A 113072-nucleotide genomic window follows, 5' to 3' on the forward strand; every position below is an offset into this window, starting at 1 on the left:
GACAGTCGCGACAAAGGCCGAATCGGCCGCGCTGAACCAGCCGCGCCGAACCGGCCGCGCCAGCCGCCGTGACCTCCACAGTGTCGCGGGGCGCTGAGCGTACAAGTCGGACAGTCGCGACAAAGGGCCGCGAGCCTAAGGGGCGGCGGGCCTAAGGGGCAGCGGGGCGTGAGGAGCGGAGGCTGGATCAGATCAGGGGCGCGTTGATGGCCGCGGTGATGGCGCGGCGTGACGCGGCGGCCAGCGGGCGCAGGGCCTCGTCGCGGCGCTGGGCCTCGAACGCGTTGAGCGAGCCGCCGGGCGCTTCCTGGCCGGCGAGGATGAGGACCCGTTCGAGCAGGAGCGCGCGCGAGTAGAGGCGGCGTGCGGGGCCGTCGTAGCCGGGCGGGAGTTCGGCCTCGGTGGGGCGGCGCAGGGCCGAGATCGCACTGCCGAGTTCGGGCCGCCAGCGGGCGACGTCGAGGCGGGCGAGTTCGGTGGTCGTCTCCTGGAGCGCGAGCGACAACTCCCCGTCGGCCTCGCGCACCGTGGGGCGGGGGCCGTTCGGGTGCAGCGGGGGCGCCTCGAAGGCCTGCCAGCTGACGGTGACGAAGACGTCGCCCGAACCGGACACGTGCTCGGTGGTCTGCGGTGTGAGACCCATGATCCCGGCCAGTACGCCTTCCCCCGCCGTCAGCGCCGAGGCGGTGAACTCGCCCGGGCCGAGGCCGTCGGGGTCGCCGGGCGCGGGCAGGGTCAGCCGGATCTCGTCCGGGTGCAGCTGGCGCAGGTGCGGCAGGGCATCCCGCAGCGGCAGGGCGGACCACGTGCCGGGCAGTTCGGTGGCCAGGTGTTCCTCGGCGGGCGCCTGCGGCGGGCGTTCGATGTTGTCGATCGCATCGTCGAAGGAGGACAGACCCGCGCGCCACGCCCGGCACCACGCCACGAAGCGGGCCGAGCGACGTTCGGCGAGGGCCACCGAGTGCGCCGCAGCTGACATGGTGATCAGAATACGCCGACGGCGGCGCCGGATACATCAGTCACGGCCTGTTCACTAGCATTCACGTTCGTGTCCACCCTGCGAAACAACCGAATCCTGTTCGGCCTTCTGGCGACCGTCCCCGCGCTGCTGTTGCTGTGCAGCGGTTACGTCGTCCCCACAGTCCAGACCCTGTACGCGAGTTTCACCGACGCGAGTCTCCTGCGCGACGGTACGAAATCCGTGGGGCTGAACAACTACGACGCCGTCCTGCGGGCGTTCGGGGACGGGCTCACCCTGGATCTGCGGCTGGTGGTGGGCGTGCTGGCGATCGCGCTGCTGCTCGGCGGTGGGCTGGGATTCCTGGCGCACAAGGCCGGCCGGTGGGGCCGCCGCCTCGTGTACGCGGTGTTCGCGCTGCCGCTGGCCGCCGCCCTGGCACCGTTCGTGCAGGCGATGAGCTGGGTGGGCGGACCGGTGGAGGACCTTCGCATGCGCCCGGTCGAGCAGATGCTCATCGCCGGATTCGGGGCACTCGTGGCACTCGGCGCGATCACGGTGATGCTGGCGGCCCGGGGCGGTCTGGGTGCGATCCTCGTCGCCGCGGGCACGCTGGCGGGCAGCCTCGTCGCCGTGGCCTCGCAGGCGTTCTCGTTCGCGGTGTTGGGGATCCCAACGGGGTTGCCGGCCTTGACGATCTACACGTTCGCCTTCCGGACCGGCCGGCTCGGTGTGGCCTCCGCGGCGTCCGTGCTGCTGCTGATTCCGCTCATGGTGCTCGGGATCGGCGTGACGCTGCTGCTGATCCTGACGCGTACGCGCATCGCGCCGGCAGCACAGGCGCCGGCAGCACAGGCGCCCGCCGCGCAGACGGGCGGCTGGCTGGGCGGAACCGGTGCGGCGGTCGTCGTCCTGGGTCTCGCGAGCCTTGCCGGGCTGGTGGTGTGGCTGCCCCGCCTGGTGGAGTTCGGCGATCCAGGCAATCTCGGTACGCACCTGGCCAACACCTGGCTGCCGCCGCTCGTGAGCACCGTCGTCGGGATCTGTGCGGCGGCTCTGGCCGGCTTCGGCATCGGCGGGCTGCGCCCGTTCGGCGACCGGAGCGAGCTGTTGCTGCTGCCGTTCGCGCCGTGGCTGTTCGTCGGGCTGGCCCCGTTGATGACCGCGTACTGGGATCATTCGCTGCTGCGCGACGCGCCCGCGTTCTTCCGGCTGCTCACGCCCGGTTCGCTGGTGATACCCGTTCTCGTGGGCAGCACGCTGCTCTTCCGCGGGCTGGCGGAGCTGCCGGCCGCCAAGGTTTTCGCGATCGCCGGGCCGCTGCTGGGCGCCGCCGCGTACGTGGTGTGGGTACTGCGCGCACAGCAGCCGCTGTGGGCGCTGCTCACGGTCAACGAGCCCGCCCAGCAGACCATGCCGGTCTCGGCCTTCACGAGGATGTTCGCGTACGGCACGCGGACGGGAACGGGGACGGCCGGGTGGGTCTATCCACTGCCGATCTACCTGATCTCCGCGGCCGTGATCGCCGTCGTGCTGATCCTCGTGGTGGACCGGCTGACGGTGCGTACCGGGCGGGCGCCCGCGCGGCCGATAGAATCTGAGGGTGACCAGGTATGACGACGTCCTTTCCGGGCCACGCCGGCCCCGCCGCGAGATCCCCGTCCACGCCGCCGAACCCGGCATGGTCGTCGAGGACGCCGATTCGGGGTTCTGCGGTGCCGTCGTCGGATTCGAGGGCGGCGCCGTCGTCCTGGAGGACCGCCACGGCAAGCGCCGGATCTTCCCGCTGGAACCGGCGGCGTTTCTGCTGGACGGCGTACCGGTCACGTTGACGAGGCCGGTCGCCGCGCCGCAAGGCGGGCTCCGGCTCACCGCTTCGGGCTCGATCGCGGTCGCGGACCGGCGCGCCCGCGTCGCCCGGGCCGGCCGGATCTGGGTCGAAGGGCTGCACGACGCCGCCCTCGTCGAACGCGTCTGGGGCGACGATCTCCGCGTCGAGGGCGTCGTCGTCGAGCCGCTGGACGGGATCGACGACCTGCCCGCCCGGGTCGCGGAGTTCGGGCCCGGGGCGGACGCGCGGCTCGGCGTACTCGTCGATCATCTGACGCCGGACACCAAGGAGAGCCGGATCGTGGCCCGGGTGACCTCGCCGCACGTGCTCGTGACCGGGCATCCGTACGTGGACATCTGGCAGGCGGTGAAGCCGGCGTCGGTGGGGATCCGGGCCTGGCCCGTCGTTCCGCGGGGGACGCCGTGGAAGGAAGGGGTGTGCGCGGCGCTCGGGGTGCCGGATCCGCGGGAGATGTGGCGGCTGATCCTGTCGCGGGTGGACAGTTACCGCGACCTGGAGACGCCGCTGATCGGGGCGGTGGAGCGGCTCATCGACTTCGTCGTCGAGCCCGCTCCCTAGCGCCTCACTGATCGTCGGCCGGGAACCGTCGGAACAGGAACGTCGCTATGTCCAATGTGGTCACGGCGCCGTCCTCGTCCCGGAGCACCGCCAGGATCTCGCCGTCGTTCTCCCCGGCGACGCCGCGCCACCGGTCCTCGGCCTCGTACCGGAAGCGCATCGGATCGCGCGGCCGGGTCAGCGAGTCCAGCACCAGCTCCGCCCCGTCGAGGCGGGCCTCGTACTCACGCCCCATCCACCACCAGCGCCCGAGCACGTCCGCGATCGGCCCGGCCGCCGCGGCCGGTGCGGGTACCCAGGGCGCGATCGTGGCGGGCTCGCCCTCCAGCACCGTGCGCATCAGGGCGAAGGCGAGCGACCCCAGCGAACCGTCCCTGATCGTGTACGCGTTCGCGTAGCACACGACGCCCGTCCGGGAGGGCCGGTGGACCACGAGGGCGGCGAGGTAGCCGGGCATCGAGCCGCCGTGCCCGACATAGACGCGCTCGCCCTGGCGGTACAGCTCGATGCCGAGGCCGTGCGCGCCGCTCCAGGTGTCGAGGTCGTTCATGACGACGGGCGCGGTCATCTCCCGCAAGGTCGCCGGGGCCAGTACCGAAGGGTCGGGGTCGGCCAGGAAGGCGGCCCACTTCGCCAGGTCCGCCGGAGTCGACCAGAGCTGTCCGGCCGGTGCCATGGCCCCCGTGTCCGTACGCGGCTCCTCGCGCAGCGTGTCGAGCCACGGGTGCACCACGTAGCCGGGCGCGTACGGCCCCTCCGGGTGATAGCTGGTACGCGTCATCCCCAGCGGGGTCAGCAGCCGCTGCTGGACGAGAGTGGCCCACTCCGTGCCGGTGACCCGGTGGAGAACCGCCCCCAGCAGCCCGTACGCCAGATTGGAGTAGTGGTAGCCGTGGTGCGGTTCGAGCGCGAGCTTCTCCGGGGTCAGCTCGGCGAGCAGCTTCTCGATGTCGCCGCCGTCGCTGCGCTCCCACCAGTCGCCGTCCGGTTCCCGCTGCAACCCGGAGGAGTGGGCGAGCAGCTGGCGGAGGGTGACGCCGGCGCCGACCGGCGTACCGGGGAGATGGCGGTAGAGCAGGTCGTCGAGGGCCAGCCGGCCGGCGTCGCGCAACTGCATCAGCAGGACGGCCGTCAGCGTCTTGGAGATCGATCCGATGCGGAACTGCACGTCGGCGAGGTCCTCGCCGGACACCGGGCGGCCGTGCAGCGTACCGGCGCCGCTCACATGGGCCGTCGCGCCGTCGCGTACCACCGAGGCGGCCACGCAGGGCGACCTGCCGTCCGCCTGGGCGCGGGCGACGAGCTGGTCGAGGGCGAGAGCCGTGGTCGGCTGCAGCGGCATGGCGTCTCCAGTCGCGGGGAGGACAGGGGGCGGACATTACCGCTCAACTGCGTAACGGTGGAAACCGTTATCCGTTTCAGGCCGCCCGTGTGACAGGCATTGCGCGGGCGTGCCACGATCAACCCGTGGAAAGTTGGGGATGGTGGCTGGTCGCCGCCGGAGCACTCGTCATCGGCGAGCTCTTCGCGGGCGACTTCGTGCTGCTCATGCTGGCCGCGGGCGCCGCGGCCGCCGGCTTGGCCGGCGTACTGGGCCTGGGCATCGTCGGCGAGCTGCTGGTCTTCGTCGTCGTGTCCGGACTGGCGCTGTTCTTCGTGCGCCCCTGGATCAAGAACCGCTTCTACCGCAGCTCGGACCAGGTGAAGATCGGCGTCTCGACGATCCTGGGCGCCGAGGCGGTCGTGCTGGAGCGCGTCGACGCCGAGGGCGGCCAGGTCAATCTCAGCGGCGAACTCTGGCGGGCCCGGCCCTACGACACCACGCGGGTTTTCGAACCAGGTGACCGCGTCCGGGTCATCGAGGTTGATGGCGCCACCGTACTGGTGGGGAAGGAATGAGATGGAACCACTGCAGTTGTTCCTATATCTAGTCATCGGGATCGTCGCCCTGATCGTGGTGATCACTCTGCTGCGCTCGGTGCGTCAGGTACCGCAGCAGCGCAACGACGTCGTCGAACGGCTCGGCAAGTACCACCGGACGCTGCAGCCTGGCCTGAACATCCTGGTGCCGTTCGTCGATGCCGTCCGGACCAAGGTGGACCTGCGCGAGCAGGTGGTCAGCTTCCCGCCGCAGCCGGTCATCACCTCCGACAACCTCGTGGTGTCGATCGACACGGTCCTCTACTTCAAGGTCGTCGACCCGGTGAAGGCGACGTACGAGATCGCCAACTTCCTGCAGGCGATCGAGCAGCTGACGGTGACGACCTTGCGTAACGTCATCGGCTCGATGGACCTCGAGCGCGCGCTGACCAGCCGCGAGGAGGTCAACCGGCACCTGTCGGTCGTGCTCGACGAGACGACCGGCCGCTGGGGCGTCAAGGTGACCCGCGTCGAGATCAAGGCGATCGAGCCGCCGCCCAGCATCCGCGACTCGATGGAGAAGCAGATGCGCGCCGAGCGTGACCGCCGGGCGGCGATCCTCACGGCCGAGGGCGTCAAGCAGTCGCAGATCCTCACGGCCGAGGGCGAGAAGCAGGCGGCCGTCCTGCGCGCCGACGGTGACCGGCAGGCCCGCATCCTGCAGGCGGCCGGTCAGGCCAAGGCCATCGAGACGGTCGTGGGCGCGATCCACGCCGCCGACATGGACAGCACCGTCATGGCGTACCAGTACCTGCAGGCGCTGCCGATGATCGCCCAGGGCGCCTCGAACAAGCTCTGGATCATCCCGGCCGAGCTGAGCAAGGCGCTGGAGGGCATCAGCAGCGCGTTCGGCAACCTCCAGCCGCCGGCGCCGCCGAGCGAGCGCAAGCCGCGGCCGGTCGCCACGCCGGACAACTCCGACGCCATCGAGGCGGCCCGCGCCGCCGCGGCGGCCGTCGCCGAGATCGAGGCGGAGACCAAGGCGGAGACCGCGGGTGTGATCCCGCTGAAGCCGGCCGCTCCCGAGCCGCCGCAGCAGTAGGTCCTGATCACGTGCCCCGGTGGGCGTCCGGCCTTCGCCGGCCGCCGGCCGGGGCACAATGACGTCGTGGACCTGATCACCTCCGCGGCGGACGAGCGGATCGCCGACTACCGGGCGCTGACCGACGTCGAGCTGCGTACGCGCTGGGAGCCCCCGCACGGCCTGTTCATCGCCGAGGGGGAACTCGTGCTCCGCCGGGCGCTCGCCGCCGGTTACGTCCCGCGCAGCTTCCTCGTCGAGGCGAAGCGGACGGCCCAGATCGCCGACCTCGCCGGCCTGGCGCCGGTCTACGCGGGCGACGCGGACGTGCTGGAGGAGATCACCGGTTTCCACGTGCACCGCGGGGTGCTGGCGAGTTTCCACCGCAAGCCGCTGCCCGCGCCGGCCGAGGTACTGGCCGCCGCCCGCCGGGTCGTCATCCTGGAGGACATCAACAACCACACGAACATCGGCGCGATCTTCCGGGGCGTCGCCGGGCTCGGGATGGACGCCGTCCTGCTCTCGCCCACCTGCGCGGACCCGCTCTACCGCCGCAGCGTACGCGTGAGCATGGGCGAGGTGTTCGCCATCCCGTACGCCTTCCTCGCCGACTGGCCGGCCGGCCTGGACGACGTCCGCAAGGCCGGGTTCACCGTGCTGGCCCTGACCCCGTCCGCCGACGCGGTCCCGATGAACCTCCTCGACGCCGCGCGGCGAGAACGCCCGGCTCTGCTCATGGGCGCGGAGGGTCCGGGGCTGTCCCGGCACGCACTGGCGGCCAGCGACATCCGCGTACGCATCCCCATGCGGCGTGGTGTGGATTCGCTGAACGTGGCCGCGGCGACCGCCGTCGCGTGCTGGGAACTGACCCGCGACGATCCGGCCTGACCATGGCCGACCCCGTCCTGCCGACCGTACGCGACGTCGTGGCGCTCGCCCCGATGCAGGTGGGCGAGCCGCGTATCGTCGCCGGCGCGCGGTATCTCGACCGGCCCGTCCGCTGGGTGCACTCCTCGGAGGTGCCCGACATCGCCTCCCTGCTCAAGGGCGGTGAACTGGTCCTCATCACCGGGATCGGCCTGCCCGCCGAGGACGACGGCGTCCGCGCCTTCGTCCAGGACCTCGCCGGCGTCGGGGTCGCCGGTCTCGTGGTGGAACTCGGCCGCCGCTACATCGGCAGCGTCCCGAAGACGATGGCGGCCGCCGCCGAGGAGTACGCCCTGCCGCTCGTCGAGCTGCGTCGGCCGACCCCGTTCGTGCAGATCACCGAGGCGGTACACGCGCTCATCGTGGACGCCCAGCTGACCGAGCTGCGCGCCTCCGAGGAGATCCACCAGCGGTTCACCGAGCTGAGCGTCGAGGGCGCCGAGCCAGCCGAGGTCGTGCACCAGGCCGCCCAACTGGCCGGGTACCCGATCGTGCTGGAGAACCTGGCCCGCAAGGTGCTCGCCTTCGACGCCGCCGGCGGCCGCGCCGAACTCCTGCTCGACGGCTGGGAGCAGCACTCCCGGCGGATCGCCGTCGCCGGGCGTACCGGCTACGACGCCGAGGCCGGCTGGCTGGTCACCGCGGTCGGTGCTCGCGGGCAGGACTGGGGGCGGCTGCTGCTGCGCTGGCCGGGCGCGGGCGACCCGCCGACCCGGCTGACCATCCTGCTCGAACGCGCGGCCTCCACGCTCGCGCTCGGCCGCCTCATCCGCCGCGACGAGCAGGGCCTGGAACGCCAGCTGCACGGCACCCTGCTGGCCGCCCTCCTCGACCACAGCCTGCCGGTCGACGAGGTCTCGCTGCGCGCCCGGGCCCTCGGCGTCACCCTCGACAAGCGGCGGCTGGTCGGCGTGGTCGTCCGTCCCCGCCTGCCCGGGGCCGACAGCGCCGAGGCGGCCGCCCGCCTGCGCGACCTGGCCGACACCGCCAGCCAGGCCGTCCGCGACGCCAAGCTCACCGGCCTGCTCAGCGTCCTCGACGACCAGGTCGTCGGCGGCCTGCTCGCCGTCCGCTCGGCCGCCGACGAGGACGCCGCCCTCACCCGCTTCGCCGCCGCCCTGCGCCGCGGCCGCGAGGAGGTGCTCATCGCCGCCGGCTCCGGAGTGGACAGCCTGCGCGAAGCCCGCCGCTCCCTCGTGGAGGCCCGCCAGGTCGCCGACGCCGCCCGCCACGACGCTCCGCCGGCCGCGCCCGTCCTGCGCCTGCCGCACGTCGGCCTCGCGGGCCTGCTCCACCTGCTGCGCGACGAGCCCCGCCTGCAGACCTTCGTGGAACGCCAGCTGGGCGCGCTGCTCGCGTACGACGCCCAGCACCCCCGGGATCAACTGCTGCCCACCCTCCGCGTCTACCTGGAGGCGGGCCGCAACAAGTCCATCGCGGCGTCAGCCGCGCACCTGTCCCGCCCGGCCTTCTACGAACGCCTCGCCCGCATAGGCCGGATCCTCGACGTGGACCTGGATTCCGTCGCGGTCTGCCTCTCGCTCCACGTCGCACTCCTGGCCTGGGAGGCCATTCGTTCCTGAAGCGCAGCGCCCGACGATCTTGCGCGAATGTTCGGGCATTTCGGGCGTACCGGACGAAATTCGAGACACTCGCGCAAGATCGTCGGGTACTTCGTGGTCAGAGGGCTCTCGTCATCCACTCGATGTTGAGGGCGGGGTTCGAGTGGAGCGCCTCGAACCGGCCGGTGGGCTCGAAGCCGTGCCGGAGGTAGATCTTGCGGGCGCCGTCGTTGCCTTCGGTGACGCCGAGGGTCATGCGGTCGAAGCCCTGCTCGCGGCCCCAGTCGACGATCTCCTCGATGAGGGCCCCGGCCGCGCCGCTGCCGCGGTGCTCGACGTCGACCCACATGGCGACCAGGATGGGCCGGTTCTCGTCCGGGAGGAGGAGGCCCGCGGCCTGCCCGGCCGGTACGCCGTCCCGGAAGGCCATCGCGGTGACGCGCTTCCGGCCGTCCTCGACCCACCATCGCTGCCAGTACGCGTCGTCCCCGGCGACCGCGTCGGCGTGCTTCTCGCCATAGGCGTCGGGGGCGCCGAGGAGGGCCCGCAGGCGCATTTCTTTCCAGGTCTGCCAGTCGTCGCGGGTGAGCCGCCGTACTTCGATCACGCCTTCGGACTCTAGTCACGGCGTACTGCGGGGAACACCGGGATATTTTTTGTACGCCTAACGCTGTGTCAAATCTTGTGACGCGGCGCGTGACACTGTGCTGGTTGTCCGGGGCCGGGGCGCGGTGAAAGTGTCGGGGGACACACTCTGTGAGGAGAGGGCTGCCATGTCCGACGATCTGCTCGCCCGGCACCGGGCCGTGCTGCCGAACTGGGTCTCACCGCTGTACGACGAACCGATCGAGCTCGTCTCCGGGAAGGGCAGCCGGGTGACGGCCGCCGACGGGCGTACGTATCTGGACTTCTTCGGGGGTGTGCTGACGACCTCGATCGGCTACGACATCGCCGAGATCTCCGACGCCGTACGCGCCCAGATCGACACCGGGATCGCGCACTCGTCGACGCTGTACCTGATCCGCCGGCAGGTCGAGCTGGCGGAGAAGATCGCGCGGCTGTCGGGGATACCGGACGCGAAGGTGTTCCTGGCCAACTCGGGCACCGAGGCCAACGAGACCGCGCTGATGCTGGCCACGCAGTTCCGGCGGAGCAACCAGATCCTGGCGATGCGCAATTCGTACCACGGGCGGAGTTTCGGGGCGCTCGGGGTGACCGGCAACCGCGGCTGGTCGGCGTCGAGCCTGACCCCGGTCAACGTCAGCTACCTGCACTCGGGGGACCGGCTGCGCGGGATCTTCGCGGGTCTGTCGGACGCCGAGTACACGGCGCGGGCGGTCGAGGACCTGCGGGAGGTGCTGGCGACGACCACGAGCGGGGACGTCGCGTGCCTCATCGCCGAGCCGATCCAGGGCGTCGGCGGTTTCGTGGCCCCGCCGGACGGGTTCTTCGGGGCGCTCAAGGAGGTGCTGGACGAGTACGGCATCCTGTGGATCTCCGACGAGGTGCAGACCGGCTGGGGGCGTACGGGCGAGCACTTCTGGGGGTACCAGGCGCACGACGCGGTGCCGGACATGCTCACCTTCGCGAAGGGCATCGGCAACGGGTACGCCCTCGGCGGCGTGGTCGCCCGCGCGGAGGTGATGGACTGCCTGAGCGCGACGTCGTTCAACACGTTCGGCGGCAACCCGGTCTCCAGCGCGGCCGGCGGCGCGGTGCTCGACTACATCCTCGACCACGATCTGCAGGCTAACGCGGCCCGGGTCGGCGCGATCATCCACGAAGGACTGCACCGGGCGGCGGCCACGCTGCCGGTCGTCGGCGACGTCCGCGGCAAGGGGCTGATGATCGCCGTCGAGTTCGTCGAGCCGGGCACTACCAGGCCGAACCCGGCCGCCGCGCTGCGCGTACTCGAGGAATGCAAGAAAAACGGCCTGCTGGTCGGCAAGGGCGGCCTGTACGCGAACGTCCTGCGGATGGGGCCGCCCTTGACCCTGACCGAGGCGGAGGCCGAGGAAGGCCTGGAGATCCTGCTGGCGGCGATCGGGAGCGTGCGATGAAGCGGGTGCAGCACTTTGCCGGAGGCAAGCCGTGGCCGACCGACGGCCGCAGTGGTGACCTCTACGATCCGGCGACCGGGCAGGTCAGCGGCAGCGTGGACTTCGCCTCGGCGTCCGATGTGGACGCTGTGGTGCGGATCGCCGCGGATGCCTTCGCCACCTGGCGCGACGCCTCGCTCGCGCGCCGCACGCAGGTCATGTTCGCCTTCCGCGAGCTGGTCAACGCGCGGCGCGAGCAGCTCGCGGCCGTGATCACCGACGAGCACGGCAAGGTCCTCTCCGACGCCGCCGGCGAGGTGCAGCGCGGTCTGGAGGTCATCGAGTACGCGTGCGGCATCCCGGCCGCCCAGCGCGGCGGTTTCAGCGAGAACGTCTCGACCGGCGTCGACTCGTACGCGATCCGCCAGCCGCTCGGGGTCGTGGCGGTGATCTCGCCGTTCAACTTCCCGGCGATGGTGCCGCTGTGGTTCGTGCCGATCGCGGTCGCGGCGGGCAACACGGTGGTGCTCAAGCCGTCGGAGAAGGACCCGAGCGCGGCGACCCTGCTGGCGGCCTGGTTCGCCGAGGCGGGCCTGCCCGACGGGGTCTTCAACGTGGTGCACGGCGACAAGGAGGCGGTGGACGCGCTGCTGGACCACCCGGTGGTGCAGGCGGTCTCGTTCGTCGGCTCGACCCCCGTGGCGAAGTACGTGTACGAGCGCGGTACGGCGGCGGGCAAGCGCGTCCAGGCGCTGGGCGGCGCCAAGAACCACATGGTGGTGCTGCCGGACGCCGACCTCGATCTCGCGGCCGACGCGGCGGTGAGCGCCGGCTTCGGGTCGGCGGGGGAGCGGTGCATGGCGATCTCGGTCGTCGTGGCGGTGGAGCCGGTCGCGGACACGCTCGTGGAGAAGATCGCCTCGCGGATGGCCGGTATCCGCACCGGCGACGGCCGGCGGTCCTGCGACATGGGCCCCCTGGTGACAGCGGTCCACCGGGACAAGGTCGCGGGGTACGTCGCGGCGGGGGTGCAGGCGGGCGCGGTCGCGGTGGTGGACGGGCGGGACGTGACACCGGACGGCGACCCGGCCGGGTTCTGGCTCGGCCCGACGCTCTTCGACCGCGTGACGCCAGAGATGTCAGTCTATACGGACGAGATTTTCGGGCCGGTCCTCTCAGTCGTCAGGGTCCGAACGTACGAGGAGGCCGTCGCGCTCGTGAACGCCTGCCGGTACGGCAACGGCACGGCGATCTTCACCAACGACGGCGGGGCGGCCCGGCGCTACCAGCACGAGGTCGAGGTCGGCATGATCGGGGTGAACGTGCCGATCCCGGTGCCGATGGCGTACTACTCGTTCGGCGGGTGGAAGGCGTCGCTCTTCGGCGACACGCACGCCCACGGCGCGGAAGGGGTGCATTTCTACACCCGGGCTAAGGTCGTCACCAGCCGGTGGCTGGACCCGTCGCACGGCGGCGTGAACCTCGGCTTCCCCACGCAGTCGTAACCGCCTCAAGATCGGTACAGGGTCGCCGCGCGCCCGCGCGGCGACCCCTTCGTGTCTGGGAAGCATTCTTACCAAGCGTTACAGCCCCGCAACATCTGCCGGAGAGGGTGGCCGTCACGCCGTCGGGCGGGCATTATTTTCGCAGCTCACCTACGCTGTGTGGGATCGCAGGCGGCCGGTCGGCGGCGGCCGCCGGGATGCATGACTGTTAATAACGATTAGAAAACTTCGCTCGATGACTTGACAAGAGCGGGTCCGCAGTAAGAACTTTTACCAACAACAGTTAACACTCCTTGCCATTGAGGCGGGCTTCGGAAGGGGCGTACCAACCGATGGAACGCGAGGTGACGGTGGACACGGTGCCGGTGGCGCCGAACGATGCCGTCCCTGCGGCCAGGTACGCCACGACCGACGGCCTGCGCACCGACGGCGGCGCCACCGCGCCGCGGGAGCCGGAGAGCCTGCTCATCCGGATCGCCAATCTCCTGCCGGAGTTCACCGGGGCGCTGCGGCGGGTCGCCGACCAGGTCCTGTCCGACCCGGCCGGGGCGGCCCGCGCGACCATCGTCGAGCTGGCCGAGCGCAGCGGCACCTCGCCCGCGACCGTCACCCGGTTCTGCCGGGCCCTCGGCTTCGACGGGTACTCCGACCTGCGGCTGGGCATCGCCGGCGAGACCGGCCGGGCGTCCCGGTCGGCGGGCTGGCAGGTGGACATCGGCCGCGAGATCCAGCCGACCGACCCGCTGGAACGCGTACTGAGCCAGCTCATGGCGGCCGACACGCTCGCCATGCGGGACACCGCCGCCCGGATCGACCTGGCGGCCGTCGAACGGGCCGCGGAGGCCATCTCCACCGCGTCCCGCGTCGACATCTACGGCGCCTCCGGCAGCGCGCTGGTGGGCGAGGAACTCCAGTTCTCGCTGCACCGCATCGGCATCGCGGCCTGGGCCTGGACCGACATCCACAACGGCCTGGCCAGCGCCGCCCTGCTCGGCAAGGGCGACGTCGCGCTCGGCATCTCGCACTCCGGCCAGACCCGGGAGACGATCGAGATGATCGCCGAGGCCGGCAGCCACGGCGCGACCACCATCGCGCTCACCAGCTTCCCCCGTTCGCCGCTGGCCGACGTCGCGGACATCGTCCTGCTGACGGCGACCCAGGCCACCACGTTCCGGCCGGACGCCCTGTCGGCCCGGCACCCGCAGCTCGTCGTGCTCGATCTGCTCTACATCGCGGTCGCTCAGCGTACGCACGAGCGCTCGCACGCCGCCTTCCAGCGCACCGCCCGCGCCGTCGAGGCGCACCGCGTCAAGGAGGTCTCCGAATGAGGCCTTCCGCCTGATCCGCCGATCTTCGGCGGCGCCCGGATCCTCAGGGGCGCGCGGCCGATGTCCCTTCCGGGACGCGTACCACCCTCCGCACCACCCTCATGAAAAGTGTCCTCCCACCGGTGGCAGCCGGTGAGAGGACCGGAACATCACATACACCTCGAGTCCGGTACGCCGGCCCTCCGGCGTCCCGCCTGACCCGTACGAGGAGACGAAATGTCCAACACCCCCTCCGACCTTACCCGCCGCACGGTGCTGCGCCGTGCCGCGGCCGCGGGTCTGCTGGCCACCCCCGCGGCCGGGTTCCTGGCGGCGTGCGCGTCGAGCGACACCAACACCAACACGAACACCGGTGCCGGGACGAAGTCCGCCGACAACCCGTTCGGCGTGGACAAGTCCAAGCCGGTGGACGCGGTCGTCTTCGACGGCGGTTTCGGCCAGGACTACGCGAAGTACTACGGCTCGAACTACGAGAAGAAGTACGCCGGCTCCAAGGTCCAGATCACCTGGTCCAAGGAGATCCTGACCGACATGCAGCCGCGGTTCACGGGCAACACGCCGCCGGATGTGATCAACAACTCGTCCCCGAAGACGCTGGACGTCGGCACCGTCGTCGACCAGCTCGTCGACCTGACCGAGCTGTTCGAGGCGCCGAGCTTCGACGACCCCAGCGTCAAGGTCAAGGACACCCTGGTCGCCGGCACGGTGGAGTCCGGCCTGTTCAACAACAAGCCGTACACGCTGAACATGGCGTACACGGTCTACGGCTTCTTCCACGACCAGACCCTGTTCGACCAGAAGGGCTACAAGGTCCCGACCACGTGGGAGGAGTTCTCGGCCCTCGCCGACCAGGCCAAGAAGGACGGCCTGTACGCCTTCACCCACCAGGGCAAGTACCCGTGGTACATGTACAACGTCATCACGGACTGGATCTGGAAGGTCGGCGGCCCGCAGGCCATCTTCGACATCGACAACCTGGAGCCGAACGCCTGGAAGTCGGACGCGGTCAAGACCGTGATCGACCGCATCGTCGAGATGCTGGGCAAGGGCTGGGTGCAGCCGGGTGCGGCCGCGCTCGACCACACCACCACGCAGCAGGCCGTCGTGGACCGCAAGGTCCTGTTCATCCCCTGCGGCACCTGGCTCGAGGGTGAGATGGCCAAGACCCTCAAGGCCGACAGCAAGCTGACGGTGAACGCCCAGTGGAGCCTCACCGCGTCGGACAAGTCGCCGTACGGCACCGTCCGCGCGGCGGCCGGCGAGGGCTGGATCGTGCCGAAGAACGGCAAGAACGAGCCCGGCGGCATCGAGTTCCTGCGGGTCATGCTGTCCAAGGACTCGGCGCGCAAGTTCGCCGAGCTGACCAAGTCGCTCCCGGTCGTCAAGGGCGCGGCGGACGGCCTCACCGGCTCCTCGCAGTTCGTCTCGGCGTCGGCGGCCCTCGGCGCGGCCGGCGCGAACATCATCAGCGTCCGGTTCGACGGCTGGTACAAGGACATCTACACCGCCCTCGAGGGTGCGATCAGCAACCTGATGAGCGGCAAGGGCGGCACCGCGGAGTTCACCACCGCGATGCAGAAGGCGGCCGACAAGGTCGCCGCCGACCCGAACATCAAGAAGCAGCCCAAGCGCACCGCCTGAGTGCTCCTTCCGGCCGGGCCGACGGCTTCGTCGGCCCGGCCGCACCCCCTTCTCCACCCCTGACCGAAGGACTCGCCATGAGGCACGGCAGGCTCCCGTTCATCTTGGGCTTCCTGTGGTTCCCGGTGCTGCTGTACCTGGTGTACGTGATCTGGCCGTACTGCCAGACCGTGTACTACTCGCTCACCGACTGGAACGGTTTCACCCCGAACGTCCCCTACACCGGGTTCGGCAACTACGCCGACCTGCTCAAGGACGACACGTTCGTGCGGTCGCTCTTTCACAACGCCGTGATCCTGGTCGTCTACCCGATCATCACGATCCTGCTCGCGCTGTTCTTCGCCTTCATGCTCAACGTGGGCGGCCGGGGCGACCGGGCGGGCATCCGCGGCGTCGCCGGCTCCGGGCTGTACAAGACGATCTTCTTCTTCCCGCAGCTGCTGTCCATCGCGATCGTGGCGATCCTGTGGGGCCGCATCTTCGAGAGCTCGACCGACACCGGCTTCCTGAACGCCGTGCTGGCCAAGATCGGCATCGTCGACCCGGCGCACCCGCTGTTGTTCCTCGGCGAGACCAACTCGTGGCTGCTGCCCGCGATCCCGTTCCGGGACACCGTGCTGGACGCCCCGGTGGTGCTGTGGTGCCTCATCGCCATCGCGGTGTGGGGCGGCGTCGGCTTCTACCTGGTGCTGTTCTCCGCCGGCATGCAGGCCATCCCCAAGGACCTCTTCGAGGCCGCGCTGCTGGACGGCTCCAGCCGCTACCAGACCTTCTTCAAGATCACGCTGCCGCTGCTGTGGGAGCAGATCTCCGTGGCCTGGGTCTACCTCGGCATCGCCGCCCTGGACTTCTTCCTGCTCGCGTTCGCGATCGCGCCGCCGAGCATGCAGGCGACCGGTGCCAGCCACGTGATGAGCTCCTGGGTCTTCTTCACGGCCTTCGGCAGCAGCCGGTACGACAAGTTCGGCTACGCCTGTGCCATGGCCGTCGCGATGGCCGCCTTCACCTTCATCCTCGCCTTGGTCCAGCTGCGGATCACCCGGCGCGAAAAGATCGAGTTCTAGGGGTGCGGCCATGACGACCACAGCGCAGCACGCGTCGCCCTCGGCGCCGCCGCAGAAGCAGATCCGGTTCGCCCGCCCGGCGAAGAACGAGGGCCGCGTCGTCAACCTGTTCTCACACGGCTTCCTGGCCCTGTGGGGACTGATGGTCGGCATCCCGCTGCTGTGGGCGACCGTCCAGTCCTTCCGGTCCGACGACGAGATCCTGCACAACCCGCTGAGCCTGCCGAGCCACTGGCACGTCGACGCGTTCGGCCGGGCCTGGACCAAGGGCCACATCGGCGACTACTTCCTGAACACCCTCATCGTGCTCATCCCGAGCGTGACGCTGACGATGCTGTTCGGGTCGATGGTCGCGTACGTGCTGGCCCGGTATCCGTTCCGCGGCAACAGGTTCATCTACTACCTGTTCTTCACCGGGCTGGTCATGCCGATCTTCCTCGGCCTGATCCCGCTCTACCTCACCGTGAAGAACCTGGCGGCCTCGCTGGGCCTGGAGAGCGTCATCGGGCTCAACACCTACGGCGGCCTGATCCTCGTGTACATCGCGTACTCGCTGCCGTTCACGGTGTTCTTCATGCACTCGTTCTTCCGGACGCTGCCCAGCTCGGTCGCGGAGGCGGGGCTGATCGACGGGGCGAGCCACACGACCCTGTTCTTCCGGGTCATGCTCCCGATGGCCCGGCCGGGCCTGGTCAGCATCGGCCTGTTCAACATCATCGGGCAGTGGAACCAGTTCATCCTGCCGAACCTGCTCATGAAGCCGCAGAGCGGATTCGACAGTGACCGTTCGATGCTCACCCAGGGCCTTCTGGCGCTGGTGAACAACTCGAAGTACGAGACGGACTGGGCCCGGCTGTTCGCCGGCATGACGATCGCGATGCTGCCCATTCTGATCACGTACCTTGCCCTCAACCGCCAGATCCAGGCCGGTCTGACCGGTTCCGTCAGCAAGTGAGTGGCTTGTTCGACAGCTGAGACCACCCGTGGGGCCGGCTCCTCCAGGCCGGCCCCACGGGCTTTCTTCGGTCTTTTGTTTGGTCGTCATTCTTACCGGAACGGCCATCCGATAAATGGCTGAACAGATGAAAAATCCGACATTGGTGTTTTGCCGCTTATCGTCCGCCAGGGAGGACAATTCGGCAGGTCAGAGGCTTCGAGCTACTCTCTGAAGGCCCTCACGGCAGGTAACAACTCTGAAAACTTCGGCCGACGACTTGACAAGGACCCGGCCTCAGTAAGAACTTTTACCAGTAACAGTTAACAGTCTTTGCCAAACTCGGTGCCCCTGGCGCCGGGCGGCGTACACGGCAGAACAGGGGGCCCGGCGAGAATGATCTCCGCTAAGAGCTACCTGGAGAGCGTGCGACCGCTGCTCGAGCAGGTGGCCGGGCAGGCCGACGCGCTCTCCAGCGCCGCCGACCTCATCGCGGCGGCGCTGCACCGGCAAGGTGTGGTGCAGGCGTTCGGCGCCGGTCACTCCGAGGTGGTGGCCATGGAATTGACCGCACGGGCCGGAGGGCTCGTGCCGGTGAACAGACTCGCGGTTCGCGACGTCGTGCTGCACGGCGACGCTCCGCGGGAGGCGCTCGGGGATCCCAAACTCGAGCGTGACCCTCAGATCGCGCATCAGATCTACGCCCTCGCCGGCGCCCGCCCCGCGGACGTCTTCGTGATGGCCTCCCAATCCGGCATCCACGGCTCGGTCGTCGAGCTCGCGCTGCTGGTGAAGGAGAACAACCACCCCCTGATCGCGATCACTTCGGTAGAGCACTCCCACCGGGTGGCGGCCAGCCATCCGTCGGGCAAGCGCCTCGCCGACCTCGCCGACGTCGTCCTCGACAACGGGGCGCCGTACGGCGACGCGCTGCTGCCGCTTCCGGGCGGCGGTTCGGTCTGCGCGGTCTCGACGGTCACCAACGCGCTGCTGGCGCAGCTGTTGACCGCGGAGGTCGTGCGGAGGTTCCAAGCAGTCGGTGAGGTTCCACCCGTGTACCTCTCGGCCAGTGTCCCCGGTGGGGACGAGCACAATCACACCCTCGAGTCGCGGTACGCCGGACGTCTCCGGCGCACCGCCTGACCCGTACCGAGGAGAAACACATGTCCAACACCCCAGACCTCTCCCGCCGCAAGGTGCTTCGCCGCGCCGCGGCCGTCGGTCTGCTCGCCACTCCTGCCGCGTCCTTCCTTGCCGCCTGCGCCACCGGCGGCGACGACACCAAGTCGGGTGACACCGGCGTCGCCAAGACGCCGACCAACCCGTTCGGCATGAAGGAAGACAGCACCGTCGAGGTCGTCATCTTCAACGGCGGCTACGGCGAGAAGTACGCCACCGACTCCCACGAGCCGAACTTCAAGAAGGCGTGGCCGAAGGCGACGATCAAGCACTCCTCGACCCAGGAGATCTCGACCGTCCTGCAGCCGCGCTTCGCGGCCGGCAACCCGCCGGAGTTCGTGAACAACTCCGGCACGAAGTCGATGGACTTCGGCGCCCTGGTGAACGACGGCCAGCTGGCCGACCTGACCGACCTGTGGGCCGCGCCCTCCGTGGACGACCCGAACAAGAAGGTCAGCGAGTCCGTCGTGGCGGGCACCGTCGACGTCGGCTCGTTCAACGGCAAGCCGTTCGTCCTGTACTACGTGTCGACCGTGTTCGGCCTGTGGTACTCGGGCAAGCTCTTCACGGACAAGGGCTGGACCGCCCCCACCACGTGGGACGACTTCCTCGCCCTGTGCGCGAAGATCAAGGCCGCCGGCATCACGCCCTACGGCTACGCGGGCAAGAACGCCGCGTACTACCAGTGGAACGTGATCCTGACGCACGCCGCCAAGATCGGCGGTGGCGACATCCTCAAGAACATCGACAACCTTGAGGACGGTGCCTGGAAGGCCGACGCCGTCAAGCAGGCCGCCGAGGCGTGGGGCTCGCTCGTGGGCAAGGGCTACATCGACAAGGCGTTCGAGGGCCTCATCCACACCGAGGTCCAGCTCCAGCAGAACCAGTACAAGCTGGGCTTCTACCCGTCGGGTGACTGGCTGGAGAACGAGCAGGCGAAGACCACGCCGGCCGACTTCAAGTACCAGCTGGCCGCCATCCCGAGCCTGTCCTCCTCGGACAAGCTGCCGGCGACCGCCATCCGCGCGACCGCCGGTGAGGGCTACTTCGTGTCCGCCAAGGCCCCGAACGTGGCCGGCGGCAAGGAGTACATGCGCCAGATGCTGTCGAAGGCGTCGGGCCGCGGCTTCACGGAGGTCGTGAAGTCCGCTACCGTCGTCTCCGGCGCGGCCGACGGCTTCGCGTTCCCGCCCGGTGTGGCGAGCTCGCAGGCGGCGCTCGGCGCGGCCGGCAAGGACGTCGTGAACATCTTCTTCGACGGCTGGTACAAGGACCTCGACCAGGAGGCCCGCGCCGCCACCAACGAGCTGATGTTCGGCCGCCTCGACGCGGCCGGCTTCTGCGACCGGATCCAGAAGAAGGCCGACGCCATCAAGGCCGACTCCTCCATCACGAAGTTCAAGCGGAACTAAGGGACCGGTAACGATGCGGCAGGGCAAGTACCTCTTCGTCTACAGCTTTCTCCTAGCGCCCGTGGCGCTGTACGCGACGTTCGTGATCGCGCCGTACGTTCAGGCGTTCTACATCTCGCTCACGTCGTGGCGTGGCTTCACCGCGCCCAAGTACATCGGCTTCGAGAACTATCAGAGGCTGTTGCACGACGAGCATTTCTGGAAGGCGGTACGGCACCACATCGTCTTGCTGATCGCCCTGCCCATCGTCACCATCGGCATCGCCCTGTTCTTCGCGTTCCTGCTGAACGTGGGCGGTGGCTCCCAAGGCGGCGTACGGAAGGGGGTCTGGGGGTCGAAGTTCTACCGCGTGGTGTTCTTCTTCCCCCAGGTCCTCGCCGTGTCGGTCATCGCCGTCATGTTCCAGGTGGTGTACCGGCCGAACTCGAGCGGCCTGATCAACGGTGTGCTGATGAAGCTGGGGCTCGACCCCGTCTACTTCCTCAGCAATCCCGACCTCGCGCTGTGGTCGATCCTCGCGGTGATGGTCTGGCAGGCGGTCGGCTTCTACGTGGTGCTCTTCTCGGCCGGCATGGCCTCGGTCCCGGCCGACATCTATGAGGCCGCGGAGCTCGACGGCGCCACCCGGATGACCCTGTTCTTCAAGGTCACCCTGCCGCTGCTGTGGGACACGATCCAGGTCGCCTGGGTCTACCTCGGCATCGCGGCGTTCGACGCCTTCGCCCTGGTCTCGGTGCTCTCCGTCGGCAACAACGGCGGCCCGGACTGGAACACCACGGTCATCGGCGTCGAGATCTACCAGAACATGCAGCAGAACAAGTACGGCTACGCCTCCGCCATGGGTGTGGCGCTGTTCTTCCTGACGATCACCTTCGCGGCGCTCACCCTCCGGGTCTCCAAGCGCGAAACGATCGAGATGTGAGAGGCCCGGACATGACGACCACCCCTCAGCAGAAGACTCCGGGCAAGCCGGCCACCCCTGTGCGTACCGCGTCGGGCCGTCAGGGCGCCGCCCGGTCGGACTCCCGCATCTTCGGCGGCGTGAGCAACACCGTCCTCGCGATCTGGGCGATCATCGTCATCGCCCCGATCATCTGGGTGTTCCTGAGCTCCTTCAAGAACACCGAGGAGATCTTCAACAGCCCGTGGACGCTGCCCGGCTCGCTGCGGTTCGACAACTGGGCGCGCGCCTGGAGCAAGGCCCACGTCGGCCGCTACTTCCTCAACAGCGTGCTCGTGGTGTCGCTCAGCACCTTCGGAACGATGCTGCTCGGCTCGATGGCCGCGTACGTGCTGGCGCGCTACAAGTTCATCGGCAACCGGCCGATCTACTACATGTTCGTGTCGGGCCTGGCCTTCCCGGTGTTCCTGGCACTGGTCCCGCTGTTCTTCGTGGTGAAGAACCTGGGCCTGCTCAACACCTACCAGGGCCTGATCCTCGTGTACATCGCGTACTCGCTGCCGTTCACGGTGTTCTTCATGCACTCGTTCTTCAAGACGCTGCCGAACGCGGTCGCCGAGGCGGCCATGATCGACGGGGCGGGGCACGCGAAACTCTTCTTCCGGGTCATGCTCCCGATGGCCAAGCCCGGCCTCGTCAGCATCGGCATCTTCAACATCCTCGGGCAGTGGGCGCAGTACCTGCTGCCGGTGGTGCTCCTGTCGAGCGCCAAGGACAAGTGGGTGCTGACCCAGGGCATCGCCGACATCTCGGTCAACGCGGGGTACGAGGCGGACTGGTCCGGGCTGTTCGCGGCGCTGAGCATCGCGATCCTCCCGATGATCCTCATGTACGCCCTGCTCCAGCGCCAGATCCAGGCGGGTCTGACGGCGGGCGCGGTCAAGTAGCGCACGCACCACGAACCGGAGCCGGGCGCCCACGGGGGGCGCCCGGCTCTTTTTGTCGCAGGTGACGGGCAGAATGGGCGTCGTGGTCGAGGCGGTGGAACCCAGGGGCGCGGGCGCGCTGCTGCGCTCCCTGCGCGCCGACGGCACCCCCGACGGCGAGGCCCGCGCGGTCCCCGATCTCGCCGCCGAGGTGCGCGCCCGGCCCGAGACCCGCTGGGTCTGGCCGGGTACCGAGGACGTCTACCCGGCGCTCCTTTCCGCCGGGGCGCGCGTACCCCGGTGCTGGGATCTGGAGATGACCGAGGCGCTGCTGGTGGGCGCGGAGGGCGAGTGGGGCGCGCCGCGGTCGGTGCGGGCGGCGCACGCGCGGCTGACCGGCACGCAGGTCCCGCCCGACCCGCCCGCGCGGCAGGCCGAACCGCCGGGGCTCGCGCAGGTCGCGCTCTTCGAGCCGGTCACCCGGGTGCTGGAGCCGACCCTCGACCAGATCGTTCAGGTGTACGCCGACCAGCAGCGCCGCATAGCGAGAACGCAGGAGCCGCAACGGTTCCGGATGCTCGTGGCGGCCGAGTCGGCGAGCGCCCTGGTCGGCGTGGAGATGGGCCGGGCCGGCCTGCCGTGGAACGAGGCGGCCCACGACGAGCTGCTGGCCGGCCTGCTGGGCGCCCGGCAGCCGGGTGGCGGCCCGCCGCAGCGGCTGGTGGAGCTGACCGAGGAGATCTGCCGCCTGCTGGACAGCCCGGGGCTGCATCCGGACTCGCCGGCCGAGCTGCGCAAAGCGTTGCGGCGGGCCGGTTTCGACGTGCCGAACACGCGGGCCTGGGTGCTCAGACAGGTGGACCATCCGGCGATCGCGCCGATCCTGGCCTACAAGGAGGTCTACCGGATCTGGACGGCGCACGGGTGGGCCTGGCGGCAGCAGTGGGTCAGCGGCGGCCGGTTCCGGCCGGCGTACGTGCCGGCGGGCGTGGTGTCCGGGCGGTGGGCGACCCGGGGCGGCGGCGCGCTGCAGATCCCGGCGGTGTTGCGGGGAGCGGTCCGGTCGGAGCCGGGCCGCCGGCTGGTGATCGCCGACGCGGGGCAGCTGGAGCCGCGCATCCTGGCCGCCGTCTCCCAGGATCCCGGGCTGTGCAAGGCGGCCGGGCCGGGTGACATCTACGTCGGGCTCGAAGGCTTCGCCGACCGGGCGACGGCCAAGATCGCGCTGCTCGGCGCCATGTACGGGCAGACGGGCGGGCAGGCCGTCCCGGCGCTGGCCGTCCTGCGAGGTCGGTACCCGAAGGCGTGGGCCGTCGTGGAGGAGGCGGCGCGGACCGGGGAGGCGGGCGGGCTGGTGCGGTCCTGGCTCGGCCGGACGTCACCGGGCCCGGGCGGCGGGCCCACCGCGGAGAGCCTGCCCGACGGCGAGTGGTTCAACAGCCGCGACGGGGACATGCGGACGACGGCCGGGCAGCGGGCCCGGGGGCGGTTCACGCGCAACTTCGTCATCCAGGCGACCGCGGCCGAGTGGGCGGCGACCCTGCTGGCCCTGGTGCGTACGCGGCTGTGGGACGTCGACGCCGAGATGGTGTTCTTCCAGCACGACGAGGTGATCATCGACTGTGCGCAGGACGTGGCCGACGAGGTGGCCGCGGTGCTGACCGACTGCGCCGCGCAGGCCGGTCTGCTGCTGTTCGGCGAGACCGGAGTCCATTTCGTCATGCACGCCAAGATCGTCGAGTCGTACGCCGACGCGAAGTAGCGCCGGCGCACGACTCGACGAGCCCGGACTATGCGCCGTAGGCCTCCAGTTCGGAGAGTTGACCGGCCGGCCATCCCGTGTTGCCCGTGACCGTGATCCGCAGGTAGCGCACCGACGCCGCCGGGACGGTGATCGTCACGGTGTTCGCGGTCGCCGGGTCGAACGTGTAGGCCGCCGAGCCCACGAGCGTCGTCCCGGTCGACCCGTCGGTGACCGACAGGGTCTGCGTACGCGCCGCCCAGGCGGTGGCCGGGGGCAGCTTGAGGACCACGCGGCCGACCGTCTGCGCCGAGCCCAGGTCGACCTGGATCCATTGCGGGAAGGCGTTGTTATTCGATTCCCAGTACGTGTTCGCGTTGCCGTCGACCGCGTTGCCCGATCCGTAGCTCTGCGTGTTCGACGACTGGCTGGTCGCCTTGCCCAGCGCCAGGTTCGTTCCACTCGGGACGGTCCCGGTGCCGGTCAGCGTGACGTTCAGCGGCGAGTTGGTCGCGGTGCTCGGCACGGTCAGGACGCCGGTCCGGCTGCCCGACGCGGTGGGCCGGAAGACGACCGAGACCGTGCAGGACGCTCCGGCCGCGATCGTGCCACCGCAGGTGTTCGTCTGCGTGTAGTCACCGCTCGCGGCGATCGAGGACAGCGTGGCCGCCGCCGTGCCCGTGTTGCTCACGGTGACGTTCTGGGCCGCACTGGCGCTGCCCGCGTTCGTCGCCGGGAAGGTCAGCCCGGCCGGGTTCGCGCTCAGCGTCGCCGAACCCGTCGACGTCCCGGTGCCCGTGAGCCCGATCGTCAGCGGCGAATTGGTGGCGCTGCTGACCACCGAGAGCGTTCCGGTACGCGTACCGGCGGCGGTCGGGTGGAAGGTGACGGTCACGATGCAGTTGGCCCCGGCCGCGATGGTCGCCGGACAGGTGGTGCTGGTCGTGAAGTCGCCGGTGGCCCCGATCGACGAGACGCTCGCCGGACCCGTGCCCGTGTTCGTGACGACGACCGTCTGCCAGTCCTCGTCGTTCGTGTTCACCGGAGTGGCGGCGAACGTCAGCGAGGTCGGCGCGGCCGTCAACGTCGCCGGGCCGGAGGTGCCCGCGGAGAACACCTCGAAGTCCGACAGCTGTCCCGCCGGCCAGCCGGTGTTGCCGGTGATGTTCAGCCGGACGTAGCGGGCGGTCGTCGCGGGGAACGACACCGTCACCTGGTTGCCGGCGGCCGGATCGAAGACGTAGCCGGACGAGTTCACGATCGTCGAGAACGTGTTCCCGTCCGTGCTGCCCTGGATCGCGAGGGTCTGCGTACGCGCGGCCCACGCGGTCGGCGGCGGCAGCTTCAGCAGCACCTTGCCGACCGCCTGCGCCGAGCCCAGGTCGACCTGGATCCATTGCGGGAAGGCGTTGTTGGCCGACTCCCAGTACGTGTTGGCGTCCGCGTCGGTCACGTTGGCGGCGCCGTAGGTCTGCGTCACCGAGGAGGCCGTCGCGGGTCTGCCCGCCGCCACGTTCGTCGTCCCGGTCCCGGTCACACCGGTCCCGGTGAGCTGCACGGCGATCGCACCCTGGCCGTCGTCGCCGGTGATCGAGTAGATCGCCGACTGCGCTCCGGCCGCCGCGGGGGAGAACGTGACGGTCTGGTGGATCACGTCACCGGGCGACAGTTGCTGGCCCTCGGAGACCGGCGTACTCGTGGCGAAGGCCCCGACCGGCGGCGCGGCCTTGGTCAGCGTGAGCATGATGTTGCCGGTGTTGGCGATGTCGAACGTCTGCGTCGCCGTCGTGCCGACCGCCACCGACCCGAACGCCACCGGGTTCGGCGTGATCGTCAGGTGCGCCGCGCCGGTCACCGCCGTACCCGAGATCGGCACGGTCACCGTACCGGCGTTGCCGGCCACCGCGAGGGAGGACGTCTGCGTACCGACGGCGGTGGGGGCGTAGGTGACGGAGACGGCCACCGAGGCACCCGCCGCGAGCGTGGACCCGTTGGCGGGGAAGCCGGTCGCCGTGAACGGGCCGGTCGGCGGGGTCGATCCGGTGATCGTCACCGCCGAGGTCCCGGTGTTCACAATGCTCACGGAGATCGTCTTGCGGGCGCCCGTCGGCACGGTCCCGAACGCGAGCGAGGCCGGCGTCGCGCCGAGGCCGGTCTGCGTACCGGTGCCGTGCAGGTCGAACGCGACCGTCCCGGCGTCCGTCGCGAACGACAGGCTCGCGGTCGCCCCGCCGGGCGCGGTGGGGCTGAAGCGTACCGGCACGGCCAGGGTCTGCCCCGTCGTCAAGGTCACCGGCAGCGCGGGCGGCGTGACCCCGAACGGCGCCGTCGTGCTCACTCCCGAGACAGTCACCGTACGCGTGGCCGTCACGGTCATGGTGGCGTTACCGGTCGCGCCGACGGCCACGTTGCCGAAGTCGGTCGGCGGGCTGCTCAGCGCGGCCTGGGTCGGCCGGCCGAAACCGAAGATCTTGCCGTCGCGCGTACCGACGTAGACACGGCTGCCGTCGGTGCCCGGCACGGCGAACTTCGCCGCGGTCCCGATCGGCGCCGAGTAGCGCAGGTGCAACTGGCCGCTCACGGGCAGGGCGTCGTACGCGCGCAGCTGCCCGTTGGCGCCGTTGGAGCCGTCGCTGTAGACGGTCCAGACGATCGCCGAGCCCGAGGCCGTCCCGGTCGACGTGACCACCGGCGAGCCGGAGGTGTAGCCGAACGTCGAGGAGCTGGTCGCGGCCGAGGTGAGCACGGGCAGGCCGCTGCCGTTGACGCCGTACTTGAAGGCGCGCAGGAAGCCCGCGTTCTCCACCTGGTAGACGTAACCGCCGTCGCCGCCCCAGAAGGCCGGGTGACCCCAGACGCCGTTGTAGGGACCGGCCGGCGGGCCGACCGAGTTGTCCGTCCCACCGGGACCCTGGGCCATGCCGCCGAGGTTGTCCCGGTCGAGCAGGTAGACCCGGCCGTCCTTGCCCGTCTGCACGAGCAGGTGCGGATGCGCGGTCGTACCGAACCCGGCCGGCAGCGCGAGCGGGCCGCCCGAGCCGAAGTCGGTGTCGTCCTGGTCGAGCTTGCCGTTGTTGGCCGGGCTGAAGAAGTCCTTCGCGGTCAGCGAGCCGTCCCCGTTGACCTGCAGGCGCACGACCGACTCGGCCAGCGTGCCGGGCGGGCTGGTGCCGGGGCCGGGTGCGGGGGAGACGCCGTTGCCGGTGGCGAAGATGATCCGGCCCGAGCCGTCGGAGACGAGCCCGCCGCCGGACTGCCAGATGCCGGCCATGCCCGCCGAGCGGCCGCCCTGCGTCGACCAGAGTGTCGACATCGCGGGCGTGGTGGTCTTCACCCCGGCCACGTAGCCGACGTAGGGGCCGTAGTCGCAGTGGGACGCGAAGCCGGCGTACACGACGCCGTCGAGGAGCAGCAGGCCCGGCCGCTGGGCCGCGGTCTTCGGGTTGAACGGGTTGGCCGGATCGTTGGTCGGCGTGCCCTGGATCGTCACCGGCCACCCGGTACGCTCCGTACCCGTCTGCGGGTTGATCGAGTGCAGGTAGAAGTGCGGATGCGAGGTGTCGGAGCCGTCGTTGACCTTCGCGGTGAAGAAGACCGACGCGGTCGCGGGATCGTAGACCGGCGTACTCGTGATGCCGATGTTCGGCACGAGGTCGCCGCAGCCGATCGCCGACGCCGGCCAGGCCGGTCCGACGCTGCGCGACCAGGCCACCGCGCCGGTGGCGGCGTTCAGTCCGTAGATCCAGTTGTTCTCGGTCATCGCGATGACGGTGCCGCCGACGACGATCGGCTGCGCGTACACCTGACCGTCCACAGTGGTCGAGAAGAGCTGGCCGAAGTCCGCGGCCGAGACGGACGAGGGGGCGAGGCCCGCCTCGTTCGCGTCCCAGCCGGTACGCAGGGTGTCGACGGAAGCGGTCGTCAGGTCCGCGGCGGCGTTGCCGGGCAGGACGACCAGAAGGGAGAGCGCCAGCGTCGCGGGGACGACCGCGGACGCCAGGCGGCGGATGCCACGCATGACCTACTCCTGGGGGTGAGCAAGGTTTGGCGCAGCGAACCGTAACCCGCCGGTCACATGACCGCAAGATATTGACTTCAATATGAAATTTTGAGACAGTTCACTATGTGAAAGTGGCTCCGGCCTGGTCCTGGCTGTACGTCTAGCTGGTCACGTCCTTGCCGCCGAACCGTGCCCACGCGGCCGTCGCGAACACCACCGCGTACGCGGCCGCGCGCAGGAGGCCCTCCCGCAACCCGGTGAAGTTGACGGGATCGCGCAGCAGGTCGCCGAAGTTCATCCACGAATGCGTCAGCAGATACGGGTGCAGCCAGTCGATCTGCGGGATGTTGTCGAGGATGAAGCTGGCCACCGTGAAGATCATCGTGCCGATCATGGCGCCGATCGGCTGCTCGGTCAGGCTGGAGGCGAACAGTCCCACCGCCGCCATCGAGCACAGGCAGATCCCCAGGTACGCGCACACGCCCAGCACCCGCAGCACGCCCTCGCCGAAACCGATCTGCCGGCCGGACAGCAGGGTCATGTCGCCGCCGCCGAACAGGATCAGTCCCATGAGGACGCCCACGCCCGCCACGAGCAGCGTCGAGGCGAACGCGAAAATGCACGCGGCCGCGTACTTCACGGCGAGCAGCCGGGTCCGGTGCACCGGGGTGGTGAGCAGGTAGCGCAGCGTACCGGTGTTGGCCTCGCCCGCTATGGCGTCACCCGAGATCGCCGCGACCGCCAGCGGCAGGAAGAGCGGCAGCTCGACCGTCAACGCCGCGAGGGCCACGAACAGGCCGTTCTCCGTGATGCCGGCGAAGAAGTCGGGGCCGCCGCCCCCGCCGCTCGGCGGGTCGAACTTCACCGCGACCGCGATGATGACCGGGATCGCCGCCAGGACGGCCAGGCCCGCCCAGTTCCGCCGTCGTCCGAAGATCAGCATCAGCTCGGACAGCAGGAACCTCGGCGAGAACATCCTCGGCCGGGGCAGCACCGCACGCACCTCGGACGCGACGGCCGCCGGAGTGACGGCCTCAGCCACTGACATCGAAACCCTCTCCCGTCAGGGATACGAACAGGTCTTCCAGACTCGGCCGGACGGTCGTGAACCCCCGCACCGGTACGCCGCCGTGCACGAGCGCCGCGACGGCCTTCTCCGGCGGGGTGTCGCCGAGATCGCCGGTCACCTCGTCGCCGTCCCGCGCGAGGTCGGTCACGCCCAACTCGCCGAGAATGCGTACCGCCGCCTCGGGCTCCGGGGTCGACGCGCTGATCCGGTGGCCGGCGGGGCGCAGGTCGGCCAGCGGCCCCTGCGCGACCAGGCGCCCCTGGTGCATGACGCCGGCGTGCGTACAGATCTGCTCCACTTCGGACAGCAGATGCGAGGACAGCAGCACGGTCGTCCCGTCGGCGGCCAGCGCGGCGATCAGCGTACGCACCTCGCGGGTGCCCTGCGGGTCGAGACCGTTGGTCGGCTCGTCCAGGATGAGCAGCTCCCGGGGCACGAGCAGGGTGGCCGCCAGGGCCAGCCGCTGCCGCATCCCCAGCGAGTACGCCCGGTAGCGCTTCTTCGCGGCCGCGAGCAGCCCGACGCGGTCGAGCGCGGCGTCCACGCGTACGCCGGCCGTGGCGGGGTCGGCCCACCGGTCGGCCGCGTCGAGCCGGCGGAGGTTGGCACGGCCGCTGAGGTAGGGGTGGAACGCCGGGCCCTCGATCAGCGCGCCGACCCGCGGCAGGACCGTGCCCGCGCCGCCCGGCATCGGCCGCCCGAGCAGGGTGTGCTGCCCGGCGGTCGGGCCGATGAGGCCGAGCAGCATCCGGATCGTCGTGGTCTTGCCGGAGCCGTTCGGGCCGAGGAAGCCGTAGACGCCGCCACGCGGCACGGCCAGGTCGATGTGGTCGACGGCCGTCTGGTGGCCGAACCGCTTGGTCAGCCCGGTGGTCGACACCGCCGGACCGGCGAGGCCGGCACTCGCCGCAGCGAGGCCGGCCGGACCGGTGGCGGATGTCGTGGTCAGGGCGCTCACTTGCCGGCCGGGGCGGACAGCGCCGCCGCCGACGCCTTCGGGTCGGCCGCCGCCGCGTACAGGCGGTCGGGGTCGACCGCCCCGGCGAACACCCGGCCGTCGTCCGTCAGCAGGACGCTGAACAGCGCGCCGGTCAGGAGGTGGCCGCTGCCCCAGGAACCGCTGACCGCGGGCAGCCGGCCGACCAGGCCGAGCAGGTTCGCCGTACCCAGCGGACCCTTGGGCGCAGCGGTGTTCGGCCGGATGGTGTTCGGCTGGCCGTCCTTCGGCGGGGCGGCCTGGTCGTCCTTGGTCGGCGCCGGGAGCTTGGCCGCGAGGACCGAGGTCCAGCCGTCGCCGAGGACGACCGGTTCGCCGCCCGCCTTGCCGGCCTGATCCTTGGCGGTCAGGTCCTTGGCGGCCGAGTCGGCCTTCTTCTGCAGGTCGGCCGCGCTCTCGTCGGTCACCTTCGCCCCCGGCGGCGGGTTGAACGCGAACTGCTCGGCGCCCGGCCGGTTGAAGCTCACCTGGGTGAACGCGACCTCCACGGCCGGCTCGGCGGCCCCGCGGGCGAAGACGCGTACGCGCAACGGCACATGCCGCTCCGCGTCGATCGCGATGGTCACCTGCCCGATCCGGGAAGCCTTGTCGCGGGGCGCCAGCAGCAGCTCGTACGCCGACCGCCCGGCCACCTTCGTCGGACCGGCCGTGGTCACGACGGTCGTCGGGTCGATCGCGGCCAGCGCGGCGTCCGCGGCCTCCTGCGGCGTCTTCGGCACCGACGTCAGATCCGGCTTGCGGGCCGGCGCCGTGCCTTCGGGACGAACGCTGTGCACGGCCGTGTTGTCGCGGCTGTTCCACACCCACACGTCACGGCCGTTGGTGATGAAGTCGGACTCGCCGAGCGTGCCGAGCAGGGCCACCCGGGCGGAACCGGGTCCGGAGTACCAGACCCGCAGGGTGTGCGTACCGGCGACGAGGGAACTGAGATCGGAGCTGCTGCCGCCGCCGGTGAGACCCGGCAGCGAGGGCAGGCCGAGGTCGGCACGCTGCGCGACCATCCCGCTGAGCCCGTCCACCCGGGCGGTCTGCAGGTCGACCAGCAACTGCGCGGCGGTACGCGCCGGCAGCCGGGGCGCGGCGTCGGCACCGGCGGTGGTCAGGGCGGCCGCTCCGGCGGTCGTGGCGACGATGGCGGCGGCCGGTACGAGCCAGCGCAGCCACTTCGGACGATTCTCGGTCATGCTCCCAGAGTGCCCCACGTGCCCTGAGCGGATACTGAGAAACGACCGCCCTTCCGCGCCGGCCTGCCAGCCGTCCCTGATCCCGCTTGGATCACGGTTGTCACCCGAATCACGGCCCAAGATTCGGGTGATTTCCCTGATCCAAGCCGGATCATGTGTCCGATATGGGCGATGTCTCGCCGACCGGTGGACTGATCGTCGACGGTCCGGAGCGCGTTGATGGTGATCGCCGATGATCGCGTCGAAGCTCTTGATCATGCAGTCGCGACAAAGGCCTGCGTGCGGGGGTGAAGCCGTGATCGGACGACGGTGATGGATGCTTCGCCCTACTCAGCTGGCAGTGGAGGCCCCCCAGGGCCGGAACGGTCTCCCGCGGGAGGAGCGGAGGTGAGATCGACGAACCCGGGACATGAAAATGATCTTAAAGATCTTGACAGTGGGCGTGCCATCCTGGGGAGCATGCGCTTGCTGGTGGTGGAGGACGAGACGCGGATGGCCGCGGCGTTGCGGCGTGGCCTGGAGGCCGAGGGTTTCGTGGTCGATCTCGCGGCGACCGGGAAGCAGGGCCTGGACGCCGCCCGGTTCGGTGAGTACGACGCGGCGATCGTGGACGTGATGCTGCCGGGCCTGTCGGGCTACCAGGTGGTGAGCACCTTGCGGGACGAGGGGAAGTGGCTGCCGATCCTCATGCTGTCGGCCAAGGACGGCGAGCACGATCAGGCGGACGGGCTCGACTGCGGCGCCGACGACTACCTGACCAAGCCGTTCTCCTACGTCGTGCTGCTGGCCCGGTTGCGTGCGCTGCTGCGGCGCGGTACGCCGGAGCGGCCGCCGATCCTGAGTGCCGGGCCGCTGGCGCTCGATCCCGCCGCGCGCCGCGTCACCCGCGACGGGGCCGAGGTCGCCCTCACTTCTCGCGAGTTCGCGCTGCTGGAGTACCTGATGCGGCATGCCGCGCGGGTGGTGTCCAAGACCGAGCTGCTCGACCACGTCTTCGACGCGGGCGAGGACACCGCGGCCAACCTGGTCGAGGTCTACGTCGGCTACCTGCGGCGCAAGCTCGGCACGGACGCGGTCGAGACCGTGCGCGGGGCCGGCTACCGGCTGGGCACGGCGTGAGGCGCCTGGGCACCTGGTGGGGGCGGCTCACGCTGCGCGGCCGACTGATGATCATCGGGGTCGGCGGGCTCACCGTCGGCTTCACGCTCGGCACCGTCGCGCTCACCGCGATCCTCGCGGTCACCCTCGGCCACAGCGTCGACGACCAGGCGCGTACGACCGCGCGCGACGTCGCCGACCTGGTGGACGCGGGGTCCCTCGCGCAGCCGGTTCCCGTTGCCGGTCCGTCGATCGTCCAGGTCGTCGACGATCGGCAACGCGTACGCGCGTCCTCGCCGGCCGCCGACGGTCTCGTGTCCCTGCTGCGGCCCCAGGAGATCGCGGCGGTACGCGCCGGGCAGACCCTCACGATCGACGGGGACCGGGCGACCGTGCACGGGCTGCTGCACGTGATCGGGGCGCCGGCCGGGACGTCGGACGATCCGCTGACGGTGGTCGTGGCGCTGCCGGTGGACCAGGCGCTCAAGAGCGTGAGCCTGCTCCGGTCGATCCTGTTCGTCGTGTACCCGGTGCTGGTCGGCGGGCTGTCGCTGCTGGCCTGGCGGGTCGTCGGGATCGCGCTGCGGCCGGTCGAGGATCTGCGCGCCGGTGCCGAGCGGATCGCGGAGGGCGGTCACGCCGAGCGGCTGCCCGTCCCGGACGGCGCCGACGAGGTGCACAGGCTGGCGGTCACCCTCAACCACATGCTCGACCGGCAGGAGGCGGCCCGGCAGCGGCAGCGCGAGTTCGTCGCCGACGCCGCCCACGAACTGCGCAGCCCGATCGCCAACCTGCGGGTGCAGCTGGAGGTGGCCGAGCACGCGGGCGTACCGGTGCCGGCGCCGGAGCTGCTGGCCGACGTCGAACGGCTGACCCGGCTCACCGACGACCTGCTTCTCCTGGCGCGCAACGAGTCCGCCCCGGCTCGACTGTCCGTTGTGGAGGTTCACGGGCTGCTGGCGGAGGTGGCCGGCCGCTACAGTGCCGCTCGCGTACCCGTCGTCGCTCCGGCTGCGGGCTCGGCTGCCGCGGCGGCCGTCGTCCGGGGCGATCCGGTGGCGCTCGACCGGCTGCTCGCCAACCTCGTCGACAACGCCGTCCGGTACGCGGCCACGGCCGTGACCCTGTCGGCCCGCGTCCTGCCCGGCGCCGTCGAGATCGTGGTGGCCGACGACGGTCCGGGCGTACCGGCGGCGGACCGGGAGCGGGTGTTCGAGCGGTTCACCCGGCTCGACGACGCCCGCAGCCGGGACGAGGGCGGCACCGGTCTCGGCCTCGCGATCGTCCGCGAGATCGCCCGCCGCCATCACGGGGACGTGACGTTGGCGGCCAACGACCCCGGCGTACGCGCGATCGTCACGCTGCCGCTCGGCGGCCGCTCAGCCTGATGATCGCGAGGGCGAGGCCGACGCAGGCCAGGGCGCCCAGCGTCAGCGGGACCGGGTTGTGGACGATCCACTGCGGGATCTGGCGCACCGGGACGACGACGGCCCCGACGAAGGCGCCGAGCAGGCCGAAGTAGGACCCGGTCATGAAGCGCCGGTGATGCTTCACCCGCCCGGTACGCGCCGCCCACAGGCCGATCGTCAGGGTCACGAAGGTGAACACCGACAGCCCGTGGATCCAGCTGAAGTGGCCTGGCCGCAGGGCCTGGATGAAGAACGACGTGATGATCGTGAGGTACATGGCGACGACCCAGACGCGCCCGATCCGGCGGTGCCGCTGATCGCCCTTCGGCCGGCGGAGCAGGTTGTACGCCCCCAGCACCAGTGAGACGGTCGCGGCCGAGGCGTGCACTCCGATAACAACGTTATTGGCCATAACACTGTTATAGTCCTCGTCATGGCATCGGTCAAGGGAGATCTGATCGACCGGCTCGTGGACGAGGGCGCGCGGCTGCTCGTCGCCGAGGGGCTCGGCGGGCTCTCGCTGCGCAAGGTCGCGGCGGCCGCCGGGGTGTCGACGATGCCCGTCTACACGCTCTTCGGCGACAAGCGCGGACTGCTGGCGGCCATGCACCGGGAGGCGTTCCGCCGGCTCGGCGCGGCCCTCGCCGCCGCCGGCCCCGCCGACGATCCGCTGCAGCACCTGGGTTTGCTGGGATTCGCGTACCGGCAGTCCGCTTTGGACGGGCCGCACCTGTACGCGCTCATGTTCGGCCAGGTGTTCGCCGAGCTGCCGGCCGACGAGGACGGCCGGGCGGCTGCCGATGCGGCGTACCTGCCCCTGGTGGACGGCGTACGCGCGGCCCAGACGGCGGGGATCCTGGCCGAGGGGGACCCGGAGCCGGTCGCGCTGCACCTGTGGGCGGTGGCGCACGGGATGGTGAGCCTGGAGATCAACGGACATCTTCCGGCGCTCGGCGACCCCGCGGACATGTACGCGATCGCCCTCAACAACGCGATCCAGCCCTTCCTCCGCATGTGACCCCGGCCTGCCCGGCTGGTGTGCCGGGCTGCCCGGGCGTTGACAATCCTTTTCGGTCATAGAACGATGCTTGTGAATTCTTCACTGGTTCCATGCTTCGTGCTGTACCGATGGAGGTGCGATGATCTCTCTGAGCCGACGGCGGCTGCTCGCCGGAACCGGGACGCTCGCGGGCGGGCTGCTGCTCGGCGGCACCCCCGGCCGGGCGTCCGCGGCCGTGACCCCGCCCCGCGTCTACACCCGCGCCGAATGGAGCGCCCGGCCGCCGTCCAGCCCGGTGACCGTGCTCGACAGCAAGCCCGACCACATCGTCGTGCACCACACGGCCAGCGGGAACACCACGGACTACTCGCTCGCGCAGGCGGGCCGGCTGTCCCACTGGATCCAGGACCTGCACATGGACACCAACGGCTGGAGCGACTCCGGCCAGCAGCTGACCATCAGCCGCGGCGGCTACGTCATGGAGGGCCGCGACCGCAGCCTGGAGACGGTCGACGCCGGCAAGCTCGTCGTCGGCGCGCAGACGGCCAACCAGAACAGCCACACGATCGGCATCGAGAACGAGGGCATCTACGTCTCGCAGGACACCACGACGATGCTCTTCGACTCGCTGGTGCAGACGTGCGCGTGGCTGTGCGTCGCGTACTCGCTCGATCCGCGGCAGGCCATCGTCGGGCACCGGGACTACGTCACCACCACCCAGTGCCCGGGCGACGTGCTCTACGCCCGGCTGCCCGAACTGCGTACGCGGGTCGCTGCGGTGCTGGGGGCCTGACATGGGACGCCGTATCGCGCTGCTGCTCATCGTGGTGGGTGTCCTGGTCGCCCCCGCGTCCTCGGCGGTCTCGTCCGAGCTCTCCGGCGAGGTCACCGCCGCTGTTCCGGCCGCTGCCGTCCCGCTTGCCGCCGCCGCCCCGCTCGCCGCGTCCGTCGGCGGTGTCGAGGCCGGGGCGTTCGCGGGCACCGTCACCTGGACAACCGTGCACAACGCCGGCGTCCAGTACGCGTACATCAAGGCGACCGAAGGAGCGTCCACGAAGGACACGAGCTTCGGCTCGAACTATCCGAACGCGTACTACGCGGGTCTGATCCGGGGCGCGTTGCACGTGGCGCGACCGAACCAGTCGAGCGGGACCGCCCAGGCGGACTTCCTGGCGGGCAACGGCGGCGCCTGGTCGGCGGACGGCCAGACCCTGCCGGCGGCCGTGGACCTGGAGCCGAACCCGATCTCCGGCGGCTACTGCTACGGGCTCGGTACGAGCGCGATGGTCTCCTGGATCACGGCCTTCGTGAACGAGTACCACGCCCGGACGACGCGCTGGCCGGTCATCCAGACCACGACGTCGTTCTGGAAGCTCTGCACGGGCAACTCGACGGCCTTCGGCGGCAGGAGCCCGCTCGCGATCATCCACTGGGACACCGCCGCCGGTACGCTTCCCGCCGGCTGGAGCGTCTACACCTTCTGGCTGTCGACGGACTGCCAGCCGACCGCGGGCATGACCGGCTGCCCGGAGGCGTCGGTGTTCAACGGCGCCCAGAGTCGCTTGGTGGCCTTGGCCAACAACACCTGAGCACCCTTCCGGCGCTATCGTGAGACCGCTCCCGGCGACGTCCGATGTGGACGGCGCCGGGAGCGGTGGATCAGCTTACGGGGTGACCTCCGTCGCCCTGCACGACGACGTCCATCTTCCCGTCCTCGTCCAGGTCGACCATCGTGATGTCGGGCCGCCCGTCCCCATCGGTGTCGATCTGGAACAGGTCCGCCTTGCCGTTGCCGTCCGTGTCGATCGCCCAGACGTCGGGCGTACCGTCGCCGGTGGTGTCCAAGGCGACGATCTCGTTACGCTCGTCGCCGCGGGTCTGGACTTCGCCGCCCTCGGCGGGGGTGCCGTCGTTCGTCATACCGCCGTACTTCCCCCGTTCGCCCAGGAATCATGCCTGCTCCTCCGCGGGGCCGGCCGTCGCCTTGGCCGCCCGGGCCATCGCGCTGCGGAAGATCGGCCCCTCGAACGCCCGCCGCGGCAGGACGCGCAGCGCGTGCCGGACGGCGTACGCGGAGGCGGTCGCGGACACGTCCGTCGTCGGCAGGCCGGGGAGGCTGTACATCCGCCGCGCCCACCGGGGCAGCAGGCCGACACCGAGCGCGCTGAAACCCCACCAGGCAACGCGTACGGGGGTGATGCCCAGGCCGTAGGGGAGCGGCGGGGACACCAGGAACCTCATCACCTCCCGGGCCTCAGGCGTCGAGTGCAGTTCCGGCAGGTGCCGTTCGTAGAAGGCGGCCACCTCGGCGGCAGTTCCGGGTACCGTGGCCGGATCGAGGCCGACCAGCTCCGCCGCCCGGCGCTGCTCGGCGTAATAGCGGTCGACGTCGGCGTCGGACAGTTCCAGCCCGGCGCGGCGGGCCGTCGTCACGAACGAGTCCACCTCGGTGACGTGCACCCAGCGCAGCAGGTCGGGCTCGTCCAGCCGGAACTCCTCGCCGGTGTCGACATCGCGGGCGGTCATGGCCGCGTGGACCGCGCGTACGCGCCGCCCCGCCGCCTCGGCCTGCGCCGTCGTCCCGTACACGACGGTCGCGACGTAGTTGATCGTGCGCTGGAGGCGTCCCCAGGGATCGTTCTTGAAGTCGGAGTTCTGCGTCACACCGGCGATCGCGCGCGGGTGCAGGGCCTGCAGCAGCAGGGCGCGCGGCGCGGAGAGCAACAGGACCGGCTCGGCGTGCACCCGCCAGGTCACCGTGCCGGGCCCGAACAGACCGAGATCGCTCATGCATCGAGGGTGGCACGCTCGGCGCAAACCGGCCACACCCAATCTGACCTGCTTATACGCTGATGACATGTCGGTCATCATGATCATGCGAGTGCCGGGCGAAGCCGAATCGTTCGAGCGGTACGCCGCCGAGAACGCCGCCGAGATGCGCGGCGTCGCCGACCGGGCGAAAGGCTACGGAGCCGTCCGCCACTTCTTCGGCAGCGGCCGGGGCGAGGTCGTGGTGATCGACGAATGGCCGGACGAGGAGAGCTTCCGCCGCTTTTTCGCGGAGGTGAAGGAACTGCCGGACATCATGCAGCGGGCGGGGGCGCAGGGGGCGCCGGAGCTGTCCTTCCTCCGCAAACTCGACATGCCCGGCGAGTTCTGATCCCGGCAGTTTCTAGCTTTTGTCCCGACTATCCGATATGTGCGGTCGGTCGTCAGGCCTGACTGCCCGGTGATCGTTGACGGCTGCGGTGTGAAAACAGGCCCCCGATGCATGATCGTTGACGGTTCTGGAGCGCGTTGACCGGCTCCGGCTACACCTGACGCGTAAACGATCATGCAGATCGGCCCGGATTGACACCTCAGCCGTAAATGATCAAGGAATCCGTGTCTCCAGCCCACATGACGGAAGATCGTTCTCGCGTCATGGGCTCCGGCCGAGGACGGGGCGGCGCGCCAGCCGCGAACGATCACCCACCAGTCGATCCATCCGATCGCCAAATCGGACAGTCGCGACAAAGGCCGGGGTAAAGAGCCGCGTCACCCATAGCAGGTCGCCGATGATCGCGCCGAACTCCTTGATCATGTAACCCTGTTCCGGCAAGAAAACGCTCTCCCGCCGATATGGCGTTACATGATCAAGGCGCAGCCACCCCCATCGCCGGAATAGCGCTACATGATCATGGCATCGGGCACAGGACCCGCCGGCAACCGATGTTCATATCGGACAGTCGCGACAAAAGCCGGGGTGAAGGGGTGAACCAGCGACCGGACGACGGTGATGGATGCCTCGCCCCACTCAGCTGGCAGTGGAGGCCCCCCAGGGCCGGAACGGTCTCCCGCGGGAGGAGCGGAGGTGAGATCGACGAACCCGGGACCTGAATCTGATCGTGAATGAAAAGCTCTTGGATTTACAGCTCCACGCCGAACTTGCGGAGGATGGCGCTGCCGGCCAGGGCTATCCCGGCGCCGATCGAGATCACGGCGAAGATGCCGGACAGGACCACGCGCTCGACCTTGCCGCCGACCTCGACCGCGATCGCGTTCGGTACGCCGAACATCCGCCACAGCCGCATCTGCTTGAACTTGAAGCCGGTCGGGATCGGCCAGAGGATCGGTACGCCGGCGCTGGTGATGATGTCGCCGAGCAGGTGCACGATGCAGCCGACGCCGACGGCGAAGCCTATGAGCGGATAGCCGGCCCCGGCGTCGAGGTGCAGGAACGTGTAGTACGCGGCACCGGCGGCGAGCAGGGTGGTGATGAGCCAGCCGGCCCGCTTCGCCCAGTGCTCGAAGACGCCGCGGACGGCGAGCCCGATCATCAGGAACAGGATCGGCAGGACGGCCCACTTGCCGAAACGCGAGCACAGGAAGGTCGCGCCCCAGCCCATGAGCAGCGCGAACGGCAGCGTGTGGGTGAAGGTCCGGTGGCCGTAGTCGCGTTTGGGATCGTGGCTGAGCCGGGTCGCGGTGTAGATGCCGAGCGACAGCTTCTCGATGATCTCGGAGATGAACATCGAGACCGGGCCGAAGGTGTGCGCGACGGTGGCGCCGCCCTGGTTGGTCGTCACCTTGCCGGACAGGTCCAGGTCGGGCAGGAGCGCGCCGCCCGCGCAGACGGCGGTGCCGAGCGCGATGTAGAGCGGCGACTGCTGCTTGTCGAAGAACTGCTCCATCACCCAGGATCCGCCAAGCCATACCGCGGCACCGGAAAGCGCGTGCGAACGCCCCATCATGACGGCTGTTCCTCCCCAAAGGATCGTGGGCGCCCAAAGGGAGCCGCGCACACTTTGCCAGAACATGTGTCGGAAGACAATCGGCCGGTCCTACACGCGATAGGACCGGCCGGTGCGCCTTCTCTTCAGGCGGTGACGGGCAGCAATGTCGCGATGAGGTCGGTCAGGATCGCCGGACCGTCCTCCGTCAGGACGGACTCCGGGTGGAACTGCACACCGGCGACGCCCTCGCCGCGCAGCGCGTGCACGAATCCGGTCGCGTCGGTCGCGAACTCGACACCGTCCACAGGGGACGCGATCGCCGTGAAGGTCGAGTAGTAGCCGACCCGGCGTACGGTGCCGAACAGGTCGATCTCCATCGGCACGCCCTGCGCCGGCACCTCGCGCCGGTGCAGCGTCAGGCCCAGTTCGTCGCAGAGCACCTGGTGGCCCAGGCACACGGCCAGCAGCGGCGCGCGCCGGGCCCGCCGGTCCCTGATCACCGCGCGCAGCGCCGCCACCCGGTCCAGGGCCGGGTCCGTGGGATCGCCCGGCCCGGGGCCTGCCACGACGAGATCGTGGTCCAGCTCACCCACCTCGTCGTACGCGCGGAGCTCCACCCGCATCCCGAGGGAGTGCAGCATGTGCGCCAGCATGCCGGTGAAGGTGTCCTCGGCGTCGACGATGAGACAGGACCGCCCGGCGAACGGGCGGGCCATGGCCAGGTCGCGCCGGTCGGCCAGCCAGAACGGGGAGAGCCGGTCGTTGCGGGCGGCCAGCACGGCGAGCACGTCCGGATCGGCGGCCAGCGGCGCTTCGGGCTTCGCGGGACGCGTACGCGCCGCCAGGCCGAGGGCCGCGAGGACGCCGGCCGCCTTCGCCTCGGTCTCGGCGACCTCCCCCGCGGGCGTGGAGTCCCGGACGAGGGTGGCGCCGACGCTGACGCCCAGTTCGCCCCCGGTCGTCAGGACGGCCGTGCGGATGAGGATGGTCGAGTCCAGCCGGGGCGCGCCGGTGCCGTCGTGGTCGAGCAGCGCCACGACGCCCCCGTAGTAGGCCCGGCCGCGGCCCTCGTGCCGGGCGATGACCCGGCAGGCGTTCTCGATCGGGCTGCCGGTCACGGTCGGGGCGAACATCGTCTCGCGGAGGATGTCGCGTACGTCCAGAGTGGACCGGCCGGCGAGGAGGTACTCGGTGTGCGCGAGATGCGCCATCTCCTTGAGGTACGGTCCGACGACCTGGCCGCCGCCGTCGGCGACCACGGCCATCATCTTCAGCTCCTCGTCGAGCACCATGGCCAGCTCGTTGACCTCCTTGGGGTCGGCGAGGAACGCCAGCAGCCCGGCCTTGTCGGGCCCGGTCGCCGGATGCCGGTAGGTGCCCGAGATGGGATTCATCATCACCAGGCCGTCCTGCTGGGACACGTGCCGCTCCGGGCTCGCCCCCACGAAGTACGCCGACCCGGTGAACACGACGAACGTCCAGTAGGCGCCGGTCTCGGTGGTCAGCAGGCGGCGCAGGCAGGCCAGCGCGGTGTGCCCGGGATCGGCCGCGTACGCCCGCCGGGTCCGGTGGATGACGAAGTTGGAGCCCTCGCCCCGGCCGATCTCCTCGTCGAGGACCCGGCCGACGATGTGCGCGTACTCGTCGTCGCCGACGTCGAAGCCGCGATCGTCCACGGTGCCGATGTCGACGGGCAGCGCCGCCAGCAGATCGATCAGCGGGATGCTCGTACGCTCGTCGGCGACCAGGCACAGCAGCGGCGCGCGGTCGTCGACGACCTCGAAACCGCGCTCGGCGATGAGCCGGTGGGGCAGCAGGGCGATGGTCGGCCGGCCCGGTTCCAGCGGGATGTCGGCGGTCGAGGCGACCTCGGCGACGCTGCCGAGGAACAGTTCGACCTGGTCGGCACCCTCGCGCCGGATGAGCGCGTACGGCCGGTCGGCGGGCAGGTGGTGCGGTGTCACGGCGTCTCCTCGTCGGTGACGACCGCCCGCCCGGGACCACCCCCGGACATGCCGACGGCCGCCTCGGTGAGGCGGCCGCGTCTGGTGCGCGAAAGGCTCGGCCCGCCTACGTGGCGGGCCACCAGCTCTGTCGCGCGTACATGGGAGACACTCTAGCGCAATGATCGCCGGCGATCGAGTTTGTCATGCCGAAGTTGTCAAAACGCCGCCCGGCGATCGGATTTCGCGCCCGGCGGCGATACCATACCCGCAGCACCGCGCCGGGGAGGGCCGCGGGCCGGGAGGGGCGGCGTCATGCTGGGGAGGGTACGCACGGGGCGGCTGGATCCGGCTCCGCCGGACGCCGGATACGCACCGGTCGATCGCGAGGAAGTGAGCGCGATCGTGGTCAACCTCGCACGCCGCAGTCAGTCGCTTGTGGAGCGGCAGCTGCGGGTGCTGGAGGAACTCGAACGGGAGGAACGGGATCCGGCCCGGCTGGCCGAGCTGTTCCGGCTGGAGCGGCTGACCGCGCACATGCGCCGGACTAACGAGAACCTGCTGGTGCTGGCGGGCACGTCGGCGCGCCGCCGCGGGCGGGAGCCCGTGCCGCTGGCCGCGCTGATCCTCGCCGCCGTCTCCGAGAACGACTCCTATCAACGCGTACGCGCGGAGGTGGAGGACGGGCTGCAGGTGTCGGGCCTGGTCGCGGCGGATCTGGTGCACATGCTGGCCGAGATCCTGGACAACGCCGCCGGCTACTCGCCGCCCACCAGCACGATCCAAGTCAGCGGGCGAGGTACGCGCGAAGGTGCGATGATCGCCATTGTGGACCAGGGCATCGGCATGAAGCCGGAGGTGTTCGAGGAGCTCAATTCGGTGCTCGCGACGCCGCCCGGGGTCACCGCCGCGGTGACCGAGCGGATGGGTCTGGTGGTCGTCGGCCACCTCGCCGCCCGGCACGGCATCACGGTCCGGCTCGCCGACGCGGCGCCGGGCGTGCGGGTGACCGTGCACCTGCCCGCGAGCGTCCTGCACGGGCGGCCGGAGCCGGTCGCCGAGACCAGGGAGGCTGATGTCAGGATGCGCTTGAACCCCGCCGGTGGCGAACTGGGCTTCCTCGACGGCGAGACGACCATGCGCCTGACCTACCAGGAAGACAACACGGTGGTCCTGCTGCCCACCCGCGTGCCGATGGCGAGCATGCCGTCGACGCCGGCCCCGGATCCGGAGGCGACGGCGCTGTCGCCCGCGGAGCCGGCGATCGAGCGGGTGCTCACCAGGCTGTACGACGGACTGCGGGGCGGCTCCTGAGGAGCCGGCCGCACCGGATGCACGACTGCGAGTCGTACGAGAACGACGCCACGATCGAGGGGAGCGAACGATGGCGACGAACACCCTGAGTCCACCCGCTCAGCGGCTGCATTGGCTGATCAGCGGGTTCGTGGAGCGTACGCCGGGCGTGGCGCACGCGGCGGTCGTGTCGGCGGACGGGCTCCCGCTCGTCGCCGCCGACTCGATGATCCACGATCGGGCGCTCGAACTGGCGGCCATCACCGCCGGGGTGCACAGCATCGCGAAGGGGGCGGTGGAACTCACCGGCTCCACCGACGTCACGCAGACGGTCGTCGAGATGGACCGGGCCTACCTGGTCATCATGTCGATCAGCGAGACGGCGGTGCTCGCGGTGCTCGCGGACCGGACGGCCGACCTCGGCGTCATCGGATTCGAGATGGTACGCCTCGTCAAGGCCGCCGGGGACATGCTCACACCGGCGCTGCGCGCCGAACTGCACGCCGGCTGGTGACCCACCGGTCCCAGCCCCGACCGGGCACCGCCCGCCAACCCAAGATCCCGCTCGGATCAGGGAAATCACCCGAATCTTGGACCATGATTCGGGTGGTAACCGTGATCCCAGCGGGATCTTGGGGTTCGCGGGCGAGACTGGCGGCAGTCAGGTGGTGGGGACCGCGGCGAGGTCGGCGCGCAGGATGGCCGCGCGCGCGGCCGTGATGTCGCCGGCGGTGACTCCGGCGTCCACCCGCTTGCCGAAGTTCTTCAGCTTCGGGTCGAGCTTCTTGCCCAGCCGGGCGTCGGTGAGCAGATCGGCCGCGGCGGAGTCGAGCCGCGCCCCGAGCTTCGTCTCGATCTCGGCGGTGTCGCGGCCCGCGGTCACGTCGGCCCGCAGCTTCGTCAACGCGGCCAGCACGGTATCGGTCGCGGGCGAGGACGCTGTGGCAGCCGGCGACGCGGAAACGGAACCGGAGTGCCCCGGGGTGGGACCGCCGGCGCCGCCGGGCGTACCGGCGATGGTGGCGGGCTGCGAGGGGATCAGGGTCGTACCGGTCGGCCGCGCGGCAGCGGCGGGCACGGGCGACGGTCGCCCGGTCTCGGTGCCCGCGGTGTCGGCCGTGTTCAGCGCCGGTACGCCCGCGCCGGTGAGCTCGCCGACGCCGGCGGTGACGGCCGCGCCCAGGAAGGCGGCCCCGACCAGCGCCAGCCGTCGCCGTACGCGGCCCGGCCCGGCCGGCGGCGTGCCCGCCAGCTTGGTCAGCGCCGCGGCGAAGGCATCCATGGTCAGTGCGCCCGATAGGGCGTCTCCGCAGACCCGGACGAGTGACGGTGCCGCCTCGGTCGAAGCCAGGATCAGGTCCGCGAGCGCCCCGGTGTCGGCACAGGGCGCGGCGGGCTCCTCGGCGACGAGGTGGCGGGTGCCCACCAGCCCGACGAGAACCGGGCCCGTCGGCGTCAGCAGCACCGAGGAGGGGCACACCTCGCCGTGGGTCAGGTTCCGGCGGTGCATCTCGGCGAGCCCGCCGGCCAGTCCGGCGCCGATCCGGATCGCCTCCGGCTCGGGCAGCCGGCCCCGCACGAGCCGGTCGGCCAGCGGCGTACCGTCGATGCGGGCCATGACGAGATAGGGGACCGGTTCACCGCCGGGCGCGTACGCGTCGCCGACGTCGTGCACCGGGACGAGATGGGGATGGCCGAGGCGGGCCGCCGTCCGGGCCCGGGACCGCAGTGTCCGCAGTCCACCGTGGTCGGTCGCGGGCAGCGCGAAGAACTTGACGGCGACCGGCCGGCCGAGCACGTCGTCGAGCGCCGCCCACGTCTGGGCCGCCGGTGACGCGGCCATCCGCGCCACCAGCAGGTACCGGCCGGCCACCGGCGTACCGGCGGCGAATCCGAGCATGCGACGAAGCCTAGGGCATCCTCAGCGCTCGCGCCGCTGGCGGTTCCAACGCAGTGGGCCCGGGTGCAGCGCCCAGACGATCCGCCGCCACCATGACCGGCGCGACCTCAGCTCGGCCACGTACGCGTGGGCGGCGGCCCTCGCCCGTTCGGCGTCCCCGGCGGCGGTGACGGCCGCCCCGAACTCGGCCGCGTTGACCATCGTGGCCAGGTCGTCGAGGGGCGGAGCGGGCAGGCGTACGTGGCGGGCTCCGGCGGCGGCCGTCGCGGCCTCCCGGGCGTGTTCGGCGACCTCGGCGGCCGAGAGGTGCTCGGGAGCCGGCCGCCCCGCGAGGCGCAGCGCGTCGCCGACCTCCAGCCAGGCCCCGTTCACCCACGCGCCCGGCGGCCCTTCGAAACGGCGGCGGCGCAGCGCGCTTCGTCCGATGAGGACGATCAGGATCAGTCCCACCAGGATCAGCACGAGCAGGCCGCCCGAACCGGCCGCGACGACCGGCAGGGCCAGCCCGGCGGCGGCGCTGGCGGAGGCCGCGTGCGAGGCGCCCGAGGCGGCCGCGACCGGCGACTCCGTCGGCAGCGCCTGCTGCTCCGGCGGCTCGCTCGACGGCGGCGGCTTGGGTTTGTACTGGTCCTCCAGCGGCTCGGCCTGCTGGCCCGGGTGCGGCAGCGGGTCGAACGGCACCCAGCCCACTCCGGCGAAGAGCACCTCCGGCCAGGCCGAAGCGTCCGAAGCCAGCACCGGATGCGTACCCTGCCGGCCGTGGAAGCCGACGACGACCCGCGACGGCAGGCCCGTCATCCGGGCGAGAACGGCGAACGAGGCGGCGAATTGTTCGGCCGTTCCCTTGAACCCGCCGCCGTTGCCGTTGAGCGCGCCGAACAGGAAGAAGTCCAGGTTCGGCAGCGCGTGCCCGCTCGGCGCGTTCGCGTCCAGCGTGTAGTGGGTCGCGAGGAACTGCTCGATCGCCAGGGCGCGGGCGTATGCGGTGCCGTTGTCGGTGGTCAGCTGCTGGGCGAGCTGCTGCATCCGCTGCGGCAGCGTGCCCGAGCCGATGGACAGGTAGCGGCTGACCGAAGGGCCCGTCGGCACGTCGGCCATCGGCATCGTGTTGTCGTCGGGCTCGCTCGACTGCGAGGTCACGTCGTAGCTCAGGCCCGGCCGCAATCCGTCCGGCAGCATGAGCGTGCCGCTGTCGGTGTCGATGTCCACGCGTACGCCGTCGACGTGGCGAGCGGTCGCGACGGCGGGCAGGAGCTTGCCGGTGAGGCCGGCCACGGTGATCTTCTGGGTGACGGTGCTCGCGGTGCCCGGCGCGACGGCCGCGTCGGCGGCGGCCGGGGGCGGGGCCGGCGGCGACGGCAGCGTACGCGCGGCCGGCCGGTAGGAGCCCGAGACGTGCCAGGTGACGCCGTCGTAGTCGGTGAGGACGGCGAGCCGGATGACCTCGTCGGCCGACAGCGTGGTGTCGAGCAGGTGCTCGGTGGGGTTGACCGCCCAGCCGGACAGGCGGATCAGCGGGTTCTGGTCGAGCGCGTCCAGCGACGGCGGCGACACGTACGCGCGCGGGTTGACCGGCTGCCGGCCGACGCCCCCGGCGAGACCCGGCCCGGCCAGGGCGGTGAGGCCGACGATGACGGCGACCCCGGCCAGGGCCGCGACGGCCGCACGGACCTGCAGCGAGCGGCGGGTCCGCACGTCGATCTCGGCGCCGGGGGCTGCGTTGACCGGGCGGCGGCGGGAGCTCTGGCCGGTCGCGGCGAGCGCGGTGACGGCGAGCGCGGCGAACGCGAGGCTCGGCCAGACGCTCGCCCGGTGCGGGCCGACCAGGAACAGCGCCGCTCCATAGAGGACGGTCGGCAGCCCGAGGCCCAGCAGCGTACGCCGGGCGCGGCCGGCCAGCTCGGTGACGCCGAGGCCGGTCAGCCAGGCGGCGATCACGGGTATGGCCACGGTGTCGGGCTGCGGCTCGATCGGCACGAGTGCCGTGAGCAGCCGCGGTACGCCGTTGGCCAGCGCGTCGGCGGCGATGTCGGCCAGGCTGCCGGTGATCCCGGCGTTCTCGGCCGTCAGGTGGACGCAGAACGCGAGGTAGCCGCCGAGCCCGAGGACCGACAGCGGGGCGGCCGACCAGCCGGGCAGCGGCCGGGTGAGCAGGCCGAGCAGGACGCTGCCGGCCGCGGCCCCGGCGAACAGCTCGAACAGCAGGGGATCGGAGTAGATCTCGCCCAGCGTCCGGCCCGCGATGACGATCATGCCGCCGAGCAGGAGAGGAACGAGCGCTGCCCGAAGCAGACGGGTCATGCGGTCACCATCGGCCTACTCCGTCCCACTCCGCCGCGAAATCGGGGCCGTCCTCGGCGCGCAGCATCAGCATCCCGGCCCCGCCGGTCTGGCCCTCGCCCGGTTCGAACGGGCCGAGGACGCCGGCGACCACGCTCGGGAACGCCCCTTGCAGGGCGCTGATCACGCCGAGATCGGTGAGCCCGCGCAGGCCCGTGAGGTAGACCAGGGTGTCGCCGGGCCGGTGCTGGCGCAGCCGGTTGGCCGCCTCGACCAGGATCTCGCCGCCGCCGTCCGGCCGCAGCACGGCCTCGGCCAGGGTGTCGAGATGCGCCTGGGCGCTGCCCCGCTGGTGGGCCACGGCCGCCCCGCCGACCGTGTGCAGCACGACCGGCAGGTCCTCGCGGACGGCGGCGGCGATCACGGACGCGGCCGACTCGCAGGCCGACTCGAACGCCGCCACCTCGCCGCCCGGCGACTCGGGCGCCGGATAGGAGGCGGCCCGGTCGTCGAGCAGTACCACGATCCGGGGCAGGCTGGTGTCGAGATGCTCGCGCACCATCAGCTCGCCGACCTTCGCGCTCGTACGCCAGTGCACGTGCCGCAGCTCGTCGCCGATCACGTACTCGCGCAGGGTGTCGAAGGTGATGCTGCCGTGCGGTACGCGGTCCACCCGGCCGTCCATGCTGCGGGTGACGCCGGCCGGGACGGCCTGCATGGGGTGGATACGCGGATGCACCCAGATCCGGGCCACGCCGCCGTGGTCGCGGGCGAACGAGATCAGGCCGAGCGGATCGCGCCGGTTCACCCGCAACGGTCCGACCTGGACGACGCCGCGCCGCCGGGTCGGGACCGCGTACGCGACGTCGGTCGTGGTGCCGGCCCGCAACCGCAGGACGGGAACGGGGACCACCGCGGCGTCGGCCAGGCCGTCGAGGTCCACCCGGCCGCAGACGTCCTCGGCGATCATGCTGGCGGCGAGGAAGCGGCTGGCGTTGCGGACCGACAGGGTGACCCGGCTGCCGTCGCCCCGGCCGACGCGGTCCGGATCGGCCGTCCGGTTCACGTCCAGCTTCGGCCGCCACAGGCCGTAGGTCAGGGCGAAGACGACCGCGATCACGGCGGACGTACCGAGAACGGCCAGCTCGGGATAGCCGAAGACGAAAGCGGCGCCGGTCAGCAGCAGGCCGCCGGCGCCGAGTCCGGCGCCGCGCAGGGTGATCGGCGCGGTCATCGGGGCCGCGTGTCCGCCTGCCCCGGCAACGGCACCGGAACGGCCTCCATCGCGTCGTGCAGCACCTCGATCGCGGTGACCCCGCGCAGCTGCGCGTCCGGGGTCAGCAGGACACGATGGGCGAACACCGGCTCCAGCAGCGCCTTCATGTCCTCGGGGAGGACGAAGCCACGGCCCTCGGTCAGCGCGTACGCCGCGGCGGCCCGGGTCAGCGCGATGACGCCGCGGGGACTCACACCGACGCGCACGTGCTTGTGTTCCCGGGTCGCGGTCGCCAGCCGCACCGCGTACGCGTACAGGGCGTCGGCGATGTGCGCCCGCTGCGCGAGCCGGACCGCCTCCGCGACGGTGTCGGTCGAGCAGACGGGTTCGATGGCCTCCGGCGAGCGGATGGTCGCCCCGCGCAGCACCTCGATCTCGACGGCCTCGCTGGGATAGCCCATCGACAGTTTCATCAGGAACCGGTCGAGCTGCGCCTCCGGCAGCCGGTAGGTGCCGTCCATCTCGACCGGGTTCTGCGTGGCCACCACCAGGAACGGCCGCGGCACGCCATGGCGTACGCCGTCGACGGTGACCGTGCGCTCCTCCATGACCTCCAGCAGCGCCGACTGGGTCTTCGGCGAGGCCCGGTTGATCTCGTCGGCGATGACGATGTTGGCGAAGATCGGGCCCGGGTGGAACTCGAAGCCCCGGTTCGCCTGGTTGAAGATCGTCACACCGGTGACGTCCGAGGGCAGCAGGTCGGGGGTGAACTGCACCCGTCGCCACTGCCCCTGGACGCTCGCGGCCATCGCCCGGGCCAGCGTGGTCTTGCCGACCCCGGGCACGTCCTCGAGCAGGACGTGCCCCTGGGCGAACAGGCAGACCAGCCCCAGCCGCACCGTCTCGGGCTTGCCGAGGACGATCTTGCCGACCGCGCCGGCCAGCCTGGCCGACAACTCGGCGAAGGCGGCGACCTGCGCGGGGGTCAGCGGCTGCGGTTGGCTCACGGTCGTTTCCCTTGCTCGGTGCGACTGGGGGGCGGGTTTAGAAGCAGTCCGGCAGCGAGCTCAGCTCGGCGTCGGACAGATCCGTGTACGCGAACGGCAGATAGTACGGGTCGCGCACCATCACCCAGTAGTTGCTCTTCTTGTTGTTGTTCTCGGTCGCCGAGTTGATCGTCACGCCGGTGTGCTTGCAGACCGCCGCGAGGCTCTGGCCGTCCGAGTGCGCGTTGCCGGCGTACGTGTTGTTCTGGTCGATGGTGCCACCGTGCGCCTTGTACTCCCACACACCCGTGCCGCAGCCGTTGCACTGTGAGGTGCCGGTGACGGCGCTGGTGCTCGCCGAACCGTTGGCCGAGTAGGAACCGGCCGCGTTGGAGACGTCCAGCGTCCACGAGAAGCCCGTGCCGGCCCGGTTCACGCTCACGGTCAGCTTGCTGCCGTTGGCGCAGGACGAGTCGGTCACCGACGCCTGCCCGGCCACGGTCAGCTTGCAGGTCGCGGCCTCGCCGGTGAACGTCGCCGTCACCGACACCGAGGACGCCGTCGAGCTCGCGTTCTCGGCACTGCGTACCGGGGCGGCGAGGGTCTTCGCGGTGGTCTTCGCGACCGCGCTGTCGCCCGCCTCGTTGACCGCCACGACCGAGACCGTCACGGTCTGCCCGTCGCCGAGCCCGTTCCAGGTCATCGACACGTCGGTGGTCTTCTTGGTGGTGCCGTTGATGGTCACGTCGTACTCGGTGATCGCCCGGCCGTTGTCCGAACCCGGCACCCAGCCGATCTTCACCGAGCCGGCCGCGCTGGTCACCGTCGAGGCCGTCAGGCTCTTCACCGCGTCCGGCTTCGTGAACGGCACGACCGTCTCGCTGAGCGGGGACGCCTTCGACGCGACGCCGATGTCGTTGACCGTGACGACGCTGAACGCGTACTGCGTGCCGTAGTCCAGGTCGCCGGCCTTGATGGTGAGGGTGGATCCGGACGCCGAACCGACCGGCTCCGTCGCGCCGTTGGAGCTGGCGGTCACCTCGTACCGGACGATCTTGTGGCCCTGCCCGTTGGCGCCGCTCCAGGTGACGACCACGGTGCCATCCGGCTTCGGGGTCGCGGTGACGGTCGCCGGCGGGTCGGGTGTCTCGAAGCTGGGCGTGACCGTGTTGCTCGTACGCTTCGGCCCCTCGCCCTTGCTGTTGACCGCCCACACGTCGAACGTGTACTGCGTGCCGTTGACCAGGCCGGTGACCACGAGCGACCGCTGGGCGGCGCCGACGGTGAAGGTCTGCCCGTTGCCGGTGACCATGTACTTGGTGATCGCCGCGCCGTTGCTGGTCGCCTTGCCCCAGGTGATGGTCGCCTGCGTGTTGCCCGCGACCGCCTTGAGGTTCTTGACCGCGCCGGGCTTGCCGATGGTGGGCTTCGGCGGCGGGGGCGGCGGCAGCTTCGGCGGGTCGCCGCCGAGCACGTCGTCGGTGAACTTGTTGACGATCTTCACGTGGCCGTCGTCGTCGATCACCCGGGCGGTCGCGGCGTTGGGCGCGTTGACGAAGAGGCGGTTCTCCCGGACCTCCAGGTCGATCGAGCCCCGCGCCTCCTTGAAGTCGATCGTGTCGGTCAGCTTGCCGTCGTGGTCGAGCACGTAGACGACGCTGTTCGTCTCGTCGGCCACATAGAAGCGGCCCGCCCACGGCACGGCCGGCTTGAGCCGGGCGCCGTCGCCGGGGACCGTGAAGTCGTGCACGGTGTCGTTGCTGACGACGAACACGTGCCGGCCGTCGACGACCGTCACCGGGACGTCCGGCCCGGTCGTGCGCGTCGGCAGCGAACCGGAGCCGCCCTGCAGGTCGAGGCCGACCTGGTGCTGCTGGTCGTCGAGCACGGTGGTGAGCCGGCCGTTGGTGCGGTCGAGGACGGCGACGCCGGTGTCCAGCGTGGACACCGTCAGATCGTGGCTGCGGTCGGCCACCGCCACCGTCTTGACCAGGTTCGGGTTGCCGCCGCCGACGCCGCCGCTGGAGGGCATCGGACCGGCCGGCGTGATCGCGGCGACCGTGCCCTCGCTCGGCACGGCGATCCACAGCCGCCCCTTGCCGTCGAACGAGCCGCCGGTGATGCCGGCCGGGAAGTGCACGGGGTCGCCGACCGGGGCGAGCGTGGCCGGGTTGATCTGGCGGACCAGGCCCTGCGCCGGGTCGATGAGGAACGCGGCGTCGCCGTCGAGGGCGACGGTCACGCCGAGCCCGGAGGTGCTCGCCGCCGTGCCCGACGTCTGCAGCGTGGTCAGGTCGACCGCGCTGAGCTGGCCGGTGTTCACGTCGCGCAGCACCATGTAGCGGTCGCTCTGGCTCACCTGCATGGTGTGGCCGCTCGCGCCGGGCACCGCCATCCGGGTGTCGACCTTGCCGGTCACCCCGTTGACCCTCGCCATCTCGCTCTTCAGCGAGCTCCACAGCCACGACTCGGAGTCGTAGCTGGCGGCCGCGTGATCCTTGGCGCCGAGGCCGAACCATGTCAGTGCGATCCCGGCGATGAGCGCCAGCACCGTCACGATCGTGACGATGCCGCCCTTCGACCTGGCCTTGCGTCCGATGGCGCCCGGTGTGACCACCATGGTTCGCCCTCCCCACCCCGTGCCGGACCATCGGCCCGGCGCGCTCGTCATGGCGCTGTGCCGCCCGTAGTTGGCTGTCGCCGAATCAGATGTCGCCGTGCGGTGCCGCCGTGGCGCGAAGCGCCTCACGGCCGGCGGCCGGGCCGTCAGGAGCGCTGCCCGGTACCGCCGAAGCCGCCGTCATCATAGGGCGCCGCTGTGACATCGAAAAGCCGCGTCGCCCCCGCTGTGGATAAGTCACTTCGCCGACGATCCGGGCCGGTTCGTACAGACCGGCTGGGACTCCAGCAACTCGGTCGCCGAATAGATCGTCACGACGCTGAAACAGTAGTCGTACTTGGCGTTCAGACCGGTGATGGTGAACGTCGGCTTGCCGCCGAGGTTGCCCGTGACCAGCTTCATCGACTCCTTGGTCGCGCCCATCTTGACCGCGAATCCGGCCTGCCCGGAGGCCGGGTCGCTCCAGCGCAACGTTATCGAATCGCCGTGATCGCCGATCGCGAGATCGGTGGCGGGCACATGGTCCACTTGCGACTGCGCGGCCCGCGGGTCCCCGCCGGTCGACGGCTGCTGGCCGCGGCCGATGAGCACCATCACGACCACGCCCGCGGCGACCACCGCCACCAGCGCCGCCGCCACCGCGAGCAGCATCGTGCCCCGCCCGCGCCGCTCGACGATCACCGAGGGCGGCGCCGTGAACACCGGCGACGGCGCGGCCACTTCCGGCGTACGCGCGGGCGCCCGCACCGGTTCCGGCATCGGCTCGGCCGGCCGCTCGGCGAACCGGACCGGCCCGGGCAGCGAAGGCAGGGGAGCGTGCGACATGGCCGGACTGACCGGCGCCTCCGGGACGGTCGACGGGGCGGCCGCGCCCATCACCGGCCGGTCCTGCGGTACGCGTTGCGGCAGCGCCGGATCCGCCGGCACGGCCTGCGGCGGCACGGCCAGCACGCCGGGCCCGGGGGACGCCGCCGGGGCGGCCGGGACCGGTGCGGCCGAACCCAGGCGGCTCTGGGCTTCGCGTACGACGTCTTCGAGACCGGGGACGGCGGGGCCGAGCGTGACGACGCGGCCGTAGTGCTTGCGGGCCTCGTGCTTGTTGCCCAGCTGGTCGGCGATGCCGGCGAGCTCGAAGCTCAGCCGCAGCATGACCGGCTCGGCCTCGTCGTGGCGCAGCGATCCGGCCTGCAGCGCCTCCTCGACGACGCGGCGCGCGGTCGGCAGGTCGCCGCCGCGGCGGTGGAGGCTGGCCAGCAGCAGCGCGGTGGCCAGGATGTCGGGATGGTCCTCGCCGTACTGGAAGGTGGCCGCGTCGAGGGTGTCCTCCAGCAGCATCCGCGCGGACGCGAGGTCGCCGCGGTCGCGGAACGCGCGGGCCTGCGCCCAGATGTCGGGGAGGTGGGTCTGCTGCGGCACGCGTACATGCTGCCGCCTCGGCTGCCATTCCGCCAGCCCGTGACCGTTGACAACGGACCATCCACGCTGTTAGACCTGACCTAACTGTGACAAGGGTCGATGTCACGCGCTGGTTCGCGCAGGTGGACCGGTGTCCTTCGTCGCCCCGGAGGCTGTCATGCCGTATGTCACCCGTGCCCTGGCGAGCCTGCTGCTCCTCGCCGCGCTCGTGCCCGCCCTCCCCGCTCCGGCGGCCGCCGCCGAACCCGTGGTCTGCTCGGTCTTCTGCGACCGCCGCGATCCGTCGCAGGCCCGCGCCGAGACGTTCCCCGTACCGGCCAAGGTGGTCAACGGCCGGCAGATCCGGCTGCACCTGTCCGACCCGGACGGGATGGCCTGGGCCAGCATCGACGCCGGCCAGACCGGCGACGCGGTCTGGCTCGACCGCTCCTTCGACGGCGGCGCGACCTGGGACGGCCTGCTCGGCCAGGCGTCGATCCCGTCCGGCTGGACCGGTACGCGCACCCTGCTCTACAACGTCGCCGACCCGTCCCACCACCGCCGGGGCGTCGTCCGCGCCTGCGGCAACGGCGGCGCGACGGCCTGCACGCCGTGGGTCTACCAGCCGCTCTGCGTGACCGCGTGCGACGGGACCGCCCCCGGATCGGGCGACTACCAGCCGGTCGGCGCGACCACGCTGAGCGGCCGCCGGATCGCCCTGCACATGTCGTCGGCCGGGACCGCGTGGGCCACGATCGACACCGGCCGCGCCGGCGACGAGGTCTGGCTCGACCGCTCCTGGGACGCCGGCGCCTCCTGGCCGGGCGGCTCCTCGCTCGGGCGTACGAGCATCGGCGGCGGGACGTCGACGCGGACCAACGCGTACAACACCACGGACGTCGTCGGCCGCATGTCCGGCGGCTCCGTACGCGCCTGCGGCCGCGCGGTCGAGAGCAGCAGCGGCAGCTGCACGGCCTGGGCCCGCCCGTCGTCCACACGGGACACCGCCGCCGCCGACGCGCTGATGTACAGCTACGACCCGTACACCGCATGGTGGCCGTCCAGCTGGTGGAATTCGGCGGTCGCCGTGCACACGGTCGCCGACTACATGCGCCGCGACGGCGACACCCGCTACCGCTGGGTCCTCGACCAGACCTACACCGTCAACCGGGCCGCGTTCCCGGCCGGCGTACGCTCCTCCGACCAGATCGACGGCGACTTCGTCAGCCGGGCGATCGACGACTCCGCCTGGTGGGGCCTCGCCTGGGTGGCCGCCTACGACGCCACCGCCGAGCGCCGCTACCTCGACGAGGCGGTCACCATCGCCGGCTACGTCAACACCTTCTGGGACCCGTCGACCTGCGGCGGCGGCGTCTGGTGGAACCGCGAGCGCACCTACAAGAACGCGGTCACCGTCGGGCTCTACATCCGCCTCACGGCCGCCCTGCACAACCGGCTCGGCGGCGACACCCTGTGGCTGGGGCGCGCGCGTACCGGCTGGAACTGGTTCGCCGCCAGCGGCATGATCAACTCTGCCGGCCTGGTCAACGACGGCCTCACCACCGGCTGCGCGAACAACGGCCAGACCGTCTGGACCTACAACCAGGGCCTCGCCATCGGCGCCGCGGTCGAGCTCTACCGCGCGACCGGGGATCCGTCCCTCGTCACCGTCGCGCGCCGGCTGGCCGACGCCGCCCTTTCCTCTTCTCTGGTACGCGCCGGGGTGCTCACCGAATCCTGCGACACCGACACGACCACCTGCGACGACAACCAGAAGCAGTTCAAGGGCGTCTTCGAGCGCTACCTCGGCGACCTGAACTCCGTCACCGCCGGCGCGTACGCGACGTTCCTGCGTACGCAGTCCGACACGATCTGGTCGGCGGACCGGGACACGTTGAACCGCTTCGGAGCGCGCTGGAACGGCCGCAGCCCCAACCCCACCGACTGGCGTACGCAGGCGTCAGCCCTGGCCGCCCTCCTCGCCACCCCATAGTCCGGGCGCGGACAGAGCGTGATGGACGTGGCGATCTTGCGCGAATGTCCGGGCATTTCGGGCAGTCAGGACGAAATTCGAGACATTCGCGCAAGATCGTCGGACATGGCCGCGGACAGTCGGTCAGTGGCGGAAGTGGACGAAGATGCGGCCGAAGTTCTTGGAGTCCTTCTCCACCCGGTGGTACAGCGCCTTGATCTCCTTCTGATCGAGGAACCGCAGCACCTTCTTCTTCAGCTGTCCCGACCCCTTGCCAGGGATGATCTCGATGAGCGGCGCCTTCTTCGCGACGGCCTCGCGCACGATGGCGTTGAGCGCGCGATCGATCTCGCCGCCCTTGTTGTAGATGTCGTGGAGGTCCAGTACCAGCTTCATCGTCGTCCAGGATAACGGTTGTCAGGACTGGTGATCGAGGTCCGCCCCGGTGGTGGTGTTGCCGCCCGAGCAGACCGCGCCGGTCTCCTGCGACGCGTTGACGCGCAGGTCGTTGATGAACTGGTCGATCCGCGAGTCGCCGGCGTTGTCGACCTTGAGCTGCCAGCCCCAGGCCTGCAGCGAGATGGCCGAGCCCTGGTCCGGATACGGGCTGAGCAGCGTGTACGGGACGCCCTTGACCCGGTCTTCGAGGAGTTTGACCTGGTCGGCCGGGAGGCTGGGGTCGTAGGTGATCCAGATGGCGCCGTGTTCGAGGCTGTGTACGGCGTGCTCGTTCGCGATCGGCTGGGTGTAGACGTCGCCCATGCAGTTCTGCCAGATCGGGTTGTGGTTGCCGCCGATCGGGGGCGTCGTGTCGTAGGTGACCTTGCCCTGGACGTGGGTGTTGCCGAACTTCTCGGTGTGCCGGTCGACGATGCCGGAGATCGTCTGCGCCTTGGCGACGTAGTCGCCGGTGACGGTCGGGGTGGCGGCGGTGTTCTTGCCGGACTGCGCGTTGACGAACCAGACGGCGCCGGCGATGGCCACGAGGACGGCGACCGCGACGGTGATCAGCGTGAAGTTCCACGGCCGGTCGGCGTGGGCGGCCGCCTTGACCGCCTTCTGCGCCGCGGCCCGCTGCTGCGTTCCGCCGGCCGGCCGCTGGGGCTGCGTACCGGAGGCCGGCTTCGGGCCGCGCGGCTTCGTGCCGGATCCGCCGCCGGGGCGGGCGCCTGATTTCCTCGTCGCCATTGGCCCGACGGTAGCCAGGTTTCCTGTGAGGCCGCTGTACCTGGGCCGAGGGGGTGCTGAACCGTTTAAGCTGCTGGCGGCCCCGACGGGAAGATATGGGCTTCGATAGGGGTGGAGATTTGCCTTAACCGGTTCTTCGCGGCACGATGTGTCCATGCAGAATCGGGGCGCTGCTCCCGACGGTACCCGGGTCGTCCCGGCCGCGCGGGGCACGGGGGTCGGCGGCCGCAAGACCATCGGCGACATCGCCCGCGCCGCCGGAGTCTCCAAGGGCGCCGTCTCCTACGCCCTCAACGGCAAACCCGGCGTCTCCGACGTCACCCGCCAGCGTATCCTCGCCATCGCCGAGGAGCTCGGGTGGCACCCGAGCAGCGCCGCCCGGGCCCTGTCGGACGGGCGTACGGGAGTGCTGGGGCTGATCGTCGACCGGCCGGCGCGCACCCTCGGCATCGAATCGTTCTTCATGCAGCTCATCTCCGGCATCGAGGCCACCCTCTCCGCCCGCGACGTCGGCCTGCTCCTGCAGGTCACCGACGACCAGCAGCGGGAGATGGCGGCGTACCGGCAGTGGTGGGCGCGGCAGCGGGTGGACGGCGTGATCCTCGTCGACCTGCGCGCCGACGATCCACGCGTACCGCTGCTGGAGGAGCTCGGCATGCCGTGCGTCGTGATCGGCGGGCCGGAGGGGCTCGGTACGCTGCCCGGCATCTGGAGCGACGACGGCGCCGCCATCACGTCCGTCGTCGAGTACCTGGCCGCGCTCGGCCACCGCCGCATCGCCCGCGTCGCCGGCCTGCCCAACCTCTACCACACCGCACTGCGCGACCGCGGCGTGGCGGCCGCCGCCGAGCGGCTCGGCCTCGACGAGGTCATCACGGTGTACGCGGACTACACCGGCGAGGAGGGCGCCCGGGCGACCAGGACGCTGCTGAGCCGCCGGCCCGCCCCGACGGCCGTGATCTACGACAACGACGTGATGGCCGTGGCCGGCGTCGCGGTCGCCCACGAGATGCGGGTGTCGATCCCGGCCGACCTGTCGGTCGTCGCGTGGGACGACTCGCCCCTGTGCCAGCTGGTGCATCCGCAGCTGTCGGCCGTGAACCGGGACATCGCGGCCTACGGCGCCCACGCGGCCCAGCGGCTGCTGGAGATCGTCGAGGGTACGCCGGCCGTCTCGGTCCAGGACCCGACGCCGCAACTGGTCCCGCGCGGCAGCACAGCCGCCCCCGGCCGCTGAGCCGCCCGGTCGCGCCCGACCGCTGAGCCGTCCCGTCGCTCGGCCGCTGAGCCGGACGGAAGCCGAGCGCTCGGCCCGGGTGGACCGCTTGCGGCAGAATCCGCACATGGAGCCCGTGGAGATCCGTCGGCTGGACAGCGTCGATCGGCAGCTGGCGGGCGTACGCCTGCTGTGCGCCGTCTGGGGGACCGACAGCGCGGAGGACCTGGTCGGGCCCTCGATGATGCGGGCGCTGGACTTCGCCGGGAACTACGTCTACGGCGCGTACCTGGGTGGGGAGCTGGTCGGGGTCAGCGTCGCGTTCCTCGGCGGGGATCACCTGCACTCCCACATCACGGGGCTGCTGCCCTCGGCCCGGGCGGCCGGGCTGGGTCCGGCGTTGAAGCGGCACCAGCGCGACTGGGCGCTGGAGCGGGGGATCACCCGCGTCGAGTGGACCTTCGATCCGCTGGTGGCCCGCAACGCGTACTTCAACCTGCAGAAGCTAGGCGCGGTGGCGGTGGCGTACCTGCCGGACTTCTACGGGGCCATGGCGGACGGGCTGAACGACGGGGACGCCACCGACCGGCTGCTGGCCCGTTGGGACCTGACGCGGACGGGACCGGTGCAGCCGGTCGCCGTGACGGCCGGCGACCGGGCCGTCGAGGTGCCCCGGGACGTGGAATCGCTGCGGCGCAACGACCCTGCCGCCGCGGCCGGCTGGCGGCAGCGCGTACGCGACCGGTTCCAGGAGGCGCTGGCGGACGGCTTCCGGATCGCGGGCATCACCCGCGACAGCGTCTACGTCCTGCGTCCGGCCGGCCGGGGCCCGGCCGCGGACCGGTGCGAGGATGAGGCATGAACATCAGCGGCGTGGAACTGCGCCGGGTGCGGATGCCCCTCGTGGCGCCGTTCCGGACCTCCTTCGGCACCGAGTACGAGCGCGACGTCCTGCTGGTACGCGTCGCGACCGGCGACGGCTACGGCTGGGGCGAGTGCGTCGCGATGTCCGAGCCGGTGTACTCCTCCGAATACGTGTCCGGCGCGGCGGAGGTGATCGCCAAGTTCCTCGTGCCGCTGCTGGGCGGGCCGGAGCCGCGTACGCCGCACGACGTGGAACAGCGGTTCGCCAAGGTCAAGGGACACCCGATGGCCAAGGCCGCGCTGCACACCGCGATCCTCGACGCGTACCTGCGCGAGACCGGTACGCCGCTGGCCGAGTTCCTCGGCGGTGTCACCCCCACGGTCCCGACCGGCGTCTCCGTCGGCATCCAGGACTCCCTTCCGGAGCTGCTGTCCGCCGTCGAGGGCTACCTGGCCGAGGGCTACGCCCGGATCAAGCTGAAGATCGAGCCCGGCTGGGACATCGAGCCCGTACGCGCCGTCCGCGAACGGTTCGGCGACATCCTGCTGCAGGTGGACGCGAACTGCGCGTACGAGCTGCGCGACGCGCGCCACCTCGCCGAACTCGACCGGTTCGACCTGCTGCTCATCGAACAGCCGCTGGCCGAGGACGACCTGCGCGGCCACGCGGCCCTGGCCCGCCAGCTGCGTACGCCGATGTGCCTCGACGAGTCCATCGTGTCCGCCCGGGCGGCGGCGGACGCGATCGCGATCGGCGCGGCGGCGATCGTCAACATCAAACCCGGCCGGGTCGGCGGCTACCTGGAAGCCCGTCGCATCCACGACGTGTGCGCCGCGCACGGCGTACCCGTGTGGATCGGCGGCATGCTGGAGACGGGCGTCGGGCGGGCCGCGAACCTGGCGCTCGCGGCGCTGCCGAACTTCACGCTGCCCGGGGACGTCTCGGCCTCGCGGCGCTACTACGAGCAGGACCTGACCGCGCCCTTCGAACTGGTGGACGGCCTGATGACCGTGCCGGCCGGCGCGGGGATCGGCGTGGACCCGGAGCCGGAGGTCCTGCGCGAGCTGACGACGGAGGTCACGCGGCTCACGGTCGGCTGAGGTAGCCTAGCGGCGACTTCGACGGCGGATGGGGTACCCGGTGACCTGGCAGGCGGGCGACGAGCAGCCGCAATGGCGATTCGCGCCGATGCATCCCTCATGGGTCCGCTGGCTGCCCTGCGCGGTGGCGAGCCTGCGCGTGGTCCCCGCCGAGGATCCCACCGGCGACGCGTTTCCCCGCCGCTGGTACGACCACCCTGCGCTGGACCTGCCCTGGGACGATCCTGTGTGGTGCGACCCCGGCCCGGTCGAGGAGTGGATCGAGCAGTCGCGCGGCGCGAGCTCGGAGGCCGACGCCCGCGCCCACTACGCCCGCGTGATCCAGGCCCGGACGCGACGCATCGACATCTTCACCGAATGCTGCGCCCGCTCCGACGTCCCGGTCCCGCTCAACCTCCGCCAGCTCGTCGACTGCCTGGTCGGCCTCGGCGTCCTGTGGGAGTTCGAGGGCGCCGACGGCACCCCGTGGATCACCGCCAACTTCGCCGCGAACCCGCTCGACCTGCTGGCGCTCACCCCGCAGGAAGCGGCCGACGAGGCGTCCGCGCAGATCCTCGAACGCGGCGTCCTGGCCGGGATCGGCCTGCGCCGCCTCGCCGAACAGCAGGCGCCCGAAGGCGGCGGCCAGACCGTGTGGCTGACGCTGCGCCAGCTCGGCGACGAGATCGACCTCACGCCCGCGGCGGCCCGGCTCGCGCTCGGGCTGATCGCGTCCGAGGAACACTGGATCTCCGTGGACCCGCATGTGGACCTGCAGAGCGTCAAACTCGACCAGCCGTTCGTCGTGAAAGCGGATCACGACCGGTTGGCGCTGGTGTACGACATGGACGAGCTGATCGCGCCCGAGCATCTGATCTGACGATCTTCAAGATCTTTTGTTCCCGGGTTCGTCGATCTCACCTCCGCTCCTCGCGCGGGAGACCGTTCCGGCCCTGGGGGGCCTCCACTGCCAGGTGAGTGGGGCGAAGCATCCATCACCGTCGTCCGGTCGCTGGTTCACCCCTTCAACCCGGACTTTGTCGCGACTGTCCGATATGAACAGCGGTTGCCGGCGGGTCCTGTGCCCGATGCCATGATCATGTAGCGCCATTCCGGCGATGGGGGTGGCTGCGCCTTGATCATGTAACGCCACATCGGCGGGAGAGCGTTTTCTTGCCGGAATAGGGTTACATGATCAAGGAGTTCGGCGCGATCATCGGCGACCCGCTATGGGTGACGCGGCTCTTTACCCCGGCCTTTGTCGCGACTGTCCGATATGGTCGAGTGAACGTCGGTCGGCAGGTGTTCCGCAGCCGCTGAGAGGTCACCTCGCACCCAGCCCCCTTGATGCGGTGCCCGCCAGGCGGGACCGATCATCCAGCCGCGAGACGAGACGCCGATCCCGTGATCGTCGGCGGTGGGGATGTGGTTTTCGGGCCGGCTCCCTCGATCGTTTGCGGCTGAGATGTCGGTAGGGGCCGGGTTTCTCCATCAGCAGCGCCTTGGATCTTGGGCGGCGGTCGGGTTTCTACAGCTCAGCCGCTGTGGATCACCCCGAGCCGCTTCGCTGCCGCCCGTCGTCCGCGATGTGGGAAGGATCTTCCGCCCAGTGGATCGCCATCGCCGTTTGACCGATCGTTGACGGCTGGGGTGTCATTTCCGGCTCGCCTTGCATGATCGTTTACGCGTCAGGTGCCACCAGGGGCGTCCAGGTGCTCCAGAACCGTAAATGATCATGCAGTGGGTGGCTGTTTTTACACCAGAGCCGCAAACGATCAACCCATCGGTCGGCGGCGCGCGCCCATATCGGACAGTCGCGACAAAGCCAAGCGTGCGGAGGTGCCCACCCCGGACGATCTTGCGCGAATGTTCGGGCCCATCGGACATTCCAGACGGATTCCGGGACGCTCGCGCAAGATCGTCGGGGTGGGTGCGCGCATGATCCGATCCCGCGTTGGACCGTGTGTCGTAACGCCTCCGACCTGGGTGAACCCGTTAGCGTGACGTCCTGGTGACACCGTGCGCCCGGCGCGGAACGCGTACGGGAGCGCCGGTGGCTTCGGCAGGCGTACGCATAGACGGAAGCCATTGTGATCTAGGTCACCTCAAAGCTACCGTTCGGTAACGTCCTCCGTCCCCCCGTCCCCCCGTCCCCCCGTTCCCCCGTCCCCCGGAAGGTCAGGTCGTCATGCGCGTACCGCGTACTCTGCTGACTCTTGTCGCCGGACTGGCCGCCGCGGCGCTGATCGCGTCGCCGGCCGCCGCCGACCCCGGACCGCCGCCCGGCTCGATCGCGAGCATGGGCGACTCGATCACCCGCGGCTTCAACGCCTGCGGCTGGTACTCCGACTGCCCGTCGCGTTCCTGGAGCACCGGGACCACGACCTCGATCAACAGCCACTATCTGCGCATCCTCGCCAAGAATGCGGCGATCTCGGGCAAGAACTACAACGACGCGAAGTCCGGTGCGAAGGTCGCCGACATGTACGGCCAGGCCGGGAGCGCCGTCAGCCAGGGCGCGGCGTACATCACGATTCTCATCGGGGCCAACGACGCCTGCACGAGCACCGAGGCGGGCATGACGACGCCGGCCGCGTTCCGGGCCTCGATCGACTCGGCGCTCGCCCGGATCTCCAGCGGCCTGCCGAACGCGAAGGTCGCGCTCCTCTCGGTGCCCAACGTGTGGCAGCTCTGGAGCGTCGGGCACGTCAGCGGCTCGGCCACCAGCACCTGGGGCCTGTTCGGCATCTGCCAGTCGCTGCTGGCCAACCCGACCTCGACCGCCCAGGCCGACGTCGACCGGCGGGCGCGCGTACGCCAGCGGGTCGTGGACTTCAACACACAGCTGGCCCAGGCCTGTGCCGCGTACGGGCCGAACTGCGACTGGGACGACAACGCGGTGTTCAACTACCCGTTCGCGCTGTCGCAGATCTCGACCTGGGACTATTTCCACCCGAACCCGGCCGGCCAGACCGTGCTCGCGAGCGTCAGTTACGCCGCGGGATTCAACTGGTGATCGTCAAACCTGCCCGGCGGGCTGCCCGGCCCGCCTGGTAGGAATGCTGCATGAGTGACGTCGTCGAACTGTGCCGTGACCTGATCCGCATCGACTCCACCAACACGGGGGACCTCGCCACCAGCACCGGCGAGCGCGCGGCGGCCGAGTACGTGGCCGGCGTACTGTCGGGGATCGGCCTGGAGCCGGCGGTGCTGGAGACCGCGAAGGGCCGCACGAACCTGGTCACCCGGATCCAGGGGCGCGACTCCTCGCGCGGCGCGCTGCTGATCCACGGGCACCTCGACGTCGTGCCCGCGGACGCCAGCGAGTGGTCGGTGCACCCGTTCAGCGGCGAGCTCAAGGACGGCTACGTCTGGGGCCGCGGGGCCGTCGACATGAAGGACTTCGACGCGATGGTCCTGGCCACGGTCCGCCAGTGGCACGCGGAGGGTTACCAGCCCGAGCGCGATATCGTGCTGTGCTTCACCGCGGACGAGGAGGCCGGCGGCGACTACGGCGCCCACTACCTGGTCAAGGAGCACGCCGACCTGTTCGAGGGCTGCACCGAGGCGATCGGCGAGGTGGGCGGCTTCTCCGTCACCGTCGGCAACGACCTGCGGCTCTACCTGATCCAGACGGCCGAGAAGGGCATCGACTGGCTGCGGCTGCACGCGAGCGGCCGCCCCGGTCACGGCTCGTTCGTCAACGACGACAACGCGGTCACCGCGCTGTGCGAGGCCGTGGCCCGCCTCGGCCGCCACCGGTTCCCCATCGTCGTCACCCCGACCGTACGCGACTTCCTGTCGCACGTCTCCGAGGTGCTGGGCGTGGAGCTGGACCCGGACGACCCGGAGACGGCGATCGCCAAGCTGGGCCCGATCGCGAGCATCGTCGGCGCCACGATCCGCAACACGGCCAACCCGACCCGGCTCGCGGCCGGATACAAGGACAACGTCATCCCCGGCCGGGCGACCGCCACGATCGACTGCCGTACGCTGCCCGGCTTCGACGTCGAGTTCATGAGCCAGCTGCGCGACGTGATCGGGGACAGCCTGGAGATCGAGACGGTCCACCACCAGCAGGCCCTGGAGACGACCTTCGACGGGCCGCTCGTCGACGCCATGGCGGCCGCGCTGCGCGCCGAGGACGCGGGGGCCCGGCCGGTGCCGTACATGCTGTCGGGGGGTACCGACGCCAAGGCGTTCGCGACGCTCGGCATGCGGTGCTTCGGCTTCTCGCCCCTGAAACTGCCCGCCGACCTGAACTTCGCCGCGTTGTTCCACGGCATTGACGAGCGCGTCCCGACCGAGGGACTAGAGTTCGGCGTGCGGGTGCTGGACCGCCTCCTGCGCAACTGCTGAGGACCGCACCCCAGTTCACGTCACCAGTCCGAAGGGGACCAGTCATGAGCTACACCGACGCACAGGTCGACGCCGCGCTGGAGGCGGTGTTCGCCGCAGCCCGCGAGCACCTCGCCGCGGTACGCCAGGCCGGCGGCAAGATCGACGACGACGAGGTCTGGCGGACCTACGTGGAGCTGAACAACGCGTCGGTGGCGTATGACGACTGCCTGCTGGAGGTCTTCGGCGAGGTCACGCCGTGGCAGGTCGACACGATCGACGCCGACAAGGCCGACGAGTTCTTCGTCGAGCAGGCCGTGGGCGACGACCCGTACCCGAAGGTCATCTCGGTCCGCCAGCGCCGCGACTACCGCATCCCGAGCATCGCCGCGCTGCTGAAGGCCGGCCAGGAGGCCCGCGAGGCGGCCGTCGGCGCCGAGGAGGACGCCGACCGCGTCGAGACGGTCTCCGAGGCGCTCGTCGAGCTGCTCCAGGCGGGCGACGGATCGCTGTCCGCCCTGGACATCCCGGAGCTGGAGCCGCTCGACGGCATCGTCGCGGTGGCCGAGGTGGACACCGCGCTCGACCCGGAGGCGTTCGAGGAGACCGACGGCGCCGGCCCGTTCGCCCTCGCGGGCGGCGACCGCCTCATCGGCCGCATGGACGAACACCTCCACGCCGACGAAGACGATCACGACCACTGAGTTGCCGGGGCCTTCCGGCCGCCGACGGCCCCTATAGGCAACGCCCGTCCCCGCCAGAGATCCTCGACTTCGTCGCGGATCTTGTGCGGGGCCGGGCGTCGCCGGGCCGGGCGGCCGGAACGCCCGTGCATGACAGCCGGTACCGGTTGCGAATATCGTTTGCTTTATGCAGCAGCGACCGCTCGGCCGCAGCGGTCTGACGGTGTCCCGTCTGGCGCTCGGCACCATGACGTGGGGGCACGACACCGACCCCGACGACGCGGGCGCGCAGCTCAAGTCCTTTGTGGACGCCGGTGGCACCCTGGTGGACACCGCCGACGTGTACGCCGACGGCGAGGCCGAGGCGGTTCTGGGGACGCTGCTGGACGCCATGGTCCCCCGGGACGAACTGGTCATCGTCGGCAAGGCGGGCGTACGCGCGACCGGACCGCGCCGGCGCGACGGGTCGCGGGGCCACCTGCTGCACAGCCTCGACATCACGCTGCGCCGGCTGGGCACGGACCACCTCGACGTGTGGCAGCTGCACGGGCACGACCCGCACACCCCGATCGAGGAGACGATGTCGGCGATCGACTACGCCGTCTCCTCCGGCCGCACCCGGTACGCCGGCGTCGCCAACCACTCCGGCTGGCAGACGGCCAGGGCGTACACATGGCAGCAGGCGTGGCCGGGGCGGGCCCCGATCGTCGCGGCGGGCTTCGAGTACTCGCTGCTCGACCGGTGTGCCGAGCGCGACGTCCTGCCCGCCTGCGCGTCCCTCGGCATCGGCACGCTGCCCTGGTCGCCGCTCGGCCGCGGGGTGCTCACCGGCAAGTACCGCAACGGCCGCCCGGCCGGTTCGCGGGCCGCCTCGCCGCAGTACGAGCGGTTCGTGCTCGCGTACCTCGATCCGCGCTGCTCGGCGATCGTCGAGGCGGTCGTCACGGCGGCCGACGGGCTCGGCGTCTCCCCGGCCCAGGTCGCGCTCTCCTGGATCCGGGACCGCCCGGGCGTCACCGCGCCGGTGATCGGGGCGCGGACGGTCGACCAGCTGGAGGAGGCCCTGCGTACGGAGGACCTCCCGCTGCCGGAGGAGATCTGGCGGGCGCTCGACGACGTCTCCGCCATCGACCTCGGCGAGGAGCACTACTGAGCCGCCGGCACCTGAGCGCCGTCACGTGAGCCGCCGTCACGTGAGCCGCCGGCACCGCCGTCACCGCCGCCGGGCAGTCACCACCGCCAGCCTCGGGTGAGGGCGGCCGCCGTGGGGCGGTGGTCGCGTACCTGGGCGGTGATGCGGCGCAGCAGCGGCGCGACCAGCCACCCGAACACCACCACCTCGTACGCGAGCACCAGGTACTGCCCGGTACGCGGCCGGGCGCCGGCGACGAACGGATGCCACAGCGCGCTGAACTCCGGGGTGAAGTGGCAGAGGAATTCGAGCTGGTAGTAGTTGTCCGTGCAGGTGGTCGGCAGTTCGGGGAAGACCACCGCCGCCGTGGCGACCCAGCAGCTGAGCAGGGTCACCGCCAGCGTGGCGAGGTTCGCGCGCAGGCTTGCCGCCTCGTCGCGGAGGGCCGCGGCCAGGGCGACACTGGCGGGCAGGATGCCGAGGACGAAGAAGCGCGGGCCCCAGTAGAGCCCGCCGTACCAGGACCACCAGCCGGCGTACAGCAGGACGAAGGCCAGCAGCTGCACGAGCCACAGCCGGTACGCCTGCCGCAGCGGGTCGGCCAGCCGGTGCCAGGCCGGCAGGAGCAGGCCGGGGAAGTACCAGACCAGCCCCTTGCCGAACGAGAACAGGATCGCGAGCACCCCGAAGAACACCGGGTACGAGAAGCCGCCGCGGCCGGAGTACGGCATGACCGTACGCGCGATGTGGTTCGTTCCGGCGTACGGGTCGGCGCCCGCCCGGCGTACCAGGGATTCGAGCAGCACCAGGGCGACCGCCGCGACCAGGGGGACGGCGTAGCGCCAGCGGCGCCGCAGGACGGCCCAGACGGCGACCGTGAGGGCGAGCGCGGGCAGGGCCGCGATGGAGTTGGCCGCGCCGAGCACGGCGGCGCTCCAGCCGATGAGCCGGGCGGCGCGGGTGCCGGCGACGGCGCCGGTCATCCCGAGGCCGAGTCCGACGAGGGTGAACATCTCGCCGTAGAAGTTGGCGACGGCGGGCGCGGCGACGCTGGCCCCGGCCAGGACGAGGCCGGCCGTGCGCAGCAGTTCGGGCGCCACCTGCCGGCGCAGCGCGAGGTACGCGGCGACCGCGCCCAGCACAAAGATGATCATGTTGTAGTACGCGAGGAGCCGGTCGTCGATCGCGAGCAGCGGGGCGGCGAACAGCGGGCCGATCAGCGAGTAGGGGTTGTTGACGAGCTCGCCGTGCCGGACGAGGGCGCTCAGCGCGGCGGCCCGGTCGGCGCCGTCCCCGCCCACCTCGTGGTGCAGGACGGCGGCCCAGCCGGCGACGCCGCCGAGCATGAGGGCGATCTCGACGGCGGCGCGGGCACGGCCGGCGAGCGGGTGGAGGGCGGGCGGAAGGGCATCGGCGCGGGGGAGCGTCGTCGTCACGCCCGAGACGATAGGGGAGCGGCGGCCCGCCGGTGGCCCCGGTGCTTATCGGCGCTGTGCGGGGGTTTGATGCTGTTCGGGGACTTGTCGCGATCCGGGGGGCGGGGGCAGGATCGGGCCATGGACTACGAATACGCGCCGCTGCGGTTGCCACCGGATGTCGACAGGATGACCGCCGCGGTGCGGCTCGCGCTGCAGGCGGAGTACGCCGGCTGGGAGCTGGACCGCCTCCGGCTCCTGAAGGACGGCACCCGGAAGGTCGTCCTCCGGCGGCCGCTGCTGAACCCGCTCGTTCCGGGTTTGTCAACATAGCCGCACGAATGGCCATAGCTGCACGAATGGCCGCACGGGTAGCGGTGCGCTCGTGACCCGCATGCCTACTCGTGAGTAGCATGTCGGGATGAAGCTTGGACTCAGCCTCGGCTACCAGACTCCCTGGTCCACTCCGGCCAGCCATCTCGCCCTGTCCCAGGAGGCCGAGCGGCTCGGCTTCTCCGTCGTCTGGGCCGCGGAGGCGTACGGCTCGGACTCGCCGAGCATGCTCTCGTGGATCGCCGGGCAGACCGAGCGGATCGACGTCGGCGCGGCCGTCATGCAGATCCCCGCGCGTACGCCCGCCGCCACCGCGATGACCGCCGCCACGATCGACGCCTGCAGCGGCGGCCGGTTCCGGCTCGGCCTCGGCGTCTCCGGACCGCAGGTCTCCGAGGGCTGGCACGGCGTACGCTTCGCCAAGCCGCTCGGGCGCACCCGGGAGTACGTCGAGATCGTCAAGATGGCGCTGGCCCGCAAGACGGTGGAGTTCCACGGCGAGCACTACGAACTGCCCCTGCCGGACGGCCCGGGCAAGGCGCTGAAGCTGGGCTTCCACCCGCCGCGCGACTACATCCCGGTCTACCTGGCCGCGGTCGGGCCCAACAACCTGGAGTTGGCCGGCGAGATCGCGGACGGCTGGCTGGCCGTGTTCCTGTCCCCGGAGCACGCCGGCGAGCAGCTCGCCCACATCGCCGCGGGCCGGGCGAAGGTCGGCAAGACGATGGAAGGCTTCGACGTCGTACCGACCGTGCCGCTGGTCGTCGGCGACGACGACTCCGAGACCGGCATCGCGAACTGCGCCGAGCTCGTCCGCTGGTACGCCGCCCTCTACATCGGTGGGATGGGCAGCCGCGAGAAGAACTTCTACAACCAGCTGGCGACCCGCATGGGCTTCGGCGAGGCGGCCAAGGAGGTCCAGGACCTGTACCTGGCCAAGCGGCAGCGCGACGCGGCGGCCGCGGTGCCGCTGGAGTTCATCGACCGCACCAGTCTTCTCGGTACGCCCGAACGGATAGCGGGCCGCCTGCGTGACTACGCCGATGCGGGAGTGACTACGCTCTCGGTGTCGCTCTTCGTCGCCGACGCGGAGACGGGAATCGCGACGCTGCGTCAGGTCGCGCAGGCCATGGAACTGTCCGGAGTGGGGGAGTAGATGTCACAGATCGAGATCTGGCAGGCCGTTGTCCTCGGTGTCGTCGAAGGCATCACCGAGTTCCTACCGATCTCGTCGACGGGGCACCTGACGATCGCCGAACAGCTCATGAACCTCGACATCACCGACGAGGGGATCACGGCGTACACGGCCGTGATCCAGATGGGTGCGATCGCCGCCGCCGTCATCTACTTCTTCAAGGACATCAAGCGGTTGGTGGTCGGGTTCGTCCGGGGGCTGTTCTCGGCCTCCGGCCGCCAGTCCTTCGACTGGCGCATGGCCTGGTACGTGATCATCGGCTCGATCCCGGTGGGCGTCGTCGGCTTCCTCGCCCAGGACTTCATCAAGGGCAGCCTGCGCAGCCTCTGGGTGGTGGCCGGGGCGCTCATCCTCTGGAGCGTCCCGATGGCGTTCGCCGAGCACGCCGCGACCCAGATCAAGGGCGAGACCGGCATGCGGATGAAGGACTCGATCATCATCGGCCTCACCCAGTGCCTCGCGCTGATCCCCGGCGTCTCGCGCTCCGGCGCCACCATCACCGCCGGCCTGCTGCGCGACTTCGACCGCGTCACCGCCACCCGCCTGTCGTTCTTCCTCGGCATCCCGGCCCTCACGGCCGCGGGGCTCTACGAGCTCAAGGACGCGCTGTCGGGACCGTCCGTCGGCACCACGGCGCTCGTCGTGGGCACGGTCGTGAGCTTCCTCGTCGCGTACGCGGCCATCGCCTGGCTGCTGAAGTTCGTCGCCCACCACACGATGATGACCTTCGTCTGGTACCGGGTGGCCATCGGTTTGGTGATCATCGGGCTGCTGGCCACGAACGTCATCGCGGCGACCTAGACTTCACCCAATGAGCACAGTCCTGCCGGTACGCCGATGAGCACCGTTCTGCTGGTACGCCACGGGCGCACGACCGCCAACGCGGAAGGCGTACTGGCCGGGGATCTGCCGGTCGAGCTGGACGACCGCGGTCGCGAGCAGGCGACGGCGGTCGGCACACGGCTGGCCGGCCTGCCGCTGGCCGAGGTGGTGAGCAGCCCGCTGCGCCGCTGCCGGCAGACGCTGGAGCTGGCGCTGCCGGGGCGGGTGCCGTCGGTCGAGCCGGGCCTGACCGAGTGCGGCTACGGCTCCTGGGTGGGCAAGTCGCTCAAGGAGCTGGCCAAGGATCCACTGTGGACGACGGTGCAGCAGCACCCGGCCGCGGTGACCTTCCCCGGCGGCGAGGCCATGGCCGCGATGGCCACCCGGGCCGTCGCCGCCGTCCGTGCCTGGGACGCCCGGGTGACGGCGGAGCACGGCGCGGACGCGCTCTGGGTGGCGTCCAGCCACGGCGACGTGATCAAGGCGATCGTGGCCGACGCGCTCGGCCTGCATCTCGACCTGTTCCAGCGGATCAGCGTCGACCCCGGCTCGGTGACGATCATCCGGTACACGCCGCACCGGCCGTTCCTGCTGCGCCTGTCGGACACGGGCGGCGACCTGGCCGGCCTCATCCAGAAGGCGGCCACCGTCCCCGCCGGCGACGCCCCCGTAGGCGGCACCGCCTGACGCACCTCCACCCCGGCTCACTCCGCCATGATCCGGTTTGGATCAGGGAAATCACCCGAATCTTGGTCCAAGATTACGTGGCGATCCCTGATCCGAACGTGATCAAGCCGGGGTGTTCGCCGTGGGCGAAGCATGGATGAGGATGGCTCGATCCGGCGTTGCGACGGGCATGGAAGATGACGCCCTGGACGCCTATTCGCAGGTGGTCACCTCGGTGGCCGCGAACCTGCTGCCGAGCGTGGCCAGCCTGGAGGTGCGTACGCCCGGCGGTGCCGGAGCCGGTTCCGCCGTCCTGTTCACCGCCGACGGATTCCTGCTGACCAGCGCGCACGTCGTCGGCTCGGCCAAGGTCGGCTCGGCCGAGTTCGGCGACGGCGAGCAGCGCCGGTTCGACGTCGTCGGCACCGACCCGCTCGCCGACCTGGCCGTGATCCGGGTCGGCACGGCCGACGCGCCCGCGGCCACCCTCGGCGACGCCGACGAACTGCGGGTCGGCCAGCTCGTCGTCGCCGTCGGCAACCCGCTCGGCCTGGCCGGTTCGGTGACCGCCGGGGTGGTCAGCGCCCTCGGCCGTTCCCTGCCCGTACGCGACGGCCGCCGCGCCCGGCTCATCGACGACGTGATCCAGACCGACGCGGCCCTGAACCCCGGCAACTCCGGTGGCGCCCTGGCCGACTCGCGTTCCCGGGTGGTCGGCGTGAACACGGCGGTGGCCGGGGTCGGCCTCGGCCTCGCCGTCCCCATCAATGCCAACACCCGCCACATCATCACGGACCTGATGACCCACGGCCGCGTACGCCGGGCCTGGCTGGGCGTCGCCGGAGTGCCGGTCGCGCTGCCGCCCGCGGTGGCCGAACGGCTCGGCCACCGCCGGGGACTGCGGGTCGTCGAGGTGGTGCCGGGATCTCCGGCGGGAGTGGCCGGGCTGTACCTCGGCGACGTGCTGGTCAGCGCGGACGGGAAACCGGTCCAAGGGGTGCAGGACGTTCAGCGGCTGATGCTGCGCCCGGCGATCGGCCGCCGGCTGCCGATGACGGTCCTGCGCCGCGGCGCCTTCGTCGACGTGGTCGCGGTCCCGTCCGAGCTCTCCTGACCCTTTTCAAAATCAAGATCAAATTCATGTCCCAGGTCCGTCGATCTCACCTCCGCTCCTCGCGCGGGAGACCGGTCGGCCCCGTCACATGACGTGACGGGGCCTCCCTGCCAGGTGAGTGGGGCGAAGCATCGGTCGCCGCGGTCAGGCGACGGCCATCGGCTCCGGCAGGGCCTCCGCGTCCGCCGCGGATGCCTCCGGTGTCACGGATGCCGCCGGAAGGAAGAGGGCGAAGACCGTCGCCACGGCCAGGACGGCTGCCCCGATCCATTCGGCGGCGCGGGTTCCGTCCACGAAGGACTGTGCCGAAGCGTAGCCGCCCACCGAGGAGAAGACCGTGCCCAGGGCCGCCACCCCGAGGACGGTGCCGAGCTGGCGGAGCGCGTTCGACGTGCCCGAGGCCACGCCCTGCAGGCGTACCGGCGCGAAGTCGATGGTCAGCCGGGCGATCGGGGCGAAGAACAGGCCCATGCCCGCGCCGGCGAGCACGAACGCGGGCACCAGCCGGCCGTACGCGACCTCCGGCGACAGGACCACGGCCAGCCAGCCGATGCCGGCGGCCTGCAGGGCGAGCCCGAGGGCGAGGATGCGCCGGGCGCCGAGGCGGTCGCTGAACATCCCCGCGAGCGGGGCGGTGAGGACCGGCATCGCCGTCCACGGCAGCGTGCGTACGCCCGCTTCGAGGGGCGAGTAGCCCTGGACGGTCTGCAGGAACTGGGCGCCGAGGAAGACCGCGCCGAACATGCCGAACGCCATCAGCAGGGCGACCGTGTTCGTCAGAGCGAACCCGCGGCTGCGGAACAGGCCGAGCGGGATCATCGGGGCCGGGGCGCGCAGTTCCCAGAGCAGGAACGCCGCCAGCAGCACGCCGCCGCCGACCAGCCCGGTAAGCACCTGGGCGCTCGTCCAGCCGTGCTGGTTGCCGCGGACCATGCCGAAGACGACGCCGAACAGGCCGAGGGTCGCGAGCACGGTGCCGACCGGGTCGAGGCGGCCGGCCCCGCCGCGGCTCTCGCGTACGCCGAAAAGGACCGGCAGCAGCAGGAGGCCGATGGGGACGTTGACCCAGAAGATCCACTGCCAGGACCAGTACTCGGTGATGGCGCCGCCGATGACCGGGCCGAGCGCGACGCCGAGGCCGGCGGTGGCGCTCCAGACGCCGAAGGCGACCCCGCGGCGCTGCGGCGGGACGACGCTGGCCAGCAGCGTCAGGGTGAGCGGCATGGCGATCGCTCCGCCGACGCCCTGGACGGCGCGCGCGGCGATCAGGATGCCGATGTTCGGCGCGAGCGCGGCGGCCGCGGAGGCCAGCGTGAAGACGACCAGGCCGATGGTGAACAGCCGGCGGCGGCCGAACCGGTCGCCCAGCGCGGCCCCGGTGAGCAGGAAGACCGCGAAGCTGAGCGTGTACGCGTTGACCGTCCACTCCAGACCTTCGAGGCCGGCGTCCAGCTTGAGCCGGATGACGGGCAGCGCGTTGGTGACGACGAGGTTGTCCATCGAGACCATGAAGACGGCCACGCTGGCCGCGATCCAGGTCCAGAGGGGCCGCGGTACGCGGGTGGTCATGTCGAGCTCCTAGGATGTGTAGTGATCAGTCACTAACTTTCCGTGGCACAAAAAAACGCCCCGGGGCAGGAGAAGCTCACCAGCCCTGGAGCGAGTCGCCCAGGCGTTCCTTGATACGGGGCAGATCCATGGCGGCGAAGACGTTGAGCAGCATGCCCTTGGCCATGAACTGCATGATCTCCTGGTCGTCGGCGCCGGACAGGCGCTGGGCGTGCGCCCAGAGGCGGCCCATGCCGCGGCGGGTGACGTCGCGGACCTCTTCGTCCTGGCACGCCACCGCCCACATCTGCAGCTGGAGCTGGAGGGTCTCGCGGTTCTCCAGCAGGCTGTTGTAGGCCAGCCCGATCGCGCGCAGGGCATCGGACGGCGGGAGGTCGCCGGCGGCCTCCTCGAACATGTCCGAGATCCGGTCGAAGCAGCGCTGGATCGCGGCCAGGAAGATCGCCTTCTTGGACGGGAACAGCCGGAACAGGTAGGGCTGCGAGACGCCGACCCGGCGCGCGATGGCGTCGGTGGTGGTCGCCTGCAGGCCGTTCTGGCCGAACTCGATCATGGCGGCGTCGAGGACGGCTTCCCGCCGCTCGTCGGCGCTCATGCGGGTCCGTGTGGCCATGCCCCCAAGTTATTGGTCGATAACTAACCTGTCAAGCAGATGGTTCCGATCAAGCAGATGGTTCCGATCAAGCGGATGGTTCCGAGAGGGGTGTGACGGGGTCGCCGAGGCGGATGACGCCGGGCGACAGCGGGACCAGCCGTACGCCGAACCACGTCTTGCCGTCCCAGCGCCGGTACCTCGACAACGTGCGGATCGGTTCCTTCCCCGTCCGGAACGTCCCCGCGTCGATGGTCGTCAGCACGCACCGGTCGCAGACTTCGGCGAAGCGGAACTCGACGCCGCCGACGCGTACGCCGGGCCAGGTGTCCTCCGCGAACGGTTCCGGGGCGCCGTCGACCACCAGGCTCGGGCGGAATCGCGAGATCGGCAGGGGTTCGGGCACCTCCTCGCCGCGTTCGGCCGCGTCCTGCGCGATCCAGTCGTTGAGTTGCCGCATCGAGGCGGTGCTGGCCAGCAGCAGGGGCCCTGCGTCCGAGAGGTTGAGCGGGTCGCCCGGCCGGCCGCCGTGCTCCGCCGCCACGCTGCGCCGCCGCGGGTCGTCCTGCCAGCCGAGGCGTACCTCGCGGCCGAGCTGGGCGGACAGCCAGGCGTGCGCGTCGGGGGCGGCTTCGCGTACGGAGTCGAGCCGGGTCACGGCGGTGGGGACGAGCGGGCCGTCGACCGGGGTGGGAACGTCGAGTGTGGACTTGTCCAGACCGGTGAGGCGCAGCCCGCCCGTGGTCACGGAGGCGGTGATGCCGAGCATGCGGTGCTCGGCCCGGGCGGTCAGGAATCGCCCGTCCGGCAACAGGATCAGCCACCGGCGGTCGGCGTCGAGGCCCCACGGGTGCACCATGGCCGCCTCGGCGGCGGTGCCGCCGAGCGATTTGACCGGATACACGTGGATGCCCGCCACCTTCATGATCAGGAGCGTAGTCGCGTACGGGTGATCACTGTTGCCGCGGCCTGGCCACAATCACGACAATCGAAGCATGAGAGCCCGTCAGGTCTGGGTCGAGGCCGCCATCTCGCTGCTCGGACTCGGCCTGCTGTGGATCATCGTGCGCTACGCCGACGCCGTCGTCTGCCCGCCCTCCGCGGCCTGCCGCAGCGACTACCTGGGCGCCGTCGCCCTCGCCTGCCTCGTCGGCGTCGTCATCGTCAGCTGGTTCCACCCGTTCGTCGCCGCCGGCGCCGCGGTCGCCGGGGCCGGCGCCGCCCTCGCCGCGGGGCGTACCGAGGCCGCGCCGGGCTGGGCCTACGTCGTCCTGTGCGGCTACGCGCTGCTCGTGGGCATTCTCGCGTACGCGTGGCGGGGCCGGCCCGGCCGGATCGGCGGCCCGAGAGCGGCGGTCCCCGGCCGGTTCACCGTTCCGCGCTTCACCCTGGCCACGGCGGCGTCCGGAGCGCTGCTCGCGTTGGCGCTGGCCACCCTGGTCTTCGGCGCCGTACGCCAGAGCCGGTCCACGGGGACCGATCCGTCCGCGCCGGTGACGATGGCGGCCCCGGTCTACGACACCGCGGTGTGGGTGCTGTTCTTCACGGCCGTCCTGCTCGCGATCGTCGGCCTGGCCGTGGCGGCGCGTACGCTCGACCGCCGGCGGGAGTGGCGCCGCCTCGCCCGGACCCCGCAGCCCGAGACCCCGGTCTGGTACGCGTCCGCCCACAGGGCCCTCTACGCGGGTGATCCGGAGCCGGGTGACGCGCCGTTCGCCGGGGTGTCGCTCGACCTGGCCGGGACCGTCCCGCTGATCCTCTACGGCCGCCCGGAACCGGGCGCTCTGTGCGCCGTCGTGCTCGACGACGGCACCCACGTCCGCCGGCTGCGTACGCCGCCGCGGGACACGGTCTGGACTGCTACACCGGCGGCCACGGAATGACGTGGCGGTCCTGATCCGGCTGGGGGAACAGGCCGAACGTGGCCAGCGCGTCGGCCCGCCGCAGCAGCGCCTCGATCTCCACGGTGGACAGGTGCTCGTCGAGTACGCCGTCCAGCCGCAGTTTCGACAGGTCCTCGCGCAGGTCGGCCGGGATCTCCTGACCGGCGAACCCCCACAGCACCGTACGCAGCTTCGGCTCCTCGTGGAAGCACACGCCGTGGTCGACGCCGTAGATGTCGTCGCCGAACAGCAGCACGTGCCCGCCCTTGCGATCGGCGTTGTTGACCAGCGCGTCGAACAGGGCGAGCCGCCGCAGCCGGGGGTCGTCGGCGTGGGCGAGCAGGAACGTCTCGCCGTCCTCGTCCTGGAATCCGGTGATCGCCAGCCAGCCCTCGGGCAGCCGGTCGGCGGGGACGAAGCCGACCGGCGGCTCGTCGAGCTCGTCGAGCCACAGCTGGCAGGAGCCCAGGCCGAGCGGGCCGCCCCGCAGGACCGTCGGCGGGACCACGTTCCAGCCCAGCGCCTCGCTCACCAGGTAGGCCCCGACCTCGCGGCCGGCCAGCGTACCGGTGGGGAAGTCCCAGAGGGGGCGCTCTCCGCGTACCGGCTTGTAGACCGCGCGGACCTGCGTGTCACCGTGCGTGAGCAGAACCCGCAGCGTGGTGTTGGAGGCGTCGACCAGGCGGCCTTCGATCTCCATCTCGCCCTCGGCGAGGACGGGATCAGCGCCGGTGGTAGCCATTGTTCCGGGGGCAGAGGTGACCGGCGGGATCGAGCGGTTGGCCGCACAGCGGGCAGGGCGGCCGGCCGGCCGACAGCACCCGCCGGGCGCGGTCGATGAAGTCGCGCACTCCTTGCGGCGTCAGGCGTACGCGCAGCCGGTCGAGGTGGTCGGGGATCTCGGCGGCCTCCTCCTCGGCGGCGTCCGATTCCGCGTCGGCGTCGAATTCGGCCTCCTCGACGGCGATCGCCTCGATGATGACCGAACTGTCCTCCACGTCGTACGCGAGGCCCAGCGTCCCGACCCGGAACTCCTCGTCCACCGGGGCGTCGAGCGGGTCGTTGTCGAGCGGGCCGGGGCTGCTCTCCGGGATCGTCAGGCCGAACCGGTTGTGGGCCTCGGTCAGCAGCTCTTCGAGCTTCTCGGCGAGCAGCGACACCTGGACCTTCTCCAGGGCGACGCTCACCACCCGGCCGCCACCGCGGGCCTGCAGATAGAACGTCCGCTCCCCGGGCGGACCCACGGTGCCGGCCACGAACCGCTCGGGCGGGTCGAATGCGAACACCTGATGAGTCATGCACCGACCTTATCTTCCGTACTGTGCCGCTGTGCACCCGGCGCGCCTTCTTGCGCGCTGAGCGCAACAGGGGCCCGGGCCTCGGCCGGAGGCGTCGGAGATCCGTTACCGGCTACGCTGGGCGGATGGAATCGTGGTCCGGAATCGAGGTCCCGCGCCTGCCCGGCGCCGGGCAACCCCTGTACCTCTACGACTCGGCCCGCCGTGCCAAGCACCAGAGCCAGCCGCGCGGTCGTGCCGGCCTGTACGTCTGCGGGATCACACCGTATGACGCCACGCACCTCGGGCACGCGGCGACGATGATCACCTTCGATCTGATCAACCGGCTGTGGCGCGACGCCGGGCACGACGTGGTCTACGTGCAGAACGTCACCGACGTCGACGACCCGCTGCTGGAGCGCGCCGCCCGCGACAACGAGGACTGGGTCGTCCTCGCGATGCGCGAGACCGCGCTGTTCCGCGAGGACATGGAGGCGCTGCGCATCCTGCCGCCGGAGCACTACGTCGGCGCCGTCGAGTCCATCCCGGCCATCGTGACCCGGGTCCAGGAGCTCGTGGACCGCGGGATCGCGTACCGGCTGGAGGACGGGACCGGGGACGTCTACTTCGACATCTCCCAGGCGCCCGACTTCGGCTACGAGTCCAACCTCAGCCGCGACCAGATGCTCATCTTCTCGGCCGAGCGGGGCGGCGACCCCGAGCGCCCCGGCAAGCGCGACCCGCTGGACCCGCTGCTGTGGCGCGGCATCCGCCCCGGCGAGCCGTCCTGGCCGGGCGGCTCGCTCGGCCCCGGCCGGCCCGGCTGGCACATCGAGTGCGCCGTGATCGCCCTCACCCTCATCGGCAGCACGATCGAGGTCCAGGGCGGCGGCAACGACCTGATCTTCCCGCACCACGAGTGCTCGGCGGCGCACGCCGAGGTCCTCACCGGCGCCAAGCCCTTCGCCTCGCACTACGTGCACGCCGGCATGATCGGCCTGCACGGCGAGAAGATGAGCAAGTCGCGCGGCAACCTCGTCTTCGTCTCCCGGATGCGCGCGGACCACGTCGACCCGATGGCCGTGCGCCTCGCGCTCATCGCCGACCACTACCGCGCCGACCGCCAGTGGACCGACGACGTGCTCAAGGCCGCCGAGCAGCGCCTGGCCCGGTGGCGGGCGGCCGCGTCGGCGCCGGCCGGCCCGTCCGGCGCGCTCCTGCTGTCCGGCGTACGCGCGGCGCTGACCGACGATCTCGACACGCCCCGGGCGCTGCTGCTGATCGACGAATGGGCGGACGCGGCGCTGGCCGGGACCGGCGACGACACCGTCGCGCCCGGACTGCTGGCCGAGACGACGGACGCGCTGCTGGGCGTACGCCTGTAGTGCGTTCCCCGAACCGCTGGAGCATGCTCGCCCTGGGCATGGCCGCCCAGGGTGCCAGCTGTGTCTTCATGTACGGCCTGCCCGTCCTGATCCCGGTGCTGCGCGGCGAGGGCCTGACGCTCGCGCAGGCCGGGATGGTGGTCGGCGCGCCCAGCGCCGGGATGCTGTTCACCCTCGTCCTCTGGGGCTGGTACGCCGACCGCCGCGGCGAGCGCGTCACGATGTCGCTCGGTCAGGGGCTGGCCGGCGTCGTGCTCGCGGTCGCCGCGTTCACCTCGCCGTCGGTGCCGGTGCTCGGGCTGATGCTGGGCCTGGCCGGGGCGCTGGGCTCCTCGGCCAACTCGGCCAGCGGCAAGGTGGTGCTCGGCTGGTTCCCGGCCGAGAAACGCGGTGTCGCGATGGCCTTCCGGCAGGCGGCTCAGCCCGTCGGCATCGCCGTGGCCGCCCTCGCACTGCCCGGAGTCGCGGCCGCGTACGGGTTGCGGGGCGCGCTCGCGGTGCTGGCCGGGATCTGCATCGTGACCTCGCTGCTGGTCGCGGCCCTGGTCGTCGACCCGCCCCGCGGGGAACCGGGCGCGGTGGCCGACGGCGGCAACCCCTACCGGCTGGCGCAGCTGTGGCGCATCCACGGCGCGGCCATGCTGCTCGTGGTGCCCCAGTTCACTACGGCCGCGTTCACCTTCGACTTCCTCGTCGGGCGCGGCTGGGATCCGGGCGCGGCGGGGCGGCTGCTGGCCGGCGTACAGATCTTCGGAGCGCTCTGCCGGCTCGCCTGCGGCCGCTGGTCCGACGCGGTCGGCAGCCGGCTGCGCCCGATGCGCCAGCTCGCGATCGTCAACGGCCTCACCGGCCTGACGGCCGCCGCCGCGATCGGCTGGTCGCACCGGCTCGGGCCGGGACTGCTCATCGCCGCGCTGATCGTCGCCATGGCGGGCAACGGGTTCGCCTTCACCGCCGTCGCCGAACTGGCCGGGTCGGCGTGGGCGGGGCGCGCCCTCGGCGTCCACAACATGGTGCAGAACATGGTCGGCGCGGCGACACCGGCCGTCTTCGGAGCGATCATCGCCGGCGCCGGGTACGCCCCCGGCTTCGCGGTCGCGGCGGTCTTCGCCTTGATAGCGGTGTTCGTGACGCCACCGGAGGGACGCCGGGTCCGCACCCAGCCCGCGCCGGCCTGAGCGCTCAGCCGGCGTACGTCGGCCCCTGCCACAGTGTCGGTCCCTGCCACATCGCCCGTCTCCTCTCCGCGTACGCCGCCCGCGGCCTCCTGGTCGACCTCGTCGGTGAGGGCGGGCTGGAATAGAAGGTAGCTCCGATGGGCCGAACGGGCACCCCTGTGTCGATTGGCCGTCATCGTCGCCGATCCGATCGGCGGAGCCGTACCCTCGCGATGACGTAGGGAAACGTCGATGCGTGGCGCGCGATGTGTCAGCTTGACGGCTGTGATCAAGCCCCGCTTGATCCGGTTTGGATCAGGGAAATCACCCGAATCATGGGCCATGATTCGGGTGATAACCGTGATCCAAACCGGATCATGAGGATCTTCAGCCCAGGGCGATGTCGGACTCGTCGCCGTAGTCCTCCTCGGGACGGGGCGCGGGGATCTTGTAGTCTTCGGTGAGTGTCGTCATTGGACCCGGCCAGGTCGACAGGGCGACCTCCAGCGGCTTGTGGTGCTCGTCGAACGCGACGTGCAGCAGGTGCAGCACGGGAGTGTCCGGCCGCATCGCGAGCAGCTCGGCCTCCTCGCGGGTGGGCAGCCGGGCGCTGATGACGTCGGTCGCGCTGGTGTAGCGCCGCCCGGTCACCTCCTCGACCTCCTGGTACACCGGCCGGCCGAAGGCCTCGGCGCGCTCGATCGAGGAGCCGGCCACATCGGACGTCCGGAACCAGGAGGCGCCGACCTCCACCGTCATCTGCGAGACGGTCGCGTCCTGCGTACGCACCTGGTAGCGGCGTACCACCAGCTCGGTGTTGTCCGGTACGCCGAACGCGTCGGCGACCTCCGGGGGAGCGGGTTCGCGCCCGACCGACATCAGCTGCTGGCGGTAGCGGGCGGCGAGATCGGCGTGGTATCCGCGCTGGGCGCCGTAGCGGCCGCGGGACAGGCGGTTCAGTCGGCGGCGCGTACCGCGGACGTAGGTGCCCGAGCCGGGCTTCGTGATGAGCAGGCCCTCGACGCGCAGCTGGTCGACCGTGCGCTGGATGGTCTGCTTGGCGACGCCGAACATGCCGGCGAGCGCGGGAATGCTGGGCAGGCGTTCCCCGGGCTGCCAGTCGCCCCGGCGGATCCGGGCGCGCAGGGTCGTGGCGATCTGCCGGTGGGGGAACTCCGCCGCGCCCGGATTCACCCCCTGCGTGCTGACCTCAGACATGTGCGCATTGTGCCGCACGAATGTCCGAATGCCTAGAATCCTAGGACGCTGTACGCGGCGTGTCGCCACTCTCCGTGGCGTACGCGACCGGATTCCACTGAGGATCGCGACCGGACTTCCCCAGCAGCCGCTCGAAGTCGGCGGCGCCGGCCGGCACCGGGACCTCGGGGCCGAACACCCGGGTGGCGCGGGCCGTGTCGCCCATCATGTCGACCATGCCCAGCAGGTCTTCGACGGCCGCGTCGGACGGCGCGAACGGCCGGCCGGTGGCGCGGGCGAGATCCCAGGCGTGCAGCGTGAGGTCCAGCAGGGCCATCTGGCCCACGACGGACTGCGGCAGGCCCATGCCGGGGGAGACGCCCGCCAGCGCGGCCGGGTCCGACCAGGCGCGCACGAGCGTGTCGATCTCGGGTGCGAACCGGGCCCGCCAGGCCGTCGTCAGGATGTCCGGCGTGGTCGAGAAGTCGGCCGGTTGCCGCCGGGCGAGTCCCTGGAAGTTCACGATCACCTGGAACAGGTGGTTCACCAGGTCACCGACGCGGAACTCGGCGCAGGGCGTCGGGGCGGACAGCTGCCCGTCGGCGATGCCGGTGACCACCGGCAGGGCGGCGTCCCCGGCATCGCGCAGCAGCTTGCTGATCTCGGTCATGCCCCGACGCTAGGCGGGCCCGGCGCGGACCGGCTTGAACAAACGCGACGATCGAACGCGACAATGAACAGGTGCTCCGCCGCGACACGAACGGGATCGTCGACCCGCGTACGCTCACCCGCCGGGTCCGCTACCGGCGGCTGCCGCCGGCCCCCGAGCTCGCGCGGTGGATCGAGCACTACTGGTTCATCGACTGGGACCTGGCCGAGCCGCACACGCAGCACGTCGTGGGACACCCGACGGTGACGCTGACCGTGATGAAGCCCACATCGGACGATCCCGTGACCGGCCGGGTCACCGGTCCGGCGCGGGCCCTGTTCACGATCGAGCTCGCCGGCCGCGGCTGGGTACGCGGCGCGCAGTTCCGTCCCGGCGCCGCGCGGGCCTTTCTCGGGCGCTCGCCGGGAGGGCTGGCCGGCCGGCAGGTCCCGGTCGCCGAGGCGCTGCCCGCCTTCGACTGGACCGCCGTCGCCAAGGCCGCCGAGCTGATGGCACCGGACGAGGCCGTGGTCGCTGTGCTCGACGCGGCCCTGATCGCCTGCGCGCCCGTACCGGATCCGCGGTCCGACCAGGCGGTCGCGATCGTGGAGGCCGTCCGGGAGGACCGTTCGCTGCGCCGCGTCGACGAGGTCGCCCGGGCCGCAGGCCTGTCCGTACGCGCTCTGCAGCGGCTGTTCGCCGAGCAGGTCGGGGTGTCGCCGAAATGGGTACTGCTGCGCTACCGGATCCACGACGCGGTGGCCGCGGCCGCCCCGGAGGTCGACTGGGCCGGACTGGCCGCCGATCTCGGGTACGCCGACCAGGCCCATCTCGTCCGCGACTTCACCGCGACGCTGGGTGTCCCGCCGGTCGCGTACGCGGCGCGACTGCCTCCGGCGTCGGAGCGGGCCTAGAGCCGGTGCCCCGCTAGAAGAGTCCGGCGGTCGGGCCGGCGTTGTCGCCGCCGCCGCGGCGGCGCAGGTACTTCTCGAACTCGCTGGCGATCTCGTCGCCGGACAGCGGCTGCAGCCCGGCGTCGCCCGCCCGCTCCTCCAGCTCGCGGAGGTATTCGCCCAGCTCGGCGTCTTGTTCGCCGGCCGACTTGACCTTGTCCTCCCAGTCGGCCGACTCCTCGGCGAGGTCGCCGACGGGCACCGGCAGGTCGAGCACCTCCTCGATGCGGTGCAGCAGCGCGAGGGTGGCCTTCGGGCAGGGCGGGTTGTTGGCGTAGTGCGGGACGTGCACCCAGAACGACAGCGAGTCGATCTCGGCGTTCTGGGCGGCGTCGTGCAGCACGCCGACGATGCCGGTCGGGCCGTCGTAGCGGGTCGGCAGCAGGTTGAGCCGCTGCATCGCCTCGCTGTTGGGCGAGCTGCCGCTGATGGGCAGCGGCCGGCTGTAGGGCACGTCGGCCAGCAGCGCGCCGAGCAGCACGATCTGGCCGACCTCCAGGCTGTGGCACAGCTCCAGGACGTCGGCGCAGAACCCCCGCCAGCGCATGTTGGGCTCGATGCCCCGGATCAGCACCACGTCACGGTCGGACCCGGGCGGGCTCGCGACCAGGAACCGCGTGGTCGGCCACTCGATGCGGCGGGTGTCGCCGTCGACGAGGCTGATGTGCGGCCGGGTGACCTGGAAGTCGTAGTAGTCCTCCGGATCGATCGCGGCGATCTCCTTCGCGTCCCACAGCTGCTCCAGATGATCCAGGGCGGCCGAGGCGGCGTCGGCGGCGTCGTTCCATCCCTCGAAGGCGGCGAGGGCCACCGGGTTGCGCAGGGTCGGCAGTCCGTCGAACTCACTCACATCCGACAGCCTAGTCCGCTCCTACGACAGCGCCGCACGGCGACGAGGCCGGGCCTGGCGTGTCGGCGTACGCCGGTCCCGCTGACCGGGAGGGCGGCCCTGCCGGCGAGGTGGCGTCCGACGTGCGGATTAAGCTGAATGCGTGACGAATGCCTTCCTTGCCGCGCTCCGTGACCGTGTCCTCATCGCCGACGGTGCGATGGGCACGATGTTGCAGGCGGCCGGGCCCACGCTGGACGACTTCGGCGGCCTGGAGGGCTGCAACGAAGTGCTGAACGTGACCCGGCCCGACATCGTGCGGGCCGTGCACGAGGCCTACTTCGCGGCCGGGTCGGACTGCGTCGAGACCAACACGTTCGGGGCCAACGCCACCGCGCTGGGCGAGTACGGGATCAGCGAGCGGATCTACGAGTACTCGGTGTCCGGAGCCCGGCTGGCCCGGGAGGTCGCGGACGGCTTCGCGGCCGACGGCCGGCCCCGGTTCGTGATCGGTTCGGTCGGCCCCGGCACGAAGCTGCCGAGCCTGGGCCACCTGCCGTACGCGACGCTCCGCGACGCGTACACGGAGAATGTGCGCGGCCTGGTGGACGGCGGCGCGGACGCGGTCCTCGTGGAGACCTGCCAGGACCTGCTGCAGGTGAAGGCGGCGGTGATCGGCGCGAAGCGGGCGATCGCGGCGAGCGGCCGCGAGGTGGCGCTGATCGCGCAGATGACCGTGGAGACCACGGGCACGATGCTTTTGGGCAGCGAGATCGGCGCGGCGCTGGCGGCGATCGAGCCGCTGGGCATCGACCTGATCGGGATGAACTGCGCGACCGGCCCGGCGGAAATGACCGAGCACCTGCGCTACCTGTCGCAGCACGCCCGGGTGCCGGTGTCGGTGATGCCGAACGCGGGCCTGCCGATCCTGACGGCCGACGGCGCGCACTACCCGCTGACCCCGGACGAGCTGGCCGAGGCGCTGGGCCGGTTCGTGAACGAGTACGGCGTGAACTTCGTCGGCGGCTGCTGCGGCACGACGCCCGGGCACATCGCCGCGGTGGTCGCCGCGCTGAACGAGACCGCCCCCGTCCGCCGCGAGCCGCGCATCGAGCCGGGTCTCGCGAGCCTCTACCACCACGTGCCGTTCCAGCAGGACGCGAGCGTGCTGCTGGTCGGCGAGCGGACGAACGCCAACGGCTCCAAGGCGTTCCGTGACGCGATGCTGGCCGGCGACTTCAACGGCTGCATCGAGATCGCCCGCGAGCAGGCCCGCGACGGCTCGCACCTGCTGGACCTGTGCGTCGACTACGTCGGCCGGGACGGCGCGGCCGACATGCGCGAGCTGGCCGGCCGGTTCGCGACCGCGTCCACGCTGCCGATCATGCTCGACTCGACCGAGCCGGCCGTGCTGGAGGCCGGCCTGGAGATGCTCGGCGGCCGCTCGATCATCAACTCCGTCAACTTCGAGGACGGCGACGGCCCGAACTCCCGCTACATGCGAGTGATGCCGGTCGTGCGCGAGCACGGCGCGGCCGTGGTGGCGCTGACCATCGACGAGGAGGGCCAGGCGCGTACGCGGGAGTGGAAGGTGCGCGTCGCCGACCGCCTCATCGACGACCTCACCGGCCGGTGGGGCCTGCGCATCCAGGACATCTTCATCGACGCGCTGACCTTCCCGATCGCCACCGGCCAGGAGGAGACCCGCCGCGACGGCATCGAGACGATCGAGGCGATCCGCGAGATCGCGGCCCGCCACCCGGGGGTGAACTTCACCCTGGGTGTCTCGAACATCTCCTTCGGCCTCAACCCGGCCGCCCGCCAGGTGCTCAACTCCGTGTTCCTGCACGAGTGCACCCAGGCCGGTCTGACCAGCGCGATCGTGCACGCCTCGAAGATCCTGCCGATGGCGCGCATCCCCGAGGAGCAGCGCCAGGTCGCCCTCGACCTCGTCTACGACCGGCGCGTCTTCCGGGCCGACGGCACGGTGGAATACGACCCGCTGCAGAAGTACATCGACCTGTTCGAGGGCGTCGACGCGGCCTCGGCCCGCGCCTCGCGCGCCGAGGAACTACTGGCCCTGCCGCTCGACGAGCGGCTGCAGCGGCGCATCGTCGACGGCGAGCGCAACGGCCTGGAAGCCGACCTCGACCTCGCCCTGGAGTCCCGCGGGGCGCTGGAGATCGTCAACGACACCCTGCTGGAGGGCATGAAGACGGTCGGCGACCTGTTCGGCTCCGGCCAGATGCAGCTGCCGTTCGTCCTGCAGTCCGCCGAGGTGATGAAGATCGCGGTCGCGTACCTCGAACCGCACATGGAGAAGGCCGACGCCGCCGGCAAGGGCACGATCGTGCTGGCCACCGTCCGCGGCGACGTGCACGACATCGGCAAGAACCTGGTCGACATCATCCTGTCCAACAACGGCTACACGGTCGTCAACCTCGGCATCAAGCAGCCGATCAACGCGATCCTCGACGCCGCCGAGGAGCACTCGGCCGACGTCATCGGCATGTCCGGCCTGCTGGTCAAGTCGACGGTCATCATGAAGGAGAACCTCGCCGAGATGCTCGCGCGCGGCATGGCCTCGCGCTGGCCGGTCCTGCTCGGCGGCGCGGCCCTGACCCGCTCCTACGTCGAGGACGACCTGCGCTCCCTGTTCGACGGCGGCCAGGTCCACTACGCCCGCGACGCCTTCGAGGGCCTCGCCCTCATGGACCGGGTCATGACCGCCAAGAAGACCGGCGTCGCCGTCCTCGACCCCGTCCGCGAGGCCGCGCTGGCCGCCCGCCGCGAACGCCGCGAGAAGCACCGCGCCGTCGTCACGGCCGAACTTCCCGGCCTGGACGATGCCAGCGTACGCAGCGACGTCGCGACCGACGCCGAGGTGCCGCAGCCGCCCTTCTTCGGTACGCGCGTCGTCAAGGGCATCCCGACCGGCGACTACGTGTCCATGCTGGACGAACGGGCGCTGTTCCTCGGCCAGTGGGGCCTGCGCGGCGCGCGGGCCGGCCAGGGACCGTCCTACGAGGAGCTGGTCGAGACCGAGGGCCGCCCGCGGCTGCGTTACTGGCTCGACCGCTTCGCCACCGAGCAGGTCCTCGAAGCGGCCGTCGTCTACGGCTACTTCCCGTGCTACTCCTCGGGCAACGACCTCGTCCTGCCCGAGCAGGGCGTCACGTTCACCTTCCCGCGGCAGCGCCAGGAGCGGCGGCTGTGCCTGTCCGACTTCTTCCGCACCCAGGCGGCGGGACCCGACGTGGTCGGGCTGCAGCTGGTCACCGTCGGCCACACCATCAGCGAGTACGCGAACAAGCTGTTCGCGCAGAACGCGTACCGGGACTATCTGGAGGTGCACGGGCTGTCGGTGCAGCTGACCGAGGCCCTGGCCGAGTACTGGCACGCGCGCGTCCGCTCGGAATTGTCCCTCCCGTCCGGCGGCTCGGTCGGGTCAGCCGACCCCGGTGACCTCGCGGGGATCCTGCACAACGACTACCGCGGCTGCCGGTACGCGTTCGGCTATCCGGCGTGCCCGGACCTGGAGGACCGGGCGAAGATCGTGTGGCTGCTGGACGCGGGGCGGATCGGTGTGGAGCTGTCCGAGGAATACCAGCTGCATCCGGAGCAGGCGACGGACGCGATCATCGTCCACCACCCGGAAGCGAACTACTACAACGCCAAGTGACGGGTACGCCTATCCTGACGTGTTGTTTCGTGGCCTGATCATGGATGTTGGCCGTCTGTGGGCCGTTGGGCGGCTCGTCGGGGGCCTTCGAGCGCGCGATCTACGGCGGCACCGAGTGACGGATCGTTGTCGGGAGGTGGGTGACACGTCCACTGGACGAGAGTGGAATTTCGCTGGTGGACGCTGATCTCGGTGCGGCAGACTTCGCGGTCGTGGCGGACGAGATCGCGCGGCTCATCAGGCTGTTGGACGACGACTCGACCGAGATCGCCGAGGACGCGAAGGCTGAACTGATCTCGATCGGGGGCGAGGCGATCCAGCCGTTGGCGGCCGCCGTGGGATCGCTGGACCGATACGGTCAGCTTTCTGCGATCGAGGTCTTCGAGCACCTTGGCGATGCCACCGCCGGACCTGCGTTGACTGGTCTGCTCCGCAGCGAGCATAGGACGGTTCGGGAGTGGTCGGCCTGGGCGATCGCTGAGCTCGGCGTTCGGGAGGCGGTGCCGATGTTGTGGGAGGCGTATCGGCGGCAGCGTGTCAGTGGTGACGGGCCTGATTGGACCGAGGCGGTTGGGATCCGTCGCGCGCTGACGGTGCTGGGAGCGCGGCAGGAGGTCGTGCCGCCGTTGACGTCGTCGTTACGGACGACAGCCGGCGGCATTCAACGGGCCTGGCCGTCTGCCCGGCTTGTGGACGTCGTCAACGACCTGGCCGACCGCGATCAGGCGGTGCTGTACTTCATGCTGTGGGCTGTCATCGACGGTGGCGCGTACTGGAACGGCCATGAGCAGCTCGACGAGCCGCTCGACTTCGGCAAGCCATGGTGGCAGGTCGTGGAGGACGCGCGGGAGTCCGCACTCATCGAGGCGGCATTCGTGGCTCCGCGTCCGAACCTGTTCGTGACCGTGGAGTGGATCGATCGCGCGGATGTCTGAAGGATAGGAAACGCGCGACGCAGGCCGATGACCGGCGACACCAAGCCCACCAGCACCCGGCGGAGTGTCACCTATGTCCCGACAATCGCGGCGTACGAGGGCGAGCGACAGCAGACTATTTCCCGAACTGGACCCTGTTTACTCCGCGAGGTCTAACCGTCATGATCGTTCGTTCACACCGAAGCGAGCCACTGGCAACAGGGTTGCGAGATGGGTGTCGTTCGGGCACGGTGTCTGCGGACCGGTGGCAGAGTCTGGACTATTGCAGCGTCTACGTGCCACGCAGCCCGCACGCGGGCGGCACCTTGACGTGTGGGGCCTTCAGGCGTGCCTTGGCCCTACCGGGGGTTCGAATCCCCTCCGGTCCGCGTGGAGCCAGTGTCTTGGGCTGTGGGCCGTCTGGGGTCGACACGGTCCGGCCAGCGACGACCGAGACTGACCATATTCGCGCAGGCCAGACCAGGTTTCGAGTGCCCCGATCAGAGACGCTGGAAAGCGTTGATCAGTGCAATGCCACGTAGGGACGCCTTCGGCGTACCGATGCGGCGTATGGATGGGATGACAACCGATATGCCGGTGTGACGCGTTCGCTACCTCGGGAACCCGATGATCGGGTGCCGACCGAGGAGACCCGCATGCGCCGCACCGGTTTCTACAGTGGACTGACCGCCGCGCTGGCGGCTGTCCTGCTGGCGGGCTGTTTCGCCGGTACGCCGAACCTCGGCCCGAGCCAGCAGCCCGTCGAGGCCGGACACGCCTGCGAGGATCTGGCCGACACCGGCAACCAGATCGAGTTCGGTGACGAGCTGGGCGACGAGATCCACGGCGTCGAGCTGGGAATGGGCAAGACCGGTGTCATCCTGGCCCACGAGGAGTCCGGTGACGTCTGCGAGTGGCTGCCGTTCGGGCAGGAGTTGCAGGCCAACGGGTACCACGTGCTCGTGTTCGACTTCGTGGACGACTCGGTCGGGGTGTCGAAGGGGCCCGAAGGCGACATGGTCCGCCAGCTCCAGTCGGCCGCGGCGTTCCTGCGCAAGCTCGGCGCGCAGTCGATCGTCCTCATGGGAGCGTCGATGGGGGCGACGGGGGTGCTGAACGCGGGCGGCGTACTGAGTCCGGGGCCGGCGGCGGTGGTCGCGCTGTCGCCGATCGGGGACTACAAGGGGGTGAAAGCGGTCGACGGGGCGAAGAAGGTCACGGTCCCGCTGCTGGTCGCGGCCGGCAAGAAGGACACGATCACCTATCCCGACAGCGCCGACATCGCTCAGGCGGCGTACGCGCAGGCGCCCGCGAAGAACAAGAAGCTGCTCCTCGGCAACGACGAACTGCGCGGGCACAACATCGTGACGCAGGGGATCGGCCACGACGACGTACGCGTACAGGTGCTGACCTGGCTCACGACCGTCGCGCCTCCGCTGCCCTGAGCCGGCCGGTCAGAAGCTGGAACCTCGGCTCGCGGCGGTGAGGATCACGGTGCCGAAGATGTCGCACACCAGCAGCACGATGACGACCTGCAGGACGGTGAAGATCCAGCCGAGGACCACCGCCAGGTTGGCGAGCTCGATGCCGCGCTCGCCGGACTCCGCGATCTGCTGCTTCGCCTTGCCCCCGAGGTAGATGCCTACGGGCGGGAGGACGAAGCACGCGAAGACGATCGCGAGGATCGCGTACGCGTTGGTCGGAATGTAGCGCTCGGGCGCGTATCCGGACGGCTGGGGCTGCGGTGCGGGCGGTAGCGACGGCGGCGCGACCTGGTCGGCGGGGGCGGGATAGGGCGGCGGCTCGCCGGCCGGGGCGTGCGGGCGCAGGTGCGGCGCGGGGGCGTGCGGGGCCGGCTCGCTCATGGTTCCTCCCGTGGTGAGCTGAGTGCCGCCACAGTATGAGACGCCGGCACAACCCGCGCGGGGCTTCCCGATCAGGCAGCGGCGACGGCCGCGAGCACCACCGGGTCCGCGCATCCCCGGGCGAATCCCGCGATCCGCTGCCGGATCTCGCGTCCCAGCATCCACGTCCCGATCCGCTCGGCGACGGGCCGCAGCCACGCGGGCCGGCATTGGAAGTTGTACCGCCAGGTGGCCACGCACGAGCCCGGATCCGTTGCCACCGGCGCGAACCGCCAGCCGCCCGCCATCATCGCGAAGAACCACGGGCCGCGGACCATCTTCATGCCGACGTTGGTGGGCGGGTTGTAGGACACGTATTCGCTGATCATCGTGGCGCCGAGCCGGTGCCGGGTGAAGGTGCGTACGCCCTTGCCGGGTGCGGTCGCCCCGGCCACGAAGTGCTGCGAGCGGACGAAAGGGTCCCAGCGGTAGCGCGTCTCGCCGGTCGTCTGGGACACGGCGAAGGCGACCTCGGGCGGCACGGGAACGGTGACACTGGCTTCGACGACGGGCACAAGGACATGATGCCCGGTCGGCCGCCGGAAAGATCAGCGCCCGCGGAACCCCTTACCGCCCGACCGAGGGAGTCCGTTCGGTCCATCCAGCATTATTGATCAACTTGGTAATCTCAGTCCGACCTGGGGCGGGCTCATCGAACGACGTGCGAGGAGACGCATTGCGCGCCATTGTGATCGACGACTTCGGTGCCGCACCCACGGTCGCCGAGATCCCCGACCCCGTACCCGGACCCGGTGAGGTCCGGGTCAAGGTACGCGTCGCCTCCCTGAACGGCTTCGATCTCGCCATGGCCCGGGGCTGGCTGCGCGGGATGATGGACCACGAGTTCCCGGCGACGCTCGGCCGCGACTTCGCCGGAACCGTCGACGCCGTCGGCGAGGGCGTGTCGGCGTACGCGCCGGGCGACGAGGTGTTCGGGGTGGTCCTGACGCAGCCGCTGCACCACGGCTCCTTCGCCGATCACCTGGTGATCCCGGCCGACCACAACATCGCCCCGATCCCGGCCGGCGTCGACCTGCTGCGGGCGGGCACGATCGGCCTCGCCGGAGCCGCCGCGCTCGCGAGCCTCGGCGCGGTCGCCCCGCACCGCGGCGACCTCGTCCTCGTCTCCGGCGCGACCGGCGGTGTCGGCGCCGCCGCCATCCAACTCGCGGTCCAGGCGGGTGCCGAGGTCATCGCGACGGCGGCACCCGGCGGCGAGGCGGCCTTCGTCCGCGAGCTCGGCGCGGTCCACGTCGTCGACTACACCGGCGACGTGGCGGCCCAGGTGCGCCAGCTGGCGCCCGGCGGGATCGCCGCCGCGCTGCACTATGCGGGGGACCCGGACGTGCTGGCCGGCGTACTGATGGAGGGCGGTCGCTACGCCACGCTGCTGAGCGCGCTGCCCAGCGGCGACCTGCCGATCACCGCGGTGCCGATCTACGCCACGCCGCACCGCGAAGTCCTCGAACACCTCGGGGCGCTCGTCGCGGGCGGCGAACTGCGCCTGCCGGTCCAGCGGACCTACTCGCTCGACGCGGTCCCCAAGGCGCTGGAGGACTTCGCCGCCGGCACCCTCGGCAAGCTGGCCGTCGTCATCGACTGACCCCGCTCCACTCTCGACGATCTTGCGCGAATGTCCGGGCATTTCGGGCGCACCGGAAGAAATTCGGGGCATTCGCGCAAGATCGTTGAGGATCAAGATCAAGTTCATGTCCCGGGTTCGTCGATCTCACCTCCGCTCCTCGCGCGGGAGACCGTTCCGGCCCTGGGGGGCCTCCACTGCCAGGTGAGTGGGGCGACGCATCCTTCGCCGCGGATCGGTCCCTGCTTTACCCTTCGCTCCTGGTCTTTGTTGCGATTGTCCGATTTTCGTGAGGCGCAAGGTCGGCGGTGTATGGATCTTGAAGAGGGAGTGCGGCTCGATGCGGAGAAGTCATCCCGCATCGCCGGCACGATCGCCTTGATCAAGTACCGCTATAACGGCATCGCGGCGCCGATTTCCTTGATCAAGTACCGTCATTACGGCGTGAGAGCGCTTCCCTGCCGGATAGACGGTATTTGATCGAGGCTATCCGGCGCGTCCTGCCGTAATAGCGGTAAACGATCACTCGGGGCAGGATCGCCCCATCTGACGGGAAGGCATGATCAAGTTCCCAAATCCTGCAGAAAGCGGGCCGATTCCGCAGCTCCAGGGAACTCGATCACGCCATGGAGATCCACTACTGCAGAATCCGGGTACTGGATCGAGGCCCAGGGACGTTCCGGACCACACAAGCGACCGGAGAGCCGGTTTCCGGCCGGGCGGCGGGAGACTCGGTCTTGATGGTGGTGACTGTCAGTACCAGCGGTGGAAGTGGTGGACGGGGCCGTGGCCGTGGCCGACGTCGAGGCGGTCGCCGGCCGCGAGGGCGTCGGTCAGGTAGCTCTTCGCGGCGCGGATCGCATCCTCCCAGGACTCGGATCGTGGTCGCAGCGCCGCGATCGCCGAGGACAGGGTGCAGCCGGTCCCGTGGTCGTTGGTGGTGGTGACGCGCGGGGCTGACAGGCGTACGACCGGGGCGCCGGGTGAGGCGAGGTACAGGTCGGGGGAGTCGGGGCCACCGAGGTGGCCGCCCTTGAGCAGGACCGCCGGGCCGTACGCGGCCAGCGCCGACAGCTGTTCCAGCATCTCGGGTTCGGTGGTGGCCTCGGGTACGCCGAGCAGGTCCGCCGCCTCCGGCAGGTTGGGGGTGATCAGGTCGACGACCGGCAGCAGTTCGTCGCGGAGGGCGTCGACAGCCGACTCCAGGAGCAGCCGGTCGCCGCTCTTGGCGACCATGACCGGGTCGAGGACCACTGTGGACGGACGTCGGTCGCGCAGGACGGTCGCCACGGCGGAGACGATGGACGCGTCGGCCAGCATGCCGATTTTGACCGCGTCGACGCGTACGTCGTCGAGGACGGTGTCGAGCTGCTGGGTGACGAAGTCGGCGGGCACGCTCATCACGGCGCGTACGCCCAGGGTGTTCTGCGCCGTCAGTCCGGTGAGGACGGACATGCCGTACGCGCCGAGCGCCGCGAAGGTCTTCAGATCGGCCTGGATGCCGGCGCCGCCGCTGGGGTCGGAGCCGGCGATCGTCAGCACGTTCGGGATCATCGGACGGACTCCGGCGCCCCGGCCCCGGGAGAGGGCGAAGGCGAGGGCGCCCCGGTCCGCGGCGAGGGCGGCCCGAACGGCAGGGCCACCACGAAGGCGATGAGGAACGAGAACAGCGACGCCGACACCCAGCTCTGCGGCGCGAAGTGCAGCAGGTCCCGGATGTGCTTCCACTCCGTGGACCACCAGACGAGCTGGCCCGGGTTCACCAGCTGGTACGCGGCGAACCCCAGAACCCACGGCAGCAGCAGACCGGTCCGGGCCGGCGCGGTGGCCGACGTGTCCCAGGTACGCCAGCCGGCGTACACGAAATAGCGGACGACGAACACCGCGAACAGCGGGACGAAGACGGAGCCGACGAGGTAGAGGAAGTTCTGGAAGGAGGCGATGTCGACGGCGAGCGCGAGCAGCGTCGCGAGCGAGCCGACGGCGACCGCGAGGATGCGGCGGTCCACTCTGGACAGCAGGTTCTGGGCCGAGATGGCGGTGGAGTAGACGTTGGCGAAGCTCTCGTCGAGCTCGCGGACGACGAGGACGCCGAAGGCCAGCCAGCCGGCCGGTACCGCGATGAACGCGCCGAACATGCCGCTCTGCGACGGGTCGCCGGCCGCGACCGTGCTCAGCGCGAGCAGGCCGAGGCCGTAGCAGGCGATCTGGGTCAGCGAGAAGCCGGTGAGCGAGCCGAGGAACGCCCCCCGCTCGGTACGCGCATGCCGCGAGTAGTCGGCGGCCAGCGGGATCCACGAGACGGAGACGGCGATGACGAGGTCGGCGCCGGGCCAGAAGCCGTCCCAGCCGCCGGCCGTCAGCGACGGGTGCGGATGGGTGAGCAGCTGGACGACGAGGTAGCCCATCGCGAGGACGACCGCGACGAGCGCGTAGCGGCGCAGGAGGCGTACGGAGCCGAGGGGGCGCACGGCCATGACGGTCGTCAGGACGCCGGCGAGGACGATGTAGAGCCAGTCGAGCTTCCACGGCAGCAGCTGCTTCGCGGCCGCGGCGATGACGTAGAGCTCGAAGGTCGCCCAGCCGAGCAGCTGGACGAGGTTGAGCGCGGTCGGCAGCCAGGACAGCCGGGCCCCGAACAGGCCGCGCAGCATCACCATCGCGGGCTGCCCGGTACGCGCGCCGGCCGCCGCCGCGAGGGCGAGACCGAGCGTACCGATGAGGGTGCCGGCGACGATCGCGGTGAAGGCGGCCAGGATGGACATGCCCGCGCCGACGACGTAGACCGCGGTGACGGGGCCGAGCAGGCTGATGCCGAGGTTGCCCCAGAGGGCCACGTGATCGAGGAAACCCAGGGTACGCGGCTGCGGGTCGGCCAGCCGCAGGCCGGGTTCCTGCGCGGGCGCCAGAACTGTCATCGCCGTGCCCTTTCTGTCGTCATGAGGCTGTCGGGGGAGGTCAGAGGACCGGCATGCCGGTGGTGGGCGAGGACGCGACCGCGTGCCCGCGGCGGGGAATGCGCCCGGCCCGGTACGCGAGCCGCCCCGCGCGTACGGCCGCGGCCATGGCGGCGGCCATCATCGCGGGATCCTGCGCGCGGGTGACGGGGGAGGCGAGCAGGACGGCGTCGCAGCCGAGCTCCATCGCGAGGGCCGCGTCGGAGGCGGTGCCGATGCCGGCGTCGAGGATCACCGGGACGGTGGCCTCGGCGACGATCATCTCGATGTTGTGCGGGTTGAGGATGCCCAGGCCGCTGCCGATCGGCGCGCCGCCCGGCATCACCGCCACGCAGCCGGTCCGCTGCAGGCGCCGGGCCAGGATCGGATCGTCGTTGGTGTACGCGAACACCTGGAAGCCCTGCGCCACCAGCTGTTCGGCCGCGTCCAGCAGCTCGACCGCGTCCGGCAGCACGGTGTGCTCGTCGGCCACGACCTCCAGCTTGATCCAGTCGGTCTCCAGCGCCTCCCGGGCCAGCTGCGCGGTCAGCACCGCCTCGCGGGCCGTGCGGCAGCCCGCGGTGTTCGGCAGGAACCGCACGTCACGGCGGCTGACGACGTCCACAAGGGACCCTGTCTGGCGCGGATCCGCGCGCCGCATCGACACCGTGCACATCGCGGTCCCCGACGCGTCCAGGATCTCCTCGACCACGCGCAGGCTCGGCGCCCCGCCCGTGCCGAGGACCAGGCGCGACGCCAGCTTCTCGCCCGCCACGATGAGCTCGTCGTCAGCCACCCTGCACCGCCGTCAGCAGCTCGACCGTCACGCCTTCGGTCAGGACCAGCGCCGCCCAGGTCGAGCGCGGCGCCACGGCCCCGTCCACCGCGGCCGCGACCCCTTTGCCGGTACGCGAGACGGTGCCGACGAGGTCCGCCAGGGTGGTTCCGGCGTCCACCTCGCGCGGCTCGCCGTTCACGACGACGTTCATGATGGTCCTCCCTGGGTTCGCGCCTCGGTTCGCGCCTGGAATCGCGCCGGGTCGAAGGGTGTGACGAGGTCCGGCGTACGCCCGGTGGTGATCAGGTCCGCGATCGCGTCCGCGGTCACGGGGGCGAGCAGGATTCCGTTGCGGTAGTGCCCGGTGGCGTACAGCACGCCGTCGGTGGCGGACCGGCCGAGCAGCGGCGCGTTGTCCGGCGTACCGGGGCGGACGCCGGTGCTGACCTCGACGAACTCGGCCTCGCTCAGCTCGGGGACGAGGGTCTGGGCGTCGCGCAGCAGCTCGTAGACCGCCCCGGCGCGCGGCCGCAGGTCGAACCCGGCCTCCTCGCTCGACGCCCCGACCACCAGTTCCCCGTCCGTACGCGGAACCACGTACACGGGATTGCCCCGGACGCTGCCCCGCACGACGTGTCCGAGCAGGCCGGGCGGGCGCCGCAGGCGCAGGGTCTGGCCCTTGACGGGGCGTACCGGCGGCGGATCGGGCAGGCCGTCGATGCCGCCCGACCAGGACCCGGCCGCGACGACCACGACACCGGCCGCGAGGCGGTCACCGGTGTCCAGTGTGACCTCCGTCCCCCCGGCGGTCCCGGCGATCCGGGTCACGCGGGCCGGGATCACGTCGACCCCGAGCCGGGCGACGACTGCTCGGAGCGCGCGTACCAGGGAACGGTTGTCGACCTGGTGGTCCCCGGCCGCGAGGAGCCCGCCGGGCAGGCCCGCCGCGAGCGCGGGTTCGATCGTGCGCAGCTCGCGGCCGGTGAGGACCTCGGAGCGCAGGCCGAGCGAGGCGTGGAAGGCCGCGAGGTCGCGCAGGCCCGCGAGGTCGGCGGCGTCCCAGGCGGCGGCGACGGTGCCGCACTCGCGCAGGCCGACCGCGGACCCCGCGGCGTCGCCCAGCTCGGCGGCGAACGACGGCCAGCGGCGGGCCGCGGCCAGGTTGAGATCGAGCAGCTCGCGGCCCTCGTAGCCGAGCTCGGTGACGGGGGCCAGCATGCCCGCCGCCGTCCACGACGCGCCCGCGCCCGGCGCCGGATCGGCGACGGTGACGCGCAGCCCGCGCTCGGCGCACCGCCACGCGACGGCCAGCCCGATCACCCCGCCGCCCGCGATCACCGCATCGATGGGCACGCCGATCCTCCCTGTCTGGACGCTCCCTGTCCGGACGCCCCCTGTCCGGACGCACCCGTATGGACGCACCGGTATGGGATGAGCAGCTGGGAGGGTGGAACGGCTCCCTGCGCCGGCATTACCCGGATCAGGTTCTACGGTCGGCGGCTCCCAGCTGCCCTCTCAGCCCGGTCTACCGGGCTCCCGTGCGGCCGCAACCATACTCCGCAACGTGTTGCCGGTGGAATGGGGTACCGTCGGCGACCATGGCCACCCCTGGTTCCACCGCTCGTGAGCTGCTCGCCCAGGCCCGGCTCTACCTGTGCACCGACGCCCGGGCCGGTGCGGGCGACTTCGGCGACTTCGTCGAAGCGGCGTACGCGGGCGGCGTCGACATCATCCAATTGCGGGACAAGACGCTCGAAGCTCGCGAAGAACTCGGGTACCTCGCCGTGCTCCGGACCGCAGCCGAACGGTGGGGGCGGCTCTGGGCGGTCAACGACCGGGCCGACGTCGCGTACGCGGCCGGGGCGCCGGTCCTGCACCTCGGCCAGGACGATCTCCCCGTCGCGTACGCCCGCCGGCTGCTCGGTCCGGACGTCCTCATCGGACGGTCGACGCACTCGCCCGCGCAGTTCGACGCGGCGGCCGCCGAGCCGGGCGTGGACTACGTGGTGGCCGGGCCGACCTGGGCGACCCCGACCAAGCCGGGCCGGCCGGCGGCCGGACTGTCGCTGCTCGACCACGCGGCGGCCGTCGGGGCCGGGGACCGGCCGTGGTGGGCGATCGGCGGGATCGAGGACCTGTCGCGACTGGACACGGTGATCGCGCACGGGGCGCGGCGGGTGGTCGTGGTCCGGGCGATCACGCAGGCCGCGGACCCGGCGGCCGCCGCGCGCTCCTTCGCCACCCGCCTGACCTCGCCCGCCTGACCTCGCCTCCCTGACCCCGGTGCGCGCGGCCCTTGATCTCGTTTGGATCAGGGATCGCCACGTAATCTTGGGCCAAGATTCGGGTGATTTCCCTGATCCAAACGGGATCAAGCGGGCGGGCGGCGCCGCGGGGGTGGGGCGCGGGGGCGGCCGCGGGGGTGGGGCGGCGGGTTTGTCAGGCGGTGCGGGCGGGTGTGGGTTGTGCTGGAGCCGGGTGGACGGCGGCGAGGGCTTTCGCGCGGCCGGGCAGGAGGAGCGCGGCCGCCATGCCGGCGTACCCCATGACGGCCGTGGCCACGATCGCCGGGGTGAAGCCGTCCGCGAACGCCCCCGGCGTGCCGAAGACGACGCCGGCGATGGCGACTCCGAACGCCCCGCCCAGCTGGCGCATGGTGCTGAAGGTGCCCGAGGCGATGCCGATGTCGGCCGGGGCCACGCTCGACACCACCGACCGGGTCAGCGCCGGCAGGGCGAACGAGACCCCGATGCCCGACACGATCAGGCCGGCGCCGGCCCAGGCGTACGCGCGGTCGGGCCCGGCGGTCAGGCCCAGCCAGAGCAGGCCCGTCGACAGCACGGCCAGCCCGCCGGCGACCAGGCCGCGTGACCCCCAGCGGTCGGCCAGCGTACCGGCGCGCGGGGCGAGCAGCAGCGGGGCGACACCCCACGGCAGCAGCCGCAGCCCGGCCTCCAGCGGCTGGAGGTGCTGGGCGAGCTGGAAGTACTGCGCCGTGAAGAAGATCGACCCGGTGAGCGCCCCGTTGAGCAGGAACACCGCCGCGTTGCCGGCCGAGAACGCGCGGGAGCCGAACAGCCGCAACGGCAGCATGGGCGCCGGCGTACGCCGTTCCCACCACAGGAACGCGCCGGTGACGGCCAGTCCGGCGAGGCCGAGCGGCCAGTTCGTGCGTACCAGGGAATAGGCCAGGAGGAACGCGGCGAGGGCGGAGAGGACGACGCCGACCCCGTCGAGGCGGACGGCACGGGTGGGCGTGACCGGTACGCGGGCCAGCACCAGCACGAGGGCGACGACCCCGACGGGCACGTTGATCCAGAAGATCCACTGCCAGGCGAGGCCCTGGGTGACGGCGCCGCCGACGACCGGGCCGAGGGTGACGCCGAGGCCGCTGACGCTGCCGTAGACGCCGGTCGCCCAGCCGCGCCGCTCGGGCGGGAAGGCGGCGTTGAGCAGGGAGAGGGCGGCGGGCATGATCGCGGCCGCGCCGGCGCCCTGCACGGTACGCGCGGCCAGCAGCCAGCCGATCGACGGTGCCAGCGCGCAGGCGGCCGAGGCGAGGGCGAACAGCCCGAGGCCGGCGGCGAAGACGAGCCGGCGGCCGAACCGTTCGCCGAGCCCGGCGGCGGTCATGAGGAGCACCGCGAAGCTCAGCGTGTACGCGTTCACGGTCCATTCGAGCCCGGCGAGCGAGGCGCCGAGATCCTTCTGGACGGCCGGCAGCGACGTCGCGACGACGAGCATGTCCAGCACGACCATGAAGGAGGCGACGGAGCTGAGGGCGAGGACCCACATCTGTGTTCTCTTCACACCGGTACTGACACGCAGCGGGCGGGAAACCGGTCGCGCCGCCGGGAGCGACCGGAAACGGCCCGCGGCGGTGTCAGTACCAGTATGGAGATCGTGGAGGACACGTTGGCGCAGATCTTCGAAGCGCACCGGCGGGAGCTGCAGGCGCACTGCTACCGCATGCTCGGGTCGGTCCAGGATGCGGAGGACGTCGTGCAGGAGAGCATGTTCGCGGCCTGGCGCGCGTACGCGGGTTTCGAGGGGCGCAGTTCGGTGCGTACGTGGCTGTTCAGGATCACGACCAACCGGTGCCTGAACTTCCTGCGCGACTCCGCCCGCAAGCCGCTGCCCGGCACCGAGGTGCCGCTGCCGGAGCCGACCCACGTCGGCGAGCCGCTGTGGCTGGAGCCCTTCCCGGATCTGCTGCTCGACGGCGTGCCGGACGCCGCGCCCGGTCCCGACGCGCGGTACGAGGCCAAGGAGGCGATCTCGCTGGCCTTCGTCGCGGCCGTGCAGTACCTGCCGCCCCGCCAGCGCGCGGTGCTGCTGCTGCGCGACGTCCTGGGCTACCGCGCGGCCCAGGTCGCCGAGCTGCTGGACATGACCGAGGACGCGGTCGCCGGGGCGCTCAAGCGGGCCCGCGCGGCGATGCCGCTGCCCGTTCCCGCCCAGCCGGTCGATCCCACGCTGGGCGGGCGCTTCGCCGCCGCCTTCGAGGCCGGCGACATGGCCGCGCTCGTCGGCCTGCTCGCCGAGGACGTACGCCTGACGATGCCGCCACTGCCGGTCGCGTACGTGGGGCGCGCGGTCACCATGGACTTCCTCACCCGCATCGCCTTCCGCGACGACCGGCGTTACCGGCTGGTCCCGGTCGGCGCCAACCGCCAGGTGGCCTTCGGCTGCTACCTGCGCGACGGGTACGCCGGATGCTGGCGGGCGCACGGCGTCCTCGTGCTGGACGCGTCGGGCGCGGAGGTCCGGGCGCTGACGCGGTTCGTCGACAACAGCGTGCTGCCGGCGTTCGGGCTGCCCCGCCGGCTGACCTGAGCGGCGCTCGCGGGTTTCGCGGGGAACACCGCGACGATACGAAATGCCCGATTTGTCGTTCATAGGTTGGGGAGCCGCGGGAGTTCCCCCTATGGAGGCACCTGAATGCACATGAACATCCGGCCGCGCGTACGCGCCCTGATCGCGGTGGGGGCGGCGGCGGCCACCCTCGTCGTCGGGCTCATCGCCGTGGCCGCACAGAACGGCCAGCCGCGCGCGGCGTGGGCCGACTCCGTCATCAACATCAACCCGGGCAACGTCCCCACCACGGCCGACGCGTCGGGCGTGACCCATCAGTGCGACGCGAACCAGGGTGGCGGCCCGTTCGCGGGGCAGGACGTCTGGGTCTTCGTCCTGCCCGGCAACCACGCCACCTCCGGCGACTTCGTGTCGCTGACGGCGTTCTTCGGCGTGAACGGCTCGGTGACCATCACCGCGGCCGGCGACCCGGGCAGCTTCTCCAACGGCGGCCCGGCGACCTCGAAGGCGTGGATCGTCACGCCGAAGGGCTGGACGCTGACCGGGGCGACCGCCACGATCACGGGTACCGCGAGCTTCTTCAACCTGACCCACACGTGCCCGGGGACCAGCGCGTCGCCGTCGCCCAGTGCGTCGCCGTCCGTCTCTCCGTCCGCCTCGCCGTCTGTCTCTCCGTCGGCGTCGCCCTCGGTGTCCCCGTCGGCTTCTCCGTCGGTCTCGCCCTCGGCGTCCCCGTCGGCCTCGCCGTCTTCGTCCCCGTCGGTGTCCCCGTCGGCTTCTCCGTCCGCCTCGCCGTCGGCGAGCCCGTCCCCGTCGCTGTCGCCGTCCCGGTCGCCGCGGCCTTCGCTGTCGCCCAGCCGGCACCCGCACCCGTCGCCCAGCCACCACGGCTACGGCGGCTACGGCCCGCCGAACGACGGCCCGAACATGCACTACCGCTTCTTCATCTGGCCGTAGTTCCCCGCTTTCACCGTATTTCCGGACTGTCAGACTTCACATAGACGAGACGCCCGTCGCGGTACGCGGCGGGCGTCTCGCGTACGCCGGTCAGCCGCGGCCGGTCACCGTGGCGAGTACGCCCGTCGACGCCGCCCAGTCGGTCGACACGATGCTCGCGTGGGCCGCCGCGAGCAGGGCGATCCGCGCCTGTGCCTGCGCCGTCGTCGGGTTGGTCGCGTCGATCGCGGGGGCCACGCCGGACGCGTCCGTCATGTTCAGCAGGTAATGGTGCGAGTCGTACCAGGACGTGTCGATGCCGGCGGCGTACGTGGCGGCGTCTCCGTCGAAGAAGACGAACCAGGGCCGGATGTCCGCCTCGCCGAACCGCGTACGCGGATCGCCGGCCGCCGCGTCCAGCACGGCCGGGAAGGCGGCTCCCGCTCCGGCGTGGTCGCGCAGGTAGCGGCCGTACTCCACATCGGTCGGCAGGGTGTCGAAGGGATTGCCGCGCTCGACCGTCCCCGGGATGATCTCGAAGACGAACCGGCCGGCCATCGCCGAGCGGGCCGGCCAGTTGTCCGCCGCGGCGGCCGCGTCGAGCGTCGCGTACCGGGTGCCGTCGGGCTTGGCCAGCAGATGCGCGGGCGTGAAGAGGGCGCTGCCGAGCTTGGCGGTCAGCAGCGCGTCGAACTCGGCCGGCCCGAGCCCCTTGTTGGCCTCGAAGCCGATCTTCAGCTCCACCTTGACGACCACCGGAGCGTGCCCGGGATGCGCGTCGTGCCAGAGTTTCAGATCGGTCAGGCAGGTGTCGAGCTTCTGGTTCACCGAGCCGGTGTAGAGCTGCGCCGCGGTCGAGGCCGCCGTGCAGTTGTTGGACTGGCCGAGGAGTTCGTGGTTCACCCGCCACTGCTTGACGGGGAACGTGTCGGCGTAGACGTCCAGCTCGATGAGGCCGGCCCCGGTGTCCAGCGCCTGCGCGAGATGGGCGAATTTGGCCTTGTCGTAGGTGTTGTGTACGCCGACCGCGGTCGTGTGCGCGTACCCGGGGGTGTCTGCGGCGGCGGGGACGGGCGGGGCGAGGACGGCCAGCGTGCCCACGACGGCGATGGCGGTCGATGTTTTCCAGCGCATACCGGTGACCGTAAGATAGATTCTCGACGATCAATAGACGCGGGCGTGAATCCATCGTGACGGGTCGGCGGTTGCGTGGGAGTGCCGCAGGCTTCCCGCCGGGGTACGTGTCGCGGGGTTCCCGGCTGGGTAAGGGCGGGAAAATGGAGAAGGCGTACGTCGTGACAGGTGGCGGCCGGGGTGTCGGCCGTGCGGTGGTCGAGCGGCTGCTCGCCGACGGTGCGGCCGTGGTGGTGATCGAGCGGGACGCCGCGCCGCTCGAAGGATGCAAAGCGGTCGCGGTGATCGGCGACGCCGCCGACGAGACCGTCACCGAGCGGGCCGCCGAGCTCGCCGGGCAGGCCGGTACGCTCGCCGGCTGGGTCAACAACGCGGCGGTGTTCAGCGACGTGTGGCTGCACGCGGTGTCGCCCCGGGAGATGCTGCGCCTGATCGGGCGCAATCTCGCCCCGACCGTGGCCGGCAGCGCGACCGCCGTGCGGCATTTCCTCGCCCAGGAGACGCCGGGCGCGATCGTCAACGTCTCGTCACACCAGGCGCAGCGGCCCGTACGCGGCGCGATGGCGTACGCGACGGCCAAAGCGGCGATCGAAGGGCTGACCCGGTCGTTGGCCGTCGACTATGGACAGAACGGGATCCGGGCGAACGCGGTCGCGCTCGGCTCGATCGTCACCGAGCGCTACGAGGTCTACCGGTCCGGCCACTCCGACGCCGACGAGCAGATGCGCCTGCTGCACCCGCTCGGCCGGGCGGGCTCGGCGGCGGAGGTCGCGGACGTGATCGCGTACCTGCTGTCGGACGGGGCGGGCTTCGTCAACGGGGCGATCGTCCCGGTCGACGGCGGGCGCGCGGCCCAGGGCCTCGATCCCGAGGCCCGCTGACCCTGCCCCGAGACTTCCCCCGGCCGGCTCCCGGCCCGGAGAGATCCCGCTTGGATCAGGTAGACCACCCGTTCTCGCGGCCGGGATTCGGGCGGAATCCGTGATCCAAGCGGGATCTCGGGGGACTGGAAAGCCGTCTGCGGGGCCGGAAGGCCTCAGCGGCCGAGGATCTCCTTGACCCGGGTGGTCGTCAGGTTCAGCTCCTTGCTGCCCTGCGTGATCTCGTCGTTCGACTTGTTCATCTTCGTCGCGTCCACGTGGTCGGCCCCGTCGACGCAGTCGTGCGCGCCCTTGGCGTACAGGACGAGGGCCGCGGACCAGTGCTTCTGCGCCTCGGCGTCGGGCATGGCCCGGTACTTCTGCGCCTTCGTGACGTCGCCGCCGAGGGCGGTGCAGGCCGCGCTGACCCCGGGGATGTCCGTGGCCGTGGCCGCCTTCGCCACCTGGCTGAAGTCCTTGCCGAGCGCGTTGAGGTGCTTGCTGCCGCCCTGGGCGTACCAGTCGGCGATGGCCTGCGCCAGCTCGGGATTCGCCGGATCGGCGGCGCGGGCGCCCGCCCCCGTTACGCCCACCAGGGCGGCGGCGAGTACGCCGCCGGCCAGCAGCGCCTTCAGTCGGATCATGGAATCGACCTCCCCCAGGGCGACGAAACACTGACCTCGCTCATGGTACGCGCACGATCACCGTCGGTATCCGGTCCTGCTGGAGTTGTCAATGTTCCGTTGACTATGCTGGGCCGCATGCCGACGCCAGCTCCGCATCGCACAGCCCCCGATCGCACGGCCCTAGATCGCACAGCCCCCGATCGCGTAGTCCTCGACCGCAGAGCCCTCGATCTGGTGGCCCTCGCCGACGTGGCCACCGCGCGCGGCCGGCTCGACGCGGCCGAGCGCCGGATCATCGAAGCCGCGCGGGCGAACGGCGCCACCTGGGCGGAGATCGCGACGGTGCTGGGATTGACCTCACGCCAGGCGGCCGAGCAGCGCTGGCGCCGACTGTGTCAACGGACCATTGACGCCGGCGTGCTGGACGAACTGCGCCTGGCCGTACGCGCGGCCGCCCGCCTGCTGCCGCCCGCCTCGCCGGATCACCGGCTGAACCTGGCCGCGGCGACCCTGCGGGCGGCCCGCGACGCCCCGGCCGGAGCCCTGTACGCCCTGGCGGCACAAGCGATCCGCGACGTCGAGCCGCTGCTGGCGGAGCCCGGCCGAGGCGGACTGGAGCCCGGACCGGCCGCCGCGCTGGACGCCCTGTCGGCCACCCTCGCCGCCGCCCGCCCCTGACGCCCGCCCGCGATCTCCTGCCGCCCCGCCCTGCCCTGCGCCGCCGCCCCGACTTCCGACGATCTTGCGCGAATGCCCCATTTTTTGCGGCTTTTGCCGGTAAGGCCCGGACATTCGCGCAAGATCGTCGAGGAGGTGGGTCGAGGAGGTGGGTCGAGGAGGGTGGGGTTGAGGAGGGGTTGACGGGGAGGGGTGCGGCCCCTAGGTTGAGCCGATGGCGCTCAAGTCAACCGGCTGGGTTCGTGATCCGCAGGCCCGGCTGTTCGTCGGGGTCTCCCTCGCCTCGGGATTCGGCGGCAGCGCCCTCTCGCTGGCCGCCCCCGTCTGGGTGCTGGCCCTCACCGGATCGAGCGCCCTGGCCGCCCTCGCCGGTTTCTGCGTCTACCTGCCGACCCTGGCCGCGCCCGTGCTCGGCGCGGTGGTGGACCGCGTACCGCGGCGGGCGTTGCTGATCGGTACGCATCTCGTGCTCGCCGCGATCCTGCCGCTGCTGCTGTTCGTCCACACTCGACAGGACGGCTGGCTCATCTTCGCCGTGATGCTCTGCTGCGGCACCGGTTACGTGCTGGGCGACGCCGGTGAGTCGGCTCTGCTTCCGGCCGCGGTGCCGGCCGACGAGCTGGGCGGGCTGAACGGCGTACGCATGAGCGCGCAGGAGAGCATGAAGATCGTCGCACCGCTGGCCGGGGCCGGGCTGTTCGCGTGGGCGGGCGGCGGAGCCGTGGCCGTGCTGAGCGCCGCCGCCCACCTCGTGTCCGCCTGGTGCTACACCCGCGTCCGGCCGGTACGCGTACCCGGGTCCCCGGCGGGCGACCGGCGTGTCCGGGACGGGATCAGGCTGTTGTGGTCCGACCGGGAGATCCGGGTGCCCGTCCTGGTCGCGGCCGTCGCCGTGCCCGTGTCCGGCCTGGTGACCGCCGCGTTCTACACCCTCGTCACGCACGGGCTGGGGCGGCCGGCCGCGTTCGCCGGCGTACTGGCGTCGGTGCAGGGGATCGGTTCGGTGGCGGGCGGGCTGGCGGCCGGCCGGATCATGGGGCGGCTGGGCGAGGCCCGGTTCGCCGTCGCGGGCGTCCTCGTGTGCGCCGTCGGCCATGCGCTGCGGGCGATTCCCGTGCTGCCCTGCGCGATCGGGGCGAACCTCCTCGCCGGGATCGGTCTGCCGTGGACGGTCGTGGCCGCGTTCACCGCCGTCCAGCGGCGTACGCCGGCCGGCGCGCTCGGCCGCGTCTCGGCGTCGGCCCTCACCCTGATCTTCGCGCCGATCGCGGTCGCCACGCCGCTCGGCGCCGGGCTGGAGAGCGTCCTGGACTACCGGATCGTCATGCTGCTCGCCGCTCTCCTCACGGCGACGTCGGCGCTCCTGCTGCGGATAACGCCGGAAAACAGATGTATGGAAGGGAAACAAGCGGTTAACGACCCGATGACGGAATCCCTGCCATCCTGAGGAGTTTTCGGCCCGACCGGCCACTGGCGCCTTGCCGTAGCCCTGCTCTCTCATTGACAATGGGAGATGCGCATCACTGCAGGGAGCGGCCATGGCTGACAGCAGGGCACGGGTGATCGTCGGGGTCCACGACTCGCTGCCCGGCCTGCGCGCCTTGCGCCGGGCCGTCGCCGAGGCCCGCAAGCGGGAGTGCGTCCTGCACGCCGTCCGCGCCTGGACCGCCCCCGCCTCCGGCTACGCGCCGATGCTGCGGGTCTGGGCGCTCGACTGCGACGACGCCGCGCAGCAGGAGATCTGCCACGCCTTCGACACGGCCATGGGCGGCCTTCCCGGCGACCTCGACATGCGCTTCGTGACCGTCCAGGGACTCGTCGGTCCCGCCCTCGTCGAGTACGCGCGCCACGACGACGATCTGCTCGTGGTGGGAGTCGGCCGCGACGGTTGGTGGCGGCGGCTGTTCGGCCGGCACACCGCGGCCTACTGCGTACGCCGCGCGGTCTGCCCGGTGCTCGTCGTGCCGCCGGACGAGCTGTCGGACCGGATGACCCGGATCAGCTTCCGCCAGCTCAACCGGGAGGCCGCCCGGCTGGCCGATCTGCGTACGCAGCAGAAGCACGGCTGATACACCGCCCGGCACCCGGCCGCGGTGGTAGAACTACCGGGTGGGCATAGTCACGCCGGGTTTCACCGGGCGCCGCCGATCCGACGTCAACCTGCCGCCGGGCCAGTACCTCACCGAGGACTTCCCGGTCCTGTCGGCCGGTCCGACGCCGCGCATACCGCTCGACACCTGGGAATTCGTCATCGTCACCGAGACCGGGGAGAAGCACACCTGGTCGTGGGCGCAGCTGATGGCGATGCCCAGCGAGGACGTCACCGTCGACATCCACTGCGTCACCAAGTGGTCCAAGCTCGGTACGCGCTGGCGGGGCGTACCGGTGTCGGCGTTCTTCGACGAGGTCGAGACGGCCGCGGACTTCGCGATGGCCGTCTCCTACGGCGGCTACACGACCAATGTGCCGCTCGACGACCTGCTCGACGGGCAGGCGTGGGTCGCGTACAAGTTCGACGACGACGATCTGGCGCCGGAGCACGGCGGCCCGGCCCGGCTGGTCGTGCCGCACCTGTACTTCTGGAAGTCCGCGAAGTGGGTGCGCGGCCTGCGCATGATGCTCGAGGACGAGCCCGGTTTCTGGGAGACCGCCGGCTACCACGACTACGGTGACCCGTGGCGCGAGCAGCGGTACCAGGGCGATTGAGCCGCCTCGCCTGGCGCGTCGCGTACCTGCGGGAGGTACGCGACGAGACGCCCAGCGCCCGCACCCTGGTCCTGGACGTGCCCGGCTGGCCGGGGCACCTGCCGGGCCAGCACGTCGACGTGCGCCTGACCGCGCCCGACGGCTACTCGGCCCAGCGCAGCTACTCGATCGCCTCGGCGGCTGACGGCGATGCTGCCGACGGCGAGGCGGCCGGCGGCGACACCGTCGAGCTGACCGTGCAGCGCGTACCGGACGGGGAGGTGTCGTCCTATCTCGCCGGTCCGTACGCGGTCGGCGACCCGGTCGAACTGCGCGGCCCGGTCGGCGGCTGGTTCGTCTGGCGGCCCGCCGATCTCGCTCCCGTCCTGCTGATCGCCGGCGGTTCGGGCGTGGTGCCGCTGATGTCCATGATCCGGGCCCGGGCGGCCGCCGGGAGCAGGATGCCGTTCCGGCTCGTCTACTCCGCGCGTACACCGGAGGACGTGCTGTACGCCGAGGAGCTGAAGCGGCGTGCGCTGAGTGACCGCGGACTGGATGTGTCCTATGTGTACACGCGGCGGGCGCCGGACGGGCACGGGCGGCCGGCGGGCCGGCTGACCGCGGTGGACCTCGCCGAGTGGGGCTGGCCGCCGGAGTTCGAGCCGGCCGTGTTCGTGTGCGGGCCGACCGGATTCGTCGAGGCCGCCGCGGACCTGCTCGTCGACGCGGGCCACGACCCGCGGCGGATCAAGACCGAACGCTTCGGCCCCACCGGAGGGTGACCTGACCATGGCATTCACTGAGACGTTCACCGACGGCAACGCCCTGGCCGGGCCGCTACGGGAGATCTTCGCCCTGGAGATGACCTCGGCCGACGGCCGCTGCGTCACCTGCGGGCGCACCGGTCCCGTCGCCGACCTGCGGGTCTACGGCCACGAGAACGGGCCGGGCCTGGTCGCGCGCTGCCCCGGCTGCGAGGAGATCGTCCTGCGGCTGGTCGTCACGCCCGAGCGCGTCTGGCTCGACCTGCGCGGCCTGGTCTCGCTCGCCGTCATCCGCTGATCCCCTGGGTACGCGGTCATCGGGTACGCCGGGCGTGCAGGGTCGCCGCCCGCCGGGTGAGATACCGCTGCTCGGGTACGCTGGCCGTCCGCGCGGCCGCCGCCCGGTAGTGCCGCTCGGCCGCGTCGGGATCGCCGGCGAGTTCGTGCAGGTGCGCGCGGACGGCGTCGAGCCGGTGGCTTTCGGCGAACCGCTCGTCCAGGCCGTCGACGAGCCGCAGCCCCTCGGCCGGGCCGTGGACCATCGCCGCCGCGACCGCCCGGTTGAGCGTGACGACCGGGTTGCCCGTCATCCGTTCCAGCAGCCCGTAGAGGGCGAGGATCTGCGGCCAGTCGGTGTCGCGGACCGAGGGGGACCGGTCGTGCAGCGCGGCGATCGCGGCCTGCAACTGGTACTCCCCGACGGCACCGCGGCCGATCGCGGCGTCCAGGACGGCCGTCCCCTCGGCGATCCGGGCCCGGTCCCAGCGGTCGCGATCCTGCTCGGTGAGGGGGACGAGTTCGCCGTCGGCGTTGGTACGCGCGTCCCGCCGGGCGTCGGTCAGCAGCATCAGCGCCAGCAGGCCGGCGGTCTCCCCGTCGCCGGGGACGAGCCGGTCGAGCATCCGGGTCAGCCGGATCGCCTCGCCGGTCAGGTCCGCACGCACGAGGCCGGTCCCGGCGGTGGCCGCGTACCCCTCGTTGAAGATCAGGTAGAGCACGTGCCGGACGGAGCGCAGCCGTTCGGGGCCGTCGGCCGGCGGCAGTGGGAGCCCCTTGATCTTCTGCTTGGCCCGGCTGATCCGCTGGGCCATGGTCGCCTCGGGGACGAGGAACGCGCCGGCGATCTCCGCCGTGCTCAGGCCGCCCACCGCGCGCAGGGTCAGGGCGATCGCCGAACCCGGGGTCAGGGCCGGGTGGCAGCACAGGAACAGCACCGTGAGCGTGTCGTCGACGGCGTACGCGGGCCCGGCGACGTCCCGCGTGGCGGCCATGATCTCGCGCTGGCGGCGGGCGGCCGCACTGCGTACCTGGTCGAGGAGTTTGCGGCCGGCGGTCTGCAGCAGCCAGCCCCGCGGGTTCGCCGGCACGCCCTCGCCCGGCCAGTGCGTCGCGGCCGACAGCAGCGCCTCCTGCACGGCGTCCTCGGCCGCGTCGAAGTCCCCCGACCGCCGGGCGAGCACGCCGAGAACCTGCGGCGCCAGCTCGCGCAGCAGGTCCTCGATCGGCGTACCGGCGTGGGTCACAGGTCCGGATGCAGGTCCGTGAAGTCGGCCGGGCCCATCAGCCGGCGTACGCGGATCGGCTGCTGCAGCGGCACACCGCCCGGACCGGGCACCGCCGACAGCTTCGCGGCGATCTCGATCACCCGCTCCTCCGACTCGACGTCCACCAGTTCGTAGCCGGCGAGCATCTCCTTGAACTCGGCGTACGGGCCGTCGGTGACGACCGGGGCGCTGCGGCCGTCGCCGACGACGGTCCTGGCCTGCTCGGGACCGGTGAGGGCGTGGTTGGCCAGCAGTTCGCCGTTGGCCCGCAGCTCGTCGTGCAGCGCGCCGTAGTAGTCCATGTGCGCCTTGATCTCGTCGGGCGCCCATTCGGTCATCGGGGTGTCGACGACGCCCGGGTTGTAGTCGACGATCAGAAGGTACTTCGTCATGATCTTCCTCCTCGGTGGGTTCCGGACTGCCGCACAGGACGGAGCCGCCGCCGGATTCTCGACATGTGGCCCGGACGAGAGTGTCACGGGTTTTGTGGGAAATTCCACAGCATGCCCTGTTCGCGCTGGCTGGCATGCCCCTCGATGGTGCACGCTCCCAGTACCCCCTTGGTCGACATTGAGGCTGCTCAGAGGTTTGGGTAGGTTACTTCATCGGGTACGCGGGGGACCGGCGGCTCATACCCCTTCAGCGAGCCCGAACGTGTGGCGAGGTCATGACGGCGACAGAGGCAACCGTGGACGTGGCGGTGACACCCGCCCCCATCGAGAACCCGGCAACCGACGTTCCACCCCCGGCTCCGATCCCCAAGGCGCGCAACCGCTACGTGGACACCCTCCGCGCGCTGGCGATCACCCGGGTCTTCCTGCATCACACGCTGTGGATCAGCTGGCTGGCCGTGCTGTTCCCGTCGATGTTCGTCATGTTCGGCCTGGCCGGCGCGATGACGGCGGCGACGCTGGAACGCAAGGGCCCGGCCACCACCGTCCGTTCGCGGCTGCGCCGCCTGCTGCCGCCGCTGTGGGCGCTGGCACTGGTCGCGATCCCGCTCATGCTGATCAACGGCTGGCAGCACGATCAGACGAGCCCGCTGCACTGGAAGGATCTCTTCTACTGGATCCTGCCGCTGGCCAACCCGCCGGCGAGTTCCTGGGGCGGCCCGTTCGCGCTCGCCCTGTGGTACCTGCGGGCGTACCTGTGGTTCGTGCTGTTCTCGCCGTTCCTGTGGTGGGCGTTCAAGAAGGCCCCGCTGGTGACGCTGTTCGCGCCGCTGACCTTCGCGGTCCTGCTGTACTCGCCCCTGCTGCCGCTGCCGGTGAACAAGGTCGGCGACGTGCTGTGGGCGACGGCCTCCTACGGCACCTGCTGGGTGCTCGGCTTCGCGCGGCACACCCGGCTGCTCGACCGGATCCCGGTCTGGGCGTGCGTCGCGGCGGCGGTGACGCTCGCCGTGGTCTCCTACGTCTGGGGTGCCCGGCACGACAGCTTCCCGTACGCCGACCCGATCGCCGAAACCCTGTGGGGCACCGCGTTCGTGCTGGTCGCACTGCGTGCCCGGCCGACCCTCGCCTGGCTCGACCGGTTCCCCCGGCTGGCCCGGATCGTGGGAGTGTTCAACGCGCGGGCGATCACGATCTACGTCTGGCAGGTGCCGGTGCTGTTCCTGACCGGCGCGGTTCTGCAGGTCGCCGGGATCACGCCGCTGACGACCGAGATGAAGGTCCTCTCGCTGGTGCTCGGCGCGCCGCTGACCGCGATCGCCGTGCTGCTCGTCGGCTGGGTCGAGGACGTGGCGGCCAAACGCCGCCCGGCCCTGGTCCCGGCCACCCCCGGCACCGCGCCGACCCCGGTTCCCACCCCGGCCCCCGCTCCCGCCTGACCTTCAGCCTGACCTTCGACGATCTTGCGCGAATGTCCGGGCCTTCCGGGCATTCGCCGCGAAATTCGGGGCATTCGCGCAAGATCGTCGGGCTGCTCCCGGGGGAGCGGCCGGGTCAGTGCATCGGCGCCTGCTGCTCGGCGGCGAGGCGGTCGTTGCCGCTGAGCGTGTGCAGCGGCTTCTCCTTGATGAACACGACCGTGAGCAGGGCGAGTACGGCGAACGGCGTCCCGAGGAGGAAGAGTTCCGCGGTCGCCTTGCCGTAGATGTCCTGCACGATCGACAGGATCGCCGGGTTCAGCGTCTTCAGGTCCGGCACCGCGGCGTCGCCGCCGCCCGGCAGCGGGCCGAACTTCTCGGTGAACATGTCGGTGACCTTGGCCGCGAGTACCGCGCCCAGGGCGCTGACCCCGACCGCGCCGCCCATGCTGCGGAAGAACGTCAGCGCCGAGGTGGTGGCGCCGAGATCCTGCGCCTCCGCGTCGTTCTGCGCCGCGAGCACCAGGTTCTGCATGAGCATGCCGACGCCGATGCCGAGCACGGCCATGTAGAGCGAGATCACCAGTACGCTCGTGTGCGCCCCGATCCGCGACAGCAGCAGCATGCCGACGGTCATCACGAGGCTGCCCGCGACCAGGTAGATCTTCCACTTGCCGGTCTTGGTGATCAGCTGGCCGGCGACGGTCGAGGAGACCAGCAGGCCGAAGATCATCGGCAGGCTCATCAGGCCGGCGACCGTCGGCGACTTGCCCAGCGAGATCTGGAAGTACTGCGACAGGAAGACCGTGCCGCCGAACATGGCCAGGCCGACGAAGACGCTCGCCAGAATGGTGAGGGTGATCGTACGGCTGCGGAACAGCTTCAGCGGGATGATCGGGTCGGCCGCGCGGGACTCCACGAAGACGGCCAGGGCCAGCAGGATCACGCCGATCGAGACGAGCAGCGCGGTCCAGCCGGACGCCCAGTCGAACTTGCTGCCCGCCAGCGTCGACCAGATCAGCAGGCAGGAGACACCCGCCGTGATCAGGAAGGCGCCCAGGTAGTCGATCTTCACTTCCCGGCGTACGACCGGCAGGTGCAGGGTCTTCTGCAGCAGGAAGATCGCGATGAGCGTGAACGGTACGCCGACCAGGAAGCACCAGCGCCAGCCGAGCCACGACGTGTCGACGAGGAGGCCGCCGATCAGCGGGCCGGCGATGGTGCCGATGCCGAAGACGGCGCCGAAGACGCCGGAGTAGCGGCCAAGCTCACGCGGCGGGATCATGGCCGCCATGACCGTCATGGCGAGAGCGGTGACGCCGCCCGCGCCGATGCCCTGCACCGCACGGCTGACGATGAGGATCTCGACGTTCGGGGTGAACCCGGCGATGAGCGAGCCCGCGACGTAGAGGCCGAGGGAGAGCTGGATGAGCAGCTTCTTGCTGTAGAGGTCGGCCATCTTGCCCCACAGCGGAACGGTGGCCGTCATCGCCAGCAGTTCGGTGGTGACGATCCAGGTGTAGACGGACTGGCTGCCCTTCAGGTCGGCGATGATCCGCGGCAGCGCGTTGGACACGACGGTCGACGCCAGGATGGCGACGAACATGCCCAGCATGAGCCCGGACAAGGCCTGCATGACCTCCTTGCGCGACATCGAGGCCGGCGCGGCGGGGTCGAGTTCGGCGGGGTCCGCCGGAGTGGTGGCTGTCGACATTTCTTCCTCTGTGGTCGGTGGTGCGGGGGTTGTGCGGCTAGGGCCGGCCGGGATCGCGCAGGCCCTGAGCCAAGCTGGTGAACGCCTCGTCGACGAGGGCGCCCAGAGAGAGCGCCCCGTCGGGAGCCGTCGCCCAGCGGATGAGCGCGACCCGGAAGGCCGCGCCGGTGACGCCGACGACGAGAGCGGGGTAGCCCGCCGCGTCGACGCCGAGGTGGTCGGCGATCAACCGAGCCGTCTCCAGCTCGGCCTGCGCGCCGGTGTTGATCAGTCGGGGCAGCAGCGACGGCGTCTTCTCGATCGCCCGCATCCGCAGCACCCAGCGCTCCCGGTCGGCCTCCATCGCCGCGATGAAGATCAGCAGCGACCGGTGGATCGCCGGGAGCACGGGCATCTTCGGCAGCAACTCGGTCAGGCTGCGCCGCATGCGTGCGACATCCCCGGGCCGCTCGTCGAGCAGCGCGTCGTCCTTGGTGGCGAAGTAATTGAAGAAGGTGCGCCCGGACACGCCGGCCTCGGCGCTGATCTCCTCGACGGTGACGTGGTCGAGGCCGCGCTCGGCCGCCAGACGCAGCGCGGCGTCCACGAGGGCGTCGCGGGTCTGCTGCTTCTTCAGGTCACGCCGCAGCACCATGCGCCGAACGTACGCAATCCTTTCAGTCACTGCAAACTTAATAACCCACGACCGATCTCAAGATCGCGGCGCCCCATGATCCCGCTTGGATCAGGGAAATCACCCGAATCATGGGCCAAGATTCGGGTGAAAACCGTGATCCAAACGGGATCATGGGGCGGCGGCGCGGAGTCGGCCAGCGGTCCGCCCCTGACAAAGTCGGGGTGCAAGGGTGAAACCGTGACCGGGCCGCGGTGATGAAGGTAAGGAGATGCTGACCGGATCGGTCCGGAGCGGGGCGCGATGATGCCTACCGACCTCGACCGGCGAGGGGAAAGGATGGCCGGTATGAAGCGCGCACTCGTCGTCATCGACGTTCAGGAGTCCTTCCGGCAGCGGCCCATCTGGGCCTACTCTTCGAATCCGGAGGTCGGCAAGCAGGTCGGCCGGTTGGCTGAAACGTTCCGGGCGGCCGGGGAGACCGTGGTCTGGGTGTTGCACAGCGAACCGGGTACCGGTGGTCTCTTCGACCCGGCGCTCGGGTTCGTACGCCTCTTCGCCGGCCTCGAACCGCGCGACGGCGAACCGGTGATCACCAAGACGTCGCACAACGCGTTCACGACCACGAACCTGCAGCAGTTGCTGACCGTGGCCGGGGTGGGGGAGGTCGTGGTCTGCGGGATCCGCACCGAGCAGTGTGTGGAGACGACCGCCAGGGTCGCGTCCGATCTCGGCTATGCGGTCACCTTCGTCATCGACGCCACGGCCACGAATCCCATCGAGCATCGGGACGCGCCGGCGGGGCGTACCCTCGACGAGATCATGGCCGATCCGCGTACGTTGCAGACCGACGAGATCCTGACCCGGACCGAGTACGCGCTCGCCGGGCGGTTCGCCACGATCGCGACCGTGGACGAGATCTGCTCGTGAGCCGCGTCCTCTTCCTGCTCGCCCCGGGCGTGCACCTGCTCGATCTGGCCGGTCCCGCCCAGGCGTTCTCGTCGGCGCGCGACTA

106 protein-coding genes, 1 pseudogene and 1 riboswitch (1 of these 108 cut by a window edge) are annotated in these 113072 nt (G+C 71.1%); of the genes and pseudogenes, 63 read left to right on the forward strand and 44 right to left on the reverse strand.

Translation table 11 applies throughout. The features are described from left to right. Positions 1-187 precede the first annotated feature (187 nt). Positions 188-979, reverse strand: coding sequence for a hypothetical protein (locus G401_RS0141015; protein ID WP_027347066.1), 792 nt, complete (start codon positions 977-979; stop codon positions 188-190). A 69-nt stretch (positions 980-1048) separates the two neighbouring features. On the opposite strand from G401_RS0141015, the gene G401_RS0141020 reads away from it, so the two are divergent. Further along, entirely contained in the window at positions 1049-2575 is a 1527-nt protein-coding gene (locus tag G401_RS0141020; RefSeq protein WP_027347067.1) for a sugar ABC transporter permease, read from the forward strand. Then, entirely contained in the window at positions 2562-3368 is an 807-nt protein-coding gene (locus G401_RS0141025) for a DUF3097 domain-containing protein (protein ID WP_034594708.1), read from the forward strand. Before G401_RS0141020 ends, G401_RS0141025 begins: the two co-directional genes overlap by 14 nt. Positions 3369-3372: 4 nt before the next feature. On the opposite strand, the gene G401_RS0141030 is transcribed toward G401_RS0141025, so the two are convergent. Further along, complete coding sequence (locus G401_RS0141030; protein WP_027347069.1) at positions 3373-4710, reverse strand: serine hydrolase domain-containing protein; 1338 nt, start codon at positions 4708-4710, stop codon at positions 3373-3375. A 125-nt stretch (positions 4711-4835) separates the two neighbouring features. Between G401_RS0141030 and G401_RS0141035 the strand changes: the two genes are divergently transcribed. The 4 genes from G401_RS0141035 (at position 4836) to G401_RS0141050 (ending at position 8819) form a co-directional block, all read left to right on the forward strand. Next, positions 4836-5267 carry an NfeD family protein gene (locus G401_RS0141035; protein ID WP_027347070.1) on the forward strand — a complete coding sequence of 144 codons (432 nt, stop codon included), beginning with the start codon at positions 4836-4838 and terminating at the stop codon, positions 5265-5267. A 10-nt stretch (positions 5268-5277) separates the two neighbouring features. After that, the gene (locus G401_RS51855) at positions 5278-6330 is read left to right on the forward strand and encodes an SPFH domain-containing protein (RefSeq protein ID WP_157546837.1); all 1053 of its coding nucleotides are present in this window, start codon (positions 5278-5280) and stop codon (positions 6328-6330) included. Between the two features lie 66 nt (positions 6331-6396). Next, on the forward strand, positions 6397-7197 hold the full coding sequence (locus G401_RS0141045; protein WP_027347071.1) for a TrmH family RNA methyltransferase: 801 nt from the start codon (positions 6397-6399) through the stop codon (positions 7195-7197). A gap of 2 nt (positions 7198-7199) precedes the next feature. Then, on the forward strand, positions 7200-8819 hold the full coding sequence (locus G401_RS0141050) for a PucR family transcriptional regulator (RefSeq protein WP_034594711.1): 1620 nt from the start codon (positions 7200-7202) through the stop codon (positions 8817-8819). Positions 8820-8916: 97 nt separating this feature from the next. On the opposite strand, the gene G401_RS51860 is transcribed toward G401_RS0141050, so the two are convergent. After that, positions 8917-9405, reverse strand: a complete 489-nt coding sequence (locus G401_RS51860; protein WP_051367975.1) for a GNAT family N-acetyltransferase — start codon at positions 9403-9405, stop codon at positions 8917-8919. A gap of 166 nt (positions 9406-9571) precedes the next feature. Here G401_RS51860 and G401_RS0141060 point away from each other — a divergent pair, with 166 nt between their 5' ends. The 11 genes from G401_RS0141060 (at position 9572) to G401_RS0141110 (ending at position 23489) form a co-directional block, all read left to right on the forward strand. Continuing rightward, the gene (locus tag G401_RS0141060) at positions 9572-10858 is read left to right on the forward strand and encodes an aspartate aminotransferase family protein (protein WP_027347073.1); all 1287 of its coding nucleotides are present in this window, start codon (positions 9572-9574) and stop codon (positions 10856-10858) included. Further along, the gene (locus G401_RS0141065; RefSeq protein ID WP_027347074.1) at positions 10855-12342 is read left to right on the forward strand and encodes a CoA-acylating methylmalonate-semialdehyde dehydrogenase; all 1488 of its coding nucleotides are present in this window, start codon (positions 10855-10857) and stop codon (positions 12340-12342) included. The genes G401_RS0141060 and G401_RS0141065 overlap by 4 nt, the downstream gene beginning before the upstream one ends. A 332-nt stretch (positions 12343-12674) precedes the next feature. After that, on the forward strand, positions 12675-13670 hold the full coding sequence (locus G401_RS0141070; protein WP_034594713.1) for a MurR/RpiR family transcriptional regulator: 996 nt from the start codon (positions 12675-12677) through the stop codon (positions 13668-13670). A 216-nt stretch (positions 13671-13886) separates the two neighbouring features. Continuing rightward, positions 13887-15311: an N-acetylglucosamine/diacetylchitobiose ABC transporter substrate-binding protein gene (gene ngcE, locus G401_RS0141075; RefSeq protein WP_027347076.1), complete on the forward strand. Its 1425-nt coding sequence runs from the start codon at positions 13887-13889 to the stop codon at positions 15309-15311. 77 nt (positions 15312-15388) lie between these two features. After that, a complete protein-coding gene (locus tag G401_RS0141080; protein ID WP_027347077.1) occupies positions 15389-16375 on the forward strand; it encodes a carbohydrate ABC transporter permease in 987 nt (328 codons plus the stop codon). Between the two features lie 10 nt (positions 16376-16385). Next, on the forward strand, positions 16386-17330 hold the full coding sequence (locus tag G401_RS0141085) for a carbohydrate ABC transporter permease (protein WP_027347078.1): 945 nt from the start codon (positions 16386-16388) through the stop codon (positions 17328-17330). Positions 17331-17705: 375 nt separating this feature from the next. Next, the gene (locus tag G401_RS0141090; protein WP_027347079.1) at positions 17706-18452 is read left to right on the forward strand and encodes a sugar isomerase domain-containing protein; all 747 of its coding nucleotides are present in this window, start codon (positions 17706-17708) and stop codon (positions 18450-18452) included. A 20-nt stretch (positions 18453-18472) separates the two neighbouring features. Beyond that, positions 18473-19900, forward strand: coding sequence for an N-acetylglucosamine/diacetylchitobiose ABC transporter substrate-binding protein (gene ngcE / locus G401_RS0141095; protein WP_027347080.1), 1428 nt, complete (start codon positions 18473-18475; stop codon positions 19898-19900). Positions 19901-19913: 13 nt separating this feature from the next. Next, complete coding sequence (locus G401_RS0141100) at positions 19914-20822, forward strand: carbohydrate ABC transporter permease (protein ID WP_027347081.1); 909 nt, start codon at positions 19914-19916, stop codon at positions 20820-20822. Positions 20823-20833: 11 nt separating this feature from the next. Then, positions 20834-21748, forward strand: coding sequence for a carbohydrate ABC transporter permease (locus G401_RS0141105; RefSeq protein ID WP_027347082.1), 915 nt, complete (start codon positions 20834-20836; stop codon positions 21746-21748). 73 nt (positions 21749-21821) lie between these two features. After that, a complete protein-coding gene (locus tag G401_RS0141110) occupies positions 21822-23489 on the forward strand; it encodes a bifunctional 3'-5' exonuclease/DNA polymerase (protein WP_027347083.1) in 1668 nt (555 codons plus the stop codon). Between the two features lie 28 nt (positions 23490-23517). Here the strand turns inward: G401_RS0141110 and G401_RS53960 are convergent, their stop codons facing one another. The 4 genes from G401_RS53960 to G401_RS51870 all read right to left on the reverse strand — a co-directional run bounded on the left by G401_RS53960 (position 23518) and on the right by G401_RS51870 (position 30718). Next, a complete protein-coding gene (locus tag G401_RS53960) occupies positions 23518-27486 on the reverse strand; it encodes a choice-of-anchor D domain-containing protein (protein ID WP_051367976.1) in 3969 nt (1322 codons plus the stop codon). A 142-nt stretch (positions 27487-27628) separates the two neighbouring features. Then, complete coding sequence (locus G401_RS0141120) at positions 27629-28516, reverse strand: ABC transporter permease (RefSeq protein ID WP_084558170.1); 888 nt, start codon at positions 28514-28516, stop codon at positions 27629-27631. Beyond that, positions 28503-29495 (reverse strand): ABC transporter ATP-binding protein, encoded by a 993-nt coding sequence (locus tag G401_RS0141125; RefSeq protein WP_084558171.1) that lies wholly within the window; start codon positions 29493-29495, stop codon positions 28503-28505. The genes G401_RS0141120 and G401_RS0141125 overlap by 14 nt, the downstream gene beginning before the upstream one ends. Then, complete coding sequence (locus tag G401_RS51870; protein WP_051367977.1) at positions 29492-30718, reverse strand: LolA family protein; 1227 nt, start codon at positions 30716-30718, stop codon at positions 29492-29494. The genes G401_RS0141125 and G401_RS51870 overlap by 4 nt, the downstream gene beginning before the upstream one ends. Before the next feature lie 459 nt (positions 30719-31177). Here G401_RS51870 and G401_RS0141135 point away from each other — a divergent pair, with 459 nt between their 5' ends. Together G401_RS0141135 and G401_RS0141140 are read left to right on the forward strand one after the other, a co-directional pair. Beyond that, positions 31178-31837, forward strand: coding sequence for a response regulator transcription factor (locus G401_RS0141135; RefSeq protein WP_027347086.1), 660 nt, complete (start codon positions 31178-31180; stop codon positions 31835-31837). A gap of 47 nt (positions 31838-31884) precedes the next feature. Continuing rightward, complete coding sequence (locus G401_RS0141140) at positions 31885-33204, forward strand: ATP-binding protein (RefSeq protein ID WP_027347087.1); 1320 nt, start codon at positions 31885-31887, stop codon at positions 33202-33204. Here the strand turns inward: G401_RS0141140 and G401_RS0141145 are convergent. Next, positions 33173-33637 (reverse strand): DUF2306 domain-containing protein, encoded by a 465-nt coding sequence (locus G401_RS0141145; protein ID WP_027347088.1) that lies wholly within the window; start codon positions 33635-33637, stop codon positions 33173-33175. The genes G401_RS0141140 and G401_RS0141145 overlap by 32 nt on opposite strands. A gap of 21 nt (positions 33638-33658) precedes the next feature. Here G401_RS0141145 and G401_RS51875 point away from each other — a divergent pair, with 21 nt between their 5' ends. The 3 genes from G401_RS51875 (at position 33659) to G401_RS0141160 (ending at position 35814) form a co-directional block, all read left to right on the forward strand. Then, positions 33659-34243, forward strand: coding sequence for a TetR/AcrR family transcriptional regulator (locus tag G401_RS51875; protein ID WP_034594717.1), 585 nt, complete (start codon positions 33659-33661; stop codon positions 34241-34243). Positions 34244-34364: 121 nt separating this feature from the next. Further along, positions 34365-35018, forward strand: coding sequence for a peptidoglycan recognition protein family protein (locus tag G401_RS51880; RefSeq protein ID WP_051367978.1), 654 nt, complete (start codon positions 34365-34367; stop codon positions 35016-35018). Position 35019: 1 nt separating this feature from the next. Then, positions 35020-35814: a GH25 family lysozyme gene (locus G401_RS0141160; RefSeq protein WP_051367979.1), complete on the forward strand. Its 795-nt coding sequence runs from the start codon at positions 35020-35022 to the stop codon at positions 35812-35814. A 70-nt stretch (positions 35815-35884) separates the two neighbouring features. Here the strand turns inward: G401_RS0141160 and G401_RS0141165 are convergent, their stop codons facing one another. Both G401_RS0141165 and G401_RS0141170 read right to left on the reverse strand, forming a co-directional pair. Beyond that, complete coding sequence (locus tag G401_RS0141165) at positions 35885-36145, reverse strand: hypothetical protein (RefSeq protein WP_027347090.1); 261 nt, start codon at positions 36143-36145, stop codon at positions 35885-35887. 30 nt (positions 36146-36175) lie between these two features. Then, positions 36176-37015: an oxygenase MpaB family protein gene (locus tag G401_RS0141170; protein WP_027347091.1), complete on the reverse strand. Its 840-nt coding sequence runs from the start codon at positions 37013-37015 to the stop codon at positions 36176-36178. Between the two features lie 67 nt (positions 37016-37082). Between G401_RS0141170 and G401_RS0141175 the strand changes: the two genes are divergently transcribed. Further along, positions 37083-37385 carry a hypothetical protein gene (locus G401_RS0141175; protein WP_027347092.1) on the forward strand — a complete coding sequence of 101 codons (303 nt, stop codon included), beginning with the start codon at positions 37083-37085 and terminating at the stop codon, positions 37383-37385. A gap of 261 nt (positions 37386-37646) precedes the next feature. Here the strand turns inward: G401_RS0141175 and G401_RS56545 are convergent, their stop codons facing one another. From G401_RS56545 to G401_RS0141190, 3 genes are all read right to left on the reverse strand, one after another. Further along, positions 37647-37808 carry a hypothetical protein gene (locus tag G401_RS56545; RefSeq protein ID WP_157546823.1) on the reverse strand — a complete coding sequence of 54 codons (162 nt, stop codon included), beginning with the start codon at positions 37806-37808 and terminating at the stop codon, positions 37647-37649. Positions 37809-38133: 325 nt separating this feature from the next. Continuing rightward, positions 38134-38958: a metal-dependent hydrolase gene (locus tag G401_RS0141185; RefSeq protein WP_027347093.1), complete on the reverse strand. Its 825-nt coding sequence runs from the start codon at positions 38956-38958 to the stop codon at positions 38134-38136. A gap of 125 nt (positions 38959-39083) precedes the next feature. Next, a complete protein-coding gene (locus G401_RS0141190; RefSeq protein ID WP_027347094.1) occupies positions 39084-40904 on the reverse strand; it encodes an anthranilate synthase family protein in 1821 nt (606 codons plus the stop codon). A gap of 294 nt (positions 40905-41198) precedes the next feature. Here G401_RS0141190 and G401_RS0141195 point away from each other — a divergent pair, with 294 nt between their 5' ends. Together G401_RS0141195 and G401_RS0141200 are read left to right on the forward strand one after the other, a co-directional pair. After that, complete coding sequence (locus G401_RS0141195; protein ID WP_027347095.1) at positions 41199-42197, forward strand: sensor histidine kinase; 999 nt, start codon at positions 41199-41201, stop codon at positions 42195-42197. Between the two features lie 70 nt (positions 42198-42267). Continuing rightward, positions 42268-42690, forward strand: coding sequence for a roadblock/LC7 domain-containing protein (locus tag G401_RS0141200; protein ID WP_027347096.1), 423 nt, complete (start codon positions 42268-42270; stop codon positions 42688-42690). 147 nt (positions 42691-42837) lie between these two features. Here the strand turns inward: G401_RS0141200 and G401_RS0141205 are convergent, their stop codons facing one another. From G401_RS0141205 to G401_RS0141230, 6 genes are all read right to left on the reverse strand, one after another. Then, entirely contained in the window at positions 42838-44076 is a 1239-nt protein-coding gene (locus tag G401_RS0141205) for a hypothetical protein (protein ID WP_027347097.1), read from the reverse strand. Between the two features lie 21 nt (positions 44077-44097). Continuing rightward, on the reverse strand, positions 44098-46377 hold the full coding sequence (locus G401_RS0141210; RefSeq protein WP_027347098.1) for a transglutaminase family protein: 2280 nt from the start codon (positions 46375-46377) through the stop codon (positions 44098-44100). Positions 46378-46381: 4 nt separating this feature from the next. Continuing rightward, a complete protein-coding gene (locus tag G401_RS0141215) occupies positions 46382-47590 on the reverse strand; it encodes a DUF58 domain-containing protein (RefSeq protein ID WP_034594720.1) in 1209 nt (402 codons plus the stop codon). Further along, positions 47587-48579 carry an AAA family ATPase gene (locus tag G401_RS0141220; protein WP_027347100.1) on the reverse strand — a complete coding sequence of 331 codons (993 nt, stop codon included), beginning with the start codon at positions 48577-48579 and terminating at the stop codon, positions 47587-47589. The genes G401_RS0141215 and G401_RS0141220 overlap by 4 nt, the downstream gene beginning before the upstream one ends. 37 nt (positions 48580-48616) lie before the next feature. Beyond that, positions 48617-51178, reverse strand: coding sequence for a fibronectin type III domain-containing protein (locus G401_RS0141225; protein WP_027347101.1), 2562 nt, complete (start codon positions 51176-51178; stop codon positions 48617-48619). A 237-nt stretch (positions 51179-51415) separates the two neighbouring features. Beyond that, complete coding sequence (locus tag G401_RS0141230; RefSeq protein WP_027347102.1) at positions 51416-52594, reverse strand: tetratricopeptide repeat protein; 1179 nt, start codon at positions 52592-52594, stop codon at positions 51416-51418. A gap of 130 nt (positions 52595-52724) precedes the next feature. Between G401_RS0141230 and G401_RS0141235 the strand changes: the two genes are divergently transcribed. Beyond that, positions 52725-54566, forward strand: coding sequence for a glycoside hydrolase family 76 protein (locus G401_RS0141235; protein ID WP_027347103.1), 1842 nt, complete (start codon positions 52725-52727; stop codon positions 54564-54566). A gap of 123 nt (positions 54567-54689) precedes the next feature. On the opposite strand, the gene G401_RS0141240 is transcribed toward G401_RS0141235, so the two are convergent. Then, the gene (locus G401_RS0141240; protein WP_027347104.1) at positions 54690-54941 is read right to left on the reverse strand and encodes a Smr/MutS family protein; all 252 of its coding nucleotides are present in this window, start codon (positions 54939-54941) and stop codon (positions 54690-54692) included. Positions 54942-54962: 21 nt separating this feature from the next. Next, positions 54963-55733: a DUF3105 domain-containing protein gene (locus G401_RS53965; RefSeq protein WP_051367980.1), complete on the reverse strand. Its 771-nt coding sequence runs from the start codon at positions 55731-55733 to the stop codon at positions 54963-54965. Between the two features lie 154 nt (positions 55734-55887). Between G401_RS53965 and G401_RS0141250 the strand changes: the two genes are divergently transcribed. The 9 genes from G401_RS0141250 to G401_RS0141285 all read left to right on the forward strand — a co-directional run bounded on the left by G401_RS0141250 (position 55888) and on the right by G401_RS0141285 (position 65067). After that, complete coding sequence (locus G401_RS0141250) at positions 55888-56970, forward strand: LacI family DNA-binding transcriptional regulator (protein ID WP_084558173.1); 1083 nt, start codon at positions 55888-55890, stop codon at positions 56968-56970. A 106-nt stretch (positions 56971-57076) separates the two neighbouring features. Continuing rightward, entirely contained in the window at positions 57077-57811 is a 735-nt protein-coding gene (locus G401_RS51890) for a GNAT family N-acetyltransferase (RefSeq protein WP_064741972.1), read from the forward strand. Next, positions 57808-58914, forward strand: a complete 1107-nt coding sequence (gene menC, locus G401_RS0141260; protein WP_027347106.1) for an o-succinylbenzoate synthase — start codon at positions 57808-57810, stop codon at positions 58912-58914. Before G401_RS51890 ends, menC begins: the two co-directional genes overlap by 4 nt. A 40-nt stretch (positions 58915-58954) precedes the next feature. Continuing rightward, a complete protein-coding gene (locus G401_RS0141265) occupies positions 58955-59773 on the forward strand; it encodes a DUF6042 family protein (RefSeq protein WP_157546824.1) in 819 nt (272 codons plus the stop codon). A 311-nt stretch (positions 59774-60084) separates the two neighbouring features. Beyond that, positions 60085-60213 carry a hypothetical protein gene (locus G401_RS58475; protein WP_281174236.1) on the forward strand — a complete coding sequence of 43 codons (129 nt, stop codon included), beginning with the start codon at positions 60085-60087 and terminating at the stop codon, positions 60211-60213. Between the two features lie 868 nt (positions 60214-61081). Continuing rightward, positions 61082-61909, forward strand: a complete 828-nt coding sequence (locus tag G401_RS0141270; protein WP_027347108.1) for an SGNH/GDSL hydrolase family protein — start codon at positions 61082-61084, stop codon at positions 61907-61909. Positions 61910-61959: 50 nt separating this feature from the next. Continuing rightward, positions 61960-63252, forward strand: coding sequence for a M20/M25/M40 family metallo-hydrolase (locus tag G401_RS0141275; RefSeq protein ID WP_027347109.1), 1293 nt, complete (start codon positions 61960-61962; stop codon positions 63250-63252). Positions 63253-63296: 44 nt separating this feature from the next. Next, on the forward strand, positions 63297-63935 hold the full coding sequence (locus G401_RS0141280) for a hypothetical protein (protein ID WP_027347110.1): 639 nt from the start codon (positions 63297-63299) through the stop codon (positions 63933-63935). Positions 63936-64101: 166 nt separating this feature from the next. Next, positions 64102-65067 carry an aldo/keto reductase gene (locus tag G401_RS0141285; RefSeq protein WP_027347111.1) on the forward strand — a complete coding sequence of 322 codons (966 nt, stop codon included), beginning with the start codon at positions 64102-64104 and terminating at the stop codon, positions 65065-65067. Positions 65068-65144: 77 nt separating this feature from the next. Here the strand turns inward: G401_RS0141285 and G401_RS0141290 are convergent, their stop codons facing one another. Then, positions 65145-66482 carry a hypothetical protein gene (locus G401_RS0141290; RefSeq protein WP_027347112.1) on the reverse strand — a complete coding sequence of 446 codons (1338 nt, stop codon included), beginning with the start codon at positions 66480-66482 and terminating at the stop codon, positions 65145-65147. A gap of 120 nt (positions 66483-66602) precedes the next feature. Here G401_RS0141290 and G401_RS0141295 point away from each other — a divergent pair, with 120 nt between their 5' ends. From G401_RS0141295 to G401_RS0141315, 5 genes are all read left to right on the forward strand, one after another. Beyond that, a complete protein-coding gene (locus tag G401_RS0141295; RefSeq protein WP_027347113.1) occupies positions 66603-66794 on the forward strand; it encodes a DUF5703 family protein in 192 nt (63 codons plus the stop codon). 88 nt (positions 66795-66882) lie between these two features. Then, complete coding sequence (locus tag G401_RS0141300) at positions 66883-67950, forward strand: LLM class F420-dependent oxidoreductase (protein ID WP_027347114.1); 1068 nt, start codon at positions 66883-66885, stop codon at positions 67948-67950. Further along, on the forward strand, positions 67951-68790 hold the full coding sequence (locus G401_RS0141305; protein ID WP_034594723.1) for an undecaprenyl-diphosphate phosphatase: 840 nt from the start codon (positions 67951-67953) through the stop codon (positions 68788-68790). 36 nt (positions 68791-68826) lie between these two features. Next, positions 68827-69498, forward strand: a complete 672-nt coding sequence (locus tag G401_RS0141310) for an MSMEG_4193 family putative phosphomutase (RefSeq protein ID WP_027347116.1) — start codon at positions 68827-68829, stop codon at positions 69496-69498. A 169-nt stretch (positions 69499-69667) separates the two neighbouring features. After that, positions 69668-70591 carry a S1C family serine protease gene (locus G401_RS0141315; protein WP_027347117.1) on the forward strand — a complete coding sequence of 308 codons (924 nt, stop codon included), beginning with the start codon at positions 69668-69670 and terminating at the stop codon, positions 70589-70591. 144 nt (positions 70592-70735) lie between these two features. Here the strand turns inward: G401_RS0141315 and G401_RS0141320 are convergent, their stop codons facing one another. The 3 genes from G401_RS0141320 to G401_RS0141330 all read right to left on the reverse strand — a co-directional run bounded on the left by G401_RS0141320 (position 70736) and on the right by G401_RS0141330 (position 73677). Continuing rightward, on the reverse strand, positions 70736-72160 hold the full coding sequence (locus G401_RS0141320; protein ID WP_027347118.1) for a DHA2 family efflux MFS transporter permease subunit: 1425 nt from the start codon (positions 72158-72160) through the stop codon (positions 70736-70738). Between the two features lie 76 nt (positions 72161-72236). Then, the gene (locus tag G401_RS0141325) at positions 72237-72773 is read right to left on the reverse strand and encodes a TetR/AcrR family transcriptional regulator (protein WP_027347119.1); all 537 of its coding nucleotides are present in this window, start codon (positions 72771-72773) and stop codon (positions 72237-72239) included. Positions 72774-72840: 67 nt separating this feature from the next. Next, complete coding sequence (locus tag G401_RS0141330) at positions 72841-73677, reverse strand: MOSC domain-containing protein (RefSeq protein WP_027347120.1); 837 nt, start codon at positions 73675-73677, stop codon at positions 72841-72843. Between the two features lie 70 nt (positions 73678-73747). Between G401_RS0141330 and G401_RS0141335 the strand changes: the two genes are divergently transcribed. Beyond that, on the forward strand, positions 73748-74635 hold the full coding sequence (locus G401_RS0141335; protein WP_027347121.1) for a hypothetical protein: 888 nt from the start codon (positions 73748-73750) through the stop codon (positions 74633-74635). Here the strand turns inward: G401_RS0141335 and G401_RS0141340 are convergent. Both G401_RS0141340 and G401_RS0141345 read right to left on the reverse strand, forming a co-directional pair. Next, the gene (locus G401_RS0141340; protein WP_027347122.1) at positions 74613-75377 is read right to left on the reverse strand and encodes an SCO1664 family protein; all 765 of its coding nucleotides are present in this window, start codon (positions 75375-75377) and stop codon (positions 74613-74615) included. The two genes, G401_RS0141335 and G401_RS0141340, sit on opposite strands and share 23 nt — an antisense overlap. Further along, positions 75358-75933, reverse strand: coding sequence for a DUF3090 family protein (locus G401_RS0141345; RefSeq protein WP_027347123.1), 576 nt, complete (start codon positions 75931-75933; stop codon positions 75358-75360). The genes G401_RS0141340 and G401_RS0141345 overlap by 20 nt, the downstream gene beginning before the upstream one ends. Positions 75934-76058: 125 nt before the next feature. Between G401_RS0141345 and mshC the strand changes: the two genes are divergently transcribed. Next, positions 76059-77297, forward strand: a complete 1239-nt coding sequence (gene mshC, locus G401_RS0141350; protein ID WP_027347124.1) for a cysteine--1-D-myo-inosityl 2-amino-2-deoxy-alpha-D-glucopyranoside ligase — start codon at positions 76059-76061, stop codon at positions 77295-77297. Continuing rightward, positions 77297-78475 carry an MFS transporter gene (locus tag G401_RS51895; RefSeq protein WP_211240980.1) on the forward strand — a complete coding sequence of 393 codons (1179 nt, stop codon included), beginning with the start codon at positions 77297-77299 and terminating at the stop codon, positions 78473-78475. Before mshC ends, G401_RS51895 begins: the two co-directional genes overlap by 1 nt. Before the next feature lie 366 nt (positions 78476-78841). On the opposite strand, the gene G401_RS0141360 is transcribed toward G401_RS51895, so the two are convergent. Together G401_RS0141360 and G401_RS0141365 are read right to left on the reverse strand one after the other, a co-directional pair. Beyond that, positions 78842-79672 carry a GntR family transcriptional regulator gene (locus tag G401_RS0141360; protein WP_027347125.1) on the reverse strand — a complete coding sequence of 277 codons (831 nt, stop codon included), beginning with the start codon at positions 79670-79672 and terminating at the stop codon, positions 78842-78844. 40 nt (positions 79673-79712) lie between these two features. Beyond that, positions 79713-80321, reverse strand: a complete 609-nt coding sequence (locus tag G401_RS0141365; protein ID WP_027347126.1) for a TIGR03086 family metal-binding protein — start codon at positions 80319-80321, stop codon at positions 79713-79715. Between the two features lie 71 nt (positions 80322-80392). Here G401_RS0141365 and G401_RS0141370 point away from each other — a divergent pair, with 71 nt between their 5' ends. After that, entirely contained in the window at positions 80393-81214 is an 822-nt protein-coding gene (locus G401_RS0141370; protein ID WP_027347127.1) for a helix-turn-helix domain-containing protein, read from the forward strand. A gap of 13 nt (positions 81215-81227) precedes the next feature. Here G401_RS0141370 and G401_RS0141375 read toward each other — a convergent pair whose 3' ends face one another. Further along, the gene (locus tag G401_RS0141375; protein WP_027347128.1) at positions 81228-82103 is read right to left on the reverse strand and encodes a PAC2 family protein; all 876 of its coding nucleotides are present in this window, start codon (positions 82101-82103) and stop codon (positions 81228-81230) included. A 142-nt stretch (positions 82104-82245) separates the two neighbouring features. Here G401_RS0141375 and metH point away from each other — a divergent pair, with 142 nt between their 5' ends. The 4 genes and pseudogenes from metH to G401_RS0141390 all read left to right on the forward strand — a co-directional run bounded on the left by metH (position 82246) and on the right by G401_RS0141390 (position 88123). Next, entirely contained in the window at positions 82246-85764 is a 3519-nt protein-coding gene (gene metH / locus G401_RS0141380; protein WP_027347129.1) for a methionine synthase, read from the forward strand. A 176-nt stretch (positions 85765-85940) separates the two neighbouring features. Further along, positions 85941-86699, forward strand: coding sequence for a HEAT repeat domain-containing protein (locus G401_RS0141385; protein ID WP_245602088.1), 759 nt, complete (start codon positions 85941-85943; stop codon positions 86697-86699). A gap of 238 nt (positions 86700-86937) precedes the next feature. After that, a pseudogene (locus tag G401_RS56550) lies at positions 86938-87067 on the forward strand. Positions 87068-87334: 267 nt separating this feature from the next. After that, on the forward strand, positions 87335-88123 hold the full coding sequence (locus tag G401_RS0141390; protein WP_157546825.1) for an alpha/beta hydrolase: 789 nt from the start codon (positions 87335-87337) through the stop codon (positions 88121-88123). Positions 88124-88132: 9 nt separating this feature from the next. Here G401_RS0141390 and G401_RS58165 read toward each other — a convergent pair whose 3' ends face one another. Beyond that, positions 88133-88384 (reverse strand): DUF4190 domain-containing protein, encoded by a 252-nt coding sequence (locus tag G401_RS58165; protein WP_051368010.1) that lies wholly within the window; start codon positions 88382-88384, stop codon positions 88133-88135. A 230-nt stretch (positions 88385-88614) separates the two neighbouring features. Beyond that, positions 88615-89097 carry an SRPBCC family protein gene (locus G401_RS0141400; RefSeq protein WP_027347132.1) on the reverse strand — a complete coding sequence of 161 codons (483 nt, stop codon included), beginning with the start codon at positions 89095-89097 and terminating at the stop codon, positions 88615-88617. Between the two features lie 161 nt (positions 89098-89258). Between G401_RS0141400 and G401_RS0141405 the strand changes: the two genes are divergently transcribed. Both G401_RS0141405 and G401_RS56555 read left to right on the forward strand, forming a co-directional pair. Further along, positions 89259-90185 carry an NADP-dependent oxidoreductase gene (locus G401_RS0141405; RefSeq protein WP_027347133.1) on the forward strand — a complete coding sequence of 309 codons (927 nt, stop codon included), beginning with the start codon at positions 89259-89261 and terminating at the stop codon, positions 90183-90185. A 291-nt stretch (positions 90186-90476) separates the two neighbouring features. Further along, complete coding sequence (locus G401_RS56555; protein WP_157546826.1) at positions 90477-90644, forward strand: hypothetical protein; 168 nt, start codon at positions 90477-90479, stop codon at positions 90642-90644. Positions 90645-90917: 273 nt separating this feature from the next. Here G401_RS56555 and thiD read toward each other — a convergent pair whose 3' ends face one another. The 5 genes from thiD to thiO are packed head-to-tail and all read right to left on the reverse strand — an operon-like array spanning position 90918 to position 95231. Continuing rightward, positions 90918-91718, reverse strand: coding sequence for a bifunctional hydroxymethylpyrimidine kinase/phosphomethylpyrimidine kinase (thiD, locus tag G401_RS0141415; RefSeq protein ID WP_027347134.1), 801 nt, complete (start codon positions 91716-91718; stop codon positions 90918-90920). Beyond that, complete coding sequence (locus G401_RS51905; RefSeq protein WP_051367984.1) at positions 91715-93082, reverse strand: purine-cytosine permease family protein; 1368 nt, start codon at positions 93080-93082, stop codon at positions 91715-91717. The genes thiD and G401_RS51905 overlap by 4 nt, the downstream gene beginning before the upstream one ends. A 40-nt stretch (positions 93083-93122) precedes the next feature. Continuing rightward, on the reverse strand, positions 93123-93896 hold the full coding sequence (locus G401_RS0141425; RefSeq protein ID WP_027347135.1) for a thiazole synthase: 774 nt from the start codon (positions 93894-93896) through the stop codon (positions 93123-93125). Further along, positions 93889-94089: a sulfur carrier protein ThiS gene (gene thiS, locus G401_RS0141430; protein WP_027347136.1), complete on the reverse strand. Its 201-nt coding sequence runs from the start codon at positions 94087-94089 to the stop codon at positions 93889-93891. Before thiS ends, G401_RS0141425 begins: the two co-directional genes overlap by 8 nt. Beyond that, positions 94086-95231, reverse strand: a complete 1146-nt coding sequence (thiO, locus tag G401_RS51910; RefSeq protein WP_245602089.1) for a glycine oxidase ThiO — start codon at positions 95229-95231, stop codon at positions 94086-94088. The genes thiS and thiO overlap by 4 nt, the downstream gene beginning before the upstream one ends. Positions 95232-95318: 87 nt before the next feature. Next, positions 95319-95428, reverse strand: a riboswitch (TPP riboswitch). A gap of 48 nt (positions 95429-95476) precedes the next feature. Here thiO and thiE point away from each other — a divergent pair. Then, complete coding sequence (thiE, locus tag G401_RS0141440) at positions 95477-96142, forward strand: thiamine phosphate synthase (protein WP_027347137.1); 666 nt, start codon at positions 95477-95479, stop codon at positions 96140-96142. 175 nt (positions 96143-96317) lie between these two features. Here the strand turns inward: thiE and G401_RS0141445 are convergent, their stop codons facing one another. Continuing rightward, positions 96318-97688 carry an MFS transporter gene (locus G401_RS0141445; RefSeq protein ID WP_027347138.1) on the reverse strand — a complete coding sequence of 457 codons (1371 nt, stop codon included), beginning with the start codon at positions 97686-97688 and terminating at the stop codon, positions 96318-96320. Between the two features lie 84 nt (positions 97689-97772). Here G401_RS0141445 and G401_RS0141450 point away from each other — a divergent pair, with 84 nt between their 5' ends. After that, positions 97773-98714, forward strand: coding sequence for an RNA polymerase subunit sigma-70 (locus tag G401_RS0141450; protein ID WP_027347139.1), 942 nt, complete (start codon positions 97773-97775; stop codon positions 98712-98714). A 105-nt stretch (positions 98715-98819) separates the two neighbouring features. After that, positions 98820-99650, forward strand: coding sequence for a hypothetical protein (locus tag G401_RS53970; RefSeq protein WP_157546827.1), 831 nt, complete (start codon positions 98820-98822; stop codon positions 99648-99650). Between the two features lie 90 nt (positions 99651-99740). Here the strand turns inward: G401_RS53970 and G401_RS0141460 are convergent, their stop codons facing one another. Beyond that, a complete protein-coding gene (locus G401_RS0141460) occupies positions 99741-100763 on the reverse strand; it encodes a Ca2+-dependent phosphoinositide-specific phospholipase C (RefSeq protein WP_051367986.1) in 1023 nt (340 codons plus the stop codon). Between the two features lie 143 nt (positions 100764-100906). Between G401_RS0141460 and G401_RS0141465 the strand changes: the two genes are divergently transcribed. Beyond that, positions 100907-101644 carry an SDR family NAD(P)-dependent oxidoreductase gene (locus G401_RS0141465; protein ID WP_027347141.1) on the forward strand — a complete coding sequence of 246 codons (738 nt, stop codon included), beginning with the start codon at positions 100907-100909 and terminating at the stop codon, positions 101642-101644. A gap of 155 nt (positions 101645-101799) precedes the next feature. Here the strand turns inward: G401_RS0141465 and G401_RS0141470 are convergent, their stop codons facing one another. Further along, complete coding sequence (locus G401_RS0141470) at positions 101800-102267, reverse strand: hypothetical protein (protein WP_027347142.1); 468 nt, start codon at positions 102265-102267, stop codon at positions 101800-101802. Between the two features lie 117 nt (positions 102268-102384). Here G401_RS0141470 and G401_RS51920 point away from each other — a divergent pair, with 117 nt between their 5' ends. The 6 genes from G401_RS51920 to G401_RS0141500 all read left to right on the forward strand — a co-directional run bounded on the left by G401_RS51920 (position 102385) and on the right by G401_RS0141500 (position 106674). Continuing rightward, complete coding sequence (locus G401_RS51920) at positions 102385-102927, forward strand: hypothetical protein (protein WP_157546828.1); 543 nt, start codon at positions 102385-102387, stop codon at positions 102925-102927. 214 nt (positions 102928-103141) lie between these two features. After that, positions 103142-104374 (forward strand): MFS transporter, encoded by a 1233-nt coding sequence (locus G401_RS51925; RefSeq protein WP_064741969.1) that lies wholly within the window; start codon positions 103142-103144, stop codon positions 104372-104374. 91 nt (positions 104375-104465) lie between these two features. Continuing rightward, positions 104466-104996 carry a universal stress protein gene (locus G401_RS51930; protein ID WP_084558175.1) on the forward strand — a complete coding sequence of 177 codons (531 nt, stop codon included), beginning with the start codon at positions 104466-104468 and terminating at the stop codon, positions 104994-104996. Between the two features lie 40 nt (positions 104997-105036). Then, positions 105037-105633 carry a sulfite oxidase-like oxidoreductase gene (locus G401_RS0141490; RefSeq protein WP_027347143.1) on the forward strand — a complete coding sequence of 199 codons (597 nt, stop codon included), beginning with the start codon at positions 105037-105039 and terminating at the stop codon, positions 105631-105633. Continuing rightward, the gene (locus G401_RS0141495) at positions 105630-106394 is read left to right on the forward strand and encodes a ferredoxin reductase (RefSeq protein WP_245602091.1); all 765 of its coding nucleotides are present in this window, start codon (positions 105630-105632) and stop codon (positions 106392-106394) included. Before G401_RS0141490 ends, G401_RS0141495 begins: the two co-directional genes overlap by 4 nt. A gap of 7 nt (positions 106395-106401) precedes the next feature. After that, positions 106402-106674: a DUF6510 family protein gene (locus tag G401_RS0141500; protein ID WP_034594728.1), complete on the forward strand. Its 273-nt coding sequence runs from the start codon at positions 106402-106404 to the stop codon at positions 106672-106674. 16 nt (positions 106675-106690) lie between these two features. Here G401_RS0141500 and G401_RS0141505 read toward each other — a convergent pair whose 3' ends face one another. Then, a complete protein-coding gene (locus G401_RS0141505) occupies positions 106691-107899 on the reverse strand; it encodes an RNA polymerase sigma factor (RefSeq protein WP_027347146.1) in 1209 nt (402 codons plus the stop codon). Next, positions 107896-108312: a YciI family protein gene (locus G401_RS0141510; protein WP_027347147.1), complete on the reverse strand. Its 417-nt coding sequence runs from the start codon at positions 108310-108312 to the stop codon at positions 107896-107898. Before G401_RS0141510 ends, G401_RS0141505 begins: the two co-directional genes overlap by 4 nt. A 275-nt stretch (positions 108313-108587) precedes the next feature. Between G401_RS0141510 and G401_RS51935 the strand changes: the two genes are divergently transcribed. Continuing rightward, the gene (locus tag G401_RS51935; protein WP_084558176.1) at positions 108588-109751 is read left to right on the forward strand and encodes an acyltransferase family protein; all 1164 of its coding nucleotides are present in this window, start codon (positions 108588-108590) and stop codon (positions 109749-109751) included. Positions 109752-109866: 115 nt separating this feature from the next. On the opposite strand, the gene G401_RS0141520 is transcribed toward G401_RS51935, so the two are convergent. Both G401_RS0141520 and G401_RS0141525 read right to left on the reverse strand, forming a co-directional pair. Further along, positions 109867-111444: an MDR family MFS transporter gene (locus G401_RS0141520; RefSeq protein ID WP_027347148.1), complete on the reverse strand. Its 1578-nt coding sequence runs from the start codon at positions 111442-111444 to the stop codon at positions 109867-109869. Positions 111445-111481: 37 nt separating this feature from the next. Continuing rightward, the gene (locus tag G401_RS0141525; RefSeq protein WP_034594730.1) at positions 111482-112078 is read right to left on the reverse strand and encodes a TetR/AcrR family transcriptional regulator; all 597 of its coding nucleotides are present in this window, start codon (positions 112076-112078) and stop codon (positions 111482-111484) included. Between the two features lie 327 nt (positions 112079-112405). Between G401_RS0141525 and G401_RS0141530 the strand changes: the two genes are divergently transcribed. Beyond that, entirely contained in the window at positions 112406-112987 is a 582-nt protein-coding gene (locus G401_RS0141530) for a cysteine hydrolase family protein (RefSeq protein ID WP_027347150.1), read from the forward strand. Further along, on the forward strand, positions 112984-113072 hold the 5' portion of the coding sequence (locus G401_RS0141535) for a GlxA family transcriptional regulator (protein WP_027347151.1). Its footprint extends 823 nt past the window's final position; only the first 89 of its 912 coding nucleotides appear in the window; it begins with the start codon at positions 112984-112986; its stop codon lies beyond the right edge, outside the window. The genes G401_RS0141530 and G401_RS0141535 overlap by 4 nt, the downstream gene beginning before the upstream one ends.

The organism is Hamadaea tsunoensis DSM 44101 (assembly GCF_000428945.1).
In the GTDB taxonomy this organism is placed as follows: Bacteria; Actinomycetota; Actinomycetes; order Mycobacteriales; family Micromonosporaceae; genus Hamadaea; species Hamadaea tsunoensis.

What these genes read in the sequence shown, in the direction of transcription:
- G401_RS53970 (WP_157546827.1), top strand. Translation starts at nt 98,820, where the DNA reads ATGCACATGAACATCCGGCCGCGCGTACGCGCCCTGATCGCGGTGGGG.
- ngcE (WP_027347076.1), top strand. Translation starts at nt 13,887, where the DNA reads ATGTCCAACACCCCCTCCGACCTTACCCGCCGCACGGTGCTGCGCCGT.
- G401_RS0141110 (WP_027347083.1), top strand. Translation starts at nt 21,822, where the DNA reads ATGGGCGTCGTGGTCGAGGCGGTGGAACCCAGGGGCGCGGGCGCGCTG.
- thiD (WP_027347134.1), bottom strand. Translation starts at nt 91,718, where the DNA reads ATGATCCCGAACGTGCTGACGATCGCCGGCTCCGACCCCAGCGGCGGC.
- G401_RS0141275 (WP_027347109.1), top strand. Translation starts at nt 61,960, where the DNA reads ATGAGTGACGTCGTCGAACTGTGCCGTGACCTGATCCGCATCGACTCC.
- G401_RS51935 (WP_084558176.1), top strand. Translation starts at nt 108,588, where the DNA reads ATGACGGCGACAGAGGCAACCGTGGACGTGGCGGTGACACCCGCCCCC.
- mshC (WP_027347124.1), top strand. Translation starts at nt 76,059, where the DNA reads ATGGAATCGTGGTCCGGAATCGAGGTCCCGCGCCTGCCCGGCGCCGGG.
- G401_RS51920 (WP_157546828.1), top strand. Translation starts at nt 102,385, where the DNA reads ATGCCGACGCCAGCTCCGCATCGCACAGCCCCCGATCGCACGGCCCTA.
- G401_RS0141165 (WP_027347090.1), bottom strand. Translation starts at nt 36,145, where the DNA reads ATGACGAACGACGGCACCCCCGCCGAGGGCGGCGAAGTCCAGACCCGC.
- G401_RS0141100 (WP_027347081.1), top strand. Translation starts at nt 19,914, where the DNA reads ATGCGGCAGGGCAAGTACCTCTTCGTCTACAGCTTTCTCCTAGCGCCC.
- G401_RS0141085 (WP_027347078.1), top strand. Translation starts at nt 16,386, where the DNA reads ATGACGACCACAGCGCAGCACGCGTCGCCCTCGGCGCCGCCGCAGAAG.
- G401_RS0141195 (WP_027347095.1), top strand. Translation starts at nt 41,199, where the DNA reads ATGCTGGGGAGGGTACGCACGGGGCGGCTGGATCCGGCTCCGCCGGAC.
- G401_RS51930 (WP_084558175.1), top strand. Translation starts at nt 104,466, where the DNA reads ATGGCTGACAGCAGGGCACGGGTGATCGTCGGGGTCCACGACTCGCTG.
- G401_RS0141185 (WP_027347093.1), bottom strand. Translation starts at nt 38,958, where the DNA reads ATGATGGGGCGTTCGCACGCGCTTTCCGGTGCCGCGGTATGGCTTGGC.
- G401_RS0141140 (WP_027347087.1), top strand. Translation starts at nt 31,885, where the DNA reads ATGATCATCGGGGTCGGCGGGCTCACCGTCGGCTTCACGCTCGGCACC.
- G401_RS0141465 (WP_027347141.1), top strand. Translation starts at nt 100,907, where the DNA reads ATGGAGAAGGCGTACGTCGTGACAGGTGGCGGCCGGGGTGTCGGCCGT.
- G401_RS0141525 (WP_034594730.1), bottom strand. Translation starts at nt 112,078, where the DNA reads ATGGTGCTGCGGCGTGACCTGAAGAAGCAGCAGACCCGCGACGCCCTC.
- G401_RS0141050 (WP_034594711.1), top strand. Translation starts at nt 7,200, where the DNA reads ATGGCCGACCCCGTCCTGCCGACCGTACGCGACGTCGTGGCGCTCGCC.
- G401_RS53965 (WP_051367980.1), bottom strand. Translation starts at nt 55,733, where the DNA reads ATGGCGACGAGGAAATCAGGCGCCCGCCCCGGCGGCGGATCCGGCACG.
- G401_RS0141530 (WP_027347150.1), top strand. Translation starts at nt 112,406, where the DNA reads ATGAAGCGCGCACTCGTCGTCATCGACGTTCAGGAGTCCTTCCGGCAG.
- G401_RS0141015 (WP_027347066.1), bottom strand. Translation starts at nt 979, where the DNA reads ATGTCAGCTGCGGCGCACTCGGTGGCCCTCGCCGAACGTCGCTCGGCC.
- G401_RS56555 (WP_157546826.1), top strand. Translation starts at nt 90,477, where the DNA reads ATGGATCTTGAAGAGGGAGTGCGGCTCGATGCGGAGAAGTCATCCCGC.
- G401_RS0141365 (WP_027347126.1), bottom strand. Translation starts at nt 80,321, where the DNA reads ATGACCGAGATCAGCAAGCTGCTGCGCGATGCCGGGGACGCCGCCCTG.
- G401_RS0141135 (WP_027347086.1), top strand. Translation starts at nt 31,178, where the DNA reads ATGCGCTTGCTGGTGGTGGAGGACGAGACGCGGATGGCCGCGGCGTTG.
- G401_RS0141340 (WP_027347122.1), bottom strand. Translation starts at nt 75,377, where the DNA reads ATGGCTACCACCGGCGCTGATCCCGTCCTCGCCGAGGGCGAGATGGAG.
- G401_RS0141330 (WP_027347120.1), bottom strand. Translation starts at nt 73,677, where the DNA reads ATGAAGGTGGCGGGCATCCACGTGTATCCGGTCAAATCGCTCGGCGGC.
- G401_RS0141070 (WP_034594713.1), top strand. Translation starts at nt 12,675, where the DNA reads ATGGAACGCGAGGTGACGGTGGACACGGTGCCGGTGGCGCCGAACGAT.
- thiS (WP_027347136.1), bottom strand. Translation starts at nt 94,089, where the DNA reads ATGAACGTCGTCGTGAACGGCGAGCCGCGCGAGGTGGACGCCGGAACC.
- G401_RS0141210 (WP_027347098.1), bottom strand. Translation starts at nt 46,377, where the DNA reads ATGACCCGTCTGCTTCGGGCAGCGCTCGTTCCTCTCCTGCTCGGCGGC.
- G401_RS0141225 (WP_027347101.1), bottom strand. Translation starts at nt 51,178, where the DNA reads ATGGTGGTCACACCGGGCGCCATCGGACGCAAGGCCAGGTCGAAGGGC.
- G401_RS0141315 (WP_027347117.1), top strand. Translation starts at nt 69,668, where the DNA reads ATGGAAGATGACGCCCTGGACGCCTATTCGCAGGTGGTCACCTCGGTG.
- G401_RS0141510 (WP_027347147.1), bottom strand. Translation starts at nt 108,312, where the DNA reads ATGACGAAGTACCTTCTGATCGTCGACTACAACCCGGGCGTCGTCGAC.
- thiE (WP_027347137.1), top strand. Translation starts at nt 95,477, where the DNA reads ATGGCCACCCCTGGTTCCACCGCTCGTGAGCTGCTCGCCCAGGCCCGG.
- ngcE (WP_027347080.1), top strand. Translation starts at nt 18,473, where the DNA reads ATGTCCAACACCCCAGACCTCTCCCGCCGCAAGGTGCTTCGCCGCGCC.
- G401_RS0141325 (WP_027347119.1), bottom strand. Translation starts at nt 72,773, where the DNA reads ATGGCCACACGGACCCGCATGAGCGCCGACGAGCGGCGGGAAGCCGTC.
- G401_RS56545 (WP_157546823.1), bottom strand. Translation starts at nt 37,808, where the DNA reads ATGATCAAGGAGTTCGGCGCGATCATCGGCGACCTGCTATGGGTGACG.
- G401_RS51905 (WP_051367984.1), bottom strand. Translation starts at nt 93,082, where the DNA reads ATGACAGTTCTGGCGCCCGCGCAGGAACCCGGCCTGCGGCTGGCCGAC.
- G401_RS51880 (WP_051367978.1), top strand. Translation starts at nt 34,365, where the DNA reads ATGATCTCTCTGAGCCGACGGCGGCTGCTCGCCGGAACCGGGACGCTC.
- G401_RS0141310 (WP_027347116.1), top strand. Translation starts at nt 68,827, where the DNA reads ATGAGCACCGTTCTGCTGGTACGCCACGGGCGCACGACCGCCAACGCG.
- G401_RS0141270 (WP_027347108.1), top strand. Translation starts at nt 61,082, where the DNA reads ATGCGCGTACCGCGTACTCTGCTGACTCTTGTCGCCGGACTGGCCGCC.
- G401_RS0141030 (WP_027347069.1), bottom strand. Translation starts at nt 4,710, where the DNA reads ATGCCGCTGCAGCCGACCACGGCTCTCGCCCTCGACCAGCTCGTCGCC.
- G401_RS0141200 (WP_027347096.1), top strand. Translation starts at nt 42,268, where the DNA reads ATGGCGACGAACACCCTGAGTCCACCCGCTCAGCGGCTGCATTGGCTG.
- G401_RS0141345 (WP_027347123.1), bottom strand. Translation starts at nt 75,933, where the DNA reads ATGACTCATCAGGTGTTCGCATTCGACCCGCCCGAGCGGTTCGTGGCC.
- G401_RS0141120 (WP_084558170.1), bottom strand. Translation starts at nt 28,516, where the DNA reads ATGTCAGTGGCTGAGGCCGTCACTCCGGCGGCCGTCGCGTCCGAGGTG.
- G401_RS0141305 (WP_034594723.1), top strand. Translation starts at nt 67,951, where the DNA reads ATGTCACAGATCGAGATCTGGCAGGCCGTTGTCCTCGGTGTCGTCGAA.
- G401_RS51925 (WP_064741969.1), top strand. Translation starts at nt 103,142, where the DNA reads ATGGCGCTCAAGTCAACCGGCTGGGTTCGTGATCCGCAGGCCCGGCTG.
- G401_RS0141170 (WP_027347091.1), bottom strand. Translation starts at nt 37,015, where the DNA reads ATGAGCGATCTCGGTCTGTTCGGGCCCGGCACGGTGACCTGGCGGGTG.
- G401_RS0141145 (WP_027347088.1), bottom strand. Translation starts at nt 33,637, where the DNA reads ATGGCCAATAACGTTGTTATCGGAGTGCACGCCTCGGCCGCGACCGTC.
- G401_RS0141215 (WP_034594720.1), bottom strand. Translation starts at nt 47,590, where the DNA reads ATGACCGCGCCGATCACCCTGCGCGGCGCCGGACTCGGCGCCGGCGGC.
- G401_RS0141250 (WP_084558173.1), top strand. Translation starts at nt 55,888, where the DNA reads ATGCAGAATCGGGGCGCTGCTCCCGACGGTACCCGGGTCGTCCCGGCC.
- G401_RS0141105 (WP_027347082.1), top strand. Translation starts at nt 20,834, where the DNA reads ATGACGACCACCCCTCAGCAGAAGACTCCGGGCAAGCCGGCCACCCCT.
- G401_RS51870 (WP_051367977.1), bottom strand. Translation starts at nt 30,718, where the DNA reads ATGACCGAGAATCGTCCGAAGTGGCTGCGCTGGCTCGTACCGGCCGCC.
- G401_RS0141320 (WP_027347118.1), bottom strand. Translation starts at nt 72,160, where the DNA reads ATGACCACCCGCGTACCGCGGCCCCTCTGGACCTGGATCGCGGCCAGC.
- G401_RS0141460 (WP_051367986.1), bottom strand. Translation starts at nt 100,763, where the DNA reads ATGCGCTGGAAAACATCGACCGCCATCGCCGTCGTGGGCACGCTGGCC.
- G401_RS0141090 (WP_027347079.1), top strand. Translation starts at nt 17,706, where the DNA reads ATGATCTCCGCTAAGAGCTACCTGGAGAGCGTGCGACCGCTGCTCGAG.
- menC (WP_027347106.1), top strand. Translation starts at nt 57,808, where the DNA reads ATGAACATCAGCGGCGTGGAACTGCGCCGGGTGCGGATGCCCCTCGTG.
- G401_RS0141285 (WP_027347111.1), top strand. Translation starts at nt 64,102, where the DNA reads ATGCAGCAGCGACCGCTCGGCCGCAGCGGTCTGACGGTGTCCCGTCTG.
- G401_RS0141080 (WP_027347077.1), top strand. Translation starts at nt 15,389, where the DNA reads ATGAGGCACGGCAGGCTCCCGTTCATCTTGGGCTTCCTGTGGTTCCCG.
- G401_RS51890 (WP_064741972.1), top strand. Translation starts at nt 57,077, where the DNA reads ATGGAGCCCGTGGAGATCCGTCGGCTGGACAGCGTCGATCGGCAGCTG.
- G401_RS0141335 (WP_027347121.1), top strand. Translation starts at nt 73,748, where the DNA reads ATGAGAGCCCGTCAGGTCTGGGTCGAGGCCGCCATCTCGCTGCTCGGA.
- G401_RS58475 (WP_281174236.1), top strand. Translation starts at nt 60,085, where the DNA reads ATGATCAAGGAGTTCGGCGCGATCATCGGCGACCCGCTATGGGTGACG.
- G401_RS0141280 (WP_027347110.1), top strand. Translation starts at nt 63,297, where the DNA reads ATGAGCTACACCGACGCACAGGTCGACGCCGCGCTGGAGGCGGTGTTC.
- G401_RS0141470 (WP_027347142.1), bottom strand. Translation starts at nt 102,267, where the DNA reads ATGATCCGACTGAAGGCGCTGCTGGCCGGCGGCGTACTCGCCGCCGCC.
- G401_RS51875 (WP_034594717.1), top strand. Translation starts at nt 33,659, where the DNA reads ATGGCATCGGTCAAGGGAGATCTGATCGACCGGCTCGTGGACGAGGGC.
- G401_RS0141390 (WP_157546825.1), top strand. Translation starts at nt 87,335, where the DNA reads ATGCGCCGCACCGGTTTCTACAGTGGACTGACCGCCGCGCTGGCGGCT.
- G401_RS0141240 (WP_027347104.1), bottom strand. Translation starts at nt 54,941, where the DNA reads ATGAAGCTGGTACTGGACCTCCACGACATCTACAACAAGGGCGGCGAG.
- G401_RS0141060 (WP_027347073.1), top strand. Translation starts at nt 9,572, where the DNA reads ATGTCCGACGATCTGCTCGCCCGGCACCGGGCCGTGCTGCCGAACTGG.
- G401_RS0141175 (WP_027347092.1), top strand. Translation starts at nt 37,083, where the DNA reads ATGTCGGTCATCATGATCATGCGAGTGCCGGGCGAAGCCGAATCGTTC.
- G401_RS0141300 (WP_027347114.1), top strand. Translation starts at nt 66,883, where the DNA reads ATGAAGCTTGGACTCAGCCTCGGCTACCAGACTCCCTGGTCCACTCCG.
- G401_RS0141450 (WP_027347139.1), top strand. Translation starts at nt 97,773, where the DNA reads ATGGAGATCGTGGAGGACACGTTGGCGCAGATCTTCGAAGCGCACCGG.
- G401_RS0141205 (WP_027347097.1), bottom strand. Translation starts at nt 44,076, where the DNA reads ATGCTCGGATTCGCCGCCGGTACGCCGGTGGCCGGCCGGTACCTGCTG.
- G401_RS0141360 (WP_027347125.1), bottom strand. Translation starts at nt 79,672, where the DNA reads ATGTCTGAGGTCAGCACGCAGGGGGTGAATCCGGGCGCGGCGGAGTTC.
- G401_RS0141065 (WP_027347074.1), top strand. Translation starts at nt 10,855, where the DNA reads ATGAAGCGGGTGCAGCACTTTGCCGGAGGCAAGCCGTGGCCGACCGAC.
- G401_RS53960 (WP_051367976.1), bottom strand. Translation starts at nt 27,486, where the DNA reads ATGCGTGGCATCCGCCGCCTGGCGTCCGCGGTCGTCCCCGCGACGCTG.
- G401_RS0141295 (WP_027347113.1), top strand. Translation starts at nt 66,603, where the DNA reads ATGGACTACGAATACGCGCCGCTGCGGTTGCCACCGGATGTCGACAGG.
- G401_RS0141160 (WP_051367979.1), top strand. Translation starts at nt 35,020, where the DNA reads ATGGGACGCCGTATCGCGCTGCTGCTCATCGTGGTGGGTGTCCTGGTC.
- G401_RS0141520 (WP_027347148.1), bottom strand. Translation starts at nt 111,444, where the DNA reads ATGTCGACAGCCACCACTCCGGCGGACCCCGCCGAACTCGACCCCGCC.
- G401_RS0141500 (WP_034594728.1), top strand. Translation starts at nt 106,402, where the DNA reads ATGGCATTCACTGAGACGTTCACCGACGGCAACGCCCTGGCCGGGCCG.